The organism is Paenibacillus sp. sg306046 (assembly GCF_059821225.1).
On the sequence record NZ_JCAMRT010000016.1, the window covers coordinates 1 to 113,382 of the forward strand.

At 55.8% G+C, this 113,382-nt stretch carries 112 protein-coding genes, 1 other RNA gene, 2 pseudogenes and 1 riboswitch (1 of these 116 only partly in view); of the genes and pseudogenes, 64 read left to right on the top strand and 51 right to left on the bottom strand.

What is annotated here, in order from left to right; translation table 11 throughout:
• Positions 1–333, top strand: a pseudogene (locus AC6ROY_RS16635) (alpha-L-rhamnosidase); the annotation flags it as partial.
• A gap of 92 nt (positions 334–425) precedes the next feature.
• On the opposite strand, the gene AC6ROY_RS16640 reads toward AC6ROY_RS16635, so the two are convergent.
• Entirely contained in the window at positions 426–866 is a 441-nt protein-coding gene (locus AC6ROY_RS16640; RefSeq protein ID WP_500101698.1) for a MarR family winged helix-turn-helix transcriptional regulator, read from the bottom strand.
• A gap of 206 nt (positions 867–1,072) precedes the next feature.
• On the opposite strand from AC6ROY_RS16640, the gene AC6ROY_RS16645 reads away from it, so the two are divergent.
• On the top strand, positions 1,073–2,044 hold the full coding sequence (locus tag AC6ROY_RS16645) for an ROK family protein (RefSeq protein ID WP_500101699.1): 972 nt from the start codon (positions 1,073–1,075) through the stop codon (positions 2,042–2,044).
• Between the two features lie 75 nt (positions 2,045–2,119).
• Here AC6ROY_RS16645 and brfA read toward each other — a convergent pair.
• A pseudogene (gene brfA, locus AC6ROY_RS16650) lies at positions 2,120–2,323 on the bottom strand (ribosome rescue factor BrfA); the annotation flags it as partial.
• Between the two features lie 206 nt (positions 2,324–2,529).
• Here brfA and AC6ROY_RS16655 point away from each other — a divergent pair.
• Positions 2,530–2,868, top strand: coding sequence for a hypothetical protein (locus tag AC6ROY_RS16655; RefSeq protein WP_500101700.1), 339 nt, complete (start codon positions 2,530–2,532; stop codon positions 2,866–2,868).
• Positions 2,869–3,117: 249 nt separating this feature from the next.
• Here AC6ROY_RS16655 and AC6ROY_RS16660 read toward each other — a convergent pair whose 3' ends face one another.
• Positions 3,118–3,444 carry a hypothetical protein gene (locus tag AC6ROY_RS16660; RefSeq protein ID WP_500101701.1) on the bottom strand — a complete coding sequence of 109 codons (327 nt, stop codon included), beginning with the start codon at positions 3,442–3,444 and terminating at the stop codon, positions 3,118–3,120.
• A 320-nt stretch (positions 3,445–3,764) separates the two neighbouring features.
• Here AC6ROY_RS16660 and AC6ROY_RS16665 point away from each other — a divergent pair, with 320 nt between their 5' ends.
• Entirely contained in the window at positions 3,765–4,430 is a 666-nt protein-coding gene (locus AC6ROY_RS16665) for a tetratricopeptide repeat protein (protein WP_500101702.1), read from the top strand.
• 65 nt (positions 4,431–4,495) lie between these two features.
• Here AC6ROY_RS16665 and thiO read toward each other — a convergent pair whose 3' ends face one another.
• Together thiO and AC6ROY_RS16675 are read right to left on the bottom strand one after the other, a co-directional pair.
• Positions 4,496–5,698 carry a glycine oxidase ThiO gene (gene thiO, locus AC6ROY_RS16670; protein ID WP_500101703.1) on the bottom strand — a complete coding sequence of 401 codons (1,203 nt, stop codon included), beginning with the start codon at positions 5,696–5,698 and terminating at the stop codon, positions 4,496–4,498.
• Positions 5,695–6,339, bottom strand: a complete 645-nt coding sequence (locus AC6ROY_RS16675) for a thiamine phosphate synthase (protein WP_500101704.1) — start codon at positions 6,337–6,339, stop codon at positions 5,695–5,697. The genes thiO and AC6ROY_RS16675 overlap by 4 nt, the downstream gene beginning before the upstream one ends.
• 199 nt (positions 6,340–6,538) lie before the next feature.
• On the opposite strand from AC6ROY_RS16675, the gene thiD reads away from it, so the two are divergent.
• The 4 genes from thiD to AC6ROY_RS16695 all read left to right on the top strand — a co-directional run bounded on the left by thiD (position 6,539) and on the right by AC6ROY_RS16695 (position 9,912).
• The gene (gene thiD, locus AC6ROY_RS16680) at positions 6,539–7,351 is read left to right on the top strand and encodes a bifunctional hydroxymethylpyrimidine kinase/phosphomethylpyrimidine kinase (protein ID WP_500101705.1); all 813 of its coding nucleotides are present in this window, start codon (positions 6,539–6,541) and stop codon (positions 7,349–7,351) included.
• A 136-nt stretch (positions 7,352–7,487) separates the two neighbouring features.
• Positions 7,488–7,928, top strand: a complete 441-nt coding sequence (locus AC6ROY_RS16685; protein WP_500101706.1) for a DUF86 domain-containing protein — start codon at positions 7,488–7,490, stop codon at positions 7,926–7,928.
• Between the two features lie 156 nt (positions 7,929–8,084).
• Complete coding sequence (locus AC6ROY_RS16690; protein ID WP_500101707.1) at positions 8,085–9,137, top strand: acyltransferase family protein; 1,053 nt, start codon at positions 8,085–8,087, stop codon at positions 9,135–9,137.
• A 133-nt stretch (positions 9,138–9,270) separates the two neighbouring features.
• The gene (locus AC6ROY_RS16695; RefSeq protein WP_500101708.1) at positions 9,271–9,912 is read left to right on the top strand and encodes a helix-turn-helix transcriptional regulator; all 642 of its coding nucleotides are present in this window, start codon (positions 9,271–9,273) and stop codon (positions 9,910–9,912) included.
• A gap of 127 nt (positions 9,913–10,039) precedes the next feature.
• Here the strand turns inward: AC6ROY_RS16695 and AC6ROY_RS16700 are convergent, their stop codons facing one another.
• The 3 genes from AC6ROY_RS16700 to AC6ROY_RS16710 all read right to left on the bottom strand — a co-directional run bounded on the left by AC6ROY_RS16700 (position 10,040) and on the right by AC6ROY_RS16710 (position 12,879).
• Positions 10,040–11,098, bottom strand: a complete 1,059-nt coding sequence (locus tag AC6ROY_RS16700) for a glycoside hydrolase family 130 protein (protein WP_500101709.1) — start codon at positions 11,096–11,098, stop codon at positions 10,040–10,042.
• A 7-nt stretch (positions 11,099–11,105) separates the two neighbouring features.
• Complete coding sequence (gene def, locus AC6ROY_RS16705) at positions 11,106–11,621, bottom strand: peptide deformylase (RefSeq protein WP_500101710.1); 516 nt, start codon at positions 11,619–11,621, stop codon at positions 11,106–11,108.
• A gap of 85 nt (positions 11,622–11,706) precedes the next feature.
• Positions 11,707–12,879, bottom strand: coding sequence for an LCP family protein (locus AC6ROY_RS16710; RefSeq protein ID WP_500101711.1), 1,173 nt, complete (start codon positions 12,877–12,879; stop codon positions 11,707–11,709).
• A 201-nt stretch (positions 12,880–13,080) separates the two neighbouring features.
• Between AC6ROY_RS16710 and AC6ROY_RS16715 the strand changes: the two genes are divergently transcribed.
• Positions 13,081–13,647 carry an FAD-dependent oxidoreductase gene (locus AC6ROY_RS16715; protein WP_500101712.1) on the top strand — a complete coding sequence of 189 codons (567 nt, stop codon included), beginning with the start codon at positions 13,081–13,083 and terminating at the stop codon, positions 13,645–13,647.
• 136 nt (positions 13,648–13,783) lie between these two features.
• Here the strand turns inward: AC6ROY_RS16715 and AC6ROY_RS16720 are convergent, their stop codons facing one another.
• On the bottom strand, positions 13,784–14,422 hold the full coding sequence (locus AC6ROY_RS16720) for a bifunctional 4-hydroxy-2-oxoglutarate aldolase/2-dehydro-3-deoxy-phosphogluconate aldolase (RefSeq protein ID WP_500101713.1): 639 nt from the start codon (positions 14,420–14,422) through the stop codon (positions 13,784–13,786).
• Between the two features lie 271 nt (positions 14,423–14,693).
• Here AC6ROY_RS16720 and AC6ROY_RS16725 point away from each other — a divergent pair, with 271 nt between their 5' ends.
• Complete coding sequence (locus AC6ROY_RS16725; RefSeq protein WP_500101714.1) at positions 14,694–15,140, top strand: DUF948 domain-containing protein; 447 nt, start codon at positions 14,694–14,696, stop codon at positions 15,138–15,140.
• Positions 15,141–15,143: 3 nt separating this feature from the next.
• A complete protein-coding gene (locus tag AC6ROY_RS16730) occupies positions 15,144–15,554 on the top strand; it encodes a YtxH domain-containing protein (protein ID WP_500101715.1) in 411 nt (136 codons plus the stop codon).
• 181 nt (positions 15,555–15,735) lie between these two features.
• Here the strand turns inward: AC6ROY_RS16730 and AC6ROY_RS16735 are convergent, their stop codons facing one another.
• The 5 genes from AC6ROY_RS16735 to AC6ROY_RS16755 all read right to left on the bottom strand — a co-directional run bounded on the left by AC6ROY_RS16735 (position 15,736) and on the right by AC6ROY_RS16755 (position 20,214).
• Positions 15,736–16,878, bottom strand: coding sequence for a phosphodiester glycosidase family protein (locus AC6ROY_RS16735; protein WP_500101716.1), 1,143 nt, complete (start codon positions 16,876–16,878; stop codon positions 15,736–15,738).
• A 112-nt stretch (positions 16,879–16,990) separates the two neighbouring features.
• Entirely contained in the window at positions 16,991–18,799 is a 1,809-nt protein-coding gene (locus AC6ROY_RS16740; protein ID WP_500101717.1) for a putative bifunctional diguanylate cyclase/phosphodiesterase, read from the bottom strand.
• A gap of 74 nt (positions 18,800–18,873) precedes the next feature.
• Positions 18,874–18,996 carry a cyclic lactone autoinducer peptide gene (locus tag AC6ROY_RS16745; RefSeq protein ID WP_500101718.1) on the bottom strand — a complete coding sequence of 41 codons (123 nt, stop codon included), beginning with the start codon at positions 18,994–18,996 and terminating at the stop codon, positions 18,874–18,876.
• Positions 18,968–19,549, bottom strand: coding sequence for an accessory gene regulator B family protein (locus tag AC6ROY_RS16750; RefSeq protein ID WP_500101719.1), 582 nt, complete (start codon positions 19,547–19,549; stop codon positions 18,968–18,970). The genes AC6ROY_RS16745 and AC6ROY_RS16750 overlap by 29 nt, the downstream gene beginning before the upstream one ends.
• Positions 19,550–19,551: 2 nt before the next feature.
• The gene (locus AC6ROY_RS16755; RefSeq protein ID WP_500101720.1) at positions 19,552–20,214 is read right to left on the bottom strand and encodes a hypothetical protein; all 663 of its coding nucleotides are present in this window, start codon (positions 20,212–20,214) and stop codon (positions 19,552–19,554) included.
• Between the two features lie 300 nt (positions 20,215–20,514).
• Between AC6ROY_RS16755 and AC6ROY_RS16760 the strand changes: the two genes are divergently transcribed.
• Positions 20,515–21,483 carry a glycosyltransferase family 2 protein gene (locus AC6ROY_RS16760; RefSeq protein WP_500101721.1) on the top strand — a complete coding sequence of 323 codons (969 nt, stop codon included), beginning with the start codon at positions 20,515–20,517 and terminating at the stop codon, positions 21,481–21,483.
• Between the two features lie 3 nt (positions 21,484–21,486).
• Here AC6ROY_RS16760 and AC6ROY_RS16765 read toward each other — a convergent pair whose 3' ends face one another.
• From AC6ROY_RS16765 to AC6ROY_RS16775, 3 genes are all read right to left on the bottom strand, one after another.
• On the bottom strand, positions 21,487–22,122 hold the full coding sequence (locus AC6ROY_RS16765) for a hypothetical protein (RefSeq protein WP_500101722.1): 636 nt from the start codon (positions 22,120–22,122) through the stop codon (positions 21,487–21,489).
• A 191-nt stretch (positions 22,123–22,313) separates the two neighbouring features.
• Positions 22,314–22,997, bottom strand: coding sequence for a helix-turn-helix domain-containing protein (locus AC6ROY_RS16770; protein ID WP_500101723.1), 684 nt, complete (start codon positions 22,995–22,997; stop codon positions 22,314–22,316).
• A 246-nt stretch (positions 22,998–23,243) separates the two neighbouring features.
• The gene (locus AC6ROY_RS16775) at positions 23,244–23,909 is read right to left on the bottom strand and encodes a helix-turn-helix domain-containing protein (protein ID WP_500101724.1); all 666 of its coding nucleotides are present in this window, start codon (positions 23,907–23,909) and stop codon (positions 23,244–23,246) included.
• Between the two features lie 161 nt (positions 23,910–24,070).
• On the opposite strand from AC6ROY_RS16775, the gene AC6ROY_RS16780 reads away from it, so the two are divergent.
• The 3 genes from AC6ROY_RS16780 (at position 24,071) to AC6ROY_RS16790 (ending at position 28,070) form a co-directional block, all read left to right on the top strand.
• Positions 24,071–24,508: a hypothetical protein gene (locus AC6ROY_RS16780; protein ID WP_500101725.1), complete on the top strand. Its 438-nt coding sequence runs from the start codon at positions 24,071–24,073 to the stop codon at positions 24,506–24,508.
• A 132-nt stretch (positions 24,509–24,640) separates the two neighbouring features.
• Entirely contained in the window at positions 24,641–26,683 is a 2,043-nt protein-coding gene (locus AC6ROY_RS16785; protein ID WP_500101726.1) for a glycoside hydrolase family 15 protein, read from the top strand.
• A 28-nt stretch (positions 26,684–26,711) separates the two neighbouring features.
• On the top strand, positions 26,712–28,070 hold the full coding sequence (locus AC6ROY_RS16790) for a glucose 1-dehydrogenase (protein WP_500101727.1): 1,359 nt from the start codon (positions 26,712–26,714) through the stop codon (positions 28,068–28,070).
• A 129-nt stretch (positions 28,071–28,199) separates the two neighbouring features.
• Here AC6ROY_RS16790 and AC6ROY_RS16795 read toward each other — a convergent pair whose 3' ends face one another.
• The gene (locus AC6ROY_RS16795) at positions 28,200–28,583 is read right to left on the bottom strand and encodes a VOC family protein (protein ID WP_500101728.1); all 384 of its coding nucleotides are present in this window, start codon (positions 28,581–28,583) and stop codon (positions 28,200–28,202) included.
• 280 nt (positions 28,584–28,863) lie between these two features.
• Between AC6ROY_RS16795 and AC6ROY_RS16800 the strand changes: the two genes are divergently transcribed.
• The 9 genes from AC6ROY_RS16800 to AC6ROY_RS16840 all read left to right on the top strand — a co-directional run bounded on the left by AC6ROY_RS16800 (position 28,864) and on the right by AC6ROY_RS16840 (position 38,007).
• A complete protein-coding gene (locus tag AC6ROY_RS16800; protein ID WP_500101832.1) occupies positions 28,864–30,540 on the top strand; it encodes an alkaline phosphatase in 1,677 nt (558 codons plus the stop codon).
• A gap of 102 nt (positions 30,541–30,642) precedes the next feature.
• The gene (locus AC6ROY_RS16805; protein ID WP_500101729.1) at positions 30,643–31,344 is read left to right on the top strand and encodes an ABC transporter ATP-binding protein; all 702 of its coding nucleotides are present in this window, start codon (positions 30,643–30,645) and stop codon (positions 31,342–31,344) included.
• On the top strand, positions 31,341–32,609 hold the full coding sequence (locus tag AC6ROY_RS16810) for an ABC transporter permease (RefSeq protein WP_500101730.1): 1,269 nt from the start codon (positions 31,341–31,343) through the stop codon (positions 32,607–32,609). Before AC6ROY_RS16805 ends, AC6ROY_RS16810 begins: the two co-directional genes overlap by 4 nt.
• 22 nt (positions 32,610–32,631) lie before the next feature.
• Positions 32,632–33,657 carry a hypothetical protein gene (locus AC6ROY_RS16815; protein WP_500101731.1) on the top strand — a complete coding sequence of 342 codons (1,026 nt, stop codon included), beginning with the start codon at positions 32,632–32,634 and terminating at the stop codon, positions 33,655–33,657.
• Positions 33,658–33,809: 152 nt separating this feature from the next.
• Entirely contained in the window at positions 33,810–34,247 is a 438-nt protein-coding gene (locus tag AC6ROY_RS16820) for a disulfide oxidoreductase (protein ID WP_500101732.1), read from the top strand.
• 115 nt (positions 34,248–34,362) lie between these two features.
• Entirely contained in the window at positions 34,363–35,448 is a 1,086-nt protein-coding gene (locus AC6ROY_RS16825; RefSeq protein ID WP_500101733.1) for a polysaccharide deacetylase family protein, read from the top strand.
• Between the two features lie 123 nt (positions 35,449–35,571).
• On the top strand, positions 35,572–36,381 hold the full coding sequence (racE, locus tag AC6ROY_RS16830) for a glutamate racemase (protein WP_500101734.1): 810 nt from the start codon (positions 35,572–35,574) through the stop codon (positions 36,379–36,381).
• Between the two features lie 71 nt (positions 36,382–36,452).
• Positions 36,453–37,652, top strand: a complete 1,200-nt coding sequence (locus AC6ROY_RS16835; RefSeq protein WP_500101735.1) for a M14 family zinc carboxypeptidase — start codon at positions 36,453–36,455, stop codon at positions 37,650–37,652.
• A gap of 121 nt (positions 37,653–37,773) precedes the next feature.
• The gene (locus AC6ROY_RS16840; RefSeq protein ID WP_500101736.1) at positions 37,774–38,007 is read left to right on the top strand and encodes a hypothetical protein; all 234 of its coding nucleotides are present in this window, start codon (positions 37,774–37,776) and stop codon (positions 38,005–38,007) included.
• 146 nt (positions 38,008–38,153) lie between these two features.
• On the opposite strand, the gene ytvI is transcribed toward AC6ROY_RS16840, so the two are convergent.
• Positions 38,154–39,272: a sporulation integral membrane protein YtvI gene (gene ytvI / locus AC6ROY_RS16845; RefSeq protein WP_500101737.1), complete on the bottom strand. Its 1,119-nt coding sequence runs from the start codon at positions 39,270–39,272 to the stop codon at positions 38,154–38,156.
• 207 nt (positions 39,273–39,479) lie between these two features.
• Between ytvI and AC6ROY_RS16850 the strand changes: the two genes are divergently transcribed.
• From AC6ROY_RS16850 to AC6ROY_RS16870, 5 genes are all read left to right on the top strand, one after another.
• Positions 39,480–39,782 (top strand): iron-sulfur cluster assembly accessory protein, encoded by a 303-nt coding sequence (locus tag AC6ROY_RS16850; protein ID WP_500101738.1) that lies wholly within the window; start codon positions 39,480–39,482, stop codon positions 39,780–39,782.
• A 28-nt stretch (positions 39,783–39,810) separates the two neighbouring features.
• The gene (locus tag AC6ROY_RS16855; RefSeq protein ID WP_500101739.1) at positions 39,811–40,038 is read left to right on the top strand and encodes a YuzB family protein; all 228 of its coding nucleotides are present in this window, start codon (positions 39,811–39,813) and stop codon (positions 40,036–40,038) included.
• A 216-nt stretch (positions 40,039–40,254) separates the two neighbouring features.
• Positions 40,255–41,505: an MDR family MFS transporter gene (locus tag AC6ROY_RS16860; RefSeq protein ID WP_500101740.1), complete on the top strand. Its 1,251-nt coding sequence runs from the start codon at positions 40,255–40,257 to the stop codon at positions 41,503–41,505.
• A 118-nt stretch (positions 41,506–41,623) separates the two neighbouring features.
• Positions 41,624–41,717: riboswitch (cyclic di-GMP riboswitch) on the top strand.
• Positions 41,718–41,812: 95 nt separating this feature from the next.
• Positions 41,813–42,115, top strand: a complete 303-nt coding sequence (locus AC6ROY_RS16865) for a hypothetical protein (RefSeq protein ID WP_500101741.1) — start codon at positions 41,813–41,815, stop codon at positions 42,113–42,115.
• Between the two features lie 260 nt (positions 42,116–42,375).
• A complete protein-coding gene (locus AC6ROY_RS16870) occupies positions 42,376–43,293 on the top strand; it encodes an exopolyphosphatase (protein ID WP_500101742.1) in 918 nt (305 codons plus the stop codon).
• Between the two features lie 182 nt (positions 43,294–43,475).
• On the opposite strand, the gene AC6ROY_RS16875 is transcribed toward AC6ROY_RS16870, so the two are convergent.
• Positions 43,476–44,675, bottom strand: a complete 1,200-nt coding sequence (locus tag AC6ROY_RS16875) for a THUMP domain-containing class I SAM-dependent RNA methyltransferase (RefSeq protein ID WP_500101743.1) — start codon at positions 44,673–44,675, stop codon at positions 43,476–43,478.
• A gap of 192 nt (positions 44,676–44,867) precedes the next feature.
• Between AC6ROY_RS16875 and AC6ROY_RS16880 the strand changes: the two genes are divergently transcribed.
• Positions 44,868–45,524, top strand: coding sequence for an O-methyltransferase (locus AC6ROY_RS16880; protein ID WP_500101744.1), 657 nt, complete (start codon positions 44,868–44,870; stop codon positions 45,522–45,524).
• A 163-nt stretch (positions 45,525–45,687) separates the two neighbouring features.
• Here the strand turns inward: AC6ROY_RS16880 and AC6ROY_RS16885 are convergent, their stop codons facing one another.
• Positions 45,688–46,902 (bottom strand): MFS transporter, encoded by a 1,215-nt coding sequence (locus AC6ROY_RS16885; RefSeq protein WP_500101745.1) that lies wholly within the window; start codon positions 46,900–46,902, stop codon positions 45,688–45,690.
• A gap of 108 nt (positions 46,903–47,010) precedes the next feature.
• Positions 47,011–47,760: a metallophosphoesterase family protein gene (locus tag AC6ROY_RS16890; protein WP_500101746.1), complete on the bottom strand. Its 750-nt coding sequence runs from the start codon at positions 47,758–47,760 to the stop codon at positions 47,011–47,013.
• Positions 47,761–48,012: 252 nt separating this feature from the next.
• Between AC6ROY_RS16890 and AC6ROY_RS16895 the strand changes: the two genes are divergently transcribed.
• The 3 genes from AC6ROY_RS16895 to AC6ROY_RS16905 all read left to right on the top strand — a co-directional run bounded on the left by AC6ROY_RS16895 (position 48,013) and on the right by AC6ROY_RS16905 (position 52,084).
• Positions 48,013–49,551: a CapA family protein gene (locus AC6ROY_RS16895; RefSeq protein ID WP_500101747.1), complete on the top strand. Its 1,539-nt coding sequence runs from the start codon at positions 48,013–48,015 to the stop codon at positions 49,549–49,551.
• Positions 49,552–49,614: 63 nt separating this feature from the next.
• A complete protein-coding gene (locus AC6ROY_RS16900) occupies positions 49,615–50,247 on the top strand; it encodes a fumarylacetoacetate hydrolase family protein (RefSeq protein WP_500101748.1) in 633 nt (210 codons plus the stop codon).
• Positions 50,248–50,503: 256 nt separating this feature from the next.
• Positions 50,504–52,084: a stalk domain-containing protein gene (locus AC6ROY_RS16905; RefSeq protein WP_500101749.1), complete on the top strand. Its 1,581-nt coding sequence runs from the start codon at positions 50,504–50,506 to the stop codon at positions 52,082–52,084.
• Positions 52,085–52,158: 74 nt separating this feature from the next.
• Here AC6ROY_RS16905 and AC6ROY_RS16910 read toward each other — a convergent pair whose 3' ends face one another.
• A complete protein-coding gene (locus tag AC6ROY_RS16910; protein WP_500101750.1) occupies positions 52,159–53,352 on the bottom strand; it encodes an HD domain-containing phosphohydrolase in 1,194 nt (397 codons plus the stop codon).
• Between the two features lie 141 nt (positions 53,353–53,493).
• Here AC6ROY_RS16910 and AC6ROY_RS16915 point away from each other — a divergent pair, with 141 nt between their 5' ends.
• Entirely contained in the window at positions 53,494–54,351 is an 858-nt protein-coding gene (locus AC6ROY_RS16915) for a DUF92 domain-containing protein (protein ID WP_500101751.1), read from the top strand.
• 204 nt (positions 54,352–54,555) lie between these two features.
• Here the strand turns inward: AC6ROY_RS16915 and AC6ROY_RS16920 are convergent, their stop codons facing one another.
• The 7 genes from AC6ROY_RS16920 to AC6ROY_RS16950 form a co-directional block, all read right to left on the bottom strand.
• Positions 54,556–57,135, bottom strand: coding sequence for a beta-propeller domain-containing protein (locus tag AC6ROY_RS16920; RefSeq protein ID WP_500101752.1), 2,580 nt, complete (start codon positions 57,133–57,135; stop codon positions 54,556–54,558).
• A gap of 136 nt (positions 57,136–57,271) precedes the next feature.
• Positions 57,272–58,600, bottom strand: coding sequence for a GGDEF domain-containing protein (locus AC6ROY_RS16925; protein ID WP_500101753.1), 1,329 nt, complete (start codon positions 58,598–58,600; stop codon positions 57,272–57,274).
• A 137-nt stretch (positions 58,601–58,737) separates the two neighbouring features.
• Entirely contained in the window at positions 58,738–59,091 is a 354-nt protein-coding gene (locus AC6ROY_RS16930; protein ID WP_500101754.1) for a LapA family protein, read from the bottom strand.
• A gap of 126 nt (positions 59,092–59,217) precedes the next feature.
• The gene (pepF, locus tag AC6ROY_RS16935) at positions 59,218–61,008 is read right to left on the bottom strand and encodes an oligoendopeptidase F (RefSeq protein ID WP_500101755.1); all 1,791 of its coding nucleotides are present in this window, start codon (positions 61,006–61,008) and stop codon (positions 59,218–59,220) included.
• Between the two features lie 268 nt (positions 61,009–61,276).
• Positions 61,277–61,456 carry a hypothetical protein gene (locus AC6ROY_RS16940; RefSeq protein ID WP_500101756.1) on the bottom strand — a complete coding sequence of 60 codons (180 nt, stop codon included), beginning with the start codon at positions 61,454–61,456 and terminating at the stop codon, positions 61,277–61,279.
• A gap of 245 nt (positions 61,457–61,701) precedes the next feature.
• Positions 61,702–62,493 (bottom strand): TerC family protein, encoded by a 792-nt coding sequence (locus AC6ROY_RS16945; RefSeq protein ID WP_500101757.1) that lies wholly within the window; start codon positions 62,491–62,493, stop codon positions 61,702–61,704.
• 290 nt (positions 62,494–62,783) lie between these two features.
• Complete coding sequence (locus AC6ROY_RS16950) at positions 62,784–63,017, bottom strand: hypothetical protein (protein ID WP_500101758.1); 234 nt, start codon at positions 63,015–63,017, stop codon at positions 62,784–62,786.
• Between the two features lie 219 nt (positions 63,018–63,236).
• Between AC6ROY_RS16950 and AC6ROY_RS16955 the strand changes: the two genes are divergently transcribed.
• Together AC6ROY_RS16955 and AC6ROY_RS16960 are read left to right on the top strand one after the other, a co-directional pair.
• Complete coding sequence (locus AC6ROY_RS16955; protein ID WP_500101759.1) at positions 63,237–63,962, top strand: class I SAM-dependent methyltransferase; 726 nt, start codon at positions 63,237–63,239, stop codon at positions 63,960–63,962.
• Positions 63,963–64,033: 71 nt separating this feature from the next.
• On the top strand, positions 64,034–64,231 hold the full coding sequence (locus AC6ROY_RS16960) for a cold shock domain-containing protein (RefSeq protein ID WP_500101760.1): 198 nt from the start codon (positions 64,034–64,036) through the stop codon (positions 64,229–64,231).
• Positions 64,232–64,464: 233 nt separating this feature from the next.
• On the opposite strand, the gene AC6ROY_RS16965 is transcribed toward AC6ROY_RS16960, so the two are convergent.
• From AC6ROY_RS16965 to AC6ROY_RS16995, 7 genes are all read right to left on the bottom strand, one after another.
• Complete coding sequence (locus AC6ROY_RS16965; RefSeq protein ID WP_500101761.1) at positions 64,465–65,289, bottom strand: hypothetical protein; 825 nt, start codon at positions 65,287–65,289, stop codon at positions 64,465–64,467.
• Positions 65,290–65,500: 211 nt separating this feature from the next.
• Positions 65,501–66,169: a nitroreductase family protein gene (locus AC6ROY_RS16970; RefSeq protein WP_500101762.1), complete on the bottom strand. Its 669-nt coding sequence runs from the start codon at positions 66,167–66,169 to the stop codon at positions 65,501–65,503.
• 254 nt (positions 66,170–66,423) lie between these two features.
• Positions 66,424–67,512: an efflux RND transporter periplasmic adaptor subunit gene (locus tag AC6ROY_RS16975; protein WP_500101763.1), complete on the bottom strand. Its 1,089-nt coding sequence runs from the start codon at positions 67,510–67,512 to the stop codon at positions 66,424–66,426.
• A gap of 28 nt (positions 67,513–67,540) precedes the next feature.
• Entirely contained in the window at positions 67,541–68,908 is a 1,368-nt protein-coding gene (locus AC6ROY_RS16980) for an ABC transporter permease (RefSeq protein WP_500101764.1), read from the bottom strand.
• Positions 68,905–69,597, bottom strand: a complete 693-nt coding sequence (locus tag AC6ROY_RS16985; RefSeq protein ID WP_500101765.1) for an ABC transporter ATP-binding protein — start codon at positions 69,595–69,597, stop codon at positions 68,905–68,907. The genes AC6ROY_RS16980 and AC6ROY_RS16985 overlap by 4 nt, the downstream gene beginning before the upstream one ends.
• 239 nt (positions 69,598–69,836) lie before the next feature.
• Positions 69,837–71,027, bottom strand: coding sequence for an MFS transporter (locus tag AC6ROY_RS16990; RefSeq protein ID WP_500101833.1), 1,191 nt, complete (start codon positions 71,025–71,027; stop codon positions 69,837–69,839).
• 1 nt (position 71,028) lies between these two features.
• Entirely contained in the window at positions 71,029–72,399 is a 1,371-nt protein-coding gene (locus tag AC6ROY_RS16995) for a multi antimicrobial extrusion protein MatE (RefSeq protein WP_500101766.1), read from the bottom strand.
• 146 nt (positions 72,400–72,545) lie between these two features.
• Between AC6ROY_RS16995 and AC6ROY_RS17000 the strand changes: the two genes are divergently transcribed.
• The 7 genes from AC6ROY_RS17000 (at position 72,546) to AC6ROY_RS17030 (ending at position 78,205) form a co-directional block, all read left to right on the top strand.
• On the top strand, positions 72,546–72,863 hold the full coding sequence (locus AC6ROY_RS17000) for a hypothetical protein (RefSeq protein WP_500101767.1): 318 nt from the start codon (positions 72,546–72,548) through the stop codon (positions 72,861–72,863).
• A 66-nt stretch (positions 72,864–72,929) separates the two neighbouring features.
• Positions 72,930–73,532, top strand: coding sequence for a hypothetical protein (locus AC6ROY_RS17005; protein WP_500101768.1), 603 nt, complete (start codon positions 72,930–72,932; stop codon positions 73,530–73,532).
• The gene (locus AC6ROY_RS17010; RefSeq protein WP_500101769.1) at positions 73,519–74,595 is read left to right on the top strand and encodes a tetraprenyl-beta-curcumene synthase family protein; all 1,077 of its coding nucleotides are present in this window, start codon (positions 73,519–73,521) and stop codon (positions 74,593–74,595) included. Before AC6ROY_RS17005 ends, AC6ROY_RS17010 begins: the two co-directional genes overlap by 14 nt.
• 90 nt (positions 74,596–74,685) lie before the next feature.
• Complete coding sequence (gene pfkA, locus AC6ROY_RS17015) at positions 74,686–75,651, top strand: 6-phosphofructokinase (RefSeq protein ID WP_500101770.1); 966 nt, start codon at positions 74,686–74,688, stop codon at positions 75,649–75,651.
• 211 nt (positions 75,652–75,862) lie between these two features.
• A complete protein-coding gene (locus AC6ROY_RS17020; RefSeq protein ID WP_500101771.1) occupies positions 75,863–76,402 on the top strand; it encodes an NADPH-dependent FMN reductase in 540 nt (179 codons plus the stop codon).
• Between the two features lie 25 nt (positions 76,403–76,427).
• A complete protein-coding gene (locus AC6ROY_RS17025) occupies positions 76,428–77,132 on the top strand; it encodes a uracil-DNA glycosylase (protein WP_500101834.1) in 705 nt (234 codons plus the stop codon).
• 11 nt (positions 77,133–77,143) lie between these two features.
• Positions 77,144–78,205: a hypothetical protein gene (locus AC6ROY_RS17030; protein ID WP_500101772.1), complete on the top strand. Its 1,062-nt coding sequence runs from the start codon at positions 77,144–77,146 to the stop codon at positions 78,203–78,205.
• A 176-nt stretch (positions 78,206–78,381) separates the two neighbouring features.
• On the opposite strand, the gene AC6ROY_RS17035 is transcribed toward AC6ROY_RS17030, so the two are convergent.
• On the bottom strand, positions 78,382–79,557 hold the full coding sequence (locus AC6ROY_RS17035; protein ID WP_500101773.1) for a putative glycoside hydrolase: 1,176 nt from the start codon (positions 79,555–79,557) through the stop codon (positions 78,382–78,384).
• A 151-nt stretch (positions 79,558–79,708) separates the two neighbouring features.
• On the opposite strand from AC6ROY_RS17035, the gene AC6ROY_RS17040 reads away from it, so the two are divergent.
• Complete coding sequence (locus AC6ROY_RS17040; protein ID WP_500101774.1) at positions 79,709–80,872, top strand: MFS transporter; 1,164 nt, start codon at positions 79,709–79,711, stop codon at positions 80,870–80,872.
• Positions 80,873–80,903: 31 nt separating this feature from the next.
• On the opposite strand, the gene tatA is transcribed toward AC6ROY_RS17040, so the two are convergent.
• The 5 genes from tatA to AC6ROY_RS17065 all read right to left on the bottom strand — a co-directional run bounded on the left by tatA (position 80,904) and on the right by AC6ROY_RS17065 (position 83,919).
• The gene (gene tatA, locus AC6ROY_RS17045) at positions 80,904–81,146 is read right to left on the bottom strand and encodes a twin-arginine translocase TatA/TatE family subunit (RefSeq protein ID WP_500101775.1); all 243 of its coding nucleotides are present in this window, start codon (positions 81,144–81,146) and stop codon (positions 80,904–80,906) included.
• A 133-nt stretch (positions 81,147–81,279) separates the two neighbouring features.
• Positions 81,280–81,474 (bottom strand): hypothetical protein, encoded by a 195-nt coding sequence (locus AC6ROY_RS17050; RefSeq protein ID WP_500101835.1) that lies wholly within the window; start codon positions 81,472–81,474, stop codon positions 81,280–81,282.
• A gap of 163 nt (positions 81,475–81,637) precedes the next feature.
• Positions 81,638–82,471: a YitT family protein gene (locus AC6ROY_RS17055; RefSeq protein WP_500101776.1), complete on the bottom strand. Its 834-nt coding sequence runs from the start codon at positions 82,469–82,471 to the stop codon at positions 81,638–81,640.
• Between the two features lie 13 nt (positions 82,472–82,484).
• Positions 82,485–83,318 carry a DUF4247 domain-containing protein gene (locus AC6ROY_RS17060; RefSeq protein WP_500101777.1) on the bottom strand — a complete coding sequence of 278 codons (834 nt, stop codon included), beginning with the start codon at positions 83,316–83,318 and terminating at the stop codon, positions 82,485–82,487.
• A gap of 49 nt (positions 83,319–83,367) precedes the next feature.
• Positions 83,368–83,919 carry a DUF4178 domain-containing protein gene (locus tag AC6ROY_RS17065; protein ID WP_500101778.1) on the bottom strand — a complete coding sequence of 184 codons (552 nt, stop codon included), beginning with the start codon at positions 83,917–83,919 and terminating at the stop codon, positions 83,368–83,370.
• 264 nt (positions 83,920–84,183) lie between these two features.
• On the opposite strand from AC6ROY_RS17065, the gene cshA reads away from it, so the two are divergent.
• From cshA to AC6ROY_RS17090, 5 genes are all read left to right on the top strand, one after another.
• A complete protein-coding gene (gene cshA / locus AC6ROY_RS17070; RefSeq protein WP_500101779.1) occupies positions 84,184–85,779 on the top strand; it encodes a degradosome RNA helicase CshA in 1,596 nt (531 codons plus the stop codon).
• Positions 85,780–85,905: 126 nt separating this feature from the next.
• Entirely contained in the window at positions 85,906–86,745 is an 840-nt protein-coding gene (locus AC6ROY_RS17075; protein WP_500101780.1) for a YesL family protein, read from the top strand.
• Positions 86,746–86,812: 67 nt separating this feature from the next.
• Positions 86,813–86,994: non-coding RNA, 6S RNA (gene ssrS / locus AC6ROY_RS17080), on the top strand.
• A 39-nt stretch (positions 86,995–87,033) separates the two neighbouring features.
• Positions 87,034–87,690, top strand: coding sequence for a fructose-6-phosphate aldolase (fsa, locus tag AC6ROY_RS17085; RefSeq protein WP_500101781.1), 657 nt, complete (start codon positions 87,034–87,036; stop codon positions 87,688–87,690).
• Between the two features lie 221 nt (positions 87,691–87,911).
• Positions 87,912–88,301 (top strand): DUF1499 domain-containing protein, encoded by a 390-nt coding sequence (locus AC6ROY_RS17090; RefSeq protein ID WP_500101782.1) that lies wholly within the window; start codon positions 87,912–87,914, stop codon positions 88,299–88,301.
• Positions 88,302–88,388: 87 nt separating this feature from the next.
• Here the strand turns inward: AC6ROY_RS17090 and tpx are convergent, their stop codons facing one another.
• Positions 88,389–88,892 carry a thiol peroxidase gene (gene tpx / locus AC6ROY_RS17095; protein WP_500101783.1) on the bottom strand — a complete coding sequence of 168 codons (504 nt, stop codon included), beginning with the start codon at positions 88,890–88,892 and terminating at the stop codon, positions 88,389–88,391.
• A gap of 128 nt (positions 88,893–89,020) precedes the next feature.
• On the opposite strand from tpx, the gene gltC reads away from it, so the two are divergent.
• On the top strand, positions 89,021–89,926 hold the full coding sequence (gltC, locus tag AC6ROY_RS17100; protein WP_500101784.1) for a glutamate biosynthesis transcriptional regulator GltC: 906 nt from the start codon (positions 89,021–89,023) through the stop codon (positions 89,924–89,926).
• Positions 89,927–89,991: 65 nt separating this feature from the next.
• Here the strand turns inward: gltC and AC6ROY_RS17105 are convergent, their stop codons facing one another.
• Positions 89,992–90,135, bottom strand: a complete 144-nt coding sequence (locus AC6ROY_RS17105; protein WP_500101785.1) for a hypothetical protein — start codon at positions 90,133–90,135, stop codon at positions 89,992–89,994.
• Between the two features lie 126 nt (positions 90,136–90,261).
• On the opposite strand from AC6ROY_RS17105, the gene AC6ROY_RS17110 reads away from it, so the two are divergent.
• Complete coding sequence (locus tag AC6ROY_RS17110; RefSeq protein WP_500101786.1) at positions 90,262–92,088, top strand: ABC transporter substrate-binding protein; 1,827 nt, start codon at positions 90,262–90,264, stop codon at positions 92,086–92,088.
• 114 nt (positions 92,089–92,202) lie between these two features.
• On the opposite strand, the gene AC6ROY_RS17115 is transcribed toward AC6ROY_RS17110, so the two are convergent.
• Positions 92,203–92,889, bottom strand: coding sequence for a zinc metallopeptidase (locus AC6ROY_RS17115; RefSeq protein WP_500101787.1), 687 nt, complete (start codon positions 92,887–92,889; stop codon positions 92,203–92,205).
• 43 nt (positions 92,890–92,932) lie between these two features.
• Positions 92,933–93,364, bottom strand: a complete 432-nt coding sequence (locus AC6ROY_RS17120) for a MerR family transcriptional regulator (RefSeq protein ID WP_500101836.1) — start codon at positions 93,362–93,364, stop codon at positions 92,933–92,935.
• 322 nt (positions 93,365–93,686) lie between these two features.
• Here AC6ROY_RS17120 and AC6ROY_RS17125 point away from each other — a divergent pair, with 322 nt between their 5' ends.
• From AC6ROY_RS17125 to AC6ROY_RS17135, 3 genes are read left to right on the top strand one after another with little or no spacing between them, the layout of a single operon-like run.
• A complete protein-coding gene (locus AC6ROY_RS17125; RefSeq protein ID WP_500101788.1) occupies positions 93,687–95,066 on the top strand; it encodes an ammonium transporter in 1,380 nt (459 codons plus the stop codon).
• Between the two features lie 58 nt (positions 95,067–95,124).
• Positions 95,125–96,219 carry a DUF294 nucleotidyltransferase-like domain-containing protein gene (locus AC6ROY_RS17130; protein ID WP_500101789.1) on the top strand — a complete coding sequence of 365 codons (1,095 nt, stop codon included), beginning with the start codon at positions 95,125–95,127 and terminating at the stop codon, positions 96,217–96,219.
• A gap of 11 nt (positions 96,220–96,230) precedes the next feature.
• Positions 96,231–96,965, top strand: a complete 735-nt coding sequence (locus AC6ROY_RS17135) for an exonuclease domain-containing protein (RefSeq protein ID WP_500101790.1) — start codon at positions 96,231–96,233, stop codon at positions 96,963–96,965.
• 69 nt (positions 96,966–97,034) lie between these two features.
• Here AC6ROY_RS17135 and AC6ROY_RS17140 read toward each other — a convergent pair whose 3' ends face one another.
• Together AC6ROY_RS17140 and AC6ROY_RS17145 are read right to left on the bottom strand one after the other, a co-directional pair.
• Positions 97,035–97,511, bottom strand: a complete 477-nt coding sequence (locus tag AC6ROY_RS17140) for a M67 family metallopeptidase (RefSeq protein ID WP_500101791.1) — start codon at positions 97,509–97,511, stop codon at positions 97,035–97,037.
• Positions 97,512–97,581: 70 nt separating this feature from the next.
• Positions 97,582–98,913: an MFS transporter gene (locus AC6ROY_RS17145; RefSeq protein ID WP_500101792.1), complete on the bottom strand. Its 1,332-nt coding sequence runs from the start codon at positions 98,911–98,913 to the stop codon at positions 97,582–97,584.
• Between the two features lie 168 nt (positions 98,914–99,081).
• Here AC6ROY_RS17145 and AC6ROY_RS17150 point away from each other — a divergent pair, with 168 nt between their 5' ends.
• Entirely contained in the window at positions 99,082–99,645 is a 564-nt protein-coding gene (locus AC6ROY_RS17150) for a TlpA family protein disulfide reductase (RefSeq protein ID WP_500101793.1), read from the top strand.
• A 161-nt stretch (positions 99,646–99,806) separates the two neighbouring features.
• Here AC6ROY_RS17150 and cimA read toward each other — a convergent pair whose 3' ends face one another.
• Complete coding sequence (gene cimA, locus AC6ROY_RS17155) at positions 99,807–101,429, bottom strand: citramalate synthase (protein WP_500101794.1); 1,623 nt, start codon at positions 101,427–101,429, stop codon at positions 99,807–99,809.
• Positions 101,430–101,680: 251 nt separating this feature from the next.
• On the opposite strand from cimA, the gene AC6ROY_RS17160 reads away from it, so the two are divergent.
• The 7 genes from AC6ROY_RS17160 (at position 101,681) to AC6ROY_RS17190 (ending at position 111,816) form a co-directional block, all read left to right on the top strand.
• Positions 101,681–103,003 carry a DNA polymerase IV gene (locus AC6ROY_RS17160; RefSeq protein ID WP_500101795.1) on the top strand — a complete coding sequence of 441 codons (1,323 nt, stop codon included), beginning with the start codon at positions 101,681–101,683 and terminating at the stop codon, positions 103,001–103,003.
• A gap of 146 nt (positions 103,004–103,149) precedes the next feature.
• On the top strand, positions 103,150–103,383 hold the full coding sequence (locus AC6ROY_RS17165; RefSeq protein WP_500101796.1) for a ferredoxin: 234 nt from the start codon (positions 103,150–103,152) through the stop codon (positions 103,381–103,383).
• A gap of 149 nt (positions 103,384–103,532) precedes the next feature.
• The gene (locus tag AC6ROY_RS17170) at positions 103,533–105,353 is read left to right on the top strand and encodes a CHASE2 domain-containing protein (protein ID WP_500101797.1); all 1,821 of its coding nucleotides are present in this window, start codon (positions 103,533–103,535) and stop codon (positions 105,351–105,353) included.
• 274 nt (positions 105,354–105,627) lie between these two features.
• Positions 105,628–107,712: a FecR domain-containing protein gene (locus AC6ROY_RS17175; protein ID WP_500101798.1), complete on the top strand. Its 2,085-nt coding sequence runs from the start codon at positions 105,628–105,630 to the stop codon at positions 107,710–107,712.
• Between the two features lie 30 nt (positions 107,713–107,742).
• Entirely contained in the window at positions 107,743–109,356 is a 1,614-nt protein-coding gene (locus AC6ROY_RS17180) for a stalk domain-containing protein (protein ID WP_500101799.1), read from the top strand.
• Between the two features lie 104 nt (positions 109,357–109,460).
• Positions 109,461–110,195, top strand: a complete 735-nt coding sequence (locus AC6ROY_RS17185; RefSeq protein WP_500101800.1) for an HD-GYP domain-containing protein — start codon at positions 109,461–109,463, stop codon at positions 110,193–110,195.
• Positions 110,196–110,283: 88 nt separating this feature from the next.
• A complete protein-coding gene (locus tag AC6ROY_RS17190) occupies positions 110,284–111,816 on the top strand; it encodes a L,D-transpeptidase (protein ID WP_500101801.1) in 1,533 nt (510 codons plus the stop codon).
• A gap of 3 nt (positions 111,817–111,819) precedes the next feature.
• Here the strand turns inward: AC6ROY_RS17190 and AC6ROY_RS17195 are convergent, their stop codons facing one another.
• Complete coding sequence (locus AC6ROY_RS17195) at positions 111,820–111,963, bottom strand: hypothetical protein (protein ID WP_500101802.1); 144 nt, start codon at positions 111,961–111,963, stop codon at positions 111,820–111,822.
• Positions 111,964–112,134: 171 nt separating this feature from the next.
• On the opposite strand from AC6ROY_RS17195, the gene AC6ROY_RS17200 reads away from it, so the two are divergent.
• Complete coding sequence (locus AC6ROY_RS17200) at positions 112,135–113,235, top strand: quinone-dependent dihydroorotate dehydrogenase (protein WP_500101803.1); 1,101 nt, start codon at positions 112,135–112,137, stop codon at positions 113,233–113,235.
• 18 nt (positions 113,236–113,253) lie between these two features.
• Positions 113,254–113,382, top strand: the 5' end (the start) of a protein-coding gene (gene yjbM, locus AC6ROY_RS17205) for a GTP diphosphokinase (RefSeq protein WP_500101804.1). Its footprint extends 669 nt past the window's final position; the window shows 129 of its 798 coding nt (coding positions 1–129); its start codon is at positions 113,254–113,256; the stop codon falls past the right edge of the window.

Here is a 113,382-nt window from a genome sequence, read left to right on the forward strand (position 1 = left end):
ATCGCGGCTGCGGCGGAGCGTCCGGACGGCATTCGCGCGGCGGAGGAAACGGCGGGAGGGCTCAAGCTTGAGGCGGGCTCGGGCGTCTACGTCTTCGCCTACGAAAACGCCGGGTTGTTCCAGGAGCGCTACAGCCTCAAAACGAAGCTGAGCGAGCTGCTGATGGATGAGCGGGCCACCGAAATTGTCGGCCGCCACGCGCCGATGCTCGTGAACGGCGCCCCGAGAAATATCGCCAAAGGCTTCTCGCTCAAGCAGATCGGCGAAAACGCCATGCTGCGCGTGTCTCCCGAGGCTTTGGAGCGTATATTGACGGAGCTTGCGGCGCTTTAAGCTTTAACGGGTCACTTCAACAGCGCACCGGTAGCCGGCCTTTATAAATGGGCCGGCTACCGGTGCGTATACTATACAGAATCGAGCTGGCCTTAGGCCTGCTCTTCTTTGCTGTTTTCAGCTAACATGATGGAGAAAATGCGAATCAATTGCTGCGAGTCTTCATCCGACAGCTTGCCGAAGAAGGAATCGACGATTTCCTGCCGATGGGTGCGGAATTGCTTGAGCAGCTCCCGTCCGCTATCGGTAATTTCCAGATAGACAACCCGGCGGTCTTCTTCCGAACGGGAGCGCTCTGCAAACCCTCGTGCAATCAGCTTATCGGAAAGGGAAGTGACTGCACCGGCTGTAATCCAAAGCGCGTCAGCGATCTGGGAAACCTTCAGAGGTCCGTCGTTATGCAGTTTTTCCAAAATGGATGCTTGCGAGGAAGAAACGCCCTGCACCTCGAAGCGCGTCCAAGCGGCTTTAATTCGGCGGAACAGCTGTCGGAATGATTCTTCCAGCTCGACTAAATGTTGACGGTTTGGCATGGTAATCCCCCTGAGAACATTGGTAAACGGCAGTTAGCGCTTGGCCGAAGCCGCGCTTCATATATAATACGCAATAGCTGCGCATTGGTTTCATTGGAATTCCGGCAACTAAAATTTGTTTGCTCTCCTGTTGAAAATGAGATAAAATTTTGAGCAAATCGTGCGGGAGCCGTGGGACGATTAACCATGGAAATGAGGAGAAGCAGTTGAAACATTACGTAGGCGTGGATATCGGTGGAACGAATATGGTAGCAGGTATTGTCAACGAAGAGGGACAAACGCTTCAGATGGTTAAGCTCGCAACGGATGCGCAGCAGGGCGGTGAGGATGTCGTGCGCAGGCTTGCCGAGGCGATCGAGCAGGTGAAGGCGGCGGCTCAGGTCGCGGTTGAGGGCGTCGGAATCGGAGTTCCGGGCTTCGTGGATCATGTGACAGGCGTCAGTGTATTTGCCGCGAATCTGGGCTGGCGGAGCTTTCCGCTGGCGAAGCTGTTGAGCGAACGGCTGGGCGGCTTGCCTGTTTTCGTCAATAATGACGTGCGTATGTATGTGTATGGGGAAGCAACAAGGGGAGCGGGACGCGGCTTCGCTCATGTGCTTGGCATTACGATCGGGACAGGGATGGCCGCCGCGATGTTTAATGACGGCCGCCTGTATTACGGCAGCGGCGGGCGTGCCGGAGAGCTGGGGCATATCGCGCTGGAAGGTATTGATTATACGTGCAACTGCGGCTTGACCGGCTGTCTGGAAACGGTGGCCTCTGCGACAGGCATAACGCGGCAGGCACGTGAAGCGGTGGAGCGGGGCGAAGCTACCGTATTGGCCGAACGTTTCCCCGGAGCCAGCGTCCAGCGAATGACGGCGGCCGACGTATCGCAGGCGTATGATGCCGGTGATCCGGCGGCGATCGCCGTGCTTGAGCGTACTGGAAAATTGCTGGGCCGCGGTCTGGCGACAGCCATCACGCTCTTTAGCCCGGATGTCATCGTGGTGGGCGGGGGCGCGGCGCAAGCCGGAGAGCGTCTGCTGAAGCCGATGCGTGAGGAACTTCAGCGCGCGGCGTTGTCCTTTTACTGGGAAAATCTGCAGATCAGGCAGGCAGAGCTGCTGGAGGATGCAGGGGTGATCGGCAGCGCCTTGTATGCGAGAGGACGTCTTGAAGCGGGCGGGGTGTTGTAGGTCGTGCAGGACGTTCGATAGCCGGGGCAACCGACCGGGCCTGAGCGCGGCTGCGGTTAACCGTATCCGGGTAAAAAAAATGGCACCATCACTCGCAGAGGACGAGAGGTGCCATTTCTTTTTGTGTTTGTTATCGTGCTTGCGTTTGGCCTCCTGATAGGTGGGGGTGAGGCGTTCGACCGGCAGGCAGCCATTCCAGCTTTTGCGGCTGACGACGGGGTCCAATTTTCCTTCGCGAATTTGCTTGCTGCGTTGTTTGTACGCTTGACTACGTGCCATAAGGCACCTCCTTCATGGTTTGACAATACTCGATTCCAGTATATCGCGATCCGGGCGCAAGCGCCAGGGGCCAAGAGCTGGAGGATCGGCAGCAAGCATTTGACAACTTTAAGGCAGATTAGGGAAAGTAGTGTCCGGCGACGTCAATTCATGATACGCTGGTAAAGGCATTTTACGGAAGCGGACAGGGAGCGTGAGCAATAGCTTTGACATACGATACGATTTTTTGGCTCATTTTGGGCGCAGGATTTGTGCTGACCGGCATTGTCGGCGTGTGGCCGATGTGGAAAACGGGCAAGCTGGGAATTTCTTTTCTCATCGGCTCCGTTGTCAATACGTTGATCGCCGGCATCGGCGTCTGGTGGTGGGCGTCTGTTTTTGCAGGAGCCGAGCAGCATTTTTCGAGGATGTTCGGGATTTTCGGGTTGTGCGTATCTTACGTCAACAATGAGGTGCTGCTGTTTTTTGCGCTGCTGGCGATGAAACGGAAAGTCGGCGGGGACGGCCCGCCGGTGTACGAGCCGCACCCGGATGATGACGATTAACGTCATTTTGTCATCGAACTGTAATCTGAGCTTCATCGTCCTTTAATGTTGGTCGCCTATAATAAGCAGTGACCCCCTTTTTAATTATATAGTTCCCTTGTTGCCTGCGGCCGTTCGAAACGATCGCAGGTTTTTTCTTTGTTTCGGCTTGCTGGCGGACTTCATCCATTCGCTGCTCCGGCCTGCTGGCTCCTATCGTGTAGCTTGCCTGATAGCCTGTCGCCGCTGGTTAACTCCCGACTTGCTGCGCTAGCGCTGCTTGCGCTTGCCCGCTTCGCGGCTGCTTCCTTGCGGCTTCGGCTGTTGGGCCTGTGGCTTGCGCGGCTGCTGATGCTCAGCGTATTTGCGTTCATTGCCATCCCATTGGAAATTGGCCGCGAAAAAACCGACGATGCCAAATACGAGCAGCCGTACAGTCAGCCAGGACGACTGCAAGGTCTGCTGTGAAAACCACTCAATCGCCGTAAAGACGGCGGTCAGCGCGACCCCCCATAACAGTACGCCCCGGATCATTACAAATTTGGCTTTGCCCATTTGCCGCGTTTTGCCCCAGGCGATAGCTTTGGTTTCATTCATCGTGTCGTTGTTCCCCCTGCTCCTGTTCTGTGACTAGATCAATCCATTCGCCCAGAGCGATGCAAATTCCTGCCTGACGGTAAAAAATCAACCGGCTGCGCCCCCGGGACAGCGTCAGGGCAGCCGCATAAGATGACATACGGGCGTGCGGCCAAGTGACGCGGCAAGGCTCCGGCCACTGCGCTGAGGCGCAGCAGCTGTTCTGTCCATCATCTGGCAGCTTATGGTATAATTGAACGAATGCTTCATGCGTACAGCTGCCGGACCGCAGGTTCAGCTGCGCAGCTTTTTCAACAAAGAGAGGGTGGGTGGTGTGAAGGGTGAGTAAAGTATTTATTTTTATTTTTTTGACCTGGTTGCTCGGTAATCCTTTTGTGGCGCTAATCGTCCTGTTAGTTATCGCGTATATGCTGGACCGGCGGTTTATCGGACTTACGCCCAGCTTCCTCAGACCAATCAAGCGGGCGCGGCGGCTGAGCCGTTTGCGCGATGAGCTGCGGCTCAGTCCGCATCACACATCGACCAAGCATGAGATTGCCCGCATTTATATGGAGCAGAAAAAGTATGACGCTGCTTACGAGCTGCTGACCGAGGTACGCCGCGTGATGGATGATTCCGCCGATGTGCTGAGCGAGCTGGGGCTATGCGAGCTGAAGCGGGGCAACCGGGAGGCGGGAGAGGCACTTATTTTGCAGGCGTTTGAGCTGAACCCGCGAGTGAAATACGGCGATCCTTACTTGTGGCTCGGCGAAGCGTATGCCGTTGGGCAGCCGGAGCTCGCGATCGGTTATCTGGAGCGCTTCCGCGAAGTGAACTCCTCCTCGTGCGAGGCCTACTACCGTCTTGGCTTGCTGCATCAGCAGCTGGGGCGCGCCGAAGAAGCCCGCCGTTCGTTCCGTGAGGCGCTGGAACTGTACCGGGGGCTTCCGAAGTTTAAACGGCGCCATGAGCGGCGCTGGGCGCTGCTGGCGAGAATGAAGGCTTAGCCCGCTCCTGGCTGCCGAGCCTGATCGGAATGCGGAATGCAGCAGCCTGCCGCAAGCTCGTACGATTAGCCTGAGCGGGTGGCGGTAAGCTCGACGGCTTGCCCCGCCGCCGCCCGGCTCGGGGCGTACGGTGTCAGGTCAAGCTCGGGCGTTGTTCCTTGCGCCAGCTGAGCGACGAGCCGACCGGTAATCGGGGCGAGCAGGATGCCGTTGCGGTAATGGCCGGTAGCCATAATCAGACCTGGCGTTTGCTGCCAGCCGCCGATGAACGGCAGCGCATCCTCGGTGCCGGGGCGAAGCCCTGTCCACGTGGACACAAATTCAGCGTCGGCGATTCGCGGCAGCAGCGCCGATGCCTTGCTGTGCAGCTCGGCAATGGTGCCGACATGGGGGCGTTTGTCGAAACCGACCTGCTGCTGGGTAGCCCCGATAATGTAGGTGCCGTCGCTTTTCGGAACGATGTAGCAGCCCTTCGTAAAGGCAGTTGACCGGATCAGCGGCGCATCGGTCCGCACGGACATACATTGGCCTTTGACAGGGAAAATAGGCAGCTTTAGCCCCAGCGGCTCCGTCAGCGGGGAGCTCCATGCGCCGGCCGCAAGCACGACGAGATCCGCGCGCAGCTCGCCTTCAGGCGTATCGGCTCCGCATACGCGGCTGGTGCAATCCGTCAGCAGCCGGGTGGCCGGCGTCCATTCACGGACAAGACCGCCTTGTCGGGCGATAGCCGCCCGCAGCGAGTTGCCGAGCCATACCGGATGCACTTGATGATCAGTCTGCAGGTAAAGTCCGCCAAGAATGCCCGGCGACAGCTCCGGCTCGATCTGCAGCAGCTCCTCGGCCGTCTTCCAGACCGCGTCCTGCATCCAAGGAAGCCTTGCGAGCAGCTCAGCGGCATCCTCCTCCGTCAGCGCGGCGCGAACGATTCCTTCGGCGATATATTGCGTGGAGATGCCGCTCCATTCCTCCAGCTCAGCGGCCCATGCCGGATACATGGCCAGGCTGGCGCGGCACAGCTCGTAAAACGGTCCCGCCTGATGAGTCTCGACCTGAGCGCCGAGCATGCCTGCGGCTGCGCTTGAGGCTTCGAGACTCCAGCCGCCCTTGTCCAGCACGGTGCAGCGGAAGCCCGCTTTGCCCAGCTCATAGGCCGCCGCCGCTCCGATGACGCCGCCTCCAATGATCAGAGCGGTAGGCTTGTCTCCTGCTTCAGGGCGCAGAAAGGCGGAATTGGGCTTGGCGCAAAAAGGGGTTGCTTGATTCGTCATAAGGTTTCTCTCCTTGGGGTTGAGGTGGGACGGTCTAACGCTTTCCGGAACCGCTCTAGCTGTCCGCCGGGATCATCATGCAGCAGAACCCCAGACAGGACAGCGATGCCAGCCGCTCCGGAGGCCAGCACTTCGCCGACTCGCTCCGGCTGGATGCCTCCGATGGCGATCACCGGGGCTGGGCATGCCTGCACTGTTTGCGCAAGCGCGGCTACGCCGCGGGCGGGCAGTCGGGGCTTGGACGCGGTCTCATAAATATGGCCGTACAGGACAAAGTCCGCTCCTTGGCCGGCCGCCTCCGCGGCTTCCTGCGGATGATGGACGGAGCAGCCGAGCCGCATGCGGGCTGGAAGCAGCGCCTTGGCTTCGGCCGGAGGCAGGCTGCCGCCGCCGAGCTGGACACCGTCCGCTTGCGCGGCCAGCGCTGCGTCGAGGCGGTCATTCAGCAGCACCGCCGTCACCGGCAGCAGCGGCTTGAGCGCTTTGTACCATCGGAGCAGGTCGCGGGCAGAGCGGTGTTTCTCACGGATGTGAAACACGTCGATCATCCCTGCAGGAAGCCGGCTTAGCGCAGCCATGACCTCGTCCAGCTCCTGGCTGCCCGTCGTGACGAGATGCAGCTGTTTTCTGGCATTGTTCATGAGCGTAACATCGACCCTTTCCATTTGTTCCTTTTCGTCTCATCATACCCCCGCGTCCGCATGCCGTCAAAGCGTTTGCACAAGTTGTCAAAAAATAATCATGAAAGCAGCTTGCGCGCCCGAACTGCCTTGACTCCGGCAGCGGAGGAGGACTAAACTAAGGGGAAGGGTTTTAGAAGCGGAGAGGATTGAGAACTTGATGAACGTGTGTAAAGCTTTGACCATTGCAGGCTCGGACAGCGGAGGCGGGGCTGGCATTCAGGCCGACCTGAAAACGTTCCAGATGCTTGATGTATACGGCATGTCGGCCATTACGGCGATCACGGCGCAAAATACGCTTGGCGTCCACGGCATCTATGATATTCCGCTAGCGGGAATTGAGCAGCAATTGGAAGCGGTGCTGTCGGATTTGGGCGCGGATGCGGCCAAGACAGGCATGCTGTCGCAGCCTGAGGTGATTGAGCTCGTTGCGCGCAGCATACGCAAGTTCGGGGTGGACAAGCTGGTCGTGGACCCGGTGATGATCGCCAAGGGCGGCGCGAGCCTGCTGGCCGTTTCCGCTCAGCAGGCGCTGCGTGACCAACTGCTGCCGCTGGCCGCGGTGGTGACGCCGAATATTCCGGAGGCCGAGGTGCTGACCGGTCTGCAGATTACGTCGCTGGAGGACATGAAGCAGGCGGCGCACTGGCTGGTTCATGAATGCGGCGCGCGAGCGGCAATTGTCAAGGGCGGCCACCGCAGCGGCGAGCCGACGGACGTGCTGTACGACGGGCAGACGTACCAGTTGCTCGAAGGAACTCGTTATGACACACGCCATACGCACGGAACGGGCTGTACCTTCTCGGCCGTCATCTGCGCGGAGCTGGCGAAAGGCCGGGGGCTGCTGGAGGCCGCCGTAACGGCCAAGCGATTCATCACGCTTGCGATCCGCGAGGAGCTGGGCATCGGTCAGGGACATGGGCCGACTAACCATTGGGCATATGCCCGAGAGCAAGCAGCCGGACGGGTGTAGACAAGAAGGAGTGACAGCTTTATGAGTTACGAGTATTTAATGCAGGCGGTACTGCTGATCGTCTTGCTGACCGCCGCATTCCCGGTCATTATCCTATGGTCCAAATGGAAAAAGAAGAAGCGGGGATAACTAACTTATGTACTATGTGAATCAGGAACAAATTGATCGTCGTCTGACCTTTATTCCGACCTTGCTGCAGGCCTGCAGAGAACTGCGGGAGGAAAGCGAGGCCGACGACTTCGGCGACGGCACGCTGTTGTTTCATCTGGCGCAGGAGCGTACGCTTGTACTGGCGATCGAGACGGTAACGGATGTGGGCAGCCTGCTCATTGATGCCTTCATGATGCGCGATGCGAGCAGCTATGAGGATATTGTCGACATTTTGTGCGGTGAACACGTGATCGGGGCCGAGGAGGCGGCCGTGCTAACCTCGCTTGTACAGATGCGGCGTTTTTTGACGCAGGACTACACGGAAATTTCCCGGACGGGCTTGCATCCGCTGATTGTGGCTTTACCGGAGCCGCTGGAGCGGTTTGCTGCGGCTGTGCCGGCTTTTATCGTCAAGGAAGTGCTTTAGCCAGCATGATGTTCACAAAAAACGGAGCTTTGCTCCAGGTCAGCCGTTGCTTGCATTTGCGGGCAGCGGCTGTTTGGCGTGGAGCCAAGTTGGCCCTTGCAATTCCATGTTTAATGATACATAATGTATCATAAAGAAGGCGAGGGGGAATTGATCATGGCTCTGAAGCAGCGGCTGGACTGGTTGGACATGGCAAAGGGGATCGGCATTTTGCTGGTGGTTTGGGGGCACACAGCGCTGCCCGCTGGTTGGCATACGTATTTGTTTTCTTTTCATATGCCCTTGTTTTTCTTCTTGTCCGGTTACGTGAGTCATCCCCGCAAATTTACAGGGCTAACGGACATTGTCCGCAAAAAAGCGCAAAGCTTACTGGTTCCTTATATGATGTTATACGTGTTGACTTATTTGTATTGGGCGTTTGTTTGGCGGCATTCGGATAAAGACCTGCTCAGGCCGCTCGTTGGCTTTTTTTATGGCAGCGGTGTTGACGGCTGGATGCACAATTCGCCTTTATGGTTTTTGCTGTGTTTGTTTTTGGTGGAACTCGGATTTTACTTGCTTGTCACCCGGATGAAAACGACCCGCCGCATCGTCATCGGGCTTGTATTATGCGCGGCGCTGGGGGAGGCTTTGCGTGTATGGCTGCCGCTGCGCCTGCCGTGGAGTGCGGATGTAGCGCTGATCGCGATCGGCTTCTATGGTGCAGGTTATGCCGCCCGATCCCGGTCAGCTGTCGCACGCTGCGCTGCGCAGGGGCGGAAGGGCTGGCTGCTGTGGGGAGCAGCGCTGAGCGTCAGCCTGCTGGTCAGCGCGATGAATGGCCGGGTCGATATGAATGCTCATACATACAATCAGCTGCTGCTGTTTTATGTGGGGGCGTTTGCCGGGATCTGGACGGTTCTTGGCGTTGTCCAGCGGTGGAGCGGCCGGGGGATCATGTTTCTCGGTAAAAATTCGCTCATCATCATGGCGCTTCATTTTTCTGCCTTTGACGTCATCGCCAAGCTGATTCATAACTTTGGCATCCGCTTGCCGGCGGACCCGCTGTGGTCCTCGCTGTTGTTTTCCGCCGCGACGATGCTAGCGCTTGTGCCCGCCATTTTTATGATGAACAGATACACACCGTTTCTGCTCGGACGCAAACGGATGACTGACCGTGTGGCCACCCCCGGTACACAACGGAGCCTAAAGCGGGATGGAAAAGCATAGGTTCTTGACCATATTCCAAACATAAGATATCCTAAAGTATCGGAAGTATTTCCGAGGAACGCTGAACATTTATAAAGTACGATGTTGAGCTGTCGAGTAACGGCGACCTGTGCTGGAAGGACGGTGAGACCGGATGAATCAGGAAGCGGATGCGCCAACACGTAAAATGATAGTGACGCTGCTGAAAACAAAAGGGGCTCAAAGCGTCGGCGAGCTGTCCAGGCAACTGGGCATTACGGAAATGGCTGTGCGCCGGCATTTGAACACCCTGGAACGAGATAGCCTGATCGAATCGAAGCTGGTCCGGCAAGCGATGGGCAGACCTGCCCACCTGTATTCGCTCTCCCCGGCGGCGGACGACTTATTTCCTAAGAAATATCAGCATTTGACGCTGGACCTGCTGGAGGAGCTGGAAGCGCTGGCGGGCCAGGCGCAGGTGGATTTGCTGTTCGAACGGCGCAAGCAGCGCCTGATTGGCCGTTACGAGGAGCGGATGTCGGGCAAGCTGCTGTCAGAGCGTGTGATGGAGCTGGCGGAAATTCAGAATGCGAATGGCTATATGGTCAATCTGGAAACGAGAGAGGACGGCAGCTTCCTGCTGCAGGAGCACAACTGCCCGATCTCCCAGGTGGCGCAGCAGTACAATCATGCTTGTAGCTGCGAGCTGGCCATGTTTCAGAAGCTGCTCGGCACAGAAGCCGCGGTGGAGCGGACGGAATGTTTGGCTAAAGGGGGCAGCAAGTGCTCCTATGTCATTCAGCCTGTTGAAGAGTAAGGGAGCTATTGTACGTTAAAGGGTTAAAACGTTAAACCGTTTCGCTGCCTGGGGGCAGGAAACGGTTTTTTCGTGTACAGCCTGCCGATAACGGGATGGAGGTTGCCCGTCGGTGCGTTTGATTCGGCTATTCATAAACAAGCTGCGCCATAATGTCGGACAGCTTCAGCTCCGCGCAGGCAACGGACGTATCGGCCGCGCCGTAATAGAGCCGGATCGAGTCGCCGTCAAGCAGCGCCCCGCAGGCAAAAACAACACCGCCGAAAAAACCGTGCAGCTCATAGTCGGCCTCCGGCTCCAAAATCGGTCCAGCCGTCCGGGCTAGTACCTTGGCGGGATCATTCGCATCCAGCAGCACGGCCCCCATGCAATAACGGTCAGCGCGGTCGGCTGCATGGTAGAGCTCCAGCCAGCCTTGAGCTGTACGCAGCGGCACGGTGCCGCCTCCGATCCGGCCGCTGTCCCAGGCATCAGCTCTCAGACCAAGCAGAAATCGGTGGTTGCCCCAATGGAGCAAATCAGGCGACTGGGCGATCCAGATTTCCGGCTGGCCGATGGCCTTCGGCACAGGGCGAGTCAGCGCATAATACAAGCCGCCAATCCGTTCGGGGAATAAAATAACGTCCTTATTTTCGGGTCCAAACAACAGGCCGTGCCGTTCGACCTGAACGAAGTCTCGGGTGGACGCAAGGCCGACACCGACGCCGCGGCTGGATACAGCGCTGTAGGTGATGTAGTAGGCGCCGTCGATTTCAGTAATTCGCGGGTCCTCAACGCCGAATGCCTCCAGCTCGCTGGCGGGCAGCAGGAAAGCGTCGGCATCCACGGTAAACTGGCGTCCGTCACGGCTTCGGGCCAGCCGCAAATAAGAGATGGACGTCAGGTAGCGGGTGCTGCCGGTCAGGCGATCCTTCACAACGCGCGCATCGGCAAAGTCATAAGCGGGATCGCTGCGGTCAAGCGCGACGGCAACCGCTGTGTGCGCCGCTACGTCAAAATAGGCGGTCTGCACAACCCCGGCGTCATAACTGACAGGCCGTTCGGCTACGCGAATCAGCATCACAACATCGTCTTGCAGGCGTGCGATGCCTGCATTAAACGCTCCGATGACCTCAAAGCCAGCCCATAGCGGCGGAATACGCTCCGGCGATACCAGCGGATTTTCCTCATAGCGAACGACATCCATCTCAGGCTCACCCCTGTCTGGATAACCGGATCAGGTCGAGAACGCGAACCGGTTTATCCGTCGATTCGTCGTACAAATCTCCTTGCTTCACATGGTCAATGTACAGAATACCGTCCAGATGGTCAATTTCATGCTGCATACAGACAGCCAGATGACCCTCCGCCTCCAATACGGCTTCTTCGCCGGAACGGGTCAGCGTCTTCACCTTGATCGACTGCGCGCGGGTGACGAAGCCGTAAATGCCCGGAATGGACAGACAGCCTTCTCCGCCTTCCTGACTGCCGCTTCGCTCGATGATAACCGGATTGATCAGCTCAATCAGTCCTGTGCCGCAGTCAAGCACCGCCGCGCGTTTGGCGATTCCGATCTGCGGAGCTGCGAGCCCGGCCCGGCCGGGAACCGCATACAACGTATCGCGCAGATCATTCAGCAGCTTCATGACGCTTGGGTTGACGACGCTGATCGGGCGGCATTTCTCTCGTAGCACGGGGTCGCCGAGCTTGCGAATCATTTTTTCTGCCATGTGCTCACCTGTTTTCCTTGGATAATGTTTCTACAGTATACACGATGGGACTGGCTGTAGGGAAGGAGAAACAGGGAGCGGTCTGCTAGCGGCTGCGGCCCGCGCCTGTCGTGGCCTGTGCTTCCGTTACGGCTGCTTCTCTGGAGCCGGTTGAGCGGCTGGTGCCTGTGCTGCCGGACGACGGTTTTTTCTCCGCAGGGTCGATGCCAAATTTCTGGCGCAGCACACTGTAGGTGGAGCCGGTGACCGTTGTGGACGTATCCGACGGCAACCCGAGCTGCGTCCGCAGCGAAGCGATGGCGGCTGAGAGGTCCTCCTCCTTCGGCACGATAAACGGGCTATCCCAGCGACCGTCCAGATTGATAAATTCGATATGATCAGGCTTGAGCTTCTGGAAGGACAAAATAAACTTGCGCAGCGTGTCGGCCGGAATATCGGTCTTCACGTTGCGGCCGGCGATTTCCAAAATACCGCCCCATTGCGTCACGCCGCCGAGCGAGGTCATTTTGGTGAGCAGCTTGTCGAGCACCATTTGCTGCCGCTCGTTGCGGGCGATGTCGGACGATTCGCTGGTGCCGCGATTGGATTTGCGGTAACGCAAAAAATCGAGCGTGTTTTTACCGTCCAGCGTCTGCAGCCCTTTTTTCAAATTAATATTGGTTCCGTCAAAGTTGTCGACATACCGCATATCCATATCGACATTGACCTCAAGGCCGTTCAGCTCATCCACCACCTCGCGGAAGCCGTCGAAATCAATGACCGCCATGTAATCAAGCGGCACATTAAACATGCTGCCGAACAATTCGCGGGTTTTGGTCAGCGAGGTCGTCTTATCCTGATTATTATAATACGCATAGTAATAGTTGACTTTCTGGCTGGAAATGCCGAATTCCTTCGGCTTCATCTCGAAGTCGCGCGGAATGGAGACAAGGGTGGCCGAACGGCGTTCCGGATTCAGGCTAAGCATCATCAGCACGTCCGTGTTCATCGAGCCGCCGCTGCCGTCGCGGCTGTCCACGCCGGCGAGCAGAAAGCTCATCGGCTTGAGCTGGCTCTGGCTGCTGTTGTCAACCGAATTATCCTTTCGCGGGTGAGTGGAGGCTTCAGTAGGTTGCGCCATTTGCTTCAGCGCCGTATCTGCTTTATGTAGTAAGTATCCGGCATAACTCAAGGCACCGGCTCCGATAATCGCCAAGGTGATCAGCGTATTGCGAAGCGTCTTGCGGCTCTTGCTCGTTTTGGGTTTCGACCTGGCCATCACGATGTTCCTCCCGTACAAGTTGTCGAATTGAGTCAATACATAGACGAACGTCAGCTAAAAAAAGTTTTAAGTTTTTTTGAATTGGCACAAACTTCTAACGGTCATTACCCGAAAACACAGTTTGCAACACAAATTGACAATGGATGGAATTCGTCACATAATGAAGCTTGTACGAGATCACGGAAGGGGAGATGCACGATGTCCTTTGAAGTTGCCATTATCGGAGCAGGCCCGGCAGGCGCAAGCGCGGCCTTGATTACAGCCAAGGCTGGCAAGAAAACGGTGGTGCTGGACAGCGACCAAAGTATAACGAAGCGGGCCTGGATTGAAAATCATTACGGCGTACCGGAAATTACCGGACCTGACCTGGTCGAGATCGGCAAGAAGCAGGCGCTGAAATTCGGCGCAGAGCTGGTGCAGACGAAAGCTGCGGCAATCGTCCCGACCGAAGCGGGCTTCAGGATCGAAACGGAAAACGGAGCGTTTGAAGCCAAGCACATCATTTTGGCTACGGGCTTATCCGTTGAGCTTGCCGAGCAAGCCGGCGTTGCGACGAAGCCGGGCACGGAGCCGAGAATCAAGACGGTTGCGGATGTGCAGCCTGATGGAAAAACAAATGTTCCCGGTATTTGGGCAGCCGGTACGGTAGCCGGTGTGAGTGTACACACGATCGTGACGGCCGGCGACGGAGCCAAGGTTGCGATTAACGTCGTCAGCGAGCTGAATGGCGCGCGTTATGTCGATCATGATGTGTTAAAAGCGTGATTACGAAGTGAGGCAGCATAAATAGGGGAGGAAAGCGGCCGTTGACGGCCGCTTTTTTCAGTTCGACCGCGTTCCCGCAGCCCGTTCATCTTTGACGGACGTTCGCCTTCATGCAGCGTGGAGCTTCGACAGACCGTTAGTCTGTCAGCGAGCGTTCGACCAGACGCATCGCCTTGTCACGAATCCAGTCGAAATTGCCGGCGGCGATTTGCTCCGGATGAATCAGCGAGCCGCCGATGCCTACCCCGTAGCAGCCGACCCGCATGAAGTCGCGGATGTTGTCCTCGCGTACGCCGCCTACCGCCATCATCGGAATGTGGCCCAGCGGTCCCATCAGCTCTTGGATATAGCCGTAGCCGAGGCTGGCGCCGGGAAAAATTTTGACCGCTGTCGCCCCCGCTTTGTAGGCCTTTACCACCTCAGTGGGCGTCATCGCCCCCGGAAAAACCGGCAGCCCCTGCCGACAGGCAAAATCAATCACGCTCTCCTCCAAATTCGGAGTGACCAGATAAGCAGCTCCGGCCTCGTAGGCTTGCCGTGCATCATCGAGATCAATGACAGTGCCGGCGCCGATAAACATCCGATCGCCGAATTGCTCCTGCACCTGATGGATCATGGTGAGCGCTCCCGGCGTATTCAACGTAATTTCCATGACCGGAATGCCGCCGCGCAGCAGGGCATCCGCCACATTCGCAATGTGCTGCTGCTCGACTCCCCGCACGATAGCCATAATTTTCAAAGTCTCCAGCAGCTGTAGTCCTTGCTCTCTGTTCATGTCCGACCTCCCTGTAACCGCAGAAAAGCTGCCGCAACAATAAGAATGGTTCTTCGTTGAAGGCGCAGCGATGAGAAGCTTTTCTATCATTATACCTGTGAAGCGGATGGACGACCAGCGGACTTCGACAAAAAACAGGCGTTGCTTCGACGGCAGCGGCCATGCTTGGTTTTTTTCAGGAAAAGTGTGTCAAAGCGCCGGGCATTTTCTTATACTGTAGAATCTCATAGGCATTCGTCTAGGAGCGAGGAAACGACGGAGGTGGGAGCCTGTGCTGTGGTGGCAGTGGGGAGTATTGTGCTGTATGGTCGCTTTTGTCGCCGCTGCGGTCTGTTTGATCCGGTTTTTGCTTTACACACAAGCTCTGCTGCGGCTCGGCGAATCATCCATCGACCGGTTGCAGCGGCAGGCGCTCCATACAGCCAAGGAATCGGAGAAGATGATTGAAGCGTCCGTGGTGCTGATCGACGATCTGCAGCAGAAGCTGGAGGCGCTGGATTCCTGGTTTCAGGCTGCCCATGAAGCGGGCGAATCGGTCCGGCGGGCTGCCCGGTCGGTCCGGGTCATTTCCGACACGGTCGAGGACACGGTTCAGGAAGCTCGACGCACCGTAGCTGCCCGCCAGGACACGGTAAGTGAGCTGGTGGAGTGGACCTTGCGGGGCTTGACGCTTGCTTCACGTTTCCAAGCTTCCAGAGCATCCCCAAAAAAGGAGTGAGCCATGATGTCAAGCGAAAACAAAGGCAAACCATTTTTGACCGGAGCGGTGATCGGCAGTGTGCTGGGGGCCGTGGCCGCGCTGCTGCTGGCGCCCAAGTCGGGCCGCGAGCTGCGCTCGGATTTGGCGGAGGGCTGCCAGCAGGCAAGCGACAAAGCACAGCAGCTGGCGAGTGAGCTCAGCGAGAAAACGAAGCAGCTTGCTTCGGACATTTCCGCCAAAACAAACACAGCGGCGCAGTCCATTACCCGGCAAACGTCGGAGCTGGCTGGCAAGGCGAAGGGGCTGGCTGAACAGGCGCGTGACGGTGTAAAGGCTTGGCGTAAATCGCAGGAGGGTGAGACGCCCGCTGAAGCGCCGGTCGCGGCAACGATCGTGGAGCCGGAGGAAGAAGACGACAGCCGCAAGGCGTGAGCCGTTTGGGCGTCATGAAAAGCGTCATGAAAAAGCGGCGGCTCCCAAGCGTGAGCCGGTCGGCCGCATGGAAAAGCTATGTAGCCAAGGCGCAAGCCATTGGGCTGCAGCCGCAAAAAAGCAACATCCGGGACAGGTCGGGCGAAGCCGCGCTTACCTGCTTTTGGATGTTGCTTTTGTTTCACCACTTCGAAGGATCAATTTTGCTCGGATCAAGGCCCTGCCAGATGTTTTTGATATCGGCCTTGTCCGGTTCCTCGAATACAAGCCAGGCCGTCGGCAAGTAACGCTCGCCGTATTCGCTGGAAGGCTTGTTTATAATTTGGTTGTCCATAACCAGCACCGTGGAGGAGCCGCCGTCCAGATTGGCCGCCGTAACGGCGCCATGCTTCAGGAATACGTTCTGGATGTCAAACAACGTGGCTCCGATGCTATGACCAGGCTGGCGTCCGTCGATGATCGCAAACATGATCGTACCGTCCGCCTTCTGCGCCATGGCCGTACGGGGGGCGATGCCCCAGCCGTCGGCCTGGTTTTTGATCATGCCGACGCCGTTGACGATAAATTTGGGCGCAAACGTTACCGCTTCCTGCACCCCCATCTCCAGCAGCTGCTTGGGGGTGTATTTTCCGGCGACCATCCGGCCGTCCTTGTCGATGCCGACGATATGATTTGACGTATTCATCGAGCCGTCGTTGTAATAAATTTTACCTTTGGAGATGACCAGTCCTGTCGGCTGAAAGCCGTTGCCCTTCCATTCGGGATCGACAAATCCACCGGCATTTACACCTGCCTTCGCGCCAAGCCGTTTCACCATGCTGGACACCTTTTCGCCTTTGCCCGCTGTGCCGGGGACGGCGATGCGCAGCATTTTAGGATCGTGTACGATCAGCAGCTTGCCCTTGAAGTTGGTTCCTTCGATTTCTTCGATTTCTATCGCGGGCTTCGTCTCCTTGACGGTCGCGGCAGGCTTGGCATCAACCTGAATCAGCTTCTCGTTGTCCTTTACGCCGGAGTACACGTCAAATTGCGCCCAATAGCGGTTGACCCGCTTTTCGAGTTCTTCATTGCCGATCAAATATTTGGCCCAATGGCGATGCTGTGTCGAAATCAGCGTATCGGCCATCATAAAGCGCAGATCCGTACCCGGCTTCGTCAGAAAAAACCAGCAGCTGAACAGCGCGCCAAACAATAGCAGGAAAAAAATCGTATAGAAAAACAACGTGAGCCAAGTCGATTGAGGCTTTGGCGCCGGCTTTTTTGCGAGACGAGTGGCGGCAGGCCTGCCCTGAATACGAGGGCTGCTAGGTATTCTTGAAGACATGATTCCAATCCTTCCTGAGTACAACCATTCTCTTTTTGAACAGAACGCAAGGTTACCGCTATTACTATAACGAAAAAAAGAGAAAAAGGTTGCAAGCTGCGCGCCTTTTTCTCTATACCAAGGTCAATTGCTGGTTTTTTTTGATCATATATTCGAATTCCAGTGTCGGAATTGGTTTGCTGAACACATAGCCTTGAATTTTGTCGCAGCCCTGCGAAATTAGAAATTGCAGCTGATCCTGCGTCTCGACGCCTTCGGCCAGCGATTTGATTTTCAGCCGGTGGCTCATCGCAATGAGCGCGGTAACAATCGCGGCGTTGTCCTCATCGGACGTGATATCGCGAATGAAGGATTGATCAATTTTAAGCGTATGAACACGAAACCTTTTCAGATAGCTGAGCGAAGAATAGCCTGTGCCGAAATCGTCGATCGAAATCCGGACCCCCAGCTCCTTCAGCTTTTGCATCGTTTCCAAAATGTAAGGAACATTGTTCATCGCGACGTTTTCCGTAATTTCCAGACAAAGCAGGCTTGGCGTCAAGCCGGATTTCTGAAGCACGTCGACCACAACTTGCACGAAATTAATTTGGTGGAACTGAATCGCGGAAATGTTTACGGAAACGACCAGCGGAGGGTAGCCCATCTGCCGCCATTCCCGGTTTTGCCTGCAGGCTTGCTCAAGCACCCAGTTGCCGATCGGCACAATCAGTCCGGTTTCTTCGGCAAGCGGGATAAATTCCCCCGGCGAAATCATGCCCCATTTCGGATGATTCCAGCGGACCAACGCTTCCATCCCGATAACGGAGCCTGTCTTGAGATTGACAATCGGCTGGTAGTAAACCTCGAATTCGCCGCGCTCCAGCGCCTTGCGCAAATTAACTTCGAGATTGAGCCGCCGCATCGACCGTTTGTTCATTTCCGGATGGTAAAAGTGGAAGGAGCTTCCGCCTTTTTCCTTGGACCGGTACATGGCGATATCCGCATTTTTCAGCAGCGTTTCGACCTCCAGGCCGTCTTGCGGGTACAGGCTGATGCCGATGCTCGCCGTCACGAACAACTCCTGCCCTTCGATAAAAAACGGCTCCTGCAACAGCTCGGGAATGCCTCCAGCAAATTGGGCCGCTTCATCTGCATGCGCGATGCTGGTCAGCAACAGGATAAACTCGTCCCCGCCAAAGCGGGCCACGATATCCCGGTCATGAACATAATCTTGCAGCTTGCGGGCCAACTGCTGAAGCAGCTGGTCGCCGACGTGGTGGCCGAGCGTATCATTGATGACTTTGAACCTGTCAAGGTCAAAAAAGATGACGGCGATCATTGTTCCATTGCGCTCGGCATCGGCGAAGCAAGCCTTCAGCCGTTCGTCAAACATCAGGCGGTTCGGCAGATTGGTCAGCGCGTCATGATAGGCCATATGTTGAATTTTTTCTTCGGCGCGCTTCCGTTCATTGACGGCCCGGATCGTCGCATAGGAACGGAGCAGCTGGTAATCGTTCGTTTCGCTGATGATTCGTGAAAATAGTTCCTCGTAGGCCTCTGAGCTATGATTGGCCGTAGTTGCGCTGGCGGTACGAATCAATTGCAGCGCATTGTCTACATGCTCGCGGTGGATGCGGGCGGCGGAAGCCGTCTTGGTCGGCTTTCGCGGATTCGAGCTAAGATAAAGCGTGCCTTTCCTGGGATCATATTCCTTGACATGATTCATGTTGACGATATTGGCACTGTCCAGCTGGCGGAAACCGTCCTCGAACAGCCACTCTTCCAGGTTGTCGAAGGAGAAATCCAGGTAAAAGTGCTCGTCCTGTGTATGAATAATGACTTCACGTTCACGAATCCGGTCAATTTTGACCACATCCTGGGCGTCAATAACAAGCACTTCAGAGCCTCTCTTACCATCGCGAGTAACGGGAATTTTCTGCATGTTTAAGTTCAGCTCCAAAAATGAAGATAGGGCTGACAAGCAGCGCCTGTCAGCCTTGAACGAATGAGCCTGTATTACTTTTTGAGAAGCTCGGCAGGTGTTTCTGGACGGTGTCCGAGTAAGGAATTCGTACCAACAAATAATGTTGCTGCGATCACCAGAACGGAATTAGCCATAATTGCCAGTCGTGTTTTCATCAGGTGCCCTCCCCTCAAGAAAATTACGGACTTTGTAAGCCATGCTTGTAGTTAAAACCGCTTGAAAGAAAAAGATAGCGGATAACACCGAAGATTCGAGAAAAAAATTAGAAGCTACGATTAAACAGGAAGCGATTTTGAGTAAAGGATAGTAGGCTCGTGGAATCGTACTGATTCCTTCAATCCCATCCGGAGCGGTAAAAATCAACATCATAATGGAAGCAATGGTGAGGGGAATTCCCCACGGGCTATAACTGAAGGTCAGATGACTAGCGATGATAATAAGTGTCGCTGAAAAAAGACTGCAATGTACAGAAGATTTCAAGTGAAGACCGCCGCTGCAATACCTTAAAAGTAAGAATCCGATTATACAACAAATTGTAGAAAAAAAAGAATTGGTGAAGAGGGAGAATAGAATTGAAAGTAAGATCGCAAATGAAGTGTTTAGAATCAAGATCATGGAATACGTTAGCACAGCTTCACTTTGCGGCTGGGGATGATGACTGCGAATAGAACGCACCAGAGAAGCAGCAGTACGATCAATGAAATTCATCCTTACTTTCGCTCCAGTCGTTCACGTCGTTCTCTCCACAAACGCTTATTGTGATTATAGGACAAGTATATAAGTACGATTAGAATAAATCCAGTTAAAATCGGTATGAATGTATTCAATAGATTGTTATTGTAGGAATAGGTCAGAAATTGAATGAGCATGACTACAAAAACTAACAGAGCAGAGAGAATAAAGTTATATCCTCTCAATGAATCTTGCATGGTAAAGTGAAAACCAATCTTTCTGCGTTGCAGGTAGGCTACAACAAGCAGCAGGATAACTACAGTAGGAATCTGGACGTACGCATAATTAGCCTGAATTTGCTCAATACTGACTAAATTAAATTTTGTCATCGCCCACATGGACAATAACTCTACCAGAATGGAAGCCAGTCCGCCGACAATGGTGACGAGGAACGAAAAGAGAAGCGGCAAACGAAAGAGCAGCATTAGTAAGATCATTTCTATGGTTATAGTCGGTATTAGCGCAAAGTCGCTTTGATGCAAAAAGTCACGTATGTAAATGTAAACAACCGACATAGAAATTGATATAATCATAATCTTATGTAGAGAATATTTAATTGGCAGCCGAAAAGCCGATAGTGTAAGAAGAATAACGGCTACATACTCAATAATGAAAAAGGGGACTTGTAACCAATCGCTCATTAGATGTTGCTCCTTCATTATGTGGTATGATCAGGACAATTTGCTAGACCTGAATTCCTATTTTCATGCATCAATAGTCGGTTTCGAGTTTAAGTTTAATACACATTAGTTTACTTCACAAGTAGAAATTTGTCGAATTCTATTTACCGCTAGGCTTGTATCCTTTTATACTTATTTTTATAAGATTACTGTAAATAGATATAAAATGAAGTGGCTGAATTTCTGCAGCAGAGAGCTCGCCGGCAGTCTGTCAGCTACGCTTGGTGAATGCTGTTTGTTTAGCGAATTGGAGGGTACGGCATGACCAATCGTTCGTCCCATATTTCACTCATTGTTCCGATGTATAACGAGGAATCGAATTTGAGCTATTTTTATGAGCGAATGACAGCCGTTCTTGAGCGGCTTCCTTATCGCTATGAAATTATTTGCGTCAACGACGGCAGCCGGGATCGCACGCTGCTGGGGCTAATCCAGCTGAACCAGCGGGACCCGCGAATCAAGGTCATTAACTTGTCCAGAAATTTCGGCAAGGAGCTTGCGATGACAGCCGGGCTGCAGGCGGCCCGGGGCGATGCGGTCATCCCGATTGACGCGGACCTGCAGGACCCGCCAGAGCTGATCCCGCAGCTCATCGACAAGTGGCTCGAAGGCTATGATGTGGTCTATGCGACACGGATCAAGCGCGAGGGAGAAACGTGGGCAAAAAAGCTGACGGCCAAGCTGTTTTACCGGTTTATGACCAAAATTACGAGCATCAACATTCCTGCGGATACCGGGGATTTCCGGCTGATGTCGAGACGGGTGGTTGATGCGCTGAATCAGCTGCCGGAGCAGCACCGCTTTATGAAAGGGCTGTTCAGCTGGGTTGGCTTCAAGCAAACCGGCATTCACTACCAGCGGGAGCCGCGGCATGCAGGGACGAGCAGCTTCAATTATTGGAAGCTTTGGAATTTTGCGCTGGAGGGCATTACGTCCTTCAGCTTCGCTCCGCTTAAAATCTCCAGCTACCTGGGGCTTGTGATCGCTTTTTTTTCGGTGCTGTACATGCTGTTTTTTATCGTACGAACGATTTTTTTCGGCAATGAAGTGCCGGGCTATCCGTCCTTGCTGGTCGCGATCCTTTTCTTCGGCGGCGTTCAGCTGATGTCGCTTGGCATTATCGGAGAATATGTCGGGCGGATTTACAATGAGTCGAAACGGCGGCCGCTTTATTTCATCAGTGATCAAATCGGCTTCGAGGAGGAGCGGGAGGAAGCTGTCCGGCAGTAAAGGTCAGTCCTCCAGCTCTCTGCGGTACGATAAAAGCAGCAAGACGGCCCAGATGATCATAAAAATAATCATTAAAGGAAGCACGGAAGAAGGAGAATAGGAGTAGGCCAGGCTGAACAGGATCAGGAACACAATCAGCATGAAGGTCAGGCTGATCCACACCGGCGGGAATGGCTTGGGCCGCAGCTCATCGAGCCTGGACGGGGCTTTGAAGGAAAAGCCGAGCCGGAACCGATGCAGCAGTACATATAGTCCGATATGGATGAGGACCACGCCGCCCCAAATGGCCAGCTTCGGTTTCTGCCGCAGTACCGCCTGCTCCACCTGAAAGCCGGACAAGATCCAGTTCACGACAAAGTCGACCACGCAGCCGCTTGCATAGACGCTTAGTCCGACCAGAAAAGCGTGAAACAATCGGAAGCGGAGCAGCCGCCAGTAACAAAACGTCATAATGAGCGGAAGCAGCAAGCCGAACCACTGCGATTGATCATAAAGATGGGCGACAACAGCCATAGCGGTCAGCAGGACTAACGATACGAGCAGCTGCTGCTTGTAGGCGGACACTCGTAATCTGCATAACGCCAGGCCAAAGGCCAGCAGCGTAGCCCAAAGCAGCGGATACATTACCATAAATAACATGATGTCCGAGGGCATCGCTCTAACCACTTCTTTCCGCGTATCAGGATATAGCTTTGAGTGTAATTCATTTCATTCCGCTTGCCAATACGCAAGGCGGTACAGCGACGTTACAGCGAGCGGACAAACGCAATAAAACCTTCCATTTGTCTCCACGGGAGCAGAGCTGGAAGGCTTTATTGTGTTGTAAAGCATCACACAGGGTCTGTCGCGGTCAGCGCCGCCACATGGATGAGCTCGCGCCTAACGCCTCTGCGTTTCCCCAGGCTGAGCGTCAGGCTCCGGTTTGTGTTTGCGCTTACAGAACGAAGCAGCAGCGTATGATATTTTTTCTGCCGGATCGCTGAAATCGTCACTTCATGCCGCTGGACGCCTTCTTCAAAGTAAATCTTGCCCCATTGCTCGTCATAGCCCTTGATCTGATGAACATTGACGTACAAATTGGCATCCAGCTTGCGGAAGCCGTGCTCCTCCAGCTCGTCCAGGAAATGGCTGAAGTCCAGCAAGGAATGGATGCCGGAGGAGCTGACGCCATGGCAGCTGTGGCAGACCAGCTCCTTCATGCCGATCTCAACATACCATGTTTGCGCGAGGTCCAGCCTCTCCCCGGGAACCGCTTGTATGGAGGGCGTATCGCCTTCATGCAGATGCCCAGCCTGGATCATCAGTTCCGTGTAAGGGTATCCGTAAGCGATTGACAGCTTGTACAGCGTGTCGGGAGAGGGAGTAATGCGGTCGTTCGTAGACCGATTGCGCTCCAATTCCAGGTCGCGGATGTACGCGTGCGACAGGCCGCTTTTTTTCGCAGCTTCGCGCAGCGACATCGAGCCGCGGAGCCGTTCGAGTAATTTTCCAAAATTTGCGCTGGGTTGACCCATCAGCTGCAACACCCCCTTTCCAATCATTGTAAATGAGAAGTGTATAAAAATAAATACTTGAAATTGAAAAATATTCCAAAATAAATAAAATAAACCTGCGAATTCGGGAGCCGGGGCTCCAACGGATCGCAGGTTGATTGGGGCTGTTCGCAACGGGGAACAGCTGTACCGAGCGGCCTTCAGTTGAGTCCGTTGTCGGCAGCAGGAGCGGCATGACGCTTGCAGCATGCAGCGCGCAGCCAGAATTTACAGATTATCCTCCAGCTTGTGGCCGAGCGGAGACTTGCCGCTTTTGCCGAACGCAAATTCCAGGCTTTTGTTGGTGTTGCCGGCCACATGCCGGAGCAGCTGGTTGTGGTATTTCTTCTGACGAATCGCGGAGATTGTCACGTGAGCACCCTGGCCCTGACTGTCGAAATAAAGCTTGCCGCGCCGGTCGTCATAATGCCGGATATGGCGGAAGCTGACGTACAGGTTCGTGTCCATTTTGCGGAAGCCATGCTCCTCCAGCTTGTCCAGAAAGCTGCTGAAGTCAAGCAAGGAATCCATATTGCGGGAAATATCTTCAGTCTCGCTATGATAGACAATGTCCTTCATCCCGATTTCGATATAACGTACCTCTTGCAGATCAAGCTCTGCATTGGCCTCCTGGCGGCTCTGAACGACGTCCCCGTTGCTCAGATGTCCGGCTCTGATCATCAACTCTGTATAGGGGTATCCGTAAGCAACAGACAGCTTCTGCAGCGTGTCCGGAGACGGTGTTATACGATCATTGGTCGAGCGGTTGCGTTCGAGCTCCAGGTCCCGGATATAGGCGTGGGACAATCCGCTTTTTCTTGCAGCTTCGCGCAGCGATAGCGAGCCTCGAAGCGATTCTAGAAACTTGCCGAATTCAGGAATAGGCTGCCCCATCCTTTTCACCCCTTTCACAACTATTGTAAAGGACTGTTCAATGAAAATAAATAGTAATTCTAAAAAAGTGTTAATCAAATTGTATACGACTTGACAGCTTTGTAATATGGATAATACGATAGAGCAAAGCAACCTTTTCAGCCAAAAAGGGGGAAAACGGGATGAAGGATAAGGTCATGAAGCGATGGAGTACCTATGAAACCTTCCATGTGCCTTTTTGTGGTTACAAGGTAGCGGATATCGTCATTACGAATCACGCAATCGGCCGATGGGCGGAGCGGGTGAAGCCTGAGGCAGCGACCATTGAGCAGATTTGCACCTTTTTATGGGAAGCGTTGAAGAGCGACCGCATCCAGCCCTATTACGCCAATGAGCGCAATGTGTTTGTGATTGATGAAGATTTGGTCATGGTGGCGGAATTTCTGGAGCTGCAGCAGGAGACGGATATTGCGGGGAATCCGCTGCACAAGTTGATTGCGGTCACCTTTCTCGGACGTATTTCGCAGGATATTCAGCTGCGCGATCTCAAGTCCTACTATTCCTGGCTGCGGCACTCCCGGCGGATGACGCTGGTCAAGCACGGGCGCAAGCGCCGGTAAGTACATACGATAGCGACAGCCGGCTCCTGGGGGAGCCGGTTTTTTCGCAGCTGTCTGTTCTTTTGACTCGAAATGTATAATTCGCTTCCGCCTGCGGGGAAATTAGGTAGAGCAGGAAGGAGCTGAGCTGCCATGGCCAGAGATTTGCCGATAGGCAACGGTAATGTGCTGATGAATTTCGATGCGCAGTATAACTTGCGCGATATGTACTTTCCTTATGTCGGCCAGGAAAATCAGGCGATAGACCATTTATCGCATTTCGGCGTCTGGACGGCGGACGGTTTTTTCTGGATTGATGACGAAGGGCTGAAGAAGCAATCAGGTTATTTGCATGACTCCATGGTGACGAATGTAGCGTGTACGCATGACCGGCTCGGACTGGAGCTGCTCATTCGCGACGGGGTGGATTGCCAGGACAATGTATTTATCCGCAAGGTGCTGCTGACGAACAAGTGGAACCGCGAGCGGCAGGTGAAGCTGTACTTCCACCTCGATCTGCATCTGTACGGCAACGGGGTCGGCGATACGGTTTATCTGGACCCTGATTTCGGGTCGCTGGTGTTCTACAAGGGGCATCGGTATATGACGTTGTCTTGCCAGCGGACAGGCGGGCCGGCTGCTGCTGCTTCCTATGCGACCGGACAGAAGGAGATGAACCGGCTGGAGGGCACATGGCGTGACGCCGAGGACGGGCAGCTGGGGCGCAATCCGATTGCCCAAGGGTCGGTGGACGGCACCCTGGAGCTGGAGCTGACGCTCCCTGCAGAGGGTCAGGCCGAGGCCTGGTTCTGGATCTGCTTCGGGCAAAATCTTGCCGAGGTTCACAAGCTGGAGCGAAAGGTGCGGGAAAGCACTGCGCACGCGCTGCTGCAGCGCACGTATGTGTACTGGAAGCAATGGCTTGCCCAGGACCGCCACGAGCTGGAGCTGCTGGATGCGGAGCTGGCGTCCTTTTACCGGCGCAGCCTGCTTATGATCCGGGCGCATACGGACAACCGCGGGGCGATTGTAGCAGCCAACGATTCAGATATTATGAAATTCGCCCGTGACACGTATTCCTATATGTGGCCGCGCGACGGCGCGCTTATTTCCCACGCGCTCGACCGTTCGGGCTACTACACGCTGACCCGGCGTTTTTTTAACTTTTGCCGCAAGGGCTTGTCGGAGGACGGGTTCCTGCTGCACAAATATAATCCGGACGGCTCGCCCGGCTCCAGCTGGCATCCGTGGATCAACGGGCAAGGACAAAAGCAGCTTCCGATTCAGGAGGATGAGACGGCGCTTGTGTTGTACGCGCTCTGGCATCATCACAAGCTGGCCGGGACGATCCAGGAGGCGCGCGAAGATTACGACAAGCTTGTGATCCCGGCGGCCGATTTTATGTCCAGCTACCGCGATGCCTCGGGACTGCCGCTGCCGTCGTACGATCTGTGGGAGGAACGGTACGGCGTGCATCTGTTTACGGTATCCAGCGTGTACGGCGGCATGATGGCTGCTGCTGCATTCGCTGACTATTTCGGCGACAAGCTGCGGGCGCTCCGCTATCGCGAGGATGCGGAGCGGGTCAAGCAGGCGGCCGAGCAGCAGCTGTATGACGAGGCGGAAGGGCGGTTCATCCGCTCCTTGTACTGGAATGCCGACAAGTCCGTATACGAGCCTGATCTGACGCTGGATGCAAGCATGTACGCCGTATTCGACTTCGGACTTGTGCCGGTGGACGACCCGCGTGTCGCTGCGACGATGAAGCAGATCCGCGAAAAGCTGTGGGTCCAAACGGAGGTCGGCGGGCTTGCCAGATATACCAATGACTATTACCACCAGGTGACACAGGAGGTCGAGCGCGTTCCAGGCAATCCGTGGTTTATTTGTACGTTGTGGTATGCGGAATACGTGATCGCGGCGGCGAAGGAGGAGGCCGGCTTGCGGGAAGCGGAGGAGCTGCTGCGCTGGACGGTCCGGCATGCGCTGCCGTCGGGCGCGTTAGCTGAGCAGGTGCATCCGTATACCGGCGAGCCGCTGTCTGTCTCTCCGCTTACGTGGTCGCACGCCTCCTTCGTCAAGGTGGTGCAGGAATATGTGTCCAAGCTCAAGTGGTTTCGCCACCAGCGGAGAGGCCGCGAGGATCAAAGCGACGAAAAGCTGCTGAGCTCTCGTCATGGACAGGCAGGCAGATAGGAAATACGCGGAGGGAGGCAGGACCAGTATGAATAAGAAACAGGCCGGGCTGACGCCAAAAGCTGGCGATGACGGGCGGGCGACGATGAAAGCCGTGCAGGTAACGGGCATGGGACGGCGCAGCGGAAAGGAGGGAGAAGGCGCTGTCGAACGCAGGCTGGAGCTGGCCGAAGTGGAGCTGCCTCCGCTGCGCTCTGCGGCTGATGTCCGGGTGCGCGTGTTATGCGTCGGGCTGGACGGAACAGACCGCGAGCTGTTGCGCGAAGGCTACGGCATGCCGCCGGACGGAGAGGACGCGCTGATTATCGGCCATGAGTCGCTGGGCGTCGTCGTGAAGGCTGATCCGGCTACCGGGCTGCGCCCGGGGGATGCGGTCAGCGCGCTGGTGCGGCGGCCGTGCGCCGAGCCGGGGTGTGTGAACTGCCGCAACGGGCAGCAGGATTATTGTGCCAGCGGCGAGTATGTCGAGCGGGGCATCAAGGGGCGGAACGGCTACATGTCCGAGTACTATGTGGACGAGGCGCGTTATCTGGTCAGGATTCCCGATAGCCAGCTGCGGCACGGGATGCTGACGGAGCCCCAAAGCATCGTCGAAAAGGTGTGGGACGAGGTGCAGCGCATTCAGCAGCGGCTTGTCTGGCAGCCGCGTACGGCGGTTGTGCTCGGCTCCGGCCCGCTCGGGCTGTTGGCCGCGCTGACGTGCCGCTGTCTCGGTCTGGACACCTGGGTCTGGTCGAAGTCAGCTGCCGACTCGGCCGGAGCGGACATCGTCCGGCAATGCGGCGCGGTGTACCAGCAGTCCGATGCATGGGGAGCACGGGAGGCGTCGGAAGCTCCGGAAGGAGCCAGGCGCGCCCCGGCAGCGGGGACGGTCAGCGACGCGTCCGATGCCGCTCGGACGAGGGGCGTCTCCGGGCAGCAGGCGTCGGGTCTGGCTGACTTTCTTCAAAGCAGCGGCCGCCGTGCCGATCTCATCCTCGAATGTACGGGCTACAGTCCGCTTGCCTTTGAAGCGATGGGCGCGCTTGGTCCCAATGGCGTGCTGGCGCTGCTGGGGGTGACGCCGGGCAGCACGAGCAGCGAGGTGCCTGTGGATTTTCTGAACCGGGAGCTGGTTCTGGAAAATAAATGCATTCTCGGCTCGGTGAATGCGTCCCGTAAAGATTTCGAGACTGGCTTGTACCGGCTTCAGCAAATCGAGGAGCGGTTCCCCGGCTTGCTGGACAAGCTGATTACGAACCGTCTGACGCTGGAGCAGCTGCCGGAGCTGGACTTCGCGAAGATTGGCATCAAGGCGGTCGTCGATCTGGCGCCTCCGCAGGAATGGACCCGGCTGGCGACGCCGGCCGAGGAAGGCAGAGCGGTTTCGTACAGCTTCTCCGTATGATTGCTCGAAGCTTCACAAGTCGTTAGACAAGGCAAATAACCTCCGCTCCCCGAAGCCTGCCGGGAGCTGGAGGTTATTTGTTGTCCTCAGGCGCTGCTTGCGACAGAGCTTACAGAATCCCGCATGAAGCTACTTTTGTGCAAGCTGAATGAGGTTGCCGCATGTATCGTCGAAGACAGCGATCGTCATTTCGCCCATTTTTGTCGGCTCCATTGTGAATTTCACGCTATTTTCCAACAATCGGTTGTACTCCTTCTGAATATCTGCGACGCCAAACATCGTGGCCGGGATGCCCTCGGCAAATATATTTTGTTGATATTTTTTGGCGGCCGGATGGTCATTCGGTTCGAGTAAAAGCTCGGTACCGTCTTGCTCTTCGGGAGAAACAAGCGTGATCCATCTAAATTTGCCGACAGGAACGTCGTGCTTTTTTACAAACCCCAGCGTTTCTGTATAAAACGTTAACGCCTTGTCCTGGTCCTGAACGAAAATACTTGTCACAATGATGTTCATCGTGCTTATACCTCCTTGAATAGTTGCGACATCTGCGCACTGCCTACTGGATTAGTTTACCCAGCCTTCAGCCATAGGTTATATCCGTTTTCGATTATTTACAAAAAATTCATCTCAATTTAATGGTTGCTTTACACTGTTCTAATGCTCCGTTGACGCTGGTTGTTACAATTTAAATATGATCAGATGATCAACTATAACGGTGTTGGAGGTATTTCCATTGAGAAAGCAAGTTAATAAAATGGTTTTAAGTACGATTTTGGCGCTGTCGGTGCTGCCTATGCAAGCAGGTATTGCCGCTGATGCCGTCCAGCCTGCCGGCGCAGCTGTCGCTGCAGCAGCTCCCGCTTCCAAAAACTTGATCGTCCTGATCGGCGACGGCATGGGGCCTGCACAGGTTTCGGCTGGCCGTAACTACTTGAAATATCAAAAAGGCATCGACCACCTGAACCTGGATAGCATCTATGTCGGCCAAGCTACGACCTATGCAGACCGTGGTGAAGACGGCGGCACTATCGTATCCGGCGTCGTGACGGACTCGGCTTCGGCGGGCACCGCATTTGCTACAGGCCATAAAACATATAACGCCGGTATCAGCGTATCGAACGAGGATGCTTCCAAGCCTTTCGCTTCCGTCGTTGAAGCGGCTGAGAAAAAAGGCAAAGCGACAGGCCTTGTGACAACTGCCCGTATTACCCATGCTACGCCTGCTGTTTTCGCATCGCATGTACGCAGCCGCGATAACGAAAACGCGATTGCTTCCCAATATTTGGACAGCGGCGTTGACGTGTTGTTCGGCGGCGGCAGCGACTTCTTTATCAGCAAGGAAGAAAAGGGCAAGCGCGCGGACAAGAGCATTATCGGCGACTTCGAAGCGAAGGGCTACAGCTATGTCAAGGACGCAAGCGGCCTGAACGCGCTGCCTGCAACGACTGGCAAGGCGCTTGGCTTGTTCGGCAAATCGCATGTCAGCTATACGCCGGACCGGACGGCTGAGGTGCCAAGCCTGGCCCAAATGACGACGAAGGCGATTGACATTTTGTCGCAGGATCAAAACGGGTTCGTCATGATGATTGAAGGCGGCCGGATCGACCATGCGGCGCATGCGAACGACTTCCCTTCGACGGTGCAGGAAGTGCTCGACTTCGACGCTGCGGTGAAGGTAGCGCTGGATTTCGCGAAGAAGGACGGCAACACGTCGATCGTCATTACCGCTGACCACGAAACAGGCGGCTTGTCATTGTCGCGCGACAACATTTATGAGCTGAACCTTGACCTGTGGGACAAGCAAAAAAATTCCTCCGAATTTATCGCCGGCAAGCTGAAGGCAGCTAAAACGGTTGAGGAAGTTAAAGCGATCGTATCGGCCAACACGTGGATTCAGGATTTGTCCGATGAGGAAGCGCAATCTATCCTGAAGGGCGACGGCTCCTCGTATGCGCAAGAGGGCGCCTACAACGCGGTTGTATCGAAGCGTCTCCTGATCGGCTGGAGCGGACATGGACATTCCGGCGTTGACGTTGGCGTCTGGGCGTACGGTCCGATTGCCGACAAGGTACAGGGCCAAATCGACAATACCCAAATCGCACTGGCTTCTGCGGAAATTGTCGGTGTAGACCTGGTCGCTACTTCGGCCGAAATGCAAGCAAAATATTTGTATCCGAAGTTTAAAGTAACGCGCGACGGCGCGGTGCTGTATCCGGCTAAAGCAGTTGGCGAGGCGCTGGGCAGCCAGGTTGCCTGGAATGCGGCAGACCGTTCGGTAACTCTGGACAACGCAGGCAAAAAGATGGTTGTCAGCATTGATACGCTGCAGGTGACGCTGGATGGAGCCGATGCAGGCTTCAAAGCCAATGTAGACAATGGCATGCTTTATTTGCCGCTGGATGCCTTCAGCAAGCTGACAGGCAAAGCTTTGACGTGGGATGCGCTGTCCGAGCGAATCGTAAAGCCTTAGAATCGTAAAGCCCTAATTAAGATAGCAGCTTAATTCCATACACAGAGGCGCAGGAGAGCCGAGGCTCTCCTGTCCTGTTTTTCTGAAAGGAGTCCAGTTACGGTGATTCGCATTCAAGGGTTGGAAAAATCGTTCCGTCTGCAGGGACAGACGCTGCCGATTTTGCAGATCGGGCAATGGTCGGTGGCTCCGAAAGAGCGGGTGGCGATTATCGGTCCGAGCGGCAGCGGCAAAAGCACTCTGCTGCACATGATCGGCGGCGTCATTCCTGCGGACAAGGGCGACATTATCGTTGACGGGCACCCGGTTACGTCGCTGGAGGAGTCAAGGCGGGATGCGTTTCGGGCGCGGCATATCGGGTATATTTTTCAGGATTTTCACTTGATTCCGTCTCTGACGGCGAAGCAAAATGTCGAGCTGGTGCTGGAGAGGACCGGGTCGGCGGCGGCCCGCAGCCGCCTGATCGAATCGTGGTTCGCCAAGGTCGGGCTGAGCGACCGGCAGCAGCATCTGCCTGCCCAGCTGTCCCGCGGTCAGCAGCAGCGTGTCGCCATGATCCGGGCGCTGATCAATCGTCCGCCGGTTGTGCTGGCCGATGAGCCTACAGGCAGCCTGGACTGGGAGACGGCCGGGGCGGTTATGGAGCTGCTGCTGGGCTTGTGTGCGCAGGAAGGGCTGACGCTGCTGACGGTAACGCATGATCTTCATCTGGCGCAGCAGTTTCCGCGTGTCGTCAATATGACGGAAATAAATGAGCTGCTGCAAGCCAAGTCGCCCACGGAAGCCGGGAGGGCGGTCGGATGAGCGGATGGACGCTGATTGTCAGAAATATTGTGCACCGCAAAACGCTTTCGCTGCTGACGGTGCTTGCGGTTGCCATCACGACTTCCTTGTTTGTGCTGCTGCTGCAAAGCCGGGAAGCGGTCGAGCAGGGCGCCCAGAAGGGCTACGGCCCGTTTGAGCTGGTTGTCGGCGCCGATGGCAGCGAATCGCAGCTGGTGCTGAATGCGTTCTACAGGCTGGGTGCGCCGACCGGCAACATTCCTCATACGGTTCTGGAGTCGCTGCAAAAGGAGCCGGAAGTAGAAGCCGCGTATGCGCTGACCGCAGGCGATCAATTCAACGGTTTTCCGATCATCGGCATTGACCCCGGCTATTTCCAGACGCGTTATGCGGACCGCAAGCTGGCTGAGGGACATCTGTACAGGGAGCTGGGCGAGGTCACGCTGGGCTACGAGGTGGCCCGGAAGCTGAAGGTCAAGCTCGGCGATACGTTCCACGGCAGCCATGGCCTGATCGCGGGTCATTCCATGGAAAAAGAGGAGCATGCAGACGAGCACGGTCATGCGGAGGAGAAAGAGTATGAAGACGAGCATGCAGCCGGGCATGAGGGCGAGGTGCATGATGCGCATGCCGGCTTCACGTATCGGGTCGCGGGTATTTTGCCCAAGCTGAACACGGCCGATGACCGCACCGTCTTCACGACGGTCGATCATGCGTGGGCGGTGCATGCGAATCAATCCGAGGTGCGCGATGTGACCGCTGTGCTCGTAAAGCCGCGTTCCCTGCTCGGCACTCAGCTGGTCAAGCAGAAATATGATCAGCTGGAGAAGGTGCAAGCCGTATACAGCAGCAAAGCGGTAGGCGATGTATTAAATCTCGTCGACACAGGGACGCAGCTGTTGCTGATCGTGATGCTGATCTGCGTGCTGCTGGCCGCCGTATCGATTGTTTTATCGTTGACGGCAGCTGTTCAGGAACGGAAGAAGGATGTCGGCTTGCTCCGGTTGATCGGGAAGGGCCGGACGTATATTGTCGGTATTTTGGTCGGTGAAGGCACGCTGCTGACGGCGGCCGGGCTGCTGCTCGGGCTAGTCGCCGGGCACGGGATCGGTTGGCTGGCAAGTGATCCGCTGCTTGCGTATGCGGGCATTCAGCTGGCGGTTATGGCTCCGGTCGGGGATTTGCTCGTGCTGGCGCTGGGCACGCTTGTGCTGGGTGCTGTCGCTTCGGCCATTCCGGCAGCGCGGATTTATCGGGTGGATGCGCTGACGTTGTTCCGCAATTAAGCGATGGAAGGATGATCTGGATATGACGAAGCAAAGATGGACAGTGGTTCTGTGCGCGGGTCTGATTGTTGCGCTCGCAGGCTGCGGTCAAGCTAAACAAGCCCCGGAAGCGGGTTCGTTCGCGGAAGCGGGGCAAGCGGCTGTTCAGCCGGCAGCCTCCGGCGCGGGGGCGGGGGCCACGGCGAGCCCGCAACCGGCTGCAGCGCCAAGCGTGAAGCCGTCGGGCAGTGAGACGACAGCCCCGGCCGCAGGCGCGGGAACGGGAGCCACGGCGAGCCCGCAACCGGCCGCAGCGCCAAGCGTGAAGCCGTCGGGCAGTGAGACGACAGCCCCGGCCGCAAGCGCGGGAACGGGAGCTTCGGCGAGCCCGGAGACGGCCGCAGCGCCAAGCGTGAAGCCGTCGAGCGGTGAGACGACAGCGTCTAGCGCAGGCGCGGGAGCGGGAGCCTCTGCGAGCCCGCAGGCGGCTGCAGCGGTAAGCGTGAAGCCGTCGGGCGGCGATGCGACAACGTCTAGCGCAGGCGCGGGAGCGGGAGCCTCTGCGAGCCAGCAGGCGGCCGCAGCGCCAAGCGCCGCAGCTTCGTCGGGCAGCGAGCCGGCAGCGCCAGCCGGAGGAGCCACGGCCGCCGCCGTCAAGTCTGAAGCGACGGCAGCCGCAGCCAAGGCGGCGCAAGGCTTGCCCAAGATCAAGTGGTCCGAATTTTTCGACGATGACAAGCAAAACCGTCCTTCGGAAAAGTTCTGGGATTTGAGCGAGCAGCATAAAACTGTGCAAATCAACGGCTACATGGGCGAGGTGCTTTCCTTCGACAAGCATTGGTTTCTGCTGATCCCCGAGCCTGGAGCGGAATGTCCGTTCGACAACGGCGATGAGACGTACTGGAACAAAATTATGATGGTGTTTGTCCCTGACGACGTGAAGCTGCGTTATACAACCGGTCCGCTCAAAATTACCGGGCGGCTTGATGTAGGCGTCAAGGTTGACGAATCCGGCTACAAAACGATGTTCCGGCTTTATGACGCGAAGTTCGAGCCGATCAAGGAATAGACCGGAGCTAGGTACCCGAATAAGTTGAGAGTGTAAGCCGCAAGCCCGATGGACCTGAAGCCCGTCCGGGCTTTTTGGCATTCTTTCATGCGGCTGGTTAATAGTGATATAATAAATTGATTTCATTCGATAGCAAAGAAGGAGCAGACGTGATGCGGTGGAAAGCTTTCATTCGCGAGAACGGCATTCATTTTTCGTGGGTAGTTGCAGTTGTAGCTACGATGGGCAGTTTGTATTTTTCCGAGATTTTGCATTACGAGCCATGCAAGCTGTGCTGGTACCAGCGCATCCTGATGTACCCGCTGGCGCTGATCCTCGGCATTGCCGCCGTACGCAAGGACAAGCGGATTTATTTGTACGTGCTGCCGCTGTCCGTCTGGGGAGCCGGTATTTCCCTGTACCACTACCTGATGCAGAAAACCGACCTGTTTAAGGATGGAGCCACCTCCTGCGGCCTTGTGCCCTGCGATGTCGATTATATCGACTGGTTTGGCTTCGTTACGATTCCGTTCCTCGCGCTTGTCGCCTTCGTGCTGATCAGCGTGCTGATGGTGCTGCTGTGGGCAGCCGGACGCGGAGAATCCAAGTAAGGCTGGAAGACATCAGGCACCTGTGAGGCAGCCGTCAGTCGCCAGAGCGTGAGGTCTCTTGTATACTGGAGCATAGATAACTAGCTAGACCTGGCTGTGACTGGAGGATGGCAGCATGAGCAGAGCAACCCCCGCAAGCTGGCTGGCGCTGACTGCGCTGGCTGTTGGATTGACCGCTTGCAGCGGAAATGACGGCGGCACAAGCGACAAAGCAGCGCCAGCCGCGCCGCCGCCGCGCGTTCAGCCGCAGGAGGAGGAGAATCGCCCGGACCTGATGCCGGCCCCGCCTGTGAACGCGGTGACATCGGGCGGCGAAGCATCCGATGCAGCGGCTCCGGCGAAGCCCGGCTCCGAGGCGGCAGCCCAGCGGCCCGAGACGGCCGGGCCGCCGTCAGCCGGTGAAGCGGCTGCCGGGAAGACGGCCACCGGCGCTGTCTACGGCGGCGTCCGCAATCCGGCCGCTGCTGCCGCCGGCACGCAAGTCGCCAAGCCGCAGGAGCCGGGCAGCGGCGATAAGAAGGCGCTGTCGTGGTATTACATGAAGCAAGCAAAGGGGAAGGTCCCCGGCTTTCCCGGCGATACGAAAGCTTTTACGAAGGATATGAAGGCGTTGTGGGTCGGCAGCGGCAAAAAAGTGTATTTGACGATTGATACAGGCGGAGATTTGGGCGATACGAAAACGCTGGTGAAGGCGCTTAAGGATAACGATGCCAAGGCGAACTTTTTTATTGCGGGCTACAATGTCAAGAAAAATCCGGAGTTTGTCCGCCAGCTGGTGAAGGACGGGCATCTGGTCGCCAATCATACGATGACGCATACGGATATGAATCTTCAGAGCGACGAGCAGGTCCGCAAGGAAATCAAGGACTACGAGCAGCTGTACAAGGAAGTGACGGGCGAGGACATGCAGCCGTATTTCCGGTTTCCGTATGGCAGGTATAGCCAGCATCTGCTGCAGCTTGTGTCGGAGCTCGGGTATTCGTCCGTGTTCTGGTCCACGGCGATGCGCGACTGGGAGCCCCGGAAAAACGGCGCGGAAGATCCGTATAACGATATTATGAATAATTTGCATGACGGCAACATTATTTTGATGCATCAGGGCTCGCCGGAAAATATTCAGGCGCTTGACCGGATCATCAAGGCAATCAAGCAAGCAGGCTATACGCTGGCGCTGCTGGACGATATTCAGCCTCCGAAGTGAAGGAGCGCCTTGTGGCTGCCGGCGGCTGCCGGACAACCGTCAAGGTACCTTTCCTCCCGGGCTTACATATGCTGTAGCAGCAGTCGGTCTTACACATCTTATTGACGAAGGAAGCGAACAGACGTGCAGCAAGCGATTGCCATATTGGATTCAGGAGTCGGCGGACTAACGGTAGCCAAGGAGATTATGCGCCAGCTGCCGCAGGAGAAAATCCTCTATTTCGGCGATACCGCGCGGACGCCTTACGGTCCGAGGCCGGCGGAGGAGGTCATCACATTTACGCATCAAATCGTCGATTATTTACTCCAATACCAGCCCAAGATGATCGTAATCGCTTGCAATACGGCGACGGCGGTGGCTATTGAGGAGATCAGGGCACGCTTGCCGATTCCGGTCATCGGTGTCATTCATCCCGGCGCGCGCGCGGCGATCAAGTCAACCCGCAACCAGTTTGTCGGCGTGATCGGCACAGAGGGAACGATCCGCAGCGGAGCGTATGAGCAGGCGCTGCGGCAAATTTCGCCGCAAATTAAAGTTGTGAGTATGGCTTGTCCCCAGTTTGTGCCGCTTGTGGAGCGCGGCTTGTTTCGTACGGACCGGACAACGGAGGTTGTGGCCCAGACGCTGGAGGAGCTGCGCGGCGTAGCTCTCGATTGTCTGATTCTCGGCTGTACGCACTACCCGTTTCTATCCGATGCGATCAGTCAGGCGATGGGGCCGGGTGTGAAGCTGATCAGCTCGGCCGACGAGACGGCACGCGAGGTCAGCACGATTTTGTATCACAAGGGGATGCTGGCCAGAAGCCCGGTCATCCCGGTGCATCAGTTTTTTTGCAGCGGCGATCCGGTCATGTTCCGCACCATTGCCCAAAGCTGGCTCGCGGAGCAGATCCGGGTGACGCCGATTGTCTGGCAGGTTCCGAATATTAGCTGACGCTCCGGCATATGTTGGTGAAAACCCGTGCCCTCAGCGGCCCGGGTACGATGCCGGAGGTGGTGGGAGCGATGACCTTTCCTTACAGGATCAGGAGGGGCGATACATGGGAGCGGATCGCGCTGCGGTACGGATTGTCCGTGAACGAGTTGTTCCGGGTAAACGATAACCTGCATGAACATAGCGGGCTGCGGCCGGGGTTGACGGTGCGGATTCCAATCTCGCCCGCTTGCAGCTATGTGCTGCAAGCGGGCGATACGCTGGACGGGGTGGCCCGCCGCTTCGGACTGGAGCCGGATCAGCTGCTGGAGATCAACCCAGGTGTACATCCCCGCCGTCTGCGTATCGGACAAACTATCGCCCTGCCGCAGCTGCACGGCATTGTACGTGCCGAAAACGGCGGCTACAGCTGCGCCGCAATGGCCGGTCAGCTGGAGCAGCTAAGGTCGGCTTATCCGTTTCTGGAAATCGGAGAGATCGGCCGCAGCGTGATGGGGCAGCCGATCTCTTACATTCGGATCGGCAGCGGAGCGCGTGAAATTCATTATAACGGCGCTTTTCATGCCAATGAATGGCTGACCTCGCTGCTGCTGATGCGTTTCGCCGAAAGTTATGCCGCTGCCCTCCAGAGCGGGGGGAGGATCGGCGGGCGCGAGGCGAGTCAGCTGCTGGCCGACACCTCGTTGTGGCTTGTCCCGATGGTTAATCCGGACGGCGTTGATCTGGCGCTGCAGGGCGTAGACGGCGGACATCCGTACGCCGAGCAGCTGCTGCGCTGGAATAGCGGCTCGCCGGATTTCTCCGGATGGAAAGCCAACATTCGCGGCGTCGATCTGAACGATCAGTTTCCGGCCTACTGGGAGGCGGAACGGGATCGGCGCGCGGTAGACGGACCGGGGCCGCGTGATTATACAGGTCCTTGCCCGTTGTCGGAGCCGGAAGCAAGTGCAGTCGCTGCTTTCACCGCCAGCCGGAATTTCCGGCTGGTGATGGCGTTTCACACACAGGGCCGGGAAATTTACTGGAATTACCGGGATTACGAGCCGGAGGAGTCCGCTGCGCTCGCTGCGCGGCTGCAGGAGCTGAGCGGCTATGAGGCGGTGCGCCTGACGGGCAGCGATGCCGGCTACAAGGACTGGTTCATCCGCGAGTACCGGCGGCCGGGATTTACGATTGAAGCAGGCTGCGGCGTCAACCCGCTGCCGCTTGAGCAGTTTGGCCGTATATACCGCGATTTGCTGCCGCTGCTGGTGGAAGGCTTGCTGCTGTGAGCGTAGATGAACAGACCGCTGGTTTCTAGCTGAAACCAGCGGTCTTTTTTCGGGTATTATAGAGTATATCCACGTAGATCCACCGAGACAAGCCTATCAATCGTGAGGAGGTTGAGCGATAATGATCAAACGTTTATGGTCGTTGCGGCAATGGGGGCATGTGTTCCGCAGGATCGTCCCGCTGCTTCGCTCACGCAAGGTGCCGTTGGGGGAAAAGCTGCTGTTTGCGCTGCCTGCGTTGATTTACGGGGTTGCGCCGGATTTGCTGCCCTTTCTCCCGATCGATGACATTGCGGTGACGCTGCTGTTGATGAACATGTTTACAGAGCGGGCCGAGCGCAAGTATGGCGCATAGCTCCGGACATCGGCGGAGAGGCGAGTCATTTCGCCGAATGGCGCAGAAAGGCGCCTCCAGAGCCGGGTCGAGCAAGTGTTTACCCGCCCCGACTGTAAAAAAGGGGATTCCGATCTCGAAGCCTCGTGATCAGGAATCCCCTTTGTTCATTTAAACTTGAGCGTCTCGGCGTCCGGCTCATATTCCTCCGCAGGCATGCGAATCCAGCTTTTCAAGTAGCCCTGCTCATACAGCGCCTTGATTAAAATAATGAGCACAGGCGATAAAATCAGACCGGCTACGCCAAACAGCTGCAGCGAAATAATCATAAACGCGAGCATGGTGAAGGCTGATACGCCGAGGGAGTCTCCGGTAATTTTCGGCTCAAGAATTTGCCGGGCTCCGATGACGACGGCCAGCAGTATCGCCAGCCAGATGGCCAGTGTCGTCTGGCCGACGACAAGCAGGTACACGATCCACGGGACAAACAAGGTGGATACGCCCAGCAGCGGCAGCACATCGAAGATGGCGGCCAGCAGTGAGATCGAGAAGGCGTTGTTGACGCCAAGCGCCAGCAGCGCGACGAAAATGACAGCAAAGGTGATGCTGATCAGCTTCGTCTGGGCCTTTACATAAGAAAGGATGCCGATCAGCACATTTTCACGGAGAAACTGGAATGCCTTCTTGAACGTTTTCGGCGTTTTCTCCGCAGCGATCCGGTTCCAGGACTGAATCTCGATGCTGAGGAAGTAAGCGAGAATAATACCGATGACGAAGTTGACGACAAAGGTGGACACCGACGTCAGCATGCCGAACAGTCCAATCAGCGAATTGCGGGCGATCAAGGTCAGCTTCTGGATAATATCGACCGAATATTCCTTCGCTTTGTTCACCAGATCAAGGTCCACGGGCAGCGTGCCGATGAGCGATTGAACTTGCTCGGTGCGGTTGAACAACTGCTGCTGTAAAATGCTGGCGTAGTCGGGCAGCTTGTCGGCCAGCCAAATAATTTGGGCGGTAAAGATGGCGCCGGCCCCTGTAATGACGCCCAAAATGATAACAACAAATACAAGCGTGGAAATGGCTGAAGCGATCGGCTTGGGCAGTCCTCTGCGATGCAGGAAACGGGCCAGCGGTTCAACGATGACATAAATGACGAGGGCGATAAAAATAGGCTTGGCCAAATTGTACACATAGCTGAACAAAAACATAAACAAGTACACAGTTACAACGAGCAGCGCGATATCGAAGATCGTTTTCGAATACTTCCGATAAAACGGGATCATTCGTTCACCTTAGCCTTTCCGGTCATCGTTTTTTCTTTCCTTCATCTTAAAAGACGCCGCGCTTCCGCGCAAGTCTCGTTGCATTACGAGTGTGGATTCTCTTGGTTTCATCCGCTTTCCTACACATTTGCCGGCAGCTAACGGTTGCTTTCGTCCCCCGGTTTTTATACAATAGGGGAAATACAGAGTGGGAGACGTGACTTGACGATGAAATGTAAAATTTCGCGCAACGCGGCCAAGATGCTGCGGGCTGAGCTGGATCAGGAAGAAAATAAGGAACTGAAGCTTCGCGTATACGTGACGCATTCGCATGGCGACCATGCCCACTATGGCATGTCGATGGACACGCAGACCGATAATGATGAGCTTGTCACAACGGATAGCGGCATCGAGGTGCTGCTGCAGAAGGACGAGCCTATGCTGGACGGCATCCGCGTGGATTATTTCTATGTGCCGGAGGAAGGCTTCGCCGTTACGAATCCAAGCAAGGGGAATCACGGGGACCATTGATCAGGCCGCGCTAAGAAAGGAATGCCGGATGGCTAACGATATACGGGTTTGCGACAAATGCAAGCATATGAAAATGAAAACAGCGGTGTCCAAGCTGCAAAAGCTGGCGCCCGACGCTGACATCAAGGTGGGCTGCAAGTCGTATTGCGGCCCCTGCTCGCGCTTCGCGTTTATTTTTATCAACGGCCGGTATGTGACCGGCAAAACCGAAGACGAGGCAATTGAAAAAGCAAGCAAATATGTAAAGAAGCAATGATTTATTCTCACTGATTCGCGTATCTCCGGGGCCAGCCGCTCCGGGGATTTTTTTATTTCAGGGCTTCGATCAGAAGCTTTCCTCACTGCTCTATTTTGGAAATTGAAAGGAATGTTCCAGCGATATTTTCAAAAAAGCTGTCCAGAACCGCGCCCATCCTGTATAATAACTCTCAATCTATTTTTTACCTCAGGTTAATAAAAGGAGTTAAGTCGTATGCTGGCGTCCCTGTTGGATCAAAGCCGGGTCCGGGCAGTCCGGTTCTGGAAAAATTATCACCCGATTGTCCATGTGCTGCTTGTCGGGACGGTGCTTGCGCGTACCGCGTCTTCGATGAGCATGCCTTTCCTGGCCATTTATCTGGCGCGGGAATCGGCACTGAGCCCTGTGCTGATCGGCCTGATCATCGGTTCAGGCTCGCTTGCAGGCACCTTTGGCGGTTTTATCGGCGGCGCGCTGTCCGATCGGCTCGGGCGCAAGCTGATCATGATGATTGCGCTGTGCGGCTGGGTGCTCGTGTTCGGCGGCTTCGCACTTGCAAAAGCGCCGATCGTGTTCATGCTGCTGAATATGCTGAACGGGCTGTGCCGTTCGTTGTACGAGCCGGTATCCCAGGCGCTGATGGCGGACGTAACGCCCAAGGAGAAGCGGCTGCGTGTATTTTCGTTGCGGTATCTGGCGATTAATATCGGCGTGGCGATCGGCCCGCTCCTTGGCGCGCTGCTCGGCACACTGGAGGCGTGGCTGCCGTTTCTGATTACGGCCTGTCTGTATCTCCTGTATACGATTATGCTGTACGCGCTGCTGCAGGCATGCGGGATCAGTCGGATTGATGGTGAGAACCGCAGCGGTTTGACGGTGGGCGCAGCCTGGAAGGTTATCCGCCATGATCGTATATTCCGCTACTATATCGGCGGCGGCATTATCGCGGCAATCGGTTATTCGCAGATGATGGCGACCTTATCGCAATATGTATCGGAAAGCGTGGCAGATGGCGCGCTGCTGTTTGCCTGGCTGATGAGCCTCAATGCGGTGACGGTTGTGCTGCTTCAGGTGCCGCTGAGCCGCTGGGCGGAGAAACGAGATCCGCTGAAGGCGATTATGGCGGGCGGCCTCCTGTTTGCGCTGGGCGATATCGGATATGCGCTGGCTGACAACATGGCGCTGTTTATGCTGTCGATGTTTGTGTTTTCGCTGGGGGAAATTTTGAACTATCCGGCGGCCAATGTGCTGATTGACCGGCTTGCGCCGGACGGCATGCGCGGGACGTATTACGGCGCGCAGTCGATGGCGAATCTGGGCCACTTTATCGGGCCTGTGATCGGCGGCTATTTGCTGGCGCAGTGGGGAGGCGGACCTATGTTTACGACCATCGCAGCGGTTACGCTTGCCGGCCTGTATTTGTATTGGAGGGGCTTTCAACTCCACGAAATGATTCGAAAGTCCTTATATGCGGGGAGAAATTAGTTACAAAGCAGGATGCGACTGCTGTTGCCGATCTCTTATTCTTATACTAATCAGGAAGCTTGATCTTTCTGAATGCGGCAACAAGGAAGACACATACGTTACCATACGATTCGAACGTACCCGATAAGGGCAAACCGGGCGAAAGCCTGCGGACGCAAAGCTACAGGGGCTTAGGCGCATGACATCAGGCGCGATGCCAGCCAGCTTCCGAAGGAACGGAGCGATTCTTGAGCGATAGGGAGAAACGACTCTTGTGCCGGGACCACGGGAAGTCGTTTGTTGGCGTAGACGGCAGAGAGGACGTGTAATGTTGGAGCAAGGACGCAGCATCATGAGCAAGCAGGGCTTTTACACGAAAATCGGTAAGGATTTTATCGGTCTGTTTTTGTCGAAGGAAGGTCCCAAGCTGTTTGTCAATAAAGAGGTGTATGAGCTGACAAGCCCGGACTGGGATGTGGAAATGGTGCGGGGGCGCAGCCGCCAGCTGCTGACGTTTTATTGGCAGGGCGATGTCAAGCTGTCGATTCAATGTGAAGCGCATCATGACTGGTTTTTGCCGCTGTTTGACTACCTGGTGTGCAGGCCGCAGCGGCTCAAAGCAGGCTTATGATCTGTGTTTGGAAGCTTGCAATCAGCAGCTTGATTTAGCAAGCTGCAGCAGAAGAAAATGATCGTCATCAGCAGCCGCCCGGTCGGCCGCTCCGGAGCTTGCAGTTGTGCGGGATTTCAGGAGACGGCGGACTGCGGCTTGCAGCGGCGGTCTTTTTTTGTTGCGAGTCGGCTGCGGCGGTATTGTGTGACGGAGTAGCAGGGCTTATAATGGAGCTAGAATCTTTATGTAGTTCTAGAGAGCTATTACGGGAGGACTCCATGCGACTGATTACGCGTTCTGATTTTGACGGTTTGGTATGTGCAATGCTGTTCAAAAAGCTCGGTATGATTGACGAGATGAAGTTTGTTCATCCGAAGGATATGCAGGATGGCATTGTCGAAGTGACGAAGGATGATATTTTGGCCAACGTGCCGTTTGTTCCGGGCTGCGGCCTCTGGTTTGACCACCACTCCAGCGAATTGGAGCGTACGGGCGAGCAGGTACAATTTGAAGGCGAGGTACGGGTTGCGCCAAGCGCAGCGCGCGTCGTTTATGATTATTACGGCGGTCGCGACAAGTTCGGCGCCGGTCTCGATGACATTATGGCTGGCGTAGACAAGGCTGATGCCGCTCAATTCAGCGCGGATGATATTCTCCGGCCAAGGGGCTGGGACTTGCTGTCCTTCATTATGGACGCCCGCACAGGCTTGGGTCGCTACCGCGACTACCGGATCAGCAACTATCAGCTGATGGAGGAGCTGGTGGATCATTGCGCGCATATGGGCATTGATGATATTTTGCTGCTGCCTGACGTACAGGAGCGTGTGAAGCGTTATTTCGAGCTGGATCAGGAATACCGCGCGATGCTCGCCCAATATACCCGGGTCGACGGCAACGTCATCATCACCGACCTGCGTAATGTGGAGACGATTTACCCGGGCAACCGGTTTATGGTATATGCGTTGTATCCGGAGCAAAATATTTCGATCTGGATCGTCGATGGCAGGAACAAGCAAAACTGCGTGTTCGCTTGCGGACACAGCATCATTGCCCGTACGTCGCAGACGGATGTCGGCGCGTTGATGCTGGAGCATGGCGGCGGCGGGCACCGGGCTGCCGGCACATGCCAGATCGCGTATGAGCAGGCGGATGAAGTGCTGCAAGTGCTTGTCGATACGATGAAGCGGAACGGTTGATTGCAGCAGCTTGAAGTACAGCGGTTGCTGCTGCCGCCAGCGCCGGGCACGAGGTGAATCGGGCGGGATAACAGCATGACCGTGCGGTTCAAAAACAAGTACCCCGAAGGGCTCCGAGCAGGAGCCCTTCGGGGTACTGTTTGTTTGTGGAGGGTTACTATCCATCGCGTGGCGGCCTGCGGTTAGTTGCCGCGGGGTGGCTGTCCGCCGCCCGGCTGTCCGCCGTCCTTGCGCCAGCCGTACAAGCCTCCCGGCGCGAAAAACTGAAACAGGTTACATTCGATCCGTCCGTTAAACAGCTTGCGTTTTTTGTCCGCGTGGCGGCCGGTGTAATGCTCCAACTGCTTGCTTGGACTGAGCAGATAGGCCGACCAGGTCGGCAGCTGCTTGTGCATGTGGCCGAACTGGCGCAGCGCGCGCTCGACCTCGGTGGAATCGCCGAGCCGTTCGCCGTAAGGCGGATTGGTGATCAGGCAGCCGTATTCGCCGCTTGGCAGCGCTTTGCTGACAGGGCTGACTTTAAATGAAAGATCGTTGGCCAGCCCCGCCGCTTTGGCTGCGGCCAGCGCAACCTCGATAGCGGTTCCGTCAATGTCGGAGCCGCCGATTTGCAGCGGGATATCGTCCTTGACCGAGTCGTACGCTTCCTCGCGCGCTTGATCCCACAGCTCATCGCCGATGATCGGCCAGCTTTCGGCATTGAAGCTGCGGCGCAGTCCGGGAGCGAGATTCCAGCCGATCATAGCCGCTTCAATCGGGATGGTGCCGGAGCCGCAGAACGGGTCATAGAGCGGCTGCTGAGGCTGCCAGCGGCTGAGCAGCACCATGGCGGCGGCCATCGTTTCCTTCAGCGGAGCTTCGGTCGCCAGCTTGCGGTAGCCGCGCTTATGCAGACCGGGTCCGGTCGTGTCGAGGGTGATCGTCGCGATATCGTTCAGCAGCGACACCTCGATGACGTAGCGGCCGCCCGTTTCACGGAACCATTCGGTGCCGTAGCGCTGCTTCATGCTTTCGACGACGGCTTTTTTGACGATGCCCTGACAGGCCGGAACGCTGGAAAGCTGAGATTTATGAGAGCGGCCCTCGACCGGGAATTCGCCGTCCTCCGGAATCCAGTCGGCCCATGGGAGCGCCTTGACGCCTTCAAACAGCTCGTCAAACGACCGGGCTTCGAACTGGGCCATCCGAATCAGTACACGGTCCGACGTGCGCAGCCACAGGTTGGAGCGGCAAATCGCCAGCAGGTCGCCAGTGAAATTGATCCGCCCGTTTTCAACCGTCACCTGCTCATAGCCAAGATCTCTGACCTCTCTGGCGACGACCGCTTCGAGGCCCATCGGCGAGGTCGCAATTAATTGAATCGTTGTTGATGATGAAGACATAGTAGGTTTCACTCCGAATCAGACGAGTTGAACAGCTTGACACAAAGCCGTACAATAGCTAAGTATAGGCCATTCAACGTGATTATACAACGCACAGCGTGATGGATACAGGACGGTTGCCTGGAGGAAGAGGCGCATGTCCGTGTTGCAATTGGACTGACAAGATGGATAAACGGAGAGGGGCGGCATGTCATGACAGATCATCAATCACAGGAGCATTACGCGGAAAGCTTGTTTGCGAGAGACGAGGTGCTTGACAAGGTGACGGCTTCGATCGTCGAGCGGGGCATGCGGGATATTTCCATAGCGCCCGGCTACGGCCGGCTGCTGACTTTGCTCGTCAAGTCGGTGCGGGCGGCCGATGTGCTGGAAATCGGGGCGCTTGGCGGCTACAGCGGCGTCTGTCTGGCCCGCGGGCTCGGTCCCGCCGGGCGGCTCGTCTCGCTGGAGCTGCAGCCTGCCTATGCAGAGCTGGCTGCAAGCAATCTGGAGCTGGCCGGGTTCGGCGGGCGGGTCGAATACCGGATCGGCGAGGCGCTGGACAGCTTGCGCCAGCTGGAGGAGGAAGGTCGACGGTTTGATTTTTTCTTCATTGACGCCGACAAGGGTAATTACCCGAATTATTTGGACTGGTCGATTCGGCTGGCGCGCCCGGGGGCGCTGATCGTCGGCGACAATACGTTTATGCGCGGCAAGACGACAAATGCGGCAGAGATCGGCAACGGGGTTCGCCGCATGCGCGAGTTTAATGAACGGATCGCGGCTGATCCCCGCCTGGACAGCGCGATGCTGCCTGCCTACGACGGGCTGGCCATTGCGCGGGTGCGGGAAGCCGCGGCTTCTGTCTGATCGCTTATTTTTCCGGCTTGGCCCTGAAGCGGCTCTGGAGCTGCGAAAGCCCATGCCCCGATTCAAACCGAACCCCCCGTCAAACGGCCGGAGCGCTGCTTCTGCCGTCTGCGGGGGGTTATTTGTCGGACAAAGGACACAGGCTTTACCAAACGTAACGGCCTTACGGAGCCGATTTTGTACGCTTGGGGCGGCTGGAAGCAAGGGAGCGGTTTGCCCAGAACGCGTTCACAAGCAGCAGCACGCCGGACAGCAGAAAAATTTGCTGGATCGAAATGATGCCCGATACCGCTCCTCCGACGACGGGTCCCAGCATGTTGCCGAGACTGAGCGAGCTGGAATTGAAGCTGTAGGAGCGGCTTTCCATTCCGGCGGGCGTATGCTTGCGGATCAGCGCGTTTACGGTTGGCAGCAGTCCGCCCAGGAAAATACCGAGGAAAAACCGGGCCGCAAACAGCTGCCACACATTTTGGACGAGCGCTTGCGGCACGGAAGCGATGGCGGCGCCGAGCAGACAGCCGATCAGGATGCGCTCAGGACCGATCCGGTCGGCGATCCGGCCGAGCACGGGGGAAGCGATCATATTGGACAAGCCCGTAACAGAGCCGACCATGCCCGCGTAAAAGGCCAGCATCGCATCCTGACCGTGCAGCTTCTGAACAAATAACGGCAGCAGCGGCTGCACGCTAAGCAGCGAAAATTGAATCAGAAACGTCACCGCGTACAGCGACGGCAGCTGGCGTGTCTGGCGCAGCTCATTGAAGCTGGCGAGCAGCGATTGACGCGCTACGCCGGCAGCTTCCTTGGCGTCAAACGTTTCCTTGACCAGCCACGCGGCGAGCAGGGAGGCCGCGAACAGCAGCGCGCCGGTGATGAAAAAAATCGGGCGGAACCCGACCCATTCGGCCATCAGCCCGCCGATGAACGGGCCGAGAATTGTCCCGGCCACCGCACCGGATTGCAGCGTGCCCATCGCAAAGCCCATCCGCTCGCGCGGCGTATTGGCCGACATCAGCGCTACACCCGCCGGGACGAAGCCCGATACGGTCCCGTTCAGCATCCGCAGCAGCAGCAGATGCCAGGCGGTTCCGGCGAAGCCCATCAGCACCATCACAATGGCCATGCCGAATCCGGAGCGCAGCAGCATTACCTTGCGCCCGTAGCGGTCGGCAAGCCCGCCCCACAGCGGCTGGAACAGAAAGGACGTGACAAAGTTGCCGGCGAAAATCATCCCGGCCCACAGCGCCACCTCCTGCTCATTGTGCATGCCCATTTCCTGCAAATATAACGGCAAAAACGGAACAATCATCGTCATGCCCGCCATGACCAGAAATTGTCCCGACCAAAGTACGATCAGATTGATTTTCCATGTAGCCATCTCAGGTTCCTTCTTTCTGCAGCTGACGGACGGCTTGTCCTTGCGCGGATGGATCGTTGCCTCCGACTGCCGTCCGAGTGGACGCTTGCTTGCGCCTGTTTCCTTCCGTTACTGCTCGCGGCCGGTCGACTGCTCGGACCGGAAGCGCTCCAGCTCCGGCAGCCCGACCTCGGCGGCGATGGCGACAGCCCGCTCAACGTCGTAAGGCACCCGGACCCATTGCAGGCTGAACGGAGCTTCGCTCCAGCTGCCGGGATTGCCTTCGAGCACGACATAACTCGCCTGCGGAAAGCCGTCGTAGGGCGCACCGGCGCTGCCGGTGTTAAACAGCAGCAGCCCGCTTTTCGTCCGCGACTTCAGCGTCTGCATAAACGGAATGTGCAGATCCGCATAGCCGACGACATCGGGCGTCGCGTCTGAATCGAGGAAAGGGCCGGTAGCCGCCGTATTGTCGAAAAATCCGAGCTTTTCCTTTTTATCCGCCTTGCGGGTGATGCGGTGATAGACACTGTCCGAGGACGCATGGACGAGCCTGATCCTGCGGCCGCTCATGACCAGGTCATAAGAAAAGGGCAGCCCGCCCAGAAAGCTGAGCTGCGCGGCGGACAGCCGATCCTGCTGCCACTGCGCGGCTCCCTTATGCTGAGGACGCACGATGCCATGGTCCCAGTTGCCCTGAATGACGGCCTCACAGGTTTCACGCACCCGGTCAACGGTTTGCGCGGGCTGCGGTCCTTTGCCGACGAGATCGCCCAGACAGAGGATACGTGTGATTCCCGACGCCTGGATCTGGTCAAGCACAGCTTCCAGTGCGGTCAAATTGCTATGAATATCAGAAATTAAGGCGATTCTTTCCATACGGCCACCTTCTCGCGAGTCATTGGGTTTCGGTCTGAGTATTATAGCATAGCCTGACGCTCTGCACAGATAATTGGTACATTTGCCCATGACCGGGCTTGCCGCTTTTGATATAATAGAGCATGATTTGCTGCAAGTCTGGTAAAGGAGTAGATCGTTATTAGAACCCGAACTGAGAAGCGGAAGAGTGAAAAGAAAAAAAGAGACAGCCAAACGCTGGCCATAAAAATTACGCTCTTGGCGCTGCTTACGGTGGGGGCATTCGCTTATTTGCTGCAATGGCTGGAGGCGCGCCAGCCTGACGGGGCCGCAGCCGCCGAAGCCGGGTCTGCGGCCGCCAAGCCGCTGATCCCTCCGACCGGCTCCGCACAAGCGCCGTCTGTGACGTCCGGTCAGCCGTCCAACGGAGGCAGCGCTGCGGATCAGCAGTCTGCTGCGCCGCAGCAAACGCCGGACCAGGTGACGATGTCCTTTGTCGGCGACGTGATGTTTGCCGGCAGAGTTGAGGATCTGCTGGTGAAAAACGGCTACGATTACCCGTTCAAATACGTGAAGCCGTATCTCGAAAAGGCTGATCTGACGATCGCCAATCTGGAGACGCCGATTACGACTCGCGGCGAGGCGCAGACGAAGGAATATGTGTACCGCTCGTCGCCGCTTGCGCTGCCCGAGCTGAAGAAGGCCGGCGTCGATGTCGTCAATCTGGCCAACAACCATTCGATGGACTACGGCGAGTCCGGGCTGCTGGATACGCTTGATTACCTCGACGACCAGGGGATTGTGCGGGTAGGCGGCGGCCGCAATGCGGAGGAAGCGTACAAGCATGCGCTTGTTGAGCATCAGGGGATGAAAATTGCGTTTCTCGGCTTTACGCGGGTGCTCCCGGAGGTCAGCTGGATGGCTACCGCCAAAAAAGCGGGCCTGGCTGCGACGCATTCCGCCAAGCTGTCGGCGGAGGCGATTGCGCGCGCCCGCGAGGAGGCGGACCTGGTCGTTGTGATGGCTCACTGGGGAGAGGAGCGCAATCCGCGCCCGGTGCAGCATCAGACAGAGCTGGCCCATCAATTTATCGACCAGGGAGCTGATCTTGTCATCGCGAGCCACCCGCATGTGCTGCAGGGCTTCGAGCAGTACAAGGGCAAGTGGGTCGCGTACAGCCTTGGCAATTTTATATTTACAACGAATGATACGCCGGAAACGTGGGATAGTCTGATTTTAAATGCGACCTGTACCCGCGAGCGGAGCTGCGAGATTCATCTCGTGCCGATCTTGACCAAATGGGCGCAGCCGGTCCCGATGGTCGAGGACCAGGCAAAGCAGCTGTTCGAAAGATTGACGAGCCAGTCAATTAATGCCAAAATAAATACACAGGGCGAAGTCTCGCCCGGACCGGTGAATCCGCTGCTCGCTCCGCTGACCAGACCGTCAGCCGCTCAGGAGTCAGGCGCTGCATCGGGCGCCGCGTCGCCGACCGGCAAAAGCGGCGCGTCGAAGCCCGCTCAGGGGGCTTCAGACGGCAAGAAGCCTGCTTCAACGGAAGGAAGCGGCAAGCAGGACAGCAAGACGCAAGATAGCAAGGCGCAGGACAGCAAAAAGAAAACGGACGCCCCGGCTGCCGCGAAAGACAAGACGGCTCCGTCCTCAGGCGCCTCCGGGACGAAGTCGGGCGCAAGCGGCCAGAAAAGCGAAGATAAGACGACCAAAACGACGGATAAATCCGGAACGGGACAAACTGCCGAGCAGCCGAAAACGTCTGCAGGCAAGCCAACGTCAGCGACTGCCGCTCCCTAGCGGATGATCCGGACGAACCGGTGCTGCTCATTTCAGCCGCCAGACGAAAAGGAAGGTAACCTGATGGAAACAAGCCAGATTCGCAATATTTATTGTGTGGGCCGCAATTACGGACGCCATGCCGCCGAGCTGGGCAACCGTGTGCCTGACGAGCCGATGATTTTCACCAAGCCGACCCATGCGCTGACCGTGGCTGATGGCGGCCCCGTCGAGCTGCCGGGCAGCCGCGGCGAGGTGCATTATGAAATTGAGCTGGTGCTGCACGTCAACCGGGACTATACGCCCGGAGCGACAGTCGACGAACTGGTCGGAGCGATGTCGCTTGGCATCGACTTTACGCTGCGCGACGAGCAGACCGTCATCAAAAGCAAAGGGTACCCGTGGCTGGCAGCCAAAGGCTTCAAGCATGCCGCCGTCACGACGGAACCGCTTGCTTTTCCGGGCAGCGAGGCTGTGGCGGCGGTAGAGCTTTCCTTGCAGCGCAACGGCCAGGAGGTGCAGCGGGGCAGCGTGTCCGAGATGATTTTCAGTTTGCAGACGATTGTCGATTATATCGGCGTTCACTACGGGCTTGGCGCCGGAGACCTGATCTATACCGGCACTCCGTCAGGGGTTGGCGCCGTAAGCGAGGGTGACCGGTACGAGCTGCTCTGGGACGATCAGTCGTTAGGCAGCTTCACGGCCAGGCTGGTGTAGCGGACAGCTTCGGGGCGGTAAGCAAAACCGGAGCCGGGTCAGCAGCTCAAGCTCAAGAATGGGAGGCACGGTCATGTCATTGACGCAATCAGCAGCGGCCAGACGGCCGGCGGAGCCAGGAATTGAATTGACAGGATAGTGGCTGAGGGAAAGGCGCCGTGCTGCAGGCGTCTTCCTTTGCGTTGCAGCGGCGGTTGTTCGTTTTGACGAACCAAACAGGACCAAGGTATGAATCTTATTTCAAGGAGTGATCACGATGAAGAAAAGATGGTATGCGGCCGTGTTGTCCGCTTGCTTGATGAGCGCTCCCTTCACGGCCGGCAACGCGGCTGCCGCTGAGCAAGTAACGACGGTTTATCTCGACGGAAATCCGGTTTCCTTCGACGTACCTCCCGTTGTGGAAAATGGGACGACGCTTGTGCAGTTCCGGCCGATCTTTGAACGGCTTGGCTTAACCGTCGGCTGGGATGAGGCGTCCAGAACCGTAACCGGCACCCGGCCCGGCACCGAAATCCGGCTTGTGCTGGATGGCCTGGAAGCATCGGTCAACAACCAGGCCCGCGAGCTGGACCTTGCGCCGCGTCTGATCGACGGCAACACCTTTGTACCGCTGCGGTTTATCGGCGAGGCCAGCGGAGCGGAGGTCGTTTGGGACGGCGAAAACAGCCGCATTTACATCCGGAAATTACGTACGGTCCCCGTTCCGGGATCAAATTCGGCCGTGACACCGACACAGCAGCCAACACAGCCCGCTGAAACCGGCGAAACCGGGAAGGGAACGTACACGTACCCGAATGGGGATATTTACAAGGGTGAACTGGTGAATGGCCGACCCGAAGGAAAAGGGAAGCTGGTCGATGGAGGCAGCAAGCTGCTGTTTGATGGCGTGATGTCCGGCGGCGTGCCGTGGGACGGCAAGACGCGGACGTATTATATGAGCGGCAAGCTCCAGCTTGAAGGACGCCTGCAGGACGGCGTGCTGACCGGTCCGGGAAAAGAATATTCCGAAGCCGGCAAGGTGCTGTTTACCGGTACCTTTGAGGAAGGCGAACGGAAAAGCGGCAAGCTGTATGAGGAAACAGGCGATACGTATACCGGCGAGTTCGAGCAGGGGCTGCCGAACGGCAAGGGCAAGTCTGTTTATAAAAACGGCGATAGCTTCGAAGGCGAGTTTGTGGACGGCAAGCGGGAGGGCGAAGGCGTCTATACGACTGTCAAAGGCGAAAAAATTGTCGGCACGTTTGAAAATAACCTGAAAAACGGCGTGTTCCACTACTACGACAAGAAGGGCACACTGCTGTCCACACGGGAATATATCAATGATGTGGAAATCAGCAAGGTTGATCTTGTAGCCAACCCCGGCACGCTGCCGCGGACGACTCCGCCTGTGCAGTCGCAAAGCATCACACAGGAAAATCAGCGGCACGAGCAGTCGATCAATGAAATTAAAGCCCGCTATCAGACGAATAAGAAGCAGCTGGACGATCAAATTGCGCAGGTTCGCAAAGAAAACCCCGGCATATACGCAGGGCAAAAAGAGTGGGAGAAGGCGCTGAATACGGCCAAGGCCAAGCAAGCCGCGATTCAGAACAAGCTGGATGGGTTAAGCGGCAATACGACCAAGGCGGCGGAGGCAGCGCGGCTTGAGCTCATCAAGCAGTTAAATGAGGTTCAGCCGCTCATCACCGAAATTCAGGCCAAAGGCGGGGCGCAGCAGCAGATCGACATGTTGAAGGTTCAGCTGACGGAGCTGAAGAAGCGATATGAAGCCGAATTGAAGAAGGCAAATTCCGTACATACGGACTTGATCAAAAAACTGCAAGGCTTAACCAAATAACGGCAAACAACCTGGCATTCCTGCTGCAGCGAAAGCGCGGAGGGATGCCTTTGTTGTACCATACATGGTGGCGGTTAGTTCGCAAGCGCAGGCTCCTCGGACTCCGGTCCTGCATCGACATATTGATCACGGATGGTCAAGATAGCCGGCAGCTGCTGCATAAATACATCGACAAGGTGGGGATCGAAATGGTGGCCGCGTTCTTCCTTGAACAAATTCAGGATGCGGTCAAGCTCCCATGCTTTTTTGTACACCCGTTCGCTGCCGAGTGCGTCGAATACGTCCGCGATGGCGGTAATCCGGCTGAAAATATGAATCTCTCCGCCGCTCAGTCCGCAAGGATAGCCGCGTCCGTTCCACTTCTCGTGATGCTGGTAGGCAACGATTGCGGCCGCCTTCAGCAGACTGCGATTGGAGTTTTTCAGCAGGTTGTAGCCAATGGTCGTGTGCGACTGCATAACGGCGAATTCTTCGTCTGTCAGCTTGCCCGGCTTCTTTAATACGTCGTCGGGGATGGCGACCTTGCCGATATCGTGCATCGGCGAGACGATTTTCAGCAGCTCCGCTTCATCCTGGCTCAAGCCGAGACCAAGCGCAAGCACGTACGAATATTCCGCTACCCGTTTGACATGGTTGCCGGTTTCCTTGGAGCGGCTTTCGCCGATCTCGCCCATGGTGAAAATAATTTCCTTTTGTGTCTCTTCGATTTCCGCGGTCAGCAGTGCCGATTCCAGCGATTTTCCTGCATAGGAAGCGGCCAACGTCAGATGCTCCAGATCGCGAACGGAAAAAACCTCGGCTTCCGTCAGCTTGTTGACAGCCTGATACGCGCCCATAATTTCGCCCTGATTGTTGCGGAAGGGGATCACCATCAGCGCTTTCGTCCGATAGCCTGTTTTTTTATCCATTGCGATGGCGCCGCTTTGCAGCACTTCCCCAAATTGAAGATTCGTATAGGCGTTCTCAATAAAGATCGGTTGGCCGGTCTGCACGACATGTCCAACGAGTCCGGCCGTACTCGGCAGACGAAGCGGAGGAACGCCGTGGGCGACCGTGGAGTACAGCTCATCCTTTTGCTTGTCCAGCAGCCATACCGTGCAGCGGTCTGAGACGACCATTTCCCGCCCCATATCGGCCATCAGCATCAGCAGATTGTCCAGCCGCCGTTCATTGGCGATTTTGGCTGCATATTCGAAGATAACCCGGAGCATTTCCTGCGGTTCAAGGTCTCGTTTCAAGCGTAGCTGGTCATCGTATTCCTGTTGCACGGGCGGTTCACTCCTTGGACCTCGTTTTACATCTAGTCAAATGATATTATACTCGTATCGGGTCTGTAAATAAGGGGCGGAAGGCCGTTCAACATTTTTTTTCTGCCGCTTATCAACTTGTGGAAAAAGAGGGGGATGCAGGTGAACCAGGCTTTGGCGGAAGGGTTGATTGGCGGGCTGCTGGGCAGCCTGTTGATTGCAGGAGCCGCGTATTGGAAGCGGTCGCTATCCGCTTCGGGCGCAGCGGCGGCAGTGTTAATGGGAACGGTGATGTATACGCTTGGCAGCGCGCCGTGGTTTGGCACGCTGATTGTCTTTTTCATGACGTCATCGGCACTGTCCAAGTGGAAGCGGCGGAAGAAGGCGGCTGCGGAAGGCGGCTACGCCAAAGGCGGACGCCGGGATGCCGGACAAGTGCTGGCGAATGGAGGGCTGGGGCTGTTGCTGTGCGGGGCGGACTGGCTGTGGCCGCATCCCGTCTGGTGGGCAGCTTATATCGGGGTTATGGCTACCGTCACGGCCGATACATGGGCTACGGAGGTCGGCGCTCTCAGCCGGACGCTGCCCCGATCGATTTTGAACGGGCGGACGGTTACCCCCGGCACCTCGGGCGGCATTACGCCGCTCGGGCTGGCAGCTTCGGCGGCTGGCGGTTTATGTATCGGAGCGGCGGCGTGGGGACTGCAGCTGCTCAGTCCGGCGGGCGGGACAGGCTCCGTCGGCATGTTCGGATTCCTACAGCTGATCCTGCTTGGCTTGCTTGGCGGCTTGGCCGGCTCGCTGGCCGATTCGTGGCTGGGCGCGGTGCTGCAGGTCATGTACCGCTGCAGCGTGTGCGGCCGTGAAATTGAGAAAAACCGCCACTGCGATGCAGCGGCGGTTCCGATTCGAGGACTGGCCTGGATGACCAATGATGCTGTGAATGCGCTCAGCTCACTGGCTGGCGGACTGATTAGCGCTGCTATTGGCCTTGGTGTGCTGGCTTTCATTGGGTATTGAATCAATTTCCTGCTCCTCGTAAAACTTGCGGGAATACGATTTGGTTGTTGTGTAAATGGCGAGCGCAGAAACGAGCAGGCAAATAACAATGGAAACGACAATAATCACAGTAACCATAAGTCTGAACGACCTCCATCCGTAAAGCAATGCTTTTCTTATTGTACATCAGTCAGAGGTTCAGGGCCAGTGAAAACTGGCTCTGCTTCAAGGTTTGGGCGCAGTCCATGGCGGAAGTGTGACTGAGCCGATCTCCTGCAGATCGGTCAGACGATGGGCCTTGATCAGATCGGGCGATGATGAATACAAGGTATCTTCGATATAAAGCAGGCGTTCGATATTCCGATTGCTCGGATACCCGTAATTGCCAGCCTTCGCGAAATCATCAGCAGTCAGGTGCGTAATGCGGCCGCGCAGCTGAAAGCCCTGCTGCAGGTCGAGGCCATACACATATGCGCCCTGATAAGCGAACTGTCCGTATGCCGCCGGGTCGCCCGCCGAAGCCTTCGGTACCTCCATGACGGTGACCGGGAAGGCGATCAGGTTTTTCTCCTTGGAAAACAGCAGTGCTTTCGGGTTGCTCAGCAGCTCGGAATGCGTGCCCCGATCGCCGATCTGCGCTTTGAACAGCTCCTTGGGCCGGGTGACATCAGATACGTCAAACAGCGCAAGCTTCATTCCCTGGTAATAGGCGATGGATTCTCGGGACGGGTCTGTTGTTGGTTTGCCCGCCTGCAGCGACACCTCGACGGCTTCCTTGCCGAAGCCGATCAGGTGCGTGTCGTCATACGGATGCAGGTAATCGCTGTAGCCGGGTATTTTCAGTTGGCCCAGCACCGTCGGTGCCGCCGGATTGCTCAGATCAAGCGCAAACAACGGATCAACGTTGCGGAAGGTTACCATGTAAGCGCGCTTGCCCATATAGCGGACCGCATAGATGCGTTCAGTCGGCGCGAGCCCCTCCAGCTTGCCCGTAATCGTCATGGCGCTATCCAGCACATAAACGTTGTTTTTGGACGTGAATTCATCGTTGCGCCACATTTCGCCGCTCGTGGTGGCGATTCGGAAGTAGCCGTCATATTCGTCCATCGAAAATTGATTCAACGGCTGTCCGGGCACTTTGCCGCGTCCCGAATACGTAACGCCGCCGTTGTACAGTGCAAATTTGTATACGGCCGTGTTCAGCTCGACGACAGGCGGCTCCCAGAGCGGAGCCAGCTCCTGCGCGCGGTCGCCGGTATCCTGCCTGACGACCGGCTGTGCGACAGGCGCTGGCGGCTGCTCAAGCTCGTTGGCTGCGATATACAGATTGGACGCTGAGGCATAGACGTGCTGGCCGGAGCCCAGGAAGCTGGACACCTGCATGCGCTGCTCAGGCTCGGCCAGGTTCACGCCCCCGATCAGGACATAATTGGGCGCTACAGCTTGTGGAAGGTAGCGGATTTTGTCCAGGCTGATCGACTGAAAGACATCGCTATCGGCTGAGTCGCGGTAAGCCGGGATCGAGGCGGCTGCAGTTTTTTCCGATGCTGTCAGCTCGTCGCGCAGCAAGCCGTACGCGTTGAATGATTTCGTGGTCACCATATACAGCGCGTTGCCGACCTTGCGCGAAGCTAAATAGCTGCCCTCCAGCTCCAGTTGGCGGGCTACACTCAGCTTGCTGCGATCGGCCAGCTCGATGACGAGCGCTTTCGTGGTTGAACGCATCGGCCGCGGCGGGTACAGAGCGATCCGCTTGGATTGGACCGGCGGCAGGCTTATGCGGGTGGTCGGCAGTACGCTTATTGCATCCGAGGCTGCGGCAGATGTCGGCTCGCTGTCAGGGCCGCTCATGGGCATAATGCCGATTGGCGGCTGCGGAACAGGCAGATCAGGCGAACCAGGCTGTTCCGGCGCGGATGCGAGCTGATGCGTCGTCGTACCGATGACGATCAAGCGCTCGTCGTCCACGTACAGCTCCTGCGGGTAAAAGGCCGGGTCATCCCAATAGACGCTGCCGACGACGCTCATTGCGGTTGCCGGTACAGCGGCCGTGACCAGCACCCGATTGCGGTTGATCTGGTATAGATAGTTACCGTCGGTTTTGATGATGTCCGCTTCGTCGACGCCTTCCACCTGCACGTTGGTTGTCGAATAAGTCGGACCGTCTGCAGCGGGAGCCGGGGCAGCGGTCTTGCTGGCTTCCGCCACGGCTCCTGCGATGGGCATTGCCGGGGGCGCCTGCACGGCGGTCTTGTCGGTGAGAGCGAGCGAATAGCTGGAGTTGCCCGCGGTTTGGGCGGATTCTTTCAATAGCTGCTCCAGCCGCTCTACAGAGCCGATGACAGGCAGACGATGCTCGGCATCGGCGATATGCGCCTGCCGGCTGCTTGCATCCCAAGCCACCTCGAAATCAAAGGCTTCGCTGAGAAAACGCAAAGGGACCAGCACATGCCCTTGCTGCAGCATCGGGGGCTGAGGCAGACTGATCGCTGTCTCGCCGTTGAAGGCGGTAGCGCTATCAACGGTAAGCCGGATCGTTGTCGCTCCTTTGCTTGCCGTGGCTGTCCGGGTCGCTTCCGCCCATTCCACCCGGATGCCTAGTGCTTCCGCCGTCTCACGCAGCGGCGCCATCACGGTATTCTGAACGAGCAGCGGCTGCCGTTCGAATTGCAGCTGGCGGCCATTCAGCGCCAGCGCGATTTCCTGTCCGGTTTCCGCTTGGGAAGCGACCGGGGCGATTGAAGTCAGCAGCGCCAGGGAAAGCATGGCCGTTATCAGTCTTTTCCTTCTTTTGCTACGTTTCACGATCCGTTCCCTCCTTGATTTCAGATAACCTTCTGACGCAGCGAGGCCGCCGTTTGTTTCGACGCATGCCAAAAAACGCTCAGCCCGTTCGGGTGAGCGGTTCAGCAATCCCGGGTGCCAGACTAGCTGGAGCCGGTTAAGTGTGGGCAAAGGCTTGCGTACGATTGCGCCCTGCCTGCTTAGCTTGGTATAACGCCTGGTCCGCACGTACGAACAGCTCGCGCGGCGACCATTCCGGGCTTGGAATCATCGTTGCATAGCCCAAGCTTGCCGTCACAAAAGGCGACACCTTGGAGCTTTGATGAGGAATGTACAGCAGCTCGATTTCCTGGCGAAACTGTTCCGCCATATAGGCCGCGCCGTCCTCGTCCGTAATCGGCAGCACGATGACAAATTCCTCGCCGCCGTAGCGGGCGATCAGATCGCCCGGCCGCTTGGCCGCGCGCTTCAAAGCCTCCGCTACCTGCTTCAGACACAGGTCTCCCTCATGATGCCCGTAGCCGTCATTAAATTTCTTGAAATAGTCGATATCCAGCAGAATCATAGATACAGGGGTGCGGAAACGCAGGCCATGCCGCCATTCCTTGGCGTACTGCTCATCGAAGCTGCGCCGATTGGCCAGCCCGGTCAGGGCATCAATGGATGAAATTTTTTGCAGCAGCTCGTTTGTTTTCCGCAGCTGATTTTCCGTTTTCTTGCGTTCCGTAATGTCTCTGGATACGCATACAAATTCACGCTTGCAGGCATCGGCTCCATCAATGATCCGCACATGTGTTTCAAGCCATATATATTCGCCGTTTTTATGGCGCATTCGGTAAGGAGGCAGCTTGAATGCAGCCTGAGAGCTGAGCCGCTCAACTACCGGATTCATCAGTTCCAGATCATGGGGATGGAAATAATCATAGATGCTTGTCCCAAGCAGCTCTTCTTGCCGGTAACCGAGCAGCGTTCGGGAGGAAGGGGAGACATACTCGTACAGACCGTTCATCGAATGCTTGGAAATGACGTCGGCACAATGCTCGGTAATCGCCCGGTACATCTGCTCGCTCGGATGCAAGGATGCTTCCGCCAGCTCGGCGAGCCTCGACTCCGTCGCGTCCTGCAGCTGCATCAGGTAAAGCGAAGTGCCCATTTGCGGGCGGACAGGCAAATGTTCCAGCTTGTGCAGGGACAACGTCAGGGTGACCCGAACGGGCAGCCCTGCGCGGGTGGACAGCCGCTGTTCGAAGGGAATCCCGCGTTTGAGGGAATCCAGCCAGTCGGAAGGAGGGGCCGACGTCCCATGCAGCAGTTGCACATGCTTGTTCACAAGCTCGTCAGGCTCATATCCAAACAGACGGCTGAAGGCCGCATTGACCGACACGAAGAAGCCAGCCGCTGTAATAAAGGCCATACCCGTTACCGCACCTTCAAAAGCCAATTGATGTAAATGTCGGTCGCATTCCGACGCCTGCGCATCGTACATGATGGTGGCACCCTTCCTGGACAAACTTGTTGTAATCGGTTGATACTCCTATTTTAAGGAAAACAAATCGGGAGTTCAACCGTAATATTTTGAAGTCGAAGCTTTTGGGCGCCGATTCTGCAAACTTAATCAAGTTTTTAATCAAGTTTTGACCCAGCTCCCGTTTCCGGCAAAATGCTTGTAAAGCCCGCAGGCACGGAGGGCAGGTCGCCGGCGTCATCCGCGCCGACCGGCTTGCCGGAAAGCTCCAGCTCGGCGATTCGTTTCTCCAGCTGCCGCACCGTACGCTTCAGCTTGAATTGGCGGATTAAGCCGAGCAGGGCCGCAATCAGTCCGCCCAGCAAGGTGGAGCCGAGCACAACCAGGATCAGCGGAATGTCCGCTTGAACGAACATAAAGTTAACGCGCACGGGCGCTACGTTAATGACAGCAAATATAGCTGTGATGAGGGCAAAAACCAACGTTACAATCAGCATCCACTGAGCTTTCATGGGCATCACTCCGTTATGGTCAAGGTGAGTGGCAGAAGCTTCCTTGCTCGCTTGCTTGATGTCATCTCCAAACAAACGTTAGGGAAAAAGGCCGAGTCCGGGAACCGGACCCAGCCTTCATGCGGGTTACTTGGCGAGTGCTTCCATCTGCTCCAGCAGCTCCTTGAACACGCTCATCGCCTGCTTGATTGGCTCTGGCGATGACATATCGACACCGGCGCGCTTCAGGATATTGATGGAGTAGTCGCTGCCGCCGCTTTTGAGGAATCCGAGATACCGTTCGACGGCAGGCGCTCCTTCCTCCAAAATTTGCTTGGCGAAGCTGGTAGCCGCAGAGAAGCCAGTTGCATATTTGTAAACATAGAAGCTGTTGTAGAAATGGGGGATACGGGCCCACTCCATCTCGATATCCTGATCCACGACCATCTGATCGCCGTAGTACAGCTTGTTCAGCGCGTAATAGGTTTCGCTGAGCAGCTGTGGGGTTAACGATTCGCCTTGCTCGGCTTTCTCGTGAATCATTTTCTCGAATTCGGCAAACATCGTCTGGCGGAACACGGTCGTCCGGAACTGATCCATGTAATAGGTCAGCAGGTACATTTTTTCCTTCGGATCGGTCGAGTTTTTCAGCATGTAATCCATCAGCAGCGCTTCGTTCAGCGTAGAGGCGACCTCCGCGAGGAAGATGGTGTACTGGGCGTAACGGTAAGGCTGGTTGGTGTCGGACAAATACGAATGCAGCGCATGGCCCATCTCATGGGTCAGCGTAAACATGCTGTTCAAATTATCCTTGTGGTTCAGCAGCACATACGGATGCGTGCCGTAAGCGCCCCAGCTGTAGGCGCCGTTGCGTTTGCCTTCATTTTCATAAATATCAATCCAGCTGTTGTCGAAGCCTTCCTGGAGCACGTCCAAATAATCCTGACCGAGCGGCTTGAGGCTTTCCTTGACCTTGGCTTTGGCCTGCTCGTAGGTGATGTCCATCTTGTATTCCTCAACAAGCGGAGCGAACAGGTCGTACATATGCAGCTCGTCGACCTTCAACAGCTTGCGGCGCAGCTCCATATAACGATGCATCAGCGGCAGCGACTCGTGGACAGCGTCGATCAGGCTGGTGTAGACGCCCTTGTCGATTTTGTCCCCGTACAGCGACATTTCCAGAGCGGACGGATGCTTGCGCACCTTGGCGTAGAACTGGTTTTTCGTCACGTTGGCGGCCAATGTCGCAGCAATCGTATTTTTTTGCTTCCCGTATGTCGCGTAGACGGCCTGGAAGGCATCCTTGCGCACCTGACGGTCGCGGCTTTCCAGAAATTGAATGTAACGCCCGTGCGTCAGCTCAACCTCTTCGCCTTGTTCATTTTTCACCGTTGGAAACTTGAGATCCGCATTGTTCAGCATGCCGAAAATCGTACCTGGCGCCTGGGACAAATTGCCGACCTGAGCAAGCAGCGCTTCCTCGCCCTGGCTAAGCACATGCTGCTTCTGGCGGATCAGCTCCTCCAGCGAACGCTTGTAAAAGCTCAGCTCGGCGCTGGCGACCAGCTTCTGCAGCTGATCATCCGACAAGCTCAAAATTTCGGGCGATATAAAGGAGGTCGCTTCGCTCGCTTCTACGCTCAGCTTTTTCGACTTATCCGATAATGCCTGGTACACCGGGTCAGCCATATCTTCATGATGCTTCATATTGGCGTACACATACAAGCGTTCGGTATGTAAGGAGATGTCATCATCCAGCTCGAAGCAGCTTTTGATCGCGGCCGGATCGCTCAGCTTGCCTTGAAACTTCACGACATCCTTCAGTTTCGTTTGTACATCCTGGTATTCCTTATTCCAGGCCTCCTGATTCGGGAACAAATCCTCCAGCTGCCAGCGATGCTCGGCAGGCACTTCGTTGCGTTTTACAATTTGATTCATGGGAGCCCTCCTAGTGGATGGATTCGATGGGGGCTTGTCAGCCTGGTTCGCCCAAGCTGCGGTCGAGGCCAGCAAGCTCAGGCCAAGCATGCCGCTAAGCCATAACGGGTACCAACGCATGTGCTCACGCTCCATAGTAGAAAAAGGTCGGTCTGGCAACATTCATGTAGTATGACCGGAGCGTGGCGTAAATATGAGCGGAGATCCTTGTCCCTAGTATAGAGTTTCCGCTGGCGTAAGTCTAATCGGACTGCCGGACTGCAGCTCTCTACACGATATGCAGCAATGAAAAAATGAGAAGCACGAAGGAAAATGAAATCATCACCAGCGCAAGCAGGGCAAGCGGACGTTTCACATGGGCGGGCAGCGAATTTTTTTGCATAATTAAAATAAGAGAAAGCGACACGGATAAAATCATAAACGTAATAATGGTGGCGCTATTGCTCATTTGATGAGGATTCCCCCTTTCAACAAAACCAGCTCTCGACCTGTATAACATAGGTTCGCGGTCTGGACGAATTTTCCTCTTTTAAAGCTTAAAGGAGACAGCACGCTGGCGAAGCCAGAGCGTCCGCAGAGACAGCGCAGCGATTGCCGGCTTGCAAAAAAACGGCCCTCCCAGAACGAAGGGAGAGCCGATCCGTGGCCGCTCAGGCAGCCGATACAGCGGGTGACACGTTAGCCGGAGGCTTGTCAGCCTCTTGTTTTCACGAGCCGTTCGTCTTCATCGCGGCTTGCTGCGAAGCTGTCATTGGAGTGAACGCCCGCTTCCTTTTCCAGCGCTTCAGGAGCTGCCACAGAGCCGCTCTCGGTAACGTTGACATTGGAGGACGATTTTTTCTTCAGGTAGCCAAGTCCCAGTACGACGAGGACAATAACGGCAACCAGCGTCCACTTCAAAGCCGGATTCGCGTGGAAGTACTCCGCTACAAAGCGATCCTCGGTAATCATCTTCGCTGCTGTGTAAGCCAGGACAGCCGAGCCGATCCAGATAATAATCGGGAAGCGGTCTACCAGCTTGATGAACAAGGTGCTGCCCCATACCATGATCGGTACGCTGATAATCAGACCAAGCACAACGAGCGTGAAGCTGCCATGCGAAGCGCCCGCTACCGCGATGACATTGTCGAAGCCCATGGCCGCGTCGGCGATAATAATCGTACGGATCGCATCGGTCAGCTTGGGCTTGGCGGTGATGTCATGATCCTTGTTATCGACGAGCAGCTTGTAGGCGATCCAGATCAGCACGACGCCTCCGATGAGCAGCAGGGCCGGGAGCTTGAGCAGCCAGACGACGGCAATTGTCGCTGCGATCCGGATAACTACCGCTCCGACTGTTCCCCAGAGAATGGCGCCCTTTTGTTGCTCCTTGGGCAGGTTCCGCGCAGCCAGAGCAATGACGATGGCATTGTCTCCCGCCAGTACGAGGTCAATCAGAACGATGTTCAGCAAAGCCAGTAAAAAGGTTGGGGTTAACCATTCCATAGTTCTCACTCCTCCAAGCATTAGAATATTACATAAAAATGAACCTATCCCAGATCAGGCAAAGGTTCTTTTTTCCATCAAAAAAGACCTTTACCTATGAACATAGGCAAAGGTCTTGCTAACAACGTGAACGTTGCCAATAAAGCCGGGGCTTGGTTAGAACCCGAATTGACGACTTTACTGTGACAGCTACTCCCCTTTGGAGTCATCTTATGTAGTTGAGGTTATTATAACCAGAAGACAATCTCGAAGTCAAGCCTCAAATGTGAAAAGCTGAAAGCTTGCGAGCATCAAACCTGGCGGAACGCTTCCATAATTTCGGCCAGCTCTTCGGCAGTGCCGTCAAAGCGGGCCGGGGCGAAGCGTTCCTCCGCCCAGTGCATCATCTCCGGACGGCTGAGAAAAGTTCGGCATTCTTCTCCCCACTGGTCGGTAATTTCACGAAGAATCAATTGCTTGCCGTTCACTTCGACCGTCAGCATGTTCCATTTATCTTTTTTGAATATCGTATGTTTTTTAATCACGACTTGAAAACCTCTTTTCTCGTAGAAAAAATTCGTCAGACACAGAGCGCGCCTATGGGCGAATCATACCGCACCTGTCTGTGAAATGCAAGGAAAAGCAGGGGATTGAAGGGAATCCACATCCGTGATATGATCCTGCTAAGCTTCAATATCGGCCGGAGGGCCGATGGAGGCGAAGTGTGGAAGCATGACGAGATGAGCCGAGGAGAGTGTGATGAGATGAGTGAGCAAGTGAAGCATTACGAGCAATTCGGTGTGGCGATGACATGCCGGTCCTTTGAGGAATACGTGCGAATGTTTGCGCTGGAGCCGGAGACGCTTAGGAGAGGCCCGATTTTGGATGTGGCTGCCGGCGCTTCCTCGTTTGTGGCGGAGGCATGCGGGCAAGGATGCGAGGCGAGAGCCGTCGACCCGTTGTACGCGCTGGAGCCTGAGCAGATCCGCGCACATGGCACTCAGGAAATTCAAAGCTCCACGGCGAAGCTAAGCGCTATCAGGGAGCAGTTCGACTGGAGCTATTATGGAAATTTGGACCGCCATCGGCGGAACCGGGAGCATGCCTTGGAGCGGTTTGTCGCGCATTATGAGGCGAACCGGGAGCGAGGGGCGTACGTACAGGCGATGCTGCCGCAGCTGCCATTTCCGGAGGAAGCTTTTTCCCTCGTGCTGGTCAGCCATTTCCTGTTTCTATATGAAGCGCAATTTGATGCCGACTTCCATCGCGCTGCTCTTCGCGAGCTGCTGAGGGTGTGCGGGAAGGATGGCGAAGTCCGTATTTATCCGGTCAGGACACTGCAATGGGAGCGTTACCCGCACCTGGACGAATTGCTTGCGGAGCTGCAGACAGAAGGCGTATCCCACCGGCTGCTGCGATCCCGGCTGCCGTTTATTCCAGGGTCTGTCGAGGTGCTTCAGCTAACGTATACACAGGCTGATCAAGATTGATTTATGCGTTTTCCGGTGCTATAATCTTCTTATTCGCCCTTGATGGCGATACATCTAGGAGGTTGTTTTCATTGAAAGGTACAGTAAAATGGTTTAACGCAGAAAAAGGCTATGGTTTTCTTCAAGTTGAAGGCGGCGAAGATGTATTCGTTCACTTCTCAGCGATTCAAGGCGATGGCTTCAAAACGTTGGAAGAAGGCCAATCGGTTGAGTTCGAAGTTGTATCCGGCAACCGCGGTCCTCAAGCAGCTAACGTAATCAAGCTGTAAGCATCATACGAACTGCGATGCCCGCTGCGCCTGAGCGGCCGGGTTGGAAAACATATAGCGTTGATTAACAACCAAGTGAAGTCGCCAGACGGGTTCCCGGAGCATAAACTCCGGGGACCTGTCTTTTTGTGCGTCCGCCAGCCAATCGCAGCGAAGGTCAATGAACGACGAGCGCCAGGCATCCTCCGGGCATGCGCTGCTCGGATCGAGCCTGCTGCTGTTGCAGGCGGCTGTCAGGGCAGCTGCGATTTGGCGGTCAGCAGGAGCCCGCTGATTTTTGTCTCCAGCGTGAGCAGCTTCTGCTTTTCGGCATGGGCTTGTCTCGTTAAGGACACAGCGGAAGCAAGCGTGTTTGCGGCGTCGACGGCATCCTGCTGCTTGACTGCTTGCTTGAAGGAGCTCCAGATCGGGGGGACGCCGGATTCTAAGGTTTTAACGGCGCGCTGCCCGGCTTTGATTTGCGCCTGCAGCGGTTCGACGCCGGCGAGTGTGTCGCGGGCCTTTTTCGCTGTCCGGGCGGCTTGCTCCTTGCCGGCTTTCCAGGCGGCATCCTGGGCTTTGATGTTCAGGCGAGCCCACTGCACAGGCAGCTTGAGCGTCTGGAGCTGCACGCGCAGCATGGTGCTCAGCTCCTTGCTGCCGAGCGAGCGGGCTGTCGCCAGCTGCTTGTTCAGCGCGGTATAGTGCGCGAGCAGCGGGGCATAGCGCTCCCGTGTCCGGACAGCGTCGCTTTCCAGCTTTTCCAGCTTGGCGGCGTCGATTTGCCTGATTTGCTTGTTCAGTGCGGTGAGCGTCTCTTTGTTGGCGGCACTGGCGGACTGTATGCGCTTGGCCAGCTCCGCGTCCTGGCGCTGGATGCTTGCCAGATCGTCAGCAAGCTGCTTCAGCCTGCTCGCCTGCGACGGGGCGGCAGCCGAAATCGTCCGGTCGAGCGCCGACTTGACCGATTCGGTTAACACCGCGGACGACGCCGCAGTTGCGGCAGCGGGTACAGCCCATGTGAGTGCAGCCAAGGTGAAGACGACCAGGCAGCCTCGTACAGCAAGTCGAGTGTTCATGCTTTACCTCCTCGTAGTTGTTCATCATCTAAGACCGCAAACAACAAAAAAAGCACCGATAAGAAAAGGCATCGCCTTCTCTTACAGGTGCTTCCAGTAAGCGGTTGGTGTTACACTACAGGTTAACTATACAAGAAGCGGAATCACGGCGTCAAGCGGCTGATGCATTCCGCCAGCGATGCTTCTTTCAGCACAAGAAGCGTCGCTCCGGTTAGTCGATAATTCGCAAAATGTCCTCAATCGGCTTGCGCGGCAAGCGGGAAGGGCGCTCCTGAGGATGTCCAAGCGCGATGACCATATTAATCTGGCATTCCGGGCGGATGTCCAGATAAGCGCGCAGGCGCTCCTGGGCCAGCAGCACAGGGCCGGTCATCGGGCATGTAGCCAAGCCGCGAGCGTGTGCGGCCAGCATCAGATTTTGCGAGGCGAGGCAGCTGCTTTTGATGCCTTCCTCGTCCCAGACGTGATCCGGGACCAACTCAACCGGGTCAAAGATCCGCTCACGGAACTTCGATTGGTACGGTGTCGCCAGACAGATGATCAGGACAGGGGCTTGCGAGAACGCGGTGGCATACGGTCCGAACGATTTGGTCAGCAGACGCGCTTCTTTCGACAACCCCCGTTCTTCGGCCTCTCCGGCTCTCCGGTGCAGCTCCTCCCAGGTAATGGCTTCAATTTCCTTGATTTTGTCGCGGTTTGTGATGGCGATAAACTCCCAGGTTTGCGAGTTGGTATCACTCGGCGCGTATCGGGCGCAATCAATCAGCTCGTGAAGATCTTCCACGGATACCGGATCGTCCTTGTATTTGCGGACGCTCCGGCGGTCCAGCAGTATTGTTTTGAACTCGTCATAAGCGAGTTGGGCCGTTGTGTCCGTCATTGTTCCATTCCTTCCTCTCCGGGCTTCACATCAAGGCTTTTGGCAGAGCTGGGCCCGCAAGGGAGCTGCGCACGCCGTTTAGCACTTGGTGCTAAAGCTACGAACCTATTATAGCGGTCTCTGATGGAAATGACAATCCGGGCAAAGCTGCTCTGCTGGAGCGTACCGCTCAGAGCATTGCGCTGAACGGCTTCAGCAATAGGCGGATTAGGCGGATTAGCCGGGATTAGGTAGAATAGTTGAGGTTAGGCGGCTTACTGAATGACAATCGTATCGCCTTCCGTCAAGCCTTCGATTATTTCCGTCTTTTCCGGCGTTTCAACGCCAAGCTTGACAATCCGCTTCTCCACATTGCCCGGTGACGTTTCCAGCATGACGTAGTAGTTGTCCTTCTCGCGTTGAACCGCGAGCGTCGGGATGACGAGCACGCCCGTTTTGTTGTCCGTCTGAATAGAGGCGGTCAAGCTAAGTCCGGCGATCAGCTTTTCGTTTGGCTCAAGCGAAATGACGACCTCGAATTGGGCCGCGCCGCTGCTTGCTCCATCACTGCCCGACTTGGCGAACTTGGACAGCCGTTCTACCTTCCCCTGGAGCTTCAAGCCCTTCAAGGCGTCTACGCGCACCTCAACCGGCATGCCCTCGTTGAGCCGGAACAGATCGTATTCGCCGACGGAGGCCAGCAGCTGGAGCTGGGTCAAATCGACAATTTTGCCGATCCGCTCGCCTTCCTTTACCGTTTTTGGCTCCTTGACGGCATCAAACAGGAAAATTCCGTTTTCCGGCGCCGGGAATTGCGCTTCCTTCAGCTTGTCCGATTTCTCGTTCAGCTGCGTGCGCGCGTGCTCCAGATTGATACGGGCTATCTCCTCCTGGATTTTGCGGTTTTGACTTTGTGCAAACCGCTGCTTTGCATCCGTCTCGGAAATGCCGCTCGCATCGGTCGTTTCGGTACCGATTGTCGACTGAAATTCGCCAAGCTTGATCTCCATCTCCTGCTTGCGGGCCGTCGCCTGCAGCTCGGCGATTTCATTGCGCAGCGTCGTGTCCACGAGCCGGAACAACACATCGCCTTTCTTGATCTGCTGGCCTTCCTTCACGTCCCACGACTTGACGTCGCTGGCGAATGGCGCGTTGACGTACGTTTCCTGGCGATAGGACGATTTGCCCTTCACCTCCACCGTGCTGGCGAGGTTTTCACGGGTAGCCTGAAACTTGAGGACGTTGGCCGTTTGCAGGCCGGACCCATTGCTTGGGGGGCCAGGACGGCTTTGTAAGAACAGCACGGCCGTGATGCCGATTACGACAACGACGGCGATGGCGAGCAGCCATTTTTTTTTCTTCATCATCATAGCTCCCTATGGTTAGAATCGGTTATTCTCGCTTGATTGCGGTCAAGGCATCGGTGCGCGAGGCGTTCACAGCCGGATAAATACCGGCCAATACACCGGTCATGATGGCGAAAAACAGCCCTACAGGCAAAATCCACGGACTGATAAATAAAATTTCGTCCGAGCTTGATTGCGAAAATTTCATAATGACGATATTGATCGTCCAGATGACCCAATACGATGTCAAAATACCGATCAAGCCCCCGATTAAGCCGAGCAGCGCCGACTCGATCATAAACATATTGCGAATTTGCGCCAGGTTGGCGCCAAGCACCTTCATGATGCCGATTTGCCGTCTGCGCTGGTGGGTTGACATCGTCATCGCAACTACAATGGAAATGGACGCCACGAACAAAATAAACAGCCCGGCGCCTCCAAAGACGATGCGGATAATCGCCAGCTGCGATTTCATTTGCTCCTCATAATGCAAATTCGTTTGGGTGCTTAGCTTCAGCTTCTGGATCAGCTGCTCTGTATCCTTGACGTGCGCGCTGCTGCTCAGCTTGACCTTGACCATCGAAAAGTCGGCGTTCCCCGCGCCTTCGTCGCCGGGCCGCGCCTTTCCGCCGTTGGCCTCAAGCTGGGCTTCCGCCAGCCGTTTGCCGAGCGCCGGGGAAACATACGCTTTTTTATCAAAGCTGACCATTTCGTCGGAGCGGCCTTCCGGCTTTTTGACGATACCGACGACGCGGACTGTGATGCCCTTCGGCTCGCTGGACGACTCGCTGAATCTCTGCGGCACTAGCGTCACCATTTTCTGGTACAGCGGCAAGGTGATCGTTTGCTGTCTGCGCCAGGCGTCCCTTGCCTCTTGCTCATTCTCATACGATACAGGCTGGTTGCCGGAAGCCTGGGCGTCCCGCAGCCCCATCATAGCGCCGTAGGTCAGGATGATCGTATTTTCCAGATCGGACGGTCCGCCCTGCTGCAGCTCGATGCCGAAATCGCCCAGCGTATCCAGCTCAGTCGCGTTGATTTCCTGCAAATAGCCTTCCTTATTGTCAAACTTCAGCTGGAAGCCGTTCAGATTGCGATAGCTGGCCACGCCGGTTACATGGGGCAGTCCCTCGATCGTATCAATTTTCGACTTGGTCAGCTCGTAGGGCTTGGCCGCATTCGGATCGCCGCTTGTCCCGGTATTTGGCCCGTTGCCGGCTGTCACCGAAATTTCGTCCGACTTGAGGAACTCATACATTTGCTGCTGGCCGAATTTATTGATCGACTCTCCGAAGGAAAGCGCGACAATAATCGAGGAGGAGCCGATGGCGATCCCCATTGCGCACAGCGTCGTTACGACGATCCGGCGCTTGAGCTGATCCCAGCCGAGCCGGAGATGATCACTAAGCTTCATTGGCGCTCACCTGCCCAAGAGCTGTCCTCGACCAGATAGCCGTCGCGCAGCTGAATGACCCGCTGGGTGCGATGCGCGACCTCCAGCTCGTGCGTCACAATGACGAAGGTGAGTCCCAGCGTCTGGTTCAGCTCGATCAGCAGATCAATGATCTCTTTCTCGGTTTTCGTATCCAGATTCCCGGTGGGCTCATCAGCGAACACAATGGTCGGCATCGTAATAAGCGAACGGGCAATGCTGACCCGCTGCTGCTGGCCGCCGGATAGCTGGGAAGGAAACATTTCGGTTTTTTCGCCGAGACCGACCTTGGCAAGCAGCTCCATCGCTTTCTCACGGCGCAGCTTAGGCTTCATTCCCTGGAAGACGAGCGGCAGCTCGACGTTTTCACGAACGGTCAGATGGGTGATCAGCTCGTAGGATTGGAAAATGAAGCCGATGTTCGTCCGCCGAAATTCGGCAAGCTGGTTTTCGCTCATCTGTTCGATGGCGCTGCCATTGATAAGAATGCTTCCGGATGTCGGCTTCATCAGACCGGCCATCAAATTCAGCAGCGTCGATTTGCCTGAGCCTGAGCTGCCCAGCAAAGCGACGATTTCGCCCTTATGTACCTCAAACTGAATGTGATGCAGGACAGGCGTGTCCTCATTGCCATTGCGGAAGCTGTGTGACAGCTGATTAATGACAAGCATATAATCGCCTCCGTCATCTTGCGAATTAGTATTTTGGAATGCCTTTGGGTTAAGACGTGAAAAAAACAGGTAAAGTTGCAAAAATAAAGCGGGATGAAGAAAAATGTAAGAGATTTGCCACGCGCCCACGTTCAACAAGCTTCTTGCCGACATGACAAAAGCCGCTTATCCCTCCTGTAGAAGAGACGAGCGGCGAAGTGAAAACCCTGCACGAAGCTGCATAGAATTGGAAAGTGTGGCTACAGCGGAAGATCGTCGGAGCCGCCGGCGGCCGATTGTCTGGCATGCAGCACAAGGAAGCCGACCAGCGCCGCCAAGGCAAGCGCAGCCGCCGTGCCGTACATCGCATGGGGGCTCCATGTGTTGAACACCCAGCCGCCGATGATGCCGCTGAGCAGCCCGGCCAGCCCTGACCAGGTCATCGCAAACACGGCCTGCCCGCTTGCGCGATACTGGTTTGGAATGACACTTTGGATGTAGCGGATAGCTGTAAATAAAAAGATGCCAAACGATATGGAATGCATCAGTTGAATAGGGATGACCCACAGCGGATTGTCCACGAAGGTCATCAGCAGAAAACGAACGCCGTAGACCAAGCTGCTGATCGCCAGCAGCGGCAGCTCCTTGTACCGGTGACCGTATTTGCTGAGCAGGAAAAAAATCGGAATTTCACTGACGGCGGATGCCATCCACGACCAGCCGACGATCGTCGGGCTTGCGCCAAGCTGCTGCAAATATAACGCGAGGAAGCCGTCGTTCATCCGGTGGGAGATCGACAGCACCAGCAGCATGATCAGGAACGGCAGGAAGCTGCGCGACATAATGATCGGCAAGAAGCCGGAGAAGTCGGGCCGCTTGAACTGCGAGTCGCGGGCATCGCGCAGCAGGGAAGCGAGCCCCAGCGAAAAGGCCAGCGAGCCAAGCGCCAGCAGCGGCGTCAGATCAGCCCCGAAGCTGCGCAGCAGCTCGCCAAAGCCGATGGCAGCGACTGCGAAGCCGATTGACCCCCAGACGCGGAAGGAGGCATAGCTTTTTTTCGTTCCGCTGATCGTGAGCAGCGTAAGGCTGTCTGTCAGCGAAATCATTGGCTGCTGGAAGAAAAAGAAGGCGGCCATCAAAACCATGAGCAGCGCGAAGCCGTCGATGCGGAACATGAAGGCGGCAACGAGCAGCTGGCCAACCAAAATGAGCAGCAATATTTTTTTGACCGTCTGGTATTTGTCGCTCATCAGTCCCCAGAACAGATTGGATACGATGCCGATCATCGGACCGACCGAATACAGCAGCCCGATCTGAACGGTCGTATAACCTTTGTGCTGAAAGTATAGCGGGAAGTAGGAGACGATCAGCGCCATCATCGTAAAGAAGGAAAAGGTAAACCCGCGCAGGATCATATCCTTGCGCGGGGCAGCTGCTGCAGTGGACGACATATTATTCACTCGTTTCTTTCTTGGATTGAATCGAAGCATTGGAGCCGGAAGCGCCTAACGCTGCAGGCTCAAGACCTGAACGGCGCGCCGCCCTGAGAATAAGCCAGACGACGGCTGCTTCCGCGACTACGCCAAGCGACTGGGCAAGCGCGCCAATCATGCCGTTCCAGGATGGTACCAGCAGGACGCTCAGCAGCAGCGCCAGCAGCGTCGTGCAGACGTTGGCCGACTGCGACCAGACCATCGCACCCGTCTGCCTGCGCAGCATAAGCAAGCCGTTGCCGAAATCGAGCCACGGAAAAATAAAGGTCAGCAGCATAAACACCCGCAGCGTGGACAAGGAGGCGTCCATCAGCCGTTCATTGACACCCATCACATGCCCCATAAACCAAGGGCCGAGCGAGGTATAGGACAGCAAGGCGAGCAGCAGAGTCGGAATCATCGACACAAGCAGCGTAAAGCGCAATACGGTGACGGCATCCTTGCGGTAGAAATTCAACACAATCTGGTGAACGTAGGAGAAAAAGCTTGTCACCAGGTTGGTCAAGCTGGCGGCAATCGCAAACGCCGCGATCGACAGCTGGATATCGCTTGTTTTGCCGAGAAAAGCATTGATGGATGGAGCCGCAATGATGGCAATAATGGACGAGAAGAGCAGCGGCTTGTAAAAGCTGAAAATTTGCCCGGGCCGTTCAATCGTATGATCGGGTTTTTTTTCCGGAATATGATGCTTGAGCAGCGACCGCCCCTCCCATACGCTGACGATGGCCTCAATCGCCATGCCGACGAGGAAAATAATGGCCCCGACTGTTCCACTGGTGACGCCGGTGCGGATAAAATACAGCGAAAGCATGTACATGGCGAGCAGCCGGATGCCCATGCCGATCGTCAGCCACTTGGTCCGCATATTAAAAATAATGACGCCATGGAACAGGCAGCGGATGCCGGAGAAGATGCTGACAAACATCAGAATACGGAACACGTCCAGCATCGGTCCGAGCATGCTCTCGTCAGCGCCGAAAATATGCGTAAACAGCCACGCTCCTGCCGGAGAGTAGCTGATGGCAAGTCCGATGGCGAAGATGGAGCCAAGCACATAAAGGCTCACGACAGACATCGCCCTGAAGGAAATGCGGTCGCGAACCAGTGCGGAGCAGGTTTGCCGAAGCAGGACGGCCGGACGTTCCGTGATGCCCAGAATACTCATCGGCAAGGCGTAGCTGGCAATAATAAGCTCCGGATGTGCGGAACGGGCCAGCGTACTGTTAATGATAACGTGGGAAATCGTGACAAGGCTTGCCGAAATGCCCAAGGGCAGGAAGAAGGCAAGCAATTGTCTGAAGGTTAGGCGTTGATGCTCAGGTTCACTCATAGCAGTCCCTCTTTTCACACAGTTCTCACATTATAACACGAACCGGTGAAGCAGGGGGGATAAAAATTTGGCTTTCCACTGGAACGAAGGTCCTGTTTCTGTTACATTAATAAGAAAAGCAAAGCGAGAAAAGGTGGTGCGTGCGCATGACCGATGTTTTTGTGTGGGACGAGCGGCTCGGCATTCCTGTACCGCAGCTTCGCCGTGAGTTCGAAGCCTACTCGGATGCGGAGCAAGCCGCTTTGCTGCTTCGTTGGGAGGAAATCCGCGGTACGATTCCCGACCGGATCAAGCGGATCGAGCAAGTCATCATCCGCAAGCAGGGGCAGCTGGACCAGGAGGATGACTTCGTAACCTCGTGCAGGCTGAACAGTGAAATTGCCGATCTGGCGAGCACGATCAATGAGCTGCACCTCTGGTTCCGCGTTAATCAGGATATGGAAGCTCAGGCGGCCCATCATTGACCGGCTGACTTGACACGTTACTCCGATGGAAGACCACTATAAGCGCTGCACCGGGAGGTTGGAATTGTGAAATGGAGTGAAAGCTTCGGCCGGATCGCCGCACAGCTGGCCCAGCACAGCCCTTCCTTGTATCCCACGGAAGAGCTGGACGATCTGACAAGTCTGAAGATTGCCAAAATTCCTGTCGATGGATTCACAGGCGAAGCGCATAGCGGCGCGCTGGCGGTAAAGGCCGGTCTGCTGCTGCTGAACGAAAGCTTGGATGAGGCTCATGAGCTGGCCCAGTCGCTGTCGACAAGGGAAGGCAGCTATTGGCACGGGATTATGCACCGGATGGAGGGCGATTACCCGAATGCGGCCTACTGGTTCAGCATGGCGGGCGGTCATCCGGCACAGGAAATATGGGCAACTCGCATCCGGGGGAAGCTGGAAGCGGCAGCGGACGGATTTGGCAGCGCGACCTTCGCCCGGATGCTGGAGGCTTGGGCGGCCGCTGGCCGGTTTGATCCTTCAGGCTTCAATGACATGGTTGAGCAGCAGGTGACGCGAATTCGCAATGAACGCGTGGAACAATGGCTGATGGATGTGCAGAAGGAAGAGATGCATGCCCTGCTCCAGCGCTGCTACACGCTGAGCGGTGGGGAAGGAGCCTGGTTTGAGTCTCTTTAGCCCAAGCACCGCTGTTCCGCGCGGTCCGTTTGGCTTGATCGCAAGAGTATACCGTTACGTGCTGCCGGAGGTGCGGGAGCAGCTGCGCGCATGGCGGGGACGAGCGGACGTTATGCCGGACGAGGAGCTGCGCAAGCAGGCGGTGGACAGCATGACCTCCAAGGAGTTTCACTGCATCGGAGGCGCCGTCTATGCGGCGGCCAATCCGTCGATGCGCCATGTGCTTATTCCGTTAATCGTGGCCTTCCAGACGATCAGCGATTATTTGGACAATCTGTGCGACCGCAGCACCTCGCTCAACCCGGATGACTTCCGCAGCTTGCATCAGTCGATGCTGGATGCGGTTGATCCGACTGAACCGCTGCATGATTATTATGCATACCGTCAGGAGCGGGAGGACGGCGGTTACTTGAACGAGCTGGTCAAAACATGCCAGGCGTCGATTCGGCTGCTGCCCGCTTATCCGCTTGTGGCGAGCGATGTGCGTGAGCTGGTCGGCTTATACACAGACCTGCAGGTGTACAAGCATATCCGGCCTGACCTGCGGGAAGACGCGCTGCTTGCTTGGTGGAACGTTCACAAGGAACGGTTTCCAGCCATAGAATGGAATGAATTCGCCGCTGCGACCGGCTCGACGCTCGGCGTGTTTATGTTATTTCTGGCCTCTTCGCAGACGGGGCTGCGCCATGAGACGGTGCATGCGATTCGCGAGGCTTATTTTCCTTACGTGTGCGGGCTGCACATTCTGCTTGATTACCTGATTGACCAGGAAGAAGATAAGGCGGGCGGCGATTTGAATTTCTGCAGCTATTATCCGAGTCTGGATATGACGGTTGACCGGATTGCGCGCATGGTCGGTGAAGCGAAGCGCAGACTGGAAAAGCTGGATGACCCGGCCTTCCATCATATGATTGTGGAAGGGCTGCTGGCGCTTTATTTATCCGATCCGAAGGTTAGCAAGCAGCAGGAGGTCAAGCGAATCTCCAGGCAGCTGATGAAGGGCAGCTCGTTGATGCGGTTATTTTTTTTGGTGAACAGCGTCTGGATTCGCATGCGGTCCTAGCGTTCTCCGGGTTTACGACGGTTGTTATAAGCTACATATATAGATGGAGACCTACACAGACATGGCAACTACGATAAGGAGGAAACCAGCATGACAGTAAAAAAAATTGCCGTTCTCACGAGCGGCGGCGACTCACAGGGTATGAACGCGGCAGTCCGCTCCGTAGTCAGAAGCGGCTTGTATCACGGACTTGAGGTGTTTGCGGTGCAGCGCGGCTACTCCGGCCTGATTAACGACGATATCCGCCAAATGGACCTGCGGAGTGTCGGCGATATTATTCAGCGGGGCGGCACGATTTTGCAGACGGCGCGATGTAAGGAATTTATGACGCCGGAGGGTCAGCAGATCGGCGCCGATAACTTGCGCAAGCGCGGTATCGACGGTCTTGTTGTCATCGGCGGAGACGGCTCCTACCAGGGCGCTAACAAGCTGAGCAAGCTTGGCTTCAAGACGATGGGCTTGCCGGGTACGATTGACAACGATATTCCGTTTACGGACTTTACGATCGGCTTCGACACGGCTGTCAGCATTGTGGTAGATGCGATCAACAAAATTCGTGACACGATGAGCTCCCACGAGCGTTCCTCGGTGGTCGAGGTCATGGGCCGTCACTGTGGCGACATCGCGTTGTATGCGGGTCTGGCGAGCGGAGCGGAAACGATTCTTATTCCGGAGGTTCCCTATGATCTGGATGAGATTTCCAGTCGGATGTCGGAAAACTTTGCGCTTGGCAAACGTCACAGTATTGTGATCGTAGCCGAAGGCGTTGGTAAAGGCGAAGACATTGCCCGAGGCATTACGGAGCGCAATGGCATCGAGCCGCGTGTAACCGTGCTTGGCCATATCCAGCGCGGCGGATCGCCGACGCATAATGACCGTATATTGGCGAGCAACCTGGGCGATTTTGCTGTCCGGAAGATGATCGAGGGAGAGTCGGGTAAAGCTTGCGGCATCATCAAGGGTGAGCTGGTGCTGACGGACATCGACAAAGTGGTGAACACGAAGAAAGAAGTTAATATGGATCTGTACGAGCTGGCGAAACGGCTGTCGCAATAATTTCGTCGGGATGCTTGGCCAGAGCCGATCACAGCGGGGTCTCTCAAACGGGAGGCTCCGTTTTTGCCATGAGAGTCGCGGCGACGGAGCCGGAGCTGCCGCTTGCAAGCAGGTGCGGGCCGGGCCATCACGCGTGCAGGCACACGGCAGCAAAACTTGCCAATCTAGCTTGATTCCGCTAGGATGGGAGATAATGGAGGGAGCTGGAAGAATGAACATTACAATTGTGACAGGCAGCAATCGGCGAGAGGCGACAAGCACACAGCTGTGCCGGTACTTGGCAACGATTTTGCAGGCGGAAGGCGCACAGGTAGAGCTGTATGATTTATATGAGAAGCCGCTTCCTTTTTATGGTGCGGATGACGAGCAGGTCAATGAGGCGGTCCAGGCATGGAAGGAAAGTTTGAACCGGGCTGACGGGATTGTGCTGGCTACGCCTGAATATCACGGCAGCTTATCCGGCGTGTTGAAAAATGCGCTTGACTTTGCAGGCTTCGACCAGTTTGACGGCAAGCCGGTGCTGTCGGTATCGTCGGCAGGCGGAGCCGTCGGTGTCAGCTCGCTGCAGCAGCTGCAGACGATCGTGCGCAATTTGCACGGCATCAACTGCCCGGAGTGGATCTCCATCGGCGGCGCCCAGCGTTTGTTTACGGCTGAAGGGGAGCCGGAGGATGCCAAGCTGCGTGAGCGGCTGCTGCGGACCGCTGCTTATTTCAGAAAGATGATCGGGCAGCTCCGTTCATCGTCATAGAGGAGGGAGCGCCTTGGCGGTCCATTTGGCTAACGACTGGGAGGAGCTGCTGAAGGATGAGTTTCAGCAGCCGTATTATTTGGAACTGCGTGAATTTTTGAAGATGGAGTATGGCTCACGCACGATTTTTCCCGATATGCATGACATTTATAATGCGTTGCGGCATACCCCGTATGAGGCGGTCAAGGCCGTTATTCTCGGTCAGGACCCTTACCATGGCTCAGGGCAGGCTCACGGGCTAAGCTTCTCGGTCAAGCCTGGCGTGCCCGCGCCGCCATCGTTGCAAAACATGCTCAAGGAGCTGCGCGACGATATCGGCTGCCGGCTCCCGGACAACGGCTGCCTGCTGCCGTGGGCTGAGCAGGGCGTGCTGCTGCTGAACACGGTGCTTACCGTACGGGAGGCGTCCGCCAACTCCCATAAGGGCAAAGGCTGGGAGCGGTTCACAGACCGCATCATTTCATTGCTGAATGAACGGGAGAAGCCGATTGTGTTTATTCTCTGGGGCAGTCACGCCCAGGCAAAGCTGCAACTGATCACCAATAAGCGCCATCACATTTTGCGCAGCGTGCATCCGAGCCCGTTGTCGGCGCATCGCGGATTTTTCGGTAGCAAGCCTTACTCGCAGACCAATGCGTTTCTGAGTACGCTGGGCAGCGAGCCGATTGATTGGCAGCTTCCGGATCTGGGCGTGCAAGTCGTACCTCGCGCAGCAGCCGGCAGGCGTTAAGGGGCGGAACGATGACTGTTCAACGAATACCTCGTCCGCTCTGGTTTTTAACGGCTGCATGCGTAATTGTGCTCATCGACACATGGATTGCACATACGGCCACGAGTGATCGGCTTCTAGCTTACGCGGTGCTTATTGATTTTATGATCGTTGTGCCTGTGCTGGGCTGGCTACTATGGCTGCGGCCAAACGGTAAGCGGTTATCCGGGATCGCGGTGCTGCCGCTGGCGGGAGCGGGACTTGCGTGGATCGTGCTGCCCGGCCCGCTGAAAGGCTTGTTCTGGCAGCTTGCATGGCCTATTGAGCTACTGATTATTGCGACGGAGTGCTGGCTGCTTATATTTGAAGTCAAGCTAATGATCCGGGTCATCCGTAAGGCCAGGGCTTTGACCCTAGAGGGGGAAGAGGTTCCGCAAGCGCTGCACATAGCAATAGGAGAGGCAGTGGGACACGGCAAATTGGCCGCTATCCTGCGTCATGATGCGCTGCAGCTATATATGCTCTTTTTTTCTTGGAGGCGCAAGGAGGCGGCGGCTTGCGCGGCAGATCAAGGTAGCTTTACTTACCATCGCCAAACAAGCCGGGTGCTGTACGCGTTGATGTTCACGAAGCTTCTGCTGCTGGAAGGGATCGCCGTTCATCTGCTGGTGCAGCAGTGGTCGCCGGTGGCAGCCTGGGTGCTGACCTTACTGGATCTGTTGCTGCTGGCTTGGATCTGGGCGGATTGTCGGGCGGCGGTACTGCTGCCGGTAAGGTTTACAGCCGATCGTGCGCTTCTGCGCAACGGGCTTAGTCTGGAAGCCGACATTCCATTAGCCGCGATCGCCGATATTCAAACTGCCCGGGAGTTCACGCAGGCCCCGGAAGAGGCGAGAATGGCGGCAGCGCCTCTTTTCGGCACTGCCAACGTACGGATGGAGCTGCGGGAGCCGCAGCAGATTGCTGGATTTTTATTTTTGCCGCGTCAGGTTCGGGTGATTTATCTTGCGTTGGATGCTCCAGACGAACTTGCCGCAACGTGGCGGGATCGGATCGAGAAGGGTTACGGGGCCCCGAACTTAAATCAAAGATGAACACGAACGAATAGTCGGCGTACAGGGCAGATGAGCGCTTGAGACAACAGGGCATCCTGGGACTGAAAGGAATCGGGGCGACTGACTGACTAAAGAGACATCCGGACTGGGAATGCACCTCCCGGCCCGGATGTCTCTTGATCATTCTTATAGAGGAATGCTGCTAACGGACAGGATCATTTGTACGAAACGTCCGGCGTATACGTATTTACGGCGTTCCACAGCAGAAATTCCTCGACGCCGTTATCCTTCAAGGCGCGAATCTGGTCCTCAAGCTGCTGCTTGCCGTACTTGATATGACCAGGCACCCAGGAGGCCGTGAAATCCTGAATCCAGGGGCGGATGACGGGCTTGAGGGAATCCAGCGGGTCCAGCTTCTTGTGGGTATCTTTGGTTGCACCCGCAATGGTCTGGTACGGAGCGGCATCCGGCACCTTGGAGCCGTACCAGCCGGTGGAATAATGGCTCGGATAAATCATCGGTGAAATGACATCGACGTTTTGCGAAATTTTCTGGAAATCCTGTCCGATGCCCTCGGCGGCCGGAACCGCGGCTGCATAGCCAAAAATATCAACAGACACACGTACGCCAAGGGGCGCGAGCTGTTCATGGGCATACTTCACGAAGCCTGCCACCGCATCAATTCGCGGACGCCCATCCTTCGTATACTGAAGCGTATCCGCACGCTTCTCGAACCCTTCCGGGAACCGGACGTAGTCGAACTGGATTTCCTTGAACCCCGCTTTGGCCGCTTCCTTGGCCACCTCGATGTTGTAGTCCCACACTTCTTTCTGGTACGGATTCACAAAGCTGTCCGGCGGATTTTTACCGTTGTTCCACAAGCTTCCGTCACCATTCATAAAGGATAAATCAGGCCGTTTCGTTGCCAGAACGGTGTCTTTGAACACGACAATCCGGGCAATCGGATAAATATCATGCTGCTGCAGCGTTGTCATCAGCTTGGGCAGATCAGCGATAATTTTTTTCGAGGTGTCCATCGCCTTCAGCTGCTCATTGTCTGTGTTGTACGTAATATAGCCCCAGTCATCCTTGATATCAATGACCATCGCATTCAGCTCCGTATCGTCCAAGAGCTTCAGCAGCGTGCTCATCCGCGCGCCTGCTGCGCTGTGCGCCGTGACGTAAACGCCCTTCACCTTGGGCGCATCCGGCTGCGGGTCCAGCTTGGCAGTTGGCTTCAAGGGATCGGCTGAATTGTCGGTTGACTGTGTCTGGGCGACCGTGCGGTTGGCGTCTACAGAAGCCTGAGCGACCTGCTCGAACGTCACATGGGGATGATCCGTGCTTACCCCGCCCCAGGCCATCAGAAATGCGGCCAAAATAAGTTCCATGCTCGTCTCTCCCTGCTGAATTGTGATACGATTCCTTACACACTCTATCATTATAATAAACTCTATCTGCGTCCGATAGATAAGCTTTGAAGAAATTTGCGGAAATGTGTTACAATCGCGACAGATAGAGATGAGTGATAGGAAGGGTGCCATGAACAAGCAGCTCTTGACTTTAAGAGGTCTCAATTTTTCTTACTATGCGACAACAGGAGTGCTGAACCCGTTTTTGCCGCTTTATTTGGGCGAACGCGGATTTACGGCCTCACAGATCGGGCTATTGATGATGATCGGACCGTTTGTGACGATTTTCGCGCAGCCGATGTGGGGCTATATCAGCGACCGCTACCAAATGATCAAGGGGATCATTTTATCGCTGTGGGCGATGACCGTCGTATCCAGCTTTGGCGTATTTGGCCTGGACGGTTATGTCAGCTCCTTTATTTGTATGCTGCTGCTGTATTTCTTCATGTTATCTTCGACGCCGCTGCTGGATTCGTTGACGCTCAGTATCGTTAAGCCGATCGGAGCGACGTACGGGTCGGTACGGATGTGGGGATCGGCAGGCTTCATGCTGCTTGCGGTGTCCTCAGGCTTTCTGCTGCAATCGTTCGGCGGATTAAGCCGCTTGCCGTACTTGTACTGGCTCGTCTGGCTGTTCCCGCTTGTAATGCTGCTGCTCGTGCGGCATACAAAAACGCAGGGCGGCAAAATTGTACCGTTGTCGGCGTTCGTAAGCCTGCTGCGCAATAAACGTTTCCTATGGTTTCTGCTGCTCGTCTTCCTGCTGATGCTGCCGCACCGGATGAATGATTCGCTGCTGGCCCTTCACTTGAAGGATCTGGGCGGCTCCGATATGCTGATCGGCTTGGCCTGGGCGCTTGCGGCCGGAAGTGAAATTCCGACCTTTGCTTTGTTCGGACGTTATTTATCCAAGGTGCATGAGTTGGCGCTGCTTGGCGTCGTGGCGGTGCTGTATACGATCCGGTGGCTGCTGTTCGGATTAATCGACGATCCGTTCCTGCTGACCTTGCTGCAGGCAACCCATTGTGTGACCTTTGCGCTGTTCTGGATTACATCGGTCCAATATGTCGTGCGTCTGGTGCCGAGTCATCTGCAGTCAACCGGACAGTCGCTGCTGTCGATGGTATTTCTTGGTCTGGCGGGCATTGGTGGGGGATTTGCGGGCGGATATGTAAAGGATGCGTTCGGAGGAGGTTCCATGTACTTATTCGGCTCGGCCGTCGCTGCACTGGCGGCAGTGCTGCTGCTCGGCACGCACGCGTACTGGCGTAAAAAAAACCATCCGGCTACATAAGCCGGATGGCGGACGGCAGATGAGGTTCTGCCTACTTGGTGGCGTTGGGAGCAGCCGGATCGTTTTTAGCCGGAGCAGGCAACTCAGACTTGGAAACCTCCAGCGCTTCGCGTTTCTCCTCCGTGCTGGCGGCGGAGTTGCCGTTTGTTGCATCCTTGAATTCACGAAACATTTTGCCGAAGCCACGGCCTAGCTCAGGAAGCTTGTTAGGTCCGAAGAGCAGCAGCAGCACAACAGCGATCAAAATAATATGCCAGGGAGAAAGGGCGCCCATCAAAAATCCCTCCAGTTGGTCAAGTTGCTTACTTACTTCCTAGCATACCATACAACGGCACTTCTCATAAGGCAAATTTTTTAAGATTAATCGAACTTTTTTCGGTCTGCACAGGGAAAAGACGTCCCCTTCTTTAATGAAGGTAGACGTCTTTTTGATGTTCCGAAATGCTGTATTGAACGATCTCCATCACATCTTCCGTGTCCAGAGCAGCTAGGCCGTGGCGCAGCAAAATCTCGGATTCCAGCTCATGGCGCTTGAGGAATGGAACTAACTCGGGCGTTAATTTCATGACAATTGTTGACAGCTTCACCGTTTCCACAAGCATCACCCTTCCCGTCGTCATCTGGTGCGTAAGCGAATCAGGAGCGACTTGCGAGCCATACAGGCCGAGCAGGGAAAGCATAAGCATGAAACTAAAGCTGGTCTTATTATACCATAACCGGATGGCGAAAACAGGGGCAATTATAAGGTCCGTTCGCTGTGCGCGGCTAGCTGCGTCGAAAAAAGCCCATGACGCCGACCGTTTCGGTAATGTTGACGAACGCCTGCGGGTCCCATTTGCGGATCAGCTGCTGCAAATCGGGTAGCTCGTAACGGGTCGTTACCGTCATCAGCATATGCTGCGTACGCTTCGTATATGCGCCTTCCGTTTGAATGACGGTTACCCCGCGCTGCAGCTTCTGCATTTTGGACAGCAGCAGCTCGCCCTTCTGCGTGACGATAAACACGGTTACCTTCAAATGACGGATGTGGATCGTGTCCATCACTTTGCCGGTAATAAAAATTGAAAGCATCGAATAAAGCGCCGGGTCCCAGTCCTGCTTGAAATAACCAAGCATCGCAATGATGCCGCCGTTCAGCGCAAACAGCACGGTTCCGAGCGGGAAATCGCGCTTGCGCGTCAAAATCGAAGCGATAATATCAATTCCTCCGCTGGAGCCGCCTGCCCGCAGCACGATGCCGGTTCCGATGCCGATCAGCACCCCGCCGACGACACCGGACATGATGGGCTCGCTGGATACGGCCGCGACGGGAATGAGCCGCATAAACCAGGTCGTCAGCACAACGGCAATCGCGCTCAGCACGATGAATTTACGTCCGATCGAAATCAGTCCCCAGATCAGCACGGGCAGGTTAAAGAGCAGAAACAGCAGCGAAATATCGTAGCCGGTAAAATAGCCGACAATCATCGAAATTCCGGAAAGACCGCCGCTGAGCAGCTGATGCGGAATAATGAACAAGTTAAAGCTGGATGCGATAAGGGCGGAGCTGAGCGCTGCCGTTAACACAGGGCCCGTCCACGAGCGCTGAAATCGAGACATAACAAGTCATCCTTTATTTTCGTTTAAATGAGCCGCTTCGCTTGCTAGTGCTCGGTGCAGAAGAAGACCCGGACGACGGAGCCTTATAGGTAGGCTTGGAGCCGTCGTTTTTGCGGGTTGAGCTGTCGGTGCTGCCCGTTTTTCCTGTGCTTCCCGTCGAGCTGCCGCTGCCGGTGCTGCCCGCTTTTCCTGTGCTTCCCGTCGAGCCGCTGCTGCCAGTGCTGCCCGAGCTCGCTCCCGAATTCGTGCCGGGCGTGGTGAAGGTGCCCTTCCGGTCCGAGGTGGTGGGCGTTTGTTGGGCTGGTGTCTGCTGGGCCGGAGTTTTGGCCGGCGAGGTCGACGAGCCCGGATACGGCACCGATTGATATTTACCGTAATCATCGTACCGTTTGCTTGAGTTGTATCCCCGATAATCCGTGCCCCGGCTGCCGCTTCCGCCCGACCAGCCGCCGCCGAACAGCGATTGCAGCAAGGTGGCCGTTACATACCCTTGCAGGAAGGAGGAGTCGTAATTATCCTTTGCATACTGGATCGAATCCAATTCAACAAGGGTGGAGTTTTCATGCTCCGGATCTTTCTGAACGTGAATGATTTTGCTGTCGTACACAAGGAACATGCGATCCTCGGATTCCTTGCTGATTTCGTTCGGCATTTCCTGCTCCGCCAGCTCCTTGGCTACAGCCGGAACGCTTTTATCCTGTACCGCGTATATTTTCGCTGTGCTTTTGCCGCTGCCCTGCACATCGACGAGCGAGTAGTTTTCCTTGATAAAATTGCTTGAATCGCCACAGCCTGCAAGCAGGGTCAAGACGAGCAGCACAGCCAACCATTTGGACATACGTTTCATGGTGCGAAATCACCTCCCAGGTTCAGCCTGTTGTCGTGTAGGCGTCCGCTTAGGAGAGAGGCGCCGCTCCTCCCGAAGCGCTAAGAAACTTAATGAGTCCGGACGGGGTCCGCGAGCCTTCCATCGCCACATATTTGCCGTCCTGCCATTGCAGGAAAAAGTAACGGTCGCCGCCGCCCATATACCGCCAGATCAGCACATCGTCACCGGAGCGGAAATCAGTCCGTCCTTCGGTTCTGACTTTATCTTTCCGGTTGTGCTCCAGATCATACGTGGCGTCGTCGCCCAGCTCAAGCCGGGTCGGCACATCGCTCGGATCATCCAGCGAGCCCTCCACGAATTCGCAAATAAAACATTCGTAGGTGCGGCCCAACTCAATCAGCAGGCAGCTGATCTGCTTGCCGTTCTGCAAGTAATACGCGATCCGGTGAGGGGCGAAGCCGTGATCAAAGTATACCACTTTACCCGACACCACGTACTCCTCCAGGTCAACGTTCACAATGTCGCCTACTTTCGTATCCAGCAGCGGGTCTTTGGCTTTCACTTCAGGCGCCGCCTTGTTGCTTTTCCATATATCGCTGACTCGTTTCCATATGGACATAATTTTGTCGCTCCTTTTGGTCAATGGCTCATAATTGTATTATATACGATATTAAAGTTTCGCGGGTTTCATTTTCAGGGCTTGTGGAATATAATCGCCGCTTGTGATATAATACTAAAGATATTCTTAAGTACGGCCTTGACTGTTCATTATTGACACAGCTTGAGAAGTGTTTCTCATGAAGAGAGTAACTAAAGAAAAGATAGGAGTCGCACTTAAGTATATAAACCGAGAACCTCAAAGTAAAAAGGAGAATGAAATCATTTGAAAACGTTTAGTGAATTTGGTTTGGAACCGAAAGTATTGCGCGCCATTACGGAAATGGGCTTTGAAGAATCGACGCCGATTCAGGACAAAGCTATTCCCGTAGCGATGGAGGGCCGCGATTTGATCGGTCAAGCACAGACGGGAACAGGGAAAACCGCCGCATTCGGAATTCCGCTGATCAACAAAATTGACATTAAGGAAGAGCGGATCGTAGCGCTGATCATGTGTCCGACACGCGAGCTCGCGATTCAGGTTGCCGAAGAAATCGAGAAGCTCGGACGGTTCAAGGGCATCCGTTCGCTGCCCATCTACGGCGGTCAGGATATCGTGAAGCAAATCCGCGGCCTGCGCAGAAAGCCGCAAATTATTATCGGTACGCCGGGACGACTCCTTGACCATATCAACCGCAAAACGATCAAGCTGGATGACGTGCAGACCGTGATCCTCGACGAAGCGGATGAAATGCTGGACATGGGCTTTATGGAGGACATTCAGTCCATCCTGCGCCTGGTGCCGGAAGAGCGCCAAACGATGCTGTTCTCGGCTACAATGCCGGTTAACATTCAACGGCTGGCTCAGCAGTTCCTGAGAAATCCTGAGCATGTTTCGGTTATTCCTAAGCAAGTCAGCGCTCCGCTGATCGAGCAAGCGTATATCGAATTGCATGAGCGCCAGAAGTTCGAAGCGCTGTGCCGGCTTATTGATATGGAGTCCCCTGATCTGGCGATCATCTTCGGACGCACAAAGCGTCGTGTCGATGAGTTGTCCGAGGCGCTTCAGAAGCGCGGTTACTCGGCTGAAGGCTTGCATGGCGACCTCTCGCAAAACCAGCGCGACAACGTAATGCGCAAATTCCGCGACGGCAGCATCGAGGTGCTGGTTGCAACGGACGTAGCGGCACGTGGTCTGGACGTATCGGGCGTAACGCACGTTATCAACTTTGACCTGCCGCAAGACCCTGAAAGCTACGTTCACCGGATCGGTCGTACCGGCCGTGCGGGTAAAGAAGGCGTTGCTTATTCCTTCGTGACGCCGCGTGAGATTGATCACCTGCATTTTATCGAGAAAATTACGCGTCACCGCATTACCCGCAAGCCGATGCCAAGCCTGGCTGAAGCGATCGAGGGCAAGCAAAAGCTGACAGCCGAGCGTGTGCTTGAGGTGTTGGAGAAGGAAGAGCACAACGAATACAAAGGCTTGGCGATTTCTTTGCTAGAGCAGCATGATTCCGTGCATTTGCTTGCGGCAGCGCTCAAGCTGCTGACAGGCGGGGACAAGAAGGAAGTCGATATCGACCTGACTCCGGAAGATCCGATCCGTGCGAAAAAACGCCGTCCGGATGTACGCTCAAACGGTCGCAGACCATCCGGCTCCTACGGTACGGCAGGCGGCGCACGCCGCAATGACCGCCCTTATGGAAGCGGTGGAGACCGTAGCGGCAACCGCCGTGACGGCGGTCGTCAAGGTGGCGGCGGCTATCGCGATAACCGCGATTACCGTGGACGCTCGGACTCCCGTCCTGAAGGACGCAGCGACTACCGCGGCGGGCAATCCCGTCCAAGCAGCCGTCCGAACGAAGAGACGCTCGTTTAAGTTCGGCACGTCAAAGCAAGCCCGTTTGGGCTTGCTTTTTTAACATATCAGAATGGATGTAACCGTTTTGACCATGGCGAAGCCGGATGATAAAATAAGGGAAGTAGATTGAAGGAGGCGTCTCTGTTGGAATTTAGAGGAATCATGGGTGGGTTTTACCGGATATCCGAGTGGATTATGCGGTTATCGGTCATCAACGTGCTGTGGATTATTTGCGGCCTGCCGTTTTTTCTGGCGTCACTTTCGCTTTTTATCCCGACGGCCACGGAAAGCAATATTTATTCCGGCTTGATTGTAATGGGAGTTTTGGCACCGTTTACTTTATTCCCGTCAACGGCGGCCATGTTCAGCGTAGCCCGCAAATGGGTAACGGGTGATGAAGATGTGCCCTTGTTCAAGACCTTTTTTCGCGGCTTCAAATCCAATTACGTGCAGGCGATGCTTGGCGGGCTGATTTACGCTTTGTTTGCGGTCATCCTGATCGCCAATTTTAGGTATTACGGCAACCAGGCGGGCATGTTTGGTCTGCTGCGGTTTCTGGTGCTGTCGATTTCGATTATGCTGATCATTTCCATGTTTCATTTTTTCTCGATTTTGACCCATCTGCATATGAAAACTTTCCAAATTATTAAAAACGCGGTGCTCATTACGATTGGCAGCCCGGTTCGTTCGTTGTCGATGATCGCGGTTAACGGGATTATTTTGTATGTGAGCTTTGCCGTATTTACGTTTCTGATTCCGTTTTTCATGGGCAGTCTGATGGCGATTTCGTCGTTCTGGCATTTCAACCTGATTTTTGGCAAGCTGCAGGAGAAGCAGCAGCAGCTGGTCGCCAAGCAGGACAACGAAGAGGTTGACGAGCTGACTGAGCAGGAGGCGGTGCTGGCGGCCGAGAAGCCGAAGCGCGACGAACCTTCGGTTTACGCAGCGAAGCCGGAAGCGGACGAAAAACGTGATCCGTCTTGAGTATGAAAAAAGGATGGAATTGTCAGGTTTACAATCGAACCTGATTGGACTATAATAAGGCTACAACAAAATCCTGCGATGTACGTTTCGGTTTTAACGTTGTTTTGAACCAATGACTGTTTCTCGGGAGACCTACATTGGATCGCGGCTGACATGCCCCCGAACGGGGACTTCAAAACCGATTCTGCGGACACCCACCTGCTTAGGCAGGTTCGAGACACGGAACCGGACGGCATATGCGGGTTTTTTTGTGTCCAAAACTCGAGATACGTAGAAGGGATGTAGGAAATGAAGCTGTTCATCGACACGGCCAACGTAGAAGATATTCGCAAAGCACATGAACTTGGAGTGATTGCGGGCGTTACGACCAATCCTTCCCTGATTGCCAAAGAGGGAAGAGATTTTTTTGAGACGGTCAAGGAAATCGCGTCAATCGTTGGCAACCTGCCAATCAGTGCGGAAGTGATCAGCCTGAAGGCTGATGAGATGGTAGAGCAAGGCAAGAAGCTCGCAGCTCTTGGCGACGGCATCGTTGTCAAAGTTCCAATGACGGAAGATGGATTGATCGCAACGAAACGGCTGACGGAGCTCGGCATCAAGACGAACGTCACGCTGATTTTCAGCTCGACGCAAGCCTTGCTGGCTGCACGCGCTGGCGCAACCTACGTGTCGCCGTTTGTTGGGCGTCTGGATGACATCAACCAGGTCGGGATGAACCTGATTAAAGAAATCAGCCAAATTTTCCAGGTACATAACATTTCTTCGGAAATTATTACCGCAAGCGTAAGAACGACGACGCATGTAATTGATGCGGCTTTGCTTGGCGCGCACATCGCGACGGTTCCTTACAAAGTTATTCAGCAGATGGTTCGTCATCCGCTGACAGACAGCGGCATCGAGCGTTTCCTGAAAGACTGGGAAGGCGCGTCGCAATCGGTATTCTAAATTAATCCTTCAACAGTCATTGTCAGCCGCATCGGTTCCCGCCGTTGCGGCTTTTTGTTCTGAGGAGGCGGGAACTTGCAAGAAGCAGTTTGCCGGGCGTGTAAGCTTGACACTTTTTGCAGAAAAAGCGCTTTCCCTCTTTCTCTTCCATCTAAACAGTGTTATGATAAAGGATAGTGTACACCGGAATAGATATGGAACTTCGTATGGGAGGGAATGTGTTGCTACAGCGAACCTTAATCGGTCTGATCCGCAGCCATGAAACGACGGGAGATAAAGCCAAGGATCCGCTGCTGAAAACCCGTTATTATAAATTGTCCAAGGATGAGGCTTGGGATGAAGTAATCAACATGTTTAAGAAGCTGAACGGGTACAAGCTGCTGCACGAGGTTCGCAGTGTTGGAGAAATTGTACTGGAGAAACGGACCATTACAGGCCGTACGCAAGATATTACGGTCACGCTTTTCGGAATCAATCCGTTGAAAACGGCGATTGACGCCTACTCAGCCTCCAGAGGATCGCTGGGTGATCTGGGTTCCAATTACCGGACGATTCTCGACATATTCAAGCATATTGATCGAAAACTGGCTGCCTACAAAATCAATGAATGAGAATGCTCCGTCAGGCTGCGCTTACAGATACGCAAATAAAAACAGCGTGGGCTCCACGCTGTTTTTATATTTGTGTCTGATCCGGGATTAAACGAGCTTTTTCACAGCTTCAACAGCTGCTTCGAAGTTCGGGGAATCCGTCATTTCGCCGAGGTATTCCACGTATTGAATGTTGTCGTTGGCGTCGATGACAAAAATGGAGCGCATCAGCAGGTGAATTTCTTGAATCAGCACGCCATAGTTTTTGCCGAACGAGTGGTTTTTGTAGTCAGACAACGTGATTACTTTGTCGATGCCTGCAGCGCCACACCAGCGGGATTGCGCGAACGGAAGGTCGTTGCTGATGGTCAGGATGACCACGTTATCGCCGAGCTTGGCTGCTTCTTCATTGAAACGACGGGTTTGCGCATCGCAAACGCCAGTGTCCAGGGAAGGCACTACGCTGATCAGCTTCACTTTACCGGCATAATCGGAAAGAGATGCAGTTTCAAGCAGGTTTTTGTTCACTGTGAAGTCAGGTGCTTTGTCGCCGACTTGCAGCGTCGGGCCGACCAGTGTGATAGGGTTGCCTTTCAGGGTAGCTTGTGCCATGTGTACATGGGCCTCCTTAGCGTTTGAGCAAAATTTGGTAGTTCACCGAGTATTATTATAAGCTTTTAAGGGAGACCTTGTCCAATACGAGAGCTTGAGTGATGGAAGCACAGGAGGCAGGATGCGCCGTGGAACTTAGACAACTGCATTATTTTATCAAGGTAGCGCGCAAGCAGCATGTGACCCAGGCGGCGGAAGAACTGCATGTTGCGCAGTCCGCCGTCAGCCGGCAAATTCATCAGCTGGAGGAAGAGCTGGGCGTTCAGCTGTTCGTACAGAAGGGGAGAAACCTGCAGCTGACATCGGTAGGGAAGCTGTTTTTATGCCGCGCAGAAAGCATACTGATCGATCTGGAGCGGGCTGTGAGCGAGGTGCATGAATTCATGGACCCGGAGCAGGGGGAAATCCGGATCGGCTTTCCGCATAGTCTCGGCATTTATTTGCTGCCCACCGTCGTGGCCCGGTTTCGCGAATCGTACCCCAAGGTGAAATTCCGGCTGCGTCAAGGGACATACAACAGCCTGATTCGCGACGTCATGAAAGGTGAAATTGACTTGTCGTTCATTTCGCCTTTTCCCGAGAAGCACGGCCAGGTCAGCGGCGACCTGCTGCTTCAGGAGGAGCTGTATGCGATCGTGCCGCAAAATCATGTGCTGGCGAGCCAGGAAGCAATCCGGCTGGAGCAGCTGCGGGATGAATCGTTTGTGATGTTCAGCGAGGAATACTCGCTTCGCAACATTGTGCTGGAGGCATGTGCCAAGGCCGGATTCAGCCCGCAGATCGGGTTCGAGGGCGAGGAGACGGATACGATCCGGGGACTTGTCGCGGCGGGAATGGGAGTTAGCTTGCTGCCTGAGATGGCGCTTACGGAGATTAGCCAGCTGCAGCCGGCGAAAGTGAAGGTGACCGAGCCGCGCGTCATCCGCAGCGTCGGTCTGATTCAGCGGTCCGGCGACAAGCTTCCGCTTGTGGCCGAAGGCTTCCGCAAGTTTTTGCTTGATTTTATCCGGGTACAGCAGGGGAATAACACATAGCGAGCCGGTACGGAGCGGGATCAGACCGTACAGGATCAGACCGTACAGGATCGGACCGTACAGGATCAGATCATACAGCCCAGCAGCACCGCTCCGAGCAGCAAATCGACCAGCGGGATGCCGCTGCGGAGAAAGCCGGCTGCCGGCCGCCCTCTCAGCTCGCTTTGCTCTTGCATGCGCAGTTCCAGTTCAAACAGGTTCATCATCATGTTCACACTCCGAATCAGGTGGGGTGATTGCTCTAATCTCTAATCCTGATTATAGCTTGATAAAGGTGATTAAAAAGTGTAGCATGTATTTTATTTCCTTCACCTTTTTGCAGGGAGGCCGGGACTGTGAACGATTATTATTACTTGAGCCTGTGCAATCGCTATCCGCAGGCGGTAGAGCAGCAGGAGCTGGAGATCGGGCTGGAGGAGCTGAGCCAGTTATTTAATTGCTCGACCCGCAATGTGAATCTTGTGCTGAAGAAGATGGAGGAAGCCGGCTGGATTCGCTGGACGCCCGGACGGGGTCGCGGTCATCGGTCAAGGCTGACCTTGCTTGCCAGAAGCGAGCAGATTGTGCTGGAGGCGGCGCAGGCTTATGTCCGCAGAGGAAATATTCAAGAGGCTTATGCGTATCTGGAGGCATATAAGCATGTGGGGAATGCAAAGGAGCAGTTTGTCGAATGGCTGGATAGCCAGTTCGGGTTTCACCCGGAAACCAAGGATGATCGGACCGTGGATACGCTGCGGCTGCCTTACGGCAAGCGGATCGAATGTCTGGACCCGTCACGGCTGACCTTTGTTGCCGAATGCCATATGGTGCAGCAGCTGTTTGATGTGCTGGTCAAGTATAATGAGCAGACGTCTGCTTTTGACGGCCAGCTTGCCCACTATTGGACGAGTGACAGCACGTCGACGGAGTGGACGTTTTATTTGCGCAAAAGCGTCTATTTCCATCATGGGCGGGAGCTCGTGTCCGACGATGTGAAGTTTACGCTGGAGCGGCTGCAAAATGTGAAATTAAAATCTCCTTACGGCTGGCTGTTCAAGGATGTGGAGCAGATCGAAACGATTGGTCCGCATGCTGTTCGTATTCGGCTGCGCCGGGCTAATCCGTTGTTCCTGAATCATCTGAGTCTGGACCGCGCTTCGATTGTTCCCCGGGATGCGGTTACGGAGCTGGGAGAGCAATTTCAGCGCAAGCCGGTCGGTACAGGGCCGTTTAAATTAGCCCGGAATGACGAGCATATGCTGGTGCTGGAGGCGTTCCCGCGATATTTCGACAAGCGGGCGCATCTGGACCGGATTGAAGTCTGGTACGCGCAAAATTATTTGCGGACCACGATTTCATCGGAGTCGTGCGCCTACCAGATGCAGTATCAGAACCGGACCGATGTGGAGCTGCCGGATCACTGGGGAGTGGTGAAGCGGCGGGGCCGCAATTGCAGCTTTCTGACGTTTAATCTTCAAGTGCCCGGCGTTCAGCGGCAGCTGTTGTTTCGGCAGGCGCTGGCGTGCGGGATAGACCGCCGGGCGATGATCGGAAGCGGATCAGTCGTGGACACGCGTTTTGCAACATGGTTTTATGAGCAGACATGGGAATCCAGTGATACGGACCCGCGGTATGATCCGGTGCTGGCGGCCAGCCTGCTGCGGGCGAGCGGTTATGCGGGCGAGCGGTTGACCTTGTCGGTCAATGACAAGTTTTCCGAGGAAGGAGAAGGACTGTGCGCTCAACTGGATCAGCTTGGAATTGCTTACGAAGTGCTGCTGCGGCCGTATGATCTGGAAGGCTACAGGCAGCAGATGACGGAAACACAGCTGGCCTTTACCTGCAATGTGCTGGAGCATGACCCGGAGCTGTCCATCGTTGAGCTGTTTTTGGCGGATAACAGCGCGATTCATATGCATCTGAGCGATGAGCTGAGGGCGCAGGCGAATTGGCTGCTGGAACGGCTTTACCAGGAGCATTCGAGTCAGACGAGGAGCGTTTATCTGAAAAGGCTGCAGCAGCTGATCGAGGAGCAGTGCAATATTATATTTCTGCTGCATTATACGCAGAGCACGGTGTTCCACTCCTCGTTGAAAAATGTATCGCTGAATGCGCTCGGGTGGGTACAGTTTCGCGAGTTATGGTTCGAGCCGACGCAACAGCAGCCTGCTGATGCCGAATAGCTGCAAAAAAGCCGTCAGACAGGCTCTGTGAAGAGCTGCTGACGGCTTTTGATTCACAATTTGATGCTTTCCCTCTTGCCCCTGCTATCGGGCTGGAGCGGCTGGTTCTGTGTCTTAATCGTTGCTGCGGCTGTTGAAAATCATCAGGTACTTGATCAGCTCCAGCAGGGAAATCAGCGCAGCGGCTACGTAAGTCAGGGCGGCGGCGTTAAGCACCTTCGCTACTCCGCGTTCTTCTTCGTTGGTAATGTAGCCTTCGGCGACCATCAGGTCGCGGGCGCGGTTGCTGGCGTTAAATTCGACAGGCAGCGTAACCAGTTGGAAGGCAACAGCCGCCGAGAAGAAAATAATACCAAGACCAAGCAGGAAATTAAACTGCTGGAAAAACAGACCGGCCAAAATCATAAAAGGCGCAACGCCGGAGGTAATGTTGACGACCGGGAACATCCGGTGACGCATAACCAGCATCGGATAATGGACTTTGTGCTGAATGGCGTGGCCAACCTCATGGCAGGCGACCGATACGGCTGAAATGGTGCTCTCATAATAAACGGGCTCTGACAAGCGGACGGCGCGGGCCATCGGGTCGTAATGGTCAGTCAGCGCGCCTGGCACCGGCTCAACCGGCACATCATGCAAGCCGTTGGCATCGAGCATCCGCCGGGCTGCTTCGTAGCCGGTCATGCCGGACTGAACCGGCACCTCGGACCATTTGTTAAAGGTGCCTTTAACCCGGAATTGAGCCCATAAGGAGAGACCAAATGCAATAATGATCAGAAAATCCATAGGGTGAAAAAACATAGATTTTATTCCCTCCGTATGTGTAATAAGTGAAAAGGTATAGTTAGGAAAGTGGACCTTTGCCCACCAGCAGCAGCAGCGCTTCGATGCATGCGGCCGCGGAAGGCGTCAGCTTCTGGTGCAGGTTTTTGAGCTGTGTCGGCTTGAGCTTCTCAACGAGCGGCCCAACCTCGCGCACTTCCTTTTCCAGTTGCGCCAGCTTGAGCTGCAGCGATGTAAGTTTATCTGTCACCAGCTCATCCTTGCTAACCTTGTTCCATAAGGTCAAATCAGCCTTGATTTCCTCCAGGCTATACTTTTCACGCTTCATCGTTTCAATACGTTTCAGCCTCAATAAGGTTTCATCGCTGTAAAGACGATAATTGGTGTCGGATCTCGACTCAGGCTCGATGAGTCCGAGCTTCGTATAGTAGTCGATCGTCCTAAGGCTTACTTCGGATAAGCGCGCCAGCTCACCGATTCTGTACAGCTTCATATCCCCATGTTCGCTCACCTCTTTATTATCATGATACTCATTCCAAACCATACAGTCAAACGTTATGCTTTTACGTTCTTTTTTATTACTCTGTGTTCTGAGCGTGTTCAGTAAATCATACTATGAAAGGAGAGAATCTCCGAAAATTCAATAGTTTTGTGCCAAGAACACGAATGTTTAAGGTTGAATGTCAGCTAATTTTTCGTATATGCTGGGAATAAACGAAAAAATGCATTGCATAATGTGCGGAAGCTGCATATAATGATATTAATATTACCATGAGATGTCATTAAAAGTTACGCAAATTAGAGGAGTGGTCCATGTGGTAAAAAAACTCATCTATTCGTTAGCTGTTTGTACGGGATTGGCGCCTGCTGCTTTGGCGTTTGCGGCGGATGAGAAGACGCCAGCCCAGCTGGCCGCCGCCATTGATTCCGTCTGGGTTATGGTGGCCGCTATCCTCGTTATTTTCATGCAAGCGGGCTTTGCTTTGCTGGAAGCAGGATCAACGCGGATGAAAAATGCCGGGCACGTAGCCGGTAAAACGATTTTAACGTTCGGCTTATGCGCGATTGCGTTTTGGGCGGTAGGGTTCGGGTTGGCCTTTGGCGATGGCAACAGCTTTATTGGCACGAGCGGATTTTTTCTGGACGGCACGGTGGAGCAGGTGAAGGCGAGCTTCGGGCTGTTCGCAGAGTCGCCGATTCCGATCGGAATTTTGTTTCTGTTCCAGCTGGCCTTTGCCGGTGTATCGCTGGCCATTGCGTGGGGCGGATTTGCGGAACGCGGCAAGCTGTCCGTGTATTTCATCTTCGGAATTTTGTATACAATTGTTATATATCCGATCGTTGCGCACTGGGTTTGGGGCGGCGGCTGGCTGGGCGTGATCGGCATGCAGGACTTTGCCGGCTCGACGGTTGTCCATTTGCAGGGGGCGACGGCGGCGCTGGTAGCTACTGTGCTCTTGAAGCCGCGGATCGGCAAATACAACAAGGACCGGACGCCTAATCTGATTCCGGGTCATAACCAGGTGTTGTCTGTGCTCGGCGTCATTATTTTATGGATCGGCTGGTTCGGATTTAATGCCGGCTCGACGCTCAGCGCTACGGGCGACGGATTTTTCGGTCATGTGGCGTTGACGACCAACCTGGCTGCTGCTGCTGGAGCGGTGGCGGCGATGGTCGTCTCGTGGATTTATTTCGGCAAAGCGGACATTCCGAGTATGCTGAACGGCGTGCTGGCTGCGTTGGTGGCGATTACCGCAGCTTGTGCTTTCGTAACGCCGCGCGATGCTGTTATTATCGGCTCGATTGCAGGCATCATTACGTTTTTCACGGCTCAATGGTTTGAACGCGCAGGCATCGACGACCCGGTGTACGCATTTTCCGTGCATGGCATCGCCGGCGTATGGGGAACGTTGTCTACCGGCTTGTTCGCGACGCCCGAGCTTGCCGAGAAGGTCGGGGTGGGCAAGGCCGGCTTATTTTACGGCGGAGGCTTCGAGCAGCTTGGTGTGCAGGCGTTGGGCGTGGTCGGAGCGTTTTTGTTTGTGCTGGTGTTGTCTTCGGTGATTTTGTATGCGATGAAGGCGACGATCGGCTTGCGAGTTACGGAGGAGGAAGAAATTATCGGGCTGGACTTGTCGGAGCATGGCACGTACGGATACCCGGAGCAAATCAAGAAAGCTGCGCACGAGCTGTAAAGTGACAGCAGCCTACGTGGTGTGACCAGATCCGGCGGCTGGCGAGGGGAGATCAGATATGGAGCGTCAAGTATGGGTCAACATGATCCGAGAGGCAACAGAGGCCCGGGATTTTCATGAGATGCGGTTGCTGCGCGACCGGGCCCATGAGCTGCTGCTGCAGCATCTTCCTTCGGACCCGTCCTTTGAGTGGAACAACGGGGTCAATCGGCTTCACGATGCAGTGATCAGACGTGTGATCGAGCTGACCGAAAGCAGCGTATGCGGGGAACGGAAGGAGACGGCTCCGGTCCCTTATGCCTTCTTGCTGTTCGGCAGCGGCGGCCGGTTTGAGCAAACGTTATGGAGCGACCAGGACAACGGGCTTGTTTACAGCGATCCTGACGATGAAGAGCTGCGCGACCGGGCCGGGCTGTTTTTTAAGGAGCTGGCGGCGGCGGTGTCGGCTAATCTGGAAACGGTCGGGTATCCGCTGTGCAGCGGCGGCGTTTTGTCTACGACAGACAGGTGGAGGCAGCCGCTTTCCGGTTACCGAACGATGGTGGATGGGTGGCTGCAGGAGCCGAATTGGGAAAATGTGCGTTACTTGCTCATCTTGGCCGATATGCGGGTCATTTATGGGGAGGAGCGGCTGGCGGATGAGCTGATGGAGGGGCTGCTCCGTTATGTGCAGAAGCATCCGGCCATGTACGGCCACATGCAGCGCAATACGCTGCATCACAAGGCGTCGATCGGCATTTTCGGCCAGCTGATCAAGGAGCGCTACGGTGTTGACGCGGGCGGTGTCGATGTGAAATACGGCGCCTACATTCCGATTGTAAACGGAGTGCGCTTGCTGGCGCTGGAGGCGGGCATTCGCGTGACGTCAACGGAAGGGCGCATTCGGCAGCTGATCGAACGGGGCGACGTGCCGGACGATATGGGACATGATTGGCTCGATGCGCTGGCGATCGCGCTCAAGCTGCGCTCGACGACGCCGTATCAGCTCGATGACGGGTTATATTCATCCAGAGGCATGCTGACGCCCGAGCTGTTGACGAGAAGCCGGACGACTGAATTAAAGCTTTGTCTGCGCATTGCGGGCGAGCTGCAGAAGTTTGTGAAAAAATCGGTCAATACGGAAATTGAAAACAGCAAGAGGCCAGAAGGGTAAGGTGAACGGATATGAAGGATATGAGGCCGTCGGGAAGAATGTGGAGTCTGTACAAGATGGGCGGATTGACGCCTGCCATCACCTCCATGTTTGATATGCAGAGCGCGCAGCAGATGGCGTTTATCCGTTCGATGATGAAGGAGCAGCGCAAAAATTCCTTGTATGAAATTCCACTGGAAACCGTTGAGCTGGTTGTGTTCGATCTGGAAACGACCGGCTTCTCTCCTTATAACGGGGATGAAATTATTTCGTTCGGCGCGGTTGCAGTTAACGGCTCTGAGGTCGTTGCGGATGATACGTATTACAGTCTGGTTAATCCCAAACGGACGATCCCTTCGGAAATCGAGGAACTGACGGGCATCAGCAATTCGGAGGTGTCGGAAGCTCCTGAGCTGCTGTCGGCGCTGCGCGGCTTTCTGGAATTTGTCCAGCAGAAGGTGCTGGTCGCCCATGGCACAGGGCATGACAAGCATTTTCTGAATGCGGCGTTGTGGCGCACCTCCAAGGTAAATTTAACGCATCGCCTGCTTGATACGATGATGGTCGCCAAGTGGCTTAATCCTCGGCTGAAATCGTATGATCTGGACACGCTGCTGGATGTGTACGGCGTCGAAGTCACCCAGCGGCATCATGCGCTGGAGGATGCGCGGATGACGGCTACCTTGTGGTCCAGATTGCTTGGCGAAGCGAAGGACCGGGATGTTCAAACCTTAGGCGATCTGTATGCGCAGCTCAGCCGGCATTAATCACTTCGGACCGCTGCAGGCGTCCGAAGATTTTTTGCTTGCTTCAAGCCTAAGGCGCGGGCGGCGGAATCATCCCATCCTGAACGCAAGGGGAACGGCGCGTCTGTCGGTGCGGCTGGCTCCGACGTATCGGTAAGCCTTGACCAGCGGCTCCCCTCCATTACTCAGCGATACGATCCAGTGGCTCGGCGTCGTATGCCAGAGGGAACCGAGGTCGGCCGCCGAAGGAGGGAGCGAACCGCCGGGATGGGAATGGAGCAGGCCAAGCAGCTCCAGCGGCCCGCTGTCTGTGGTGGTGCGCGCAGCGGCGTACAGCGCTTCAATAAGCTGCTTGGGATGCATGTCGAAGCTCCGTTCCGGATTAGCCGCCACGTTGGCGATCGGCATAAACCGGACAACCCGCGGCGCGGAGTCCGGAGCTCCGTCGGCGCTTGCTGCGCTGCCGAATAAAAGTCCGCAGCCCTCCTGCGGAAATAAGCTTCTGGAATGATTCACCGCGGCCTGGAAGGCATCGCGGGTAATGGTTATGTCCACACTGCTGATCATCTCGCGCCTCGTCCTTTGCTTTGCAGCTAAATGCCTTGTCTCCTCATTATAGCCCCCGTCCCCGTTTCTGTCATTTGCCTGCATCTCCAAGCGTTCCATGCGGTTTGACCAGCCCCCCTACAAGCGCCAATGTCAAGGCCGTTAAGAGGGCAACACTGATAAATACAAGCTGATGGGACCGCTCCATCATCCAGCCGAACAGCGGGGGACCGGCAGCTACGCCGAGAAAGCGCAGACTGCTGTAGATCGAGGTAATCATACCCCGCTGATCCCGTTCGACCGAGCCGGTAATCATCGTATTCAGGCAGGGCAGCAGCAGGCCTGTTCCAATACTGCTTAATGTGAGCAGCCCGATAAACACAACCAGATGGCTTTGAAGCAAAAAAATACAAGCTCCGAGCGCTGCCGTCATCAGCCCGAGTCCGATCATCATAAGCCAGCGCATCAAGGTGCCGTTTTTTTTAATCGTGGCCCCGGTCGTGTAGGAGGTGATGACCAGTCCAAGCAGCGGGATTGCCAGCACCAAGCCTTTTTTTACGCCCTGGATACTGTACGGAGGCTCCTCCAGTATGTTGGATAAATAAAACAGAACACCAAACAGCACAAACAAAGCCGCAGCTCCGGCGAAAAAGGACGTGATCAGCCAGCGGCCCTTCTGCTTCATGACGCTGCCGATTTGTCCGACATACGCGCCCAGCTTGGGCGGCTCGGTTGTCCGCTTCGGCTCCTTCAGCAAAAAAAGGACCGCCAGCAGCGCGAGCAGGCAGAAGACGGGAAAGGCAAAAAAAGCGGCATACCAGACGATCAGCGCAAGCAGCGAGCCGAAAATAGGACTGAGCACTTTGCCAAAGCCATTGGAAGCTTCGGTCAGACCAAGCGCTTTGCTTTCCGTGCCGTCATTGTATAAATCTCCGGCCAACGCCATTGCAATTGGCGCTGTTCCGGCTGCTCCGAGCCCTTGAAGCACCCGCCCGATCATCATCATGGTATAGGAGTTCCATACGGCGCCGAGGCCGGCCAGCACGCCTGCGCTGCCGTAAATAATCAAAGAAGGGATCATCACCGCTTTTCGCGACAGCCGGTCGGATAAATAACCCGATACCGGAATGACGAGTCCGGCTGTTACCGAAAACAAGGTGATCACGAGGCTGCTTTGCAGCTGGCTGATGCCAAGCCGCGTCTGCAGGTCCGGCAAAATCGGCACCAGCATGGAGTTGCCGAGTACCAGCACAAGCGGGACTGTCGCGAGGGCGATAAATTCCCAGATGAGCCCGCGCGAGCCGGAGGCTGCTGACGCCTGCTTGCCCGAGGCGGCCGATTGCTTGTGCGGCTGGACCTGCTCATCAGCGATGATGTCGTTTTCGAAGGTGATCGTAAGCCGCTTCCGTTTTGTTTTTTCCATAGCTGTGCTTGTACCTCCAGGGAAGCCAATTTTAGGAGTTACTATGCCCTGAAGCAGCGTATCCCATGCGAGTCCGACCTGCAACGGGCCGTACCGACGCCGGGAATGAATGGAACAAACGTGGGCATACTGTCAGGTACATCAAGCCGTAGAGGAGCCGAGCCTTTCATGAAAAAAACAAATGTACTGATCGGGCTGGCAGCGCTCGCACTGACAGCAACGGGACTGTGGCAGCAAGCCAGAAACGAGCCGCTAGCGCAGGCCGCCGCCGCCCCTGCGAAGCCGGTCATTGCCGTCAGCCAGCCTGTACCGACACAATCGCTTCAGGGGCTGGACGGCAAGGCGTATACGATCGGCGGCAAACGGGACAAGCCGATGCTGCTTAATTTCTGGGCGTCGTGGTGCGATCCGTGCCATGAGGAGGTGCCCGCTTTGAAGCAGGTTTATGAGCGGCACCGGGACAAGCTTGATTTGTACGCCGTCAATGTGACCAAAGGGGACCGGATGCAGGATGTTAAAGGCTTTGTCAGCCGTTATCGCCTGAATTTCCCTGTGCTGCTTGATACATCGGGCGGTGCGGCGCAAGATTACCGGATTTTATTTGTGCCAACCAGTTTCCTGATCGACAAGGAGGGGCGGCTGGCGGAAATCATCCATGTGCTGACGCCAGAGGAGCTGGAGCAGAAAATCCGCAAGCTTATCGGTGAATCGTCGACGGACGCTAACGGATAATCGCCAAAAAGCTGCAGAGCAGGTCCTGGACGGGGACCGCTCTGCAGCCGGGGCTGGTTACTGAAATTCAGGTTACTTTGTTTACAAGATAACCAGCGGTACGGGATTTCTTTACACGATGCACCGGATGATTCGCAAGCCGAGCCGTTCGAGCTGAACGGTTAATGGTTCACAAGGCCAAGCCGTTCCTGCTGCTCCTCCGGCTGCTTGCTGTCGGCACGCGTCTGATTCAGCAGCGCGTACCGAATGCTGTCCGCCAGCGCCTGCCAGCTTGCTTCAATAATATTTTCGGATACGCCAACGGTGCTCCAGGTGTTCTGGAAGTCGGACGACTCGATCAGCACGCGAACCTTGCCCGCCGTCGCATCCTTTTCATCAAGCACACGCACTTTATAGTCTGACAGGTGGATATTCTGGATGCCCGGATAATACTTCATTAAAGATTTGCGCAGCGCATTGTCGAGCGCATTCACCGGACCGTTGCCCTCGGCTGCGTTATAACAGGTTTGGCCATGAACCTTCAGCTTGACGATAGCCTCGGACACGACCGGCTGGTTCAGATTTTTGGCAACCATGATTTTGAAGGACTCCAGCGAAAACACTTCCTCCAGCTTGCCGTAGGCGTTGCGGATCAGCAGCTCAAGCGTCGCGTCGGCCCCCTCGAACTGGTAGCCTTGATGCTCCATCTCCTTGATCTGATCAATCAACTGCTTGGTTTGGACGTTATTGATGTCAAAGTCCAGTCCCAACTCCTGCGCCTTAAACACCAGATTGCTTTGTCCGGCCAGCTCGGATACGAGCACCCGCTGCTTGTTGCCGACCAGCTCCGGCTTCAGATGCTCGTACGTGCTGGAGTCACGGAGGATGGCCGAGACGTGGATGCCGCCCTTATGGGCGAATGCCGCCGCTCCTACATAAGGCTGGTTGATCGGCATATGCATATTCGCAATTTCACTTACATAACGCGCCACGCTTGTTAAGGCTGCCATTTGCTCGTCGCTGATCACGTTATATCCGAGCTTGAGCTGCAGAGTGGGCATGATGGATACAAGGTTGGCATTGCCACAGCGCTCGCCGTAGCCGTTGATGGTGCCCTGCACCTGGGTTGCTCCGGCCATCACGGCCGCCAAACTGTTGGCTACGCCCAGCTCGCAATCGTTATGGGCATGAATGCCGATAGGAACTTGCAGCTGCTGGCGCACTGCCGTGACAATTTCGCTGATCTCATGCGGCAGCGTCCCGCCGTTCGTATCGCACAGCACAACCCAGTCGGCCCCGGCCGCTTCCGCTTGGCGGATCGTCGACAGCGCGTAGTCCGGGTTATTTTTGTAACCGTCAAAGAAATGCTCGGCGTCATAGATGACTTCCAGTCCGTTTTGCTTCAGGTAATGGACGGAGTCGTAAATCATGGCCAAATTTTCTTCCAGCGTCGTCTGAATAGCGGTGTGTACGTGAAAATCCCAGGACTTTCCGAAAATTGTTGCGACGGAAACGCCGACTTCCAGAATCCGGTTCAGGTTGGCGTCCTGCGCAGCAAGCGTGTCTTTACGGCGCGTGCTGCCGAATGCGGTAATTTTGGCATGGCTCAGCTCAAGCTCCTTGACGCGGATAAAAAAGTCAATATCCTTGTTGTTGCTGCCCGGCCAGCCGCCTTCTATATAAGTAACCCCCAGGGCGTCGAGCTTCTGCGCAATTTTGAGCTTGTCCTCAACGGAGAGGCTGACGCCTTCTCCTTGCGTGCCGTCGCGAAGCGTCGTATCGAATATTTTTACCGTGCCAGTCATGGGAATCCTCCTGTTTCGTAATGGCTTGTCAAATGTAAATTCTAATTGTTGATTATAACACAATGTGGACGGGAGCGGGGGATGTTCGCCGAAAAAACATGGAGCAAGCGGCTGGCTGGCTGCCCTTTACGTGGCATTTATCAGATTTAGCGGGAATACGCCGACCTCTCGGGTCAGGGGGAAATTGCGTGATGTTTTTTGCGAACGTATGTGCTAAGATGAGTATGTGGTAAGGTAAAAGGAGGCTGGCGATGACTGGACGAATCCCTTCGCAGTCGGCAACACATGCGTATCCGGTGAACGGCCGGGTCATTTTGCATATCGACATGAACGCGTTCTATTGCTCTGTGCATGAGGCGGTTGAGCCTGAGCTGTACAGGGGCAAGGAGGTGGCTGTAGCCGGCAGCGTCGAGCTGCGCAAGGGGATTATTGTCACCTGCTCTTATCCGGCCCGCGCTCGCGGCGTCAAGACAGGGATGCTGGTCAGCCAGGCGCTCAAGCATTGTCCCGAGCTTCTGCTGATCCGGCCGGATTTTGACTTGTACCGGGATTTTTCCCGGCGATTTATGCGAATTGCCTATGAATATTCCCCCTTGGTCGAAACGATGTCCATCGACGAATGTTATGTCGATATTACCGGCTCCAAGTCTATGGGGACGCCGCTGGAAATTGCCGGGACGCTGCAGCGACGCATTCGCGAGGAGCTGGGGCTTCCTTGTTCGATCGGCATAGCGCCCAACAAGCTGCTAGCGAAGATGGCCTCCGATATGCGCAAGCCAAACGGTATTTCGGTGCTGCGCAAGCGCGATGTGCCGAATGTGCTCTGGCCCAGTCCCTGCGCGACCTTGTTCGGCATCGGCCAGAGAACGGCTGAAAAGCTGGTCCGTCTCAATATTCGCACGCTTGGCGAGCTGGCAAAAGCCGACGAGAAGCTGCTCATCCAGCAATTCGGGGTGCTGGGAAGCTGGCTGAAGCGAGCCGCTTGCGGAGAGGATGATTCACCGGTTAATCCGGAGCGGGAGCAAAGCAAGTCGATCGGGCATACGACAACTTTGCCGGTTAATATGACCAGACGCGCCGACCTGCACCGCGTGCTGCTGAATATCGCCGATCAGGTCGGACGCAGGCTGCGGCGCCAGGAGCTGCTGGCCCATACGGTGTCGATTACGGTGCGCGATCCCGATATGAAGACGATCACGCGCGCGGCGAAGCTGGCGGAGCCTACGGAGCATGCCGATGTATGTTATCGGACGGCCTGTCGGCTATTCGACGATTATTGGCAGGAAGGCGAGCCGGTCAGGCTGCTCGGCATCACCCTGCAAAGCTTGACTCCGCGCAGCGAGGCGGCTGTTCAGCTCGACTTGTTCAGCTACCAGCAGCAGCCGGTCAAGGAAAAGCTGAACCGGACGCTGGACGCGCTGCGCGACAAATTCGGCGAAAGCGCCGTGCTGACGGCGGGTATGCTAAGCGATGATCCGTCGGCTTTGATTCGCAACGGCAAGCTGCGCGGCACCTCGTTGCAGATGGACCATTTGCGGCTGAAGGGGCTGCACGAGGAGGACGGAGAACGGTGAAGCAAGCCCGCTCTCCGATGGGAATGAGAGGGATATTCAATTGTTTTCTATTTGAACTTTCCGTTTTTTTATAATATTATATGGTAGGATAAGAACCATTAAGTTGTACACCTATGTACACCTAAATTAGAGGAGGAAGATTGAATATGTCTAAATACACTTGGGTTGAGAAAGATACCTGTATCGCCTGTGGCGCCTGTGGCGCCACAGCTCCTGACATCTACGACTACGACGATGAGGGTCTTGCTGAGGTTATTTTTGACGGCGACGGCAACAAAGGCGTAACGGCAATTCCTGACGATCTGTACGACGATCTGCAGGATGCGCAAGACGGCTGCCCTACCGATTCGATCAAGGTTGCAGACACTCCTTTCAACTAAGCGGAACAAGCGGGCCGCTCCATCCAAAGACCTACCCTGACCAGTGCGGGGTAGGTCTTTTTTTAGCTTTTTTTGACGATTTATTTACGCCATCCTTCCGCTTTATATGGTAAGATGTAGGGGCTAGATTAATCCGCTGGGGGCTAGTTATGAAGAAGGAATTGAATAAATCGAACGTTATTTTGCTCGGCAATGGGCTGATCTTGCTGCTCTGTATTCTGCTTTTGTCATACGGAACGCTGCAGGTGCTTTCGAACCAGGTGACGTCCTGGAACTTGCAGGGAACGATGTCCCAGCAGCCGCATGAGGACATTGTCGTGGTCGGCATTGACGAGCAATCCATCAAGGAGGTAGGCCCTTATCCTTGGGACCGCAAGGAGTATGCTAAGCTGATCGCCAAGCTGGAGGAGGGCGGAGCAAAGGTCATTGCCTTCGATATCGAGTTATATACGTCGAGCAACAAGCCGGAGAGCGACCAGGCGCTCGCGGCTGAGCTGGCCAAGCATAAAAACATTATTTTGCCGTCCCATGCGCTGCTTGAAGGCGAATTTGACCGGAGCACAACGGTAAAGGCCGGCGAGCTGATCAAGGCGCGGAGCGTGCAGGAGCCGATTGAGCTGTTCAAGCCTTATGCCAACCGGGCGCACATTAATGCGGCGTTTGACCCGACGGACGGCGTTGTGCGGTTCAACTGGCTGCAGATTGATACGCCAGACGGGGTGTTCCCGTCGCTGGGTCTGGCGATGGCGCAGATGGCGGGCGTCAATGTGGACCGCTACCTGAATTTGCCCTTGATCAAGGACCGTCCGAAGTCCGAGATGATGATTCGCTGGGATGCGAAGGAATTTGATTTCGAGACGGTATCGTTTAATCAGGTGCTGCAGGGCAAGGTGCCTTCGTCCGTGTTCAAGGACCGTCTGGTGCTGGTCGGCTATGTTGCGCCAGGCTCTGATGAAGGGATCACGCCGATTGAAAATCATATGCATCTGGTCTACGCGCACGCGAATATTTTGAACCAAATCTTGAAGGATCAGGTCATTACACGGGCCAATCCGCTGCTGGAGCTTGCGTTGGCCGTCGTGACGGCGCTGATCTGCGGGCTTGTTACATGGCGTCTTCGCGCCACATCGGGCGCGCTGCTGATGCTGGGCATTACCGTCGTGCTGCTGGGCGGGCAATATGTGCTGTTTGCGTCCATGCTGATGAGCGTGGAGGTCATTAACCCGGTAGCCTGCGGCTTGCTGGCGTATCTTGGCAATATTTCAATGAAGACGTATTTCGAAACGAAGCAAAAAAACTATATTACGAAGCAGTTCGGACGTTACATTTCTCCCGATCTGGTTAAGGAAATCGCCACAAGCGAGCAGGAGATTCAATTGGGCGGCATCAGCAAGGAGCTGACGATTTTGTTCCTTGATGTGCGCGGCTTCACGCCGTTGTCCGAGCGGCTCAAGCCGGAGGAAGTGGTCGACTTTCTGAACCTGATGTTTAACTTGATTACCGAGCGCGCGCTGGACAACCACGGGACGATTGACAAATTTATCGGCGACGCCGCCATGATTTTGTATAACGCGCCGCTCGACGTGCCGGACCATCCTTATTACGCGGTAAAAACCGCTTTCGAAATTCAGAAAGGGATGGAGAAGGTGCGCGCCGACGTTCTGGAGAAATACGGAGTCACCATTGCTGTCGGCATCGGGATTAATACAGGCGATGTGGTCGTCGGCAACATCGGGTCGTACTTGCGCGTCGACTATACGGCCATCGGCGACAATGTCAACACGGCCGCCCGGATCGAATCGAATACGCAGCCGAATCAGGTGCTCGTGTCCGAGGTGACGTATGAATTGACGAAGGATTATTTCCATTATAATTATGCAGGCGAGAAGCTTATGAAAGGCAAAAGCGTACCTCTAAAGCTGTACGAGGTAACCGGTATTCACGCTGCGCCGCCGTCTGTGAAGCGGTAAATTGCGAGTATTTCCGGGGAAATAATGTGAATGTTCATACCGTTTCGACTTTTTTCGCAGTCAGCCCGTTGCGTATTGAAAACCTCCACCTTACAATGAGAAAAGGGAAGCAGACAGAGGTTGTCAGAAGGGCTCCAACAAATCAGTGCTTGAAGCTGAAGGATTCTATAATCGCAAGAGAAGCTACCGCTAAAACACGGATGTATCGTCATCGAAAGTGCTACGATGCGAAGCTTTTCTTATTTTAATTATGATGGAGGAGTGGAAACACCCAGTGAAACACGAAGTACGTATACATAGGTTGGAGGGCAGGGCGTTTTGGTTATGGTGTCTGGTCGCTGCGTTGGTCCTGAGTTTGATTTCGTCAGGTCTGGCTTCACCTGCGGCCGCCAAATCGGCTCGTTCGGCCATTGTTGTGTCAGTGACTGGTGATGTCACTTACACGAAAGCAGGCGGATCACGTTCGATTTCCGTTTATCCGGATCTGGCGCTGAATCAGGGAGACCTGATCGCCACAGGCTCCGGAGCCTCGGTTGTGCTGAATATTGCAGACCGTAATGATGAAGTGACCATCAGTGAAAATGCGGAAATTTATATTTCGGAGCTGGTTGATGACGGCGGCAAAAAGTCGAAGGTCAAGTCATGGGCCGGCGCTGTGTGGAGCAAGGTCAAGTCTCTCGTTAGCTCGGAGGATGAGTTTGAGGTCGAAACGCCGACGGCGGTGATGGGCGTGCGGGGGACCCACTGGCTCATTCGCGTCGATCCGACGACGGGCAACACGTATGCGACCGTAGCTTCCGGCGTCATCCATGCCGAGACGACGACGACCGAAATTGTGGACGATACGCCGCAGCAGCAAACGAATCAGACGACGATCTACCCGGCGCAGCAGATTGAGCTGAATTCGCGCGGCGAGAGCAACGATCTGCGGTTTATGGTCGATACGCTCGACCCGGAGCAGCTATTGAAGGACGCTCCTCCGGAGCTGATCAAGCAAATTTTGGAGAGCCGGACCGAGATTGACAAGGAAAACGAGCAGTTAAAAACGAAGCTGCAGCAGGAGCAGGAGCAAGGCGCGAAAAAGCCTGATCCGGAATCCACGCTGCTGTACGAGGATAAGCCGAGCCTGGACAAGGTGCTGGACAACTTCGATAATGCGCTTTCTAATCTGGCCAAGCAGGCTGTCGAGGATCAGAAAATGACAGAGCAAGAAATCCTGTCGATCAATCAGGGGCTGGGCACGGAGCACCAGTATGATCTGTCAAACGTTACTCCGCTAGACAAGAAGGCCGGCGCGGACCCCGCATTGGCTGACGGAAAGCCGGCGTCTAATGCCGGGGACAAGCGTAAATCCGAGATCACGAATAATCAGAATAAAGTCGAAAAATCAAAGGAAGCCGCAGCGCTCCTGTTGAGCAAGGTCGACAAGCAAAATCAAGACAAGCTGGCTAAGGATACTCAAGCAGCCCTCGACAAGCTGAAATCCCAGCTGACGGAGGAACAAAAGAAGCGGTTTGAGTCAGACCAGCAGAAAAACAACGATACGAAATCAGCGACCACGCCATCGACTAACACCGGCAGTGGCGGCAGCAGCGTGCAGGCGCCAGGCAAGCCGGTGCTGGTCAGTCCAACGGCCGTCACACGCGTACAGCTGAACGACCAGGTGGGCGTATCTCTGACGGCTGATTCCGGCAGCTCAATCGTGCTGAGAACGAAGGCTGGAGCGGTAGTTGCCACGGGCCGAGGCAGCGGCTCCGCCGTGCCTGTCTTGCTGTCGTTTACGGCTGCGCAGATCGGGATGGTTGAGCTGGAGGCGGTAGCGACAAATGAAGGCGGAACAAGTCCGGTATTGTCCATTCCAGCGATTGAGGTCGTGCCTCCGGGTCCGCAGATCACGGTGAAGCAGATCGGCCAGGCAGCCAATGGACAGGTCGAGCTGCAGCTGGATATGAAAAACTTCAGCGGCAAGCCTTTTTACGGCGTGCAAGCGAATCTGGTGTACGATGCAGACGTGCTGAGCTATACAGGACCTGCCTCCTTGCCGGACAACGGCCAGACGATATTCAGCGGCACGTATGCGGCGGAAACATTGACCGAAAAGCCGCCCGCTGCCGGCAAGAAGGAATTGATCTATGCCGGTGTCCGGTTCCAGACGGCAACATCCGGCAATGTGCCTGAGGTGGTGCTCAGCAGCAATGAAAGCCAGTTGATTAAGTTCCCGTTGCAGGTCAAAACAGGTGCGACGGGCCAAACCTCCGTCAGGCTAGCTGTTGTCAAGGTTGTAGACAAGCAAGGCAATACAGTCTATGAGATGTCGCCAAACGACCAGTCGGTCACGACGGTCAAGCTGACGAATTAACGCCCCTGATCGGCAGGGAAGGAGAACGGTATGAAGCAAGCAATCAAGATCATCGCGGGCGCTCTGGCAGCGTCTGTGTGGGCGGGAAGCATCGGAGCTTCGGCAGCGGACTGGAAGGCAGACGGGCTGCGCGGGGCCAATGAGCAGCAGCTGCTGCAGGTGACTACAGAAGCGGGCAGCGGAGATATGGGCAGTCAGGACGGGGCGCTGACGTTTGCGGATTTCCGCATCCCGGTCAGTGTTGTGGTCAAGCCTGATCAGACGATTCTGGCAGCGGATTCCCGGAATCATCTGCTGCGCAAGCTGGAGCAGGGCAAGGTTTCGACGTATGCGGGTCTTCTGTTCGAGAAGGACGCGAAGGGCATGCCGATCGGGACACTGCTGGATGGCGCATTGGACGACGCGCTGTTCAACAATCCCCACGGCCTGGCCGCCGACGCTGCGGGCAATCTGTTTGTAGCGGATACAGGCAATCATGCGATTCGTAAAATAGACACGGCCGGCCGCGTAACGACGCTGGCCGGAAGCGGGCTGCTCGGGGACACGGATGGTCCGGGAGCGGCAGCCCGGTTTTACAGCCCGCTGGATGTAGCCGTAGCGGCCGATGGCACCGTGTATGTCGCCGATACGTTGAATCATGTCATCCGCAGCATTTCGCCGTCGGGTCAGGTGACCACGTTGAATGACAAGTCTGACCGGGCTGTGGAAGTGACCCCGGGTCAGGCTGCGCCTGCAGGCGACTTCGTTGACGGTCCGTTGGCCAAGGCCAGGTTCAACGAGCCAAGCGGTCTGGCGCTTGACGCGCAGGGCAATCTGTACGTGAGCGATACGGGCAACCAGCGTATCCGGTACATCGACCTGACAGCGAAAACGGTAACTACGGTGGCGGGAAGCGGCAAGGCCGAGCCGCTGAAGGAGTTGTACGTGCCAGGCGGCTATGCGGATGGTGCAGCAGCGTCCGCGGCGTTTAATTTCCCGCTTGGATTGACGGTGACGGCTGGGGGCGGCGTTCTCGTCGCCGACAGTCAAAATCATGTGATCCGTTATGTAGCTGACGGCCAGGTGACGACGCTGACCGGCTCGATTGCCGGTACGCCGGGCGAAAGCGACGGCATTGAAGGATTTGCCCGGTTTCAGCGACCGAGCGATGTGGCGGTGCTGCCGGACGGCGGCTTGCTTGTCGCCGATTCGTACAACAACAAGCTTCGTCGTATTGAGCCATACCGGCTGCCGGCCGGGATTACGGCTGACGATACGGTCAAGGTGGCGCTGAATGCGAAGCAGCTTGTATTCGAAGCCGCGCCGGAGATCAGCAACGGACGAACGATGGTGCCGGTGCGCGCCGTCACGGAAGCGCTTGGCTACGCGGTGTCGTTTGAAGAAGCGACCCGCACGGTACGGCTGACGAAGGGCGGTACGGCGATTGAGCTGGTCATTGATCAGACCGGCGTGAAGCGCAGCGAGCCTGGCAAAGCCGACGTGCTGGAGCCTACGGATGCGGCGCCTTATATCAAGCAAAATTTGACTTATGTGCCGGTGCGCTTTTTTGCGGAGCAGACCGGGCTTGATGTGCAGTGGGACGCCGTTACACGGACGGCCATTTTGCGCACAAAGACGGCGTCAGCCGGTCAAACGGGCAAATAACCGAGAGTTGGAGACTTATTCTGGGAAGGGACGTGTTTCTCTTCACAGAATAAGTCTTTTCGTTTAAGATGAAGGAAAATTGTCGGACAAGGGGAGGGAGCATCGTGTCGGAGGAGAGCAAGTCATATCAGCAGCGGATTGAGCAACTGGAGAAACGGATTACAGAGCTGGAGTTTTTGCTTGAGGCGGCGACGGAAATGAAGCATGCGGACCGCGGCTCCGATCATCCTTTTGCGATCAGCCTTATTCATTCCCTGGTGCTGGCGCTGGACTCGCGAGATCCGTATACGGCCGGCCATTCGTCGAGAGTGGCGTTGTATTCGCTTTGGATTGCCCGCAAGCTGGGCATGCCGGAGGAAGCCTGCCTTTCCTTTCACCGGGCCGCTCTTATGCATGATATCGGGAAAATCGGCGTCCCTGACCGGGTGCTGCTGAAAGCGGAGCGGCTGAATGACGAGGAATTCAAGCTGATGATTGCCCATACGACAATCGGCGCCCGGATTTTGTCCAAGCTGGAGCCGAAATCAAGCATGCGGGATGCGACCTTGATCGCCTTGTATCATCATGAGCATATGGATGGCTCGGGCTATCCGGAAGGGCGGCGCGGCGAGGAAATTCCGTTACTGGTTCGGATCGTGGCAGTCGCCGACGCATTTGACGCGATGACTACGGACCGGCCGTATGCGAAAGGCCGCAGCCCGCAGGAAGGACTCCGCGAGCTGATCCGCTGCAAAGGGACGCAATTTGACCCGCTGGTGGTGGAGGCGTTCGAAGCGGTCATCATGGAACGGCTGGATGCGGGGGGCGCTTGGCCGGGCGCAGCGGAGCTTTCCCCTTGATGCAGCTCGGCCCTCTGCTTCAAAGCTTCAAAAAAAGCTTGATTCATCCGATATTAACAGGGAGATGATGGAAAGCGAGGGTTGCATCGTGACTAAAAAAGAGAACGACGAGCAACTGCAGCTCTTTTTCAAGCAGGACCCGCAATACTTGAAAAAATATGTCAGGGAGCATCCTGAAAATAAAATGGCCTGGTATTTGCTGGGCCGTGAATATGAAGCGCAAGGCAAGCAGGGGAAAGCGAATTATTGCTATGGCCAGGCCGGAGCGGTGTATGAGGCTTATGAGGAGCAGAAGATTGACATCGAGCTGCCGCCCTTTCCGGACAGTGCGCTGTCGCCCGCCGAGCGGGCGGAAGCTGCGGCTGGGGCTGCGGCACGAGCGGATAAGCTCGGCAAGCGGAGTGAGCGGGGGGAGCGCGCCAAACGGGTCAAGCGCTGGCTGCCCTCCTGGTCCCGCACAGCGGTCTTGACCCTGCTCGGCTTGCTGCTGCTGCTCGTGCCGGGCTTGCCTCATTCGGAAGGCTATGAGCCGGAGCGGGCGGCCGTGACGGCCGAAGTGCCGCCGGACATGACGGCCGCCAAGCTGCAGGCCGGGCATGTGTATTATGGCGTCGGTCCGAAGACGGCGGACACGATCTCGCAGGCGCTGCAGCATATGCTGCTCAGGGAGCGTCTGCTGAGCTTCGGTATTCTCGTGCGGGGGATGCCGCTGGCCGATTCCGCATGGATCGACTGGCTCAAGAAGCCGGAGCCGCTTGTGTCCGTGGAGGCGCAGGAGGATGCGTCCAGGCAGCAGGTCAACTACCACGATGCCCAGACGTGCAGCTGCGAGCCGACAGACGCGCAGCGGGCGGAAGGGCTTGTAGCGGGCTGGATGTCGCAGCAGGAGCAGCGGGCCGTGCTGCATTCGGCCATTGCCGCCTATATGCGCAAGCACGGGCAGCCGCCGACTGCAGCCGCGCAGCTGACCGCCGACTATCCGGATAATGTATTGCCGGGGCTGACGCCGTACATGCAGGAGCTGTTCGAGCGCAACCGCACCGCAATTGCGGCTGAGATGGGCGCGTGGAATAACGCGCTTGCTGCCGGAGCCGATCCTGCCAGCGCGGCGGAATCGGTGCGCAAGGAGACGAAGCCGGGTCAGCCGCCGCTGCCGACCGGACTTGTCCAGCCGCTGGAGCAGCCTCTGGAAATCATCGTGGACAAGTCGGCGCACCGGCTGGCGCTCGTCAGCGGCAGCATCGTGCTGCGCAGCTACCCGGTTGGATTGGGAGGCGAACGGACGCCGGAGGGCGTGTTCGACATTTCGGAGAAGGTGCGCAACCCGAACGGCAAATCGGACGGCGACTTCGGAAGCCGCGGAATGACGCTGTCCGATACGTTGTACGCCATCCACGGCACAAACCAGCCGAGAAGCATCGGCAAGGATCAGTCGCTTGGTTGCGTGCGGATGCGTCAGGCCGACGTCGAGGAGCTGTTTGACATGGTGCCGATCGGAACGAAGGTGACGATCGGACGTGGGCTGCTGCCGTCGGCGGTGACCGTTAGCGCAGCTCCGTTTAAAGTGCCTGTGCAGGGCCAGGATACGAACCCGAACAAGGTGTACCGCTGGCTTGATTAGTCATCAGTTGCCGAGAATCAGCAGCGCGGCCATGCCGACGATGACGACGCCCAGGATGGAGCCGACCCAGATGATCAGTTTTTTATTTGGCGCGTCCGGTTGCTTTACCTTGCGTTGTGCAAACGGGGTAACTTTTTTTCTGGACATTGGACATCAGCCCTGCCTTTTCAAGGGTTTTATCATATTTTAACATATTGCCAGCGGTTTAGCGGCAGTAACTTCATGGTTTGTCCCCTTTATTTTTCCTTCATAAAACGATAAACTGTCAACGAGAGAGTTACACGAGCCAGACATGGACGGGGAGAGGGCGACAAGACGATGTTGTACAAACGTTTAGCAAAACCGATGCTGTTTCGGATGGACCCGGAGAAGGCGCATCATCTGACGATTGACGGGCTGCATACGGCGGGCCGTGTGCCGGGAGGACGCGCGCTGCTGCGCGCAATGTGGGGAACGGGCGACCACCCGGAGCTGCAGACGGAGCTGTGGGGCATCCGGTTCAGCAACCCGGTCGGGCTTGCGGCTGGACTTGATAAAAACGGCAAAGCCGTTCCGGGCTTCTCCAATATCGGCTTTGGCTTCATGGAGGTTGGGACGGTGACGCCGCTGCCGCAGGAGGGCAATCCGCTGCCGCGTCTGTTCCGCTTGCCGCCGGACCAGGCGCTGATCAACCGGATGGGCTTCAATAACGTCGGGATCGAAGGCATGAAGCGGAATTTGCGCAATCAGGGGAGCCGGACGATTCCGCTTGCGATCAATATAGGCAAAAACAAAGCGACGCCAAATGAGCAGGCAGAGGACGATTACCGGGCCTGCATTCGTTCCCTGTATGGCTACGGGGATTTTTTCGTGGTCAATATCAGCTCGCCGAATACGCCGGACCTGCGCAATCTTCAGCACGGCGACGACTTGTCCCGGCTGCTCGCCGCGGTCAAGGAAGAAATCCGCAGCCAGCACGGCAAGTTCGGCGGACGGGAGAAGCCGGTGCTTGTGAAGATCGCCCCCGACCTGACGGAGGAGGAAACGGCGTATACGGTGGCGACGATTTTGAGCAGCAACGTGTCAGGCATTATCGTCTCGAATACGACGATTACCCGGGACGGGCTGACGCATGCAAACCGGGGCGAAACCGGCGGATTGAGCGGACGTCCGCTTACGTCGAAGTCCACCGAGCTGATCCGTACCGTGTATCGGCTGACGGAGGGCAAGCTGCCGATTATCGGCTCCGGCGGTATTTTTACGGCTGAGGACGCTTATGACAAAATTCGGGCCGGAGCCAGTATGGTGGAAATTTACACGGCGTTGATCTATGAAGGGCCGGGTTTGGTCAAGCAATTAAATGACGGGATCAGGAAGCTGCTGAAAAAAGACGGCTTCCGGCATATTTCGGAGGCGGTCGGTTCTGCGCATCAAGGCTAGTCTAGGAGGGTTACCGGTATGGATGGTCGCGATTGGAAAAAGTTTCTGCTCCCTTATGAGCAAACGGTTGAAGAATTAAAGGTCAAGTTCAAAACGCTCCGGGGCGAGTTGAAAAGCCGCGATGAATATTCACCGATTGAGTTCGTA

Bases quoted from the DNA above. Each gene is read 5' to 3' on its own strand.
- AC6ROY_RS16785 (WP_500101726.1), top strand. From the start codon at position 24,641: ATGGCCAGAGATTTGCCGATAGGCAACGGTAATGTGCTGATGAATTTC.
- AC6ROY_RS16640 (WP_500101698.1), bottom strand. From the start codon at position 866: ATGCCAAACCGTCAACATTTAGTCGAGCTGGAAGAATCATTCCGACAG.
- AC6ROY_RS17170 (WP_500101797.1), top strand. From the start codon at position 103,533: ATGAAGAAGGAATTGAATAAATCGAACGTTATTTTGCTCGGCAATGGG.
- AC6ROY_RS17040 (WP_500101774.1), top strand. From the start codon at position 79,709: ATGAACAAGCAGCTCTTGACTTTAAGAGGTCTCAATTTTTCTTACTAT.
- cimA (WP_500101794.1), bottom strand. From the start codon at position 101,429: ATGACTGGCACGGTAAAAATATTCGATACGACGCTTCGCGACGGCACG.
- def (WP_500101710.1), bottom strand. From the start codon at position 11,621: ATGGCAGAAAAAATGATTCGCAAGCTCGGCGACCCCGTGCTACGAGAG.
- AC6ROY_RS16685 (WP_500101706.1), top strand. From the start codon at position 7,488: ATGTACTATGTGAATCAGGAACAAATTGATCGTCGTCTGACCTTTATT.
- AC6ROY_RS16955 (WP_500101759.1), top strand. From the start codon at position 63,237: ATGAGTGAGCAAGTGAAGCATTACGAGCAATTCGGTGTGGCGATGACA.
- AC6ROY_RS16980 (WP_500101764.1), bottom strand. From the start codon at position 68,908: ATGAAGCTTAGTGATCATCTCCGGCTCGGCTGGGATCAGCTCAAGCGC.
- AC6ROY_RS17180 (WP_500101799.1), top strand. From the start codon at position 107,743: ATGAAGCAAGCAATCAAGATCATCGCGGGCGCTCTGGCAGCGTCTGTG.
- AC6ROY_RS16825 (WP_500101733.1), top strand. From the start codon at position 34,363: ATGAGCAGAGCAACCCCCGCAAGCTGGCTGGCGCTGACTGCGCTGGCT.
- AC6ROY_RS17050 (WP_500101835.1), bottom strand. From the start codon at position 81,474: ATGCTTGTGGAAACGGTGAAGCTGTCAACAATTGTCATGAAATTAACG.
- AC6ROY_RS17105 (WP_500101785.1), bottom strand. From the start codon at position 90,135: ATGATGATGAACCTGTTTGAACTGGAACTGCGCATGCAAGAGCAAAGC.
- AC6ROY_RS16900 (WP_500101748.1), top strand. From the start codon at position 49,615: ATGGAAACAAGCCAGATTCGCAATATTTATTGTGTGGGCCGCAATTAC.
- AC6ROY_RS16975 (WP_500101763.1), bottom strand. From the start codon at position 67,512: ATGAAGAAAAAAAAATGGCTGCTCGCCATCGCCGTCGTTGTCGTAATC.
- AC6ROY_RS17130 (WP_500101789.1), top strand. From the start codon at position 95,125: ATGGAGCGTCAAGTATGGGTCAACATGATCCGAGAGGCAACAGAGGCC.
- AC6ROY_RS16715 (WP_500101712.1), top strand. From the start codon at position 13,081: ATGTCCTTTGAAGTTGCCATTATCGGAGCAGGCCCGGCAGGCGCAAGC.
- AC6ROY_RS16700 (WP_500101709.1), bottom strand. From the start codon at position 11,098: ATGGATGTCGTTCGCTATGAGGAAAATCCGCTGGTATCGCCGGAGCGT.
- AC6ROY_RS16810 (WP_500101730.1), top strand. From the start codon at position 31,341: ATGAGCGGATGGACGCTGATTGTCAGAAATATTGTGCACCGCAAAACG.
- AC6ROY_RS17060 (WP_500101777.1), bottom strand. From the start codon at position 83,318: ATGAAACGTATGTCCAAATGGTTGGCTGTGCTGCTCGTCTTGACCCTG.
- AC6ROY_RS16865 (WP_500101741.1), top strand. From the start codon at position 41,813: ATGTTGGAGCAAGGACGCAGCATCATGAGCAAGCAGGGCTTTTACACG.
- thiO (WP_500101703.1), bottom strand. From the start codon at position 5,698: ATGACGAATCAAGCAACCCCTTTTTGCGCCAAGCCCAATTCCGCCTTT.
- AC6ROY_RS16720 (WP_500101713.1), bottom strand. From the start codon at position 14,422: ATGAACAGAGAGCAAGGACTACAGCTGCTGGAGACTTTGAAAATTATG.
- AC6ROY_RS16740 (WP_500101717.1), bottom strand. From the start codon at position 18,799: ATGCAGAAAATTCCCGTTACTCGCGATGGTAAGAGAGGCTCTGAAGTG.
- AC6ROY_RS16800 (WP_500101832.1), top strand. From the start codon at position 28,864: ATGCAAGCAGGTATTGCCGCTGATGCCGTCCAGCCTGCCGGCGCAGCT.
- pepF (WP_500101755.1), bottom strand. From the start codon at position 61,008: ATGAATCAAATTGTAAAACGCAACGAAGTGCCTGCCGAGCATCGCTGG.
- AC6ROY_RS16710 (WP_500101711.1), bottom strand. From the start codon at position 12,879: ATGGCCAGGTCGAAACCCAAAACGAGCAAGAGCCGCAAGACGCTTCGC.
- AC6ROY_RS16675 (WP_500101704.1), bottom strand. From the start codon at position 6,339: ATGAACAATGCCAGAAAACAGCTGCATCTCGTCACGACGGGCAGCCAG.
- AC6ROY_RS16885 (WP_500101745.1), bottom strand. From the start codon at position 46,902: ATGGCTACATGGAAAATCAATCTGATCGTACTTTGGTCGGGACAATTT.
- AC6ROY_RS17200 (WP_500101803.1), top strand. From the start codon at position 112,135: ATGTTGTACAAACGTTTAGCAAAACCGATGCTGTTTCGGATGGACCCG.
- AC6ROY_RS16870 (WP_500101742.1), top strand. From the start codon at position 42,376: ATGCGACTGATTACGCGTTCTGATTTTGACGGTTTGGTATGTGCAATG.
- AC6ROY_RS17165 (WP_500101796.1), top strand. From the start codon at position 103,150: ATGTCTAAATACACTTGGGTTGAGAAAGATACCTGTATCGCCTGTGGC.
- AC6ROY_RS16770 (WP_500101723.1), bottom strand. From the start codon at position 22,997: ATGGGTCAACCCAGCGCAAATTTTGGAAAATTACTCGAACGGCTCCGC.
- AC6ROY_RS16755 (WP_500101720.1), bottom strand. From the start codon at position 20,214: ATGAGCGATTGGTTACAAGTCCCCTTTTTCATTATTGAGTATGTAGCC.
- AC6ROY_RS16660 (WP_500101701.1), bottom strand. From the start codon at position 3,444: ATGAATGAAACCAAAGCTATCGCCTGGGGCAAAACGCGGCAAATGGGC.
- AC6ROY_RS16880 (WP_500101744.1), top strand. From the start codon at position 44,868: ATGACAGATCATCAATCACAGGAGCATTACGCGGAAAGCTTGTTTGCG.
- AC6ROY_RS16890 (WP_500101746.1), bottom strand. From the start codon at position 47,760: ATGGAAAGAATCGCCTTAATTTCTGATATTCATAGCAATTTGACCGCA.
- AC6ROY_RS16730 (WP_500101715.1), top strand. From the start codon at position 15,144: ATGATGTCAAGCGAAAACAAAGGCAAACCATTTTTGACCGGAGCGGTG.
- AC6ROY_RS17055 (WP_500101776.1), bottom strand. From the start codon at position 82,471: ATGTCTCGATTTCAGCGCTCGTGGACGGGCCCTGTGTTAACGGCAGCG.
- AC6ROY_RS17030 (WP_500101772.1), top strand. From the start codon at position 77,144: ATGACTGTTCAACGAATACCTCGTCCGCTCTGGTTTTTAACGGCTGCA.
- AC6ROY_RS16930 (WP_500101754.1), bottom strand. From the start codon at position 59,091: ATGAAAGCTCAGTGGATGCTGATTGTAACGTTGGTTTTTGCCCTCATC.
- AC6ROY_RS16690 (WP_500101707.1), top strand. From the start codon at position 8,085: ATGGCTCTGAAGCAGCGGCTGGACTGGTTGGACATGGCAAAGGGGATC.
- AC6ROY_RS16995 (WP_500101766.1), bottom strand. From the start codon at position 72,399: ATGAGTGAACCTGAGCATCAACGCCTAACCTTCAGACAATTGCTTGCC.
- AC6ROY_RS16940 (WP_500101756.1), bottom strand. From the start codon at position 61,456: ATGAGCAATAGCGCCACCATTATTACGTTTATGATTTTATCCGTGTCG.
- AC6ROY_RS17065 (WP_500101778.1), bottom strand. From the start codon at position 83,919: ATGTCCATATGGAAACGAGTCAGCGATATATGGAAAAGCAACAAGGCG.
- AC6ROY_RS16745 (WP_500101718.1), bottom strand. From the start codon at position 18,996: ATGAAAACACGACTGGCAATTATGGCTAATTCCGTTCTGGTGATCGCA.
- AC6ROY_RS16840 (WP_500101736.1), top strand. From the start codon at position 37,774: ATGATCAAACGTTTATGGTCGTTGCGGCAATGGGGGCATGTGTTCCGC.
- AC6ROY_RS17115 (WP_500101787.1), bottom strand. From the start codon at position 92,889: ATGTTTTTTCACCCTATGGATTTTCTGATCATTATTGCATTTGGTCTC.
- pfkA (WP_500101770.1), top strand. From the start codon at position 74,686: ATGACAGTAAAAAAAATTGCCGTTCTCACGAGCGGCGGCGACTCACAG.
- AC6ROY_RS17145 (WP_500101792.1), bottom strand. From the start codon at position 98,913: ATGGAAAAAACAAAACGGAAGCGGCTTACGATCACCTTCGAAAACGAC.
- fsa (WP_500101781.1), top strand. From the start codon at position 87,034: ATGAAGCTGTTCATCGACACGGCCAACGTAGAAGATATTCGCAAAGCA.
- ytvI (WP_500101737.1), bottom strand. From the start codon at position 39,272: ATGATCCCGTTTTATCGGAAGTATTCGAAAACGATCTTCGATATCGCG.
- AC6ROY_RS16790 (WP_500101727.1), top strand. From the start codon at position 26,712: ATGAATAAGAAACAGGCCGGGCTGACGCCAAAAGCTGGCGATGACGGG.
- AC6ROY_RS17035 (WP_500101773.1), bottom strand. From the start codon at position 79,557: ATGGAACTTATTTTGGCCGCATTTCTGATGGCCTGGGGCGGGGTAAGC.
- AC6ROY_RS16985 (WP_500101765.1), bottom strand. From the start codon at position 69,597: ATGCTTGTCATTAATCAGCTGTCACACAGCTTCCGCAATGGCAATGAG.
- AC6ROY_RS16760 (WP_500101721.1), top strand. From the start codon at position 20,515: ATGACCAATCGTTCGTCCCATATTTCACTCATTGTTCCGATGTATAAC.
- AC6ROY_RS16990 (WP_500101833.1), bottom strand. From the start codon at position 71,027: ATGTCGTCCACTGCAGCAGCTGCCCCGCGCAAGGATATGATCCTGCGC.
- AC6ROY_RS16835 (WP_500101735.1), top strand. From the start codon at position 36,453: ATGACCTTTCCTTACAGGATCAGGAGGGGCGATACATGGGAGCGGATC.
- AC6ROY_RS16860 (WP_500101740.1), top strand. From the start codon at position 40,255: ATGCTGGCGTCCCTGTTGGATCAAAGCCGGGTCCGGGCAGTCCGGTTC.
- AC6ROY_RS17140 (WP_500101791.1), bottom strand. From the start codon at position 97,511: ATGATCAGCAGTGTGGACATAACCATTACCCGCGATGCCTTCCAGGCC.
- AC6ROY_RS17120 (WP_500101836.1), bottom strand. From the start codon at position 93,364: ATGAAGCTGTACAGAATCGGTGAGCTGGCGCGCTTATCCGAAGTAAGC.
- AC6ROY_RS16965 (WP_500101761.1), bottom strand. From the start codon at position 65,289: ATGAACACTCGACTTGCTGTACGAGGCTGCCTGGTCGTCTTCACCTTG.
- AC6ROY_RS16695 (WP_500101708.1), top strand. From the start codon at position 9,271: ATGAATCAGGAAGCGGATGCGCCAACACGTAAAATGATAGTGACGCTG.
- AC6ROY_RS16820 (WP_500101732.1), top strand. From the start codon at position 33,810: ATGCGGTGGAAAGCTTTCATTCGCGAGAACGGCATTCATTTTTCGTGG.
- AC6ROY_RS16780 (WP_500101725.1), top strand. From the start codon at position 24,071: ATGAAGGATAAGGTCATGAAGCGATGGAGTACCTATGAAACCTTCCAT.
- AC6ROY_RS16850 (WP_500101738.1), top strand. From the start codon at position 39,480: ATGAAATGTAAAATTTCGCGCAACGCGGCCAAGATGCTGCGGGCTGAG.
- AC6ROY_RS16775 (WP_500101724.1), bottom strand. From the start codon at position 23,909: ATGGGGCAGCCTATTCCTGAATTCGGCAAGTTTCTAGAATCGCTTCGA.
- AC6ROY_RS16905 (WP_500101749.1), top strand. From the start codon at position 50,504: ATGAAGAAAAGATGGTATGCGGCCGTGTTGTCCGCTTGCTTGATGAGC.
- AC6ROY_RS16875 (WP_500101743.1), bottom strand. From the start codon at position 44,675: ATGTCTTCATCATCAACAACGATTCAATTAATTGCGACCTCGCCGATG.
- AC6ROY_RS16925 (WP_500101753.1), bottom strand. From the start codon at position 58,600: ATGTACGATGCGCAGGCGTCGGAATGCGACCGACATTTACATCAATTG.
- tpx (WP_500101783.1), bottom strand. From the start codon at position 88,892: ATGGCACAAGCTACCCTGAAAGGCAACCCTATCACACTGGTCGGCCCG.
- AC6ROY_RS16855 (WP_500101739.1), top strand. From the start codon at position 39,811: ATGGCTAACGATATACGGGTTTGCGACAAATGCAAGCATATGAAAATG.
- AC6ROY_RS16970 (WP_500101762.1), bottom strand. From the start codon at position 66,169: ATGACGGACACAACGGCCCAACTCGCTTATGACGAGTTCAAAACAATA.
- AC6ROY_RS17150 (WP_500101793.1), top strand. From the start codon at position 99,082: ATGAAAAAAACAAATGTACTGATCGGGCTGGCAGCGCTCGCACTGACA.
- AC6ROY_RS16750 (WP_500101719.1), bottom strand. From the start codon at position 19,549: ATGAATTTCATTGATCGTACTGCTGCTTCTCTGGTGCGTTCTATTCGC.
- AC6ROY_RS17195 (WP_500101802.1), bottom strand. From the start codon at position 111,963: ATGTCCAGAAAAAAAGTTACCCCGTTTGCACAACGCAAGGTAAAGCAA.
- AC6ROY_RS16735 (WP_500101716.1), bottom strand. From the start codon at position 16,878: ATGTCTTCAAGAATACCTAGCAGCCCTCGTATTCAGGGCAGGCCTGCC.
- tatA (WP_500101775.1), bottom strand. From the start codon at position 81,146: ATGGGCGCCCTTTCTCCCTGGCATATTATTTTGATCGCTGTTGTGCTG.
- AC6ROY_RS17160 (WP_500101795.1), top strand. From the start codon at position 101,681: ATGACTGGACGAATCCCTTCGCAGTCGGCAACACATGCGTATCCGGTG.
- AC6ROY_RS16765 (WP_500101722.1), bottom strand. From the start codon at position 22,122: ATGTTATTTATGGTAATGTATCCGCTGCTTTGGGCTACGCTGCTGGCC.
- AC6ROY_RS16795 (WP_500101728.1), bottom strand. From the start codon at position 28,583: ATGAACATCATTGTGACAAGTATTTTCGTTCAGGACCAGGACAAGGCG.
- thiD (WP_500101705.1), top strand. From the start codon at position 6,539: ATGAACGTGTGTAAAGCTTTGACCATTGCAGGCTCGGACAGCGGAGGC.
- AC6ROY_RS16945 (WP_500101757.1), bottom strand. From the start codon at position 62,493: ATGGAATGGTTAACCCCAACCTTTTTACTGGCTTTGCTGAACATCGTT.
- AC6ROY_RS17000 (WP_500101767.1), top strand. From the start codon at position 72,546: ATGACCGATGTTTTTGTGTGGGACGAGCGGCTCGGCATTCCTGTACCG.
- AC6ROY_RS17020 (WP_500101771.1), top strand. From the start codon at position 75,863: ATGAACATTACAATTGTGACAGGCAGCAATCGGCGAGAGGCGACAAGC.
- AC6ROY_RS16815 (WP_500101731.1), top strand. From the start codon at position 32,632: ATGACGAAGCAAAGATGGACAGTGGTTCTGTGCGCGGGTCTGATTGTT.
- AC6ROY_RS17135 (WP_500101790.1), top strand. From the start codon at position 96,231: ATGAAGGATATGAGGCCGTCGGGAAGAATGTGGAGTCTGTACAAGATG.